The organism is Micrococcus lacusdianchii, from assembly GCF_023155805.1.
Classification (GTDB): domain Bacteria; phylum Actinomycetota; class Actinomycetes; order Actinomycetales; family Micrococcaceae; genus Micrococcus; species Micrococcus lacusdianchii.
Genome location: NZ_JAKNUW010000010.1, coordinates 1 through 109,688, shown reverse-complemented (window position 1 = coordinate 109,688; position 109,688 = coordinate 1). Strand labels below are relative to the sequence as shown.

General features: G+C 72.7%; 105 protein-coding genes, 1 tRNA gene and 1 other annotated feature. Of the genes, 61 read left to right on the top strand and 45 right to left on the bottom strand.

From position 1 onward, the window contains the following. Positions 1-242: 242 nt before the first annotated feature. Positions 243-716 carry an Lrp/AsnC family transcriptional regulator gene (locus tag MA879_RS08045; RefSeq protein ID WP_248124937.1) on the bottom strand — a complete coding sequence of 158 codons (474 nt, stop codon included), beginning with the start codon at positions 714-716 and terminating at the stop codon, positions 243-245. Between the two features lie 115 nt (positions 717-831). On the opposite strand from MA879_RS08045, the gene ald reads away from it, so the two are divergent. Continuing rightward, the gene (ald, locus tag MA879_RS08040) at positions 832-1,965 is read left to right on the top strand and encodes an alanine dehydrogenase (protein ID WP_248124935.1); all 1,134 of its coding nucleotides are present in this window, start codon (positions 832-834) and stop codon (positions 1,963-1,965) included. 55 nt (positions 1,966-2,020) lie between these two features. On the opposite strand, the gene MA879_RS08035 is transcribed toward ald, so the two are convergent. Next, positions 2,021-3,463, bottom strand: coding sequence for a glycosyltransferase family 2 protein (locus MA879_RS08035; RefSeq protein WP_248124933.1), 1,443 nt, complete (start codon positions 3,461-3,463; stop codon positions 2,021-2,023). After that, positions 3,460-4,557, bottom strand: a complete 1,098-nt coding sequence (locus MA879_RS08030; protein ID WP_248124931.1) for a glycosyltransferase family protein — start codon at positions 4,555-4,557, stop codon at positions 3,460-3,462. The genes MA879_RS08035 and MA879_RS08030 overlap by 4 nt, the downstream gene beginning before the upstream one ends. 229 nt (positions 4,558-4,786) lie before the next feature. Here MA879_RS08030 and MA879_RS08025 point away from each other — a divergent pair, with 229 nt between their 5' ends. Then, a complete protein-coding gene (locus tag MA879_RS08025) occupies positions 4,787-6,826 on the top strand; it encodes a galactosyltransferase-related protein (RefSeq protein WP_248124929.1) in 2,040 nt (679 codons plus the stop codon). A gap of 49 nt (positions 6,827-6,875) precedes the next feature. Here MA879_RS08025 and MA879_RS08020 read toward each other — a convergent pair whose 3' ends face one another. The 6 genes from MA879_RS08020 to MA879_RS07995 form a co-directional block, all read right to left on the bottom strand. Continuing rightward, complete coding sequence (locus MA879_RS08020; protein WP_248124927.1) at positions 6,876-8,006, bottom strand: glycosyl transferase; 1,131 nt, start codon at positions 8,004-8,006, stop codon at positions 6,876-6,878. Then, positions 8,003-9,100 (bottom strand): glycosyltransferase, encoded by a 1,098-nt coding sequence (locus MA879_RS08015; protein WP_248124926.1) that lies wholly within the window; start codon positions 9,098-9,100, stop codon positions 8,003-8,005. The genes MA879_RS08020 and MA879_RS08015 overlap by 4 nt, the downstream gene beginning before the upstream one ends. Positions 9,101-9,411: 311 nt before the next feature. Continuing rightward, a tRNA-Ala gene (locus MA879_RS08010) sits at positions 9,412-9,484 on the bottom strand. Positions 9,485-9,934: 450 nt separating this feature from the next. Further along, a complete protein-coding gene (locus tag MA879_RS08005) occupies positions 9,935-10,657 on the bottom strand; it encodes a LutC/YkgG family protein (RefSeq protein ID WP_248124924.1) in 723 nt (240 codons plus the stop codon). Beyond that, positions 10,654-12,267 carry a LutB/LldF family L-lactate oxidation iron-sulfur protein gene (locus MA879_RS08000; RefSeq protein WP_248124922.1) on the bottom strand — a complete coding sequence of 538 codons (1,614 nt, stop codon included), beginning with the start codon at positions 12,265-12,267 and terminating at the stop codon, positions 10,654-10,656. The genes MA879_RS08005 and MA879_RS08000 overlap by 4 nt, the downstream gene beginning before the upstream one ends. Then, positions 12,264-13,121, bottom strand: coding sequence for a (Fe-S)-binding protein (locus MA879_RS07995; protein ID WP_248124920.1), 858 nt, complete (start codon positions 13,119-13,121; stop codon positions 12,264-12,266). Before MA879_RS07995 ends, MA879_RS08000 begins: the two co-directional genes overlap by 4 nt. A gap of 248 nt (positions 13,122-13,369) precedes the next feature. Between MA879_RS07995 and MA879_RS07990 the strand changes: the two genes are divergently transcribed. Both MA879_RS07990 and MA879_RS07985 read left to right on the top strand, forming a co-directional pair. Beyond that, entirely contained in the window at positions 13,370-15,031 is a 1,662-nt protein-coding gene (locus MA879_RS07990) for an L-lactate permease (protein WP_248124918.1), read from the top strand. Positions 15,032-15,102: 71 nt separating this feature from the next. Then, the gene (locus MA879_RS07985; protein WP_248124915.1) at positions 15,103-15,843 is read left to right on the top strand and encodes a FadR/GntR family transcriptional regulator; all 741 of its coding nucleotides are present in this window, start codon (positions 15,103-15,105) and stop codon (positions 15,841-15,843) included. Here the strand turns inward: MA879_RS07985 and MA879_RS07980 are convergent. The 4 genes from MA879_RS07980 to MA879_RS07965 form a co-directional block, all read right to left on the bottom strand. Further along, complete coding sequence (locus MA879_RS07980) at positions 15,810-16,994, bottom strand: hypothetical protein (RefSeq protein WP_248124913.1); 1,185 nt, start codon at positions 16,992-16,994, stop codon at positions 15,810-15,812. The genes MA879_RS07985 and MA879_RS07980 overlap by 34 nt on opposite strands. 128 nt (positions 16,995-17,122) lie before the next feature. After that, positions 17,123-17,623 carry a DUF456 domain-containing protein gene (locus tag MA879_RS07975; protein ID WP_248124911.1) on the bottom strand — a complete coding sequence of 167 codons (501 nt, stop codon included), beginning with the start codon at positions 17,621-17,623 and terminating at the stop codon, positions 17,123-17,125. A gap of 68 nt (positions 17,624-17,691) precedes the next feature. Then, the gene (locus MA879_RS07970) at positions 17,692-18,465 is read right to left on the bottom strand and encodes a type 1 glutamine amidotransferase domain-containing protein (protein WP_335342044.1); all 774 of its coding nucleotides are present in this window, start codon (positions 18,463-18,465) and stop codon (positions 17,692-17,694) included. A gap of 81 nt (positions 18,466-18,546) precedes the next feature. After that, entirely contained in the window at positions 18,547-20,037 is a 1,491-nt protein-coding gene (locus tag MA879_RS07965) for a helix-turn-helix transcriptional regulator (RefSeq protein WP_248124909.1), read from the bottom strand. Positions 20,038-20,311: 274 nt separating this feature from the next. Here MA879_RS07965 and aceA point away from each other — a divergent pair, with 274 nt between their 5' ends. After that, the gene (gene aceA / locus MA879_RS07960) at positions 20,312-21,610 is read left to right on the top strand and encodes an isocitrate lyase (protein ID WP_248124907.1); all 1,299 of its coding nucleotides are present in this window, start codon (positions 20,312-20,314) and stop codon (positions 21,608-21,610) included. 46 nt (positions 21,611-21,656) lie between these two features. Then, positions 21,657-23,327 carry a malate synthase A gene (gene aceB / locus MA879_RS07955; RefSeq protein WP_248124953.1) on the top strand — a complete coding sequence of 557 codons (1,671 nt, stop codon included), beginning with the start codon at positions 21,657-21,659 and terminating at the stop codon, positions 23,325-23,327. Positions 23,328-23,450: 123 nt separating this feature from the next. On the opposite strand, the gene pdxT is transcribed toward aceB, so the two are convergent. From pdxT to MA879_RS07940, 3 genes are all read right to left on the bottom strand, one after another. Beyond that, positions 23,451-24,062, bottom strand: coding sequence for a pyridoxal 5'-phosphate synthase glutaminase subunit PdxT (gene pdxT / locus MA879_RS07950; protein ID WP_248124904.1), 612 nt, complete (start codon positions 24,060-24,062; stop codon positions 23,451-23,453). A gap of 23 nt (positions 24,063-24,085) precedes the next feature. Beyond that, positions 24,086-25,030, bottom strand: coding sequence for a pyridoxal 5'-phosphate synthase lyase subunit PdxS (pdxS, locus tag MA879_RS07945; RefSeq protein WP_282447719.1), 945 nt, complete (start codon positions 25,028-25,030; stop codon positions 24,086-24,088). A gap of 99 nt (positions 25,031-25,129) precedes the next feature. Continuing rightward, a complete protein-coding gene (locus tag MA879_RS07940) occupies positions 25,130-25,975 on the bottom strand; it encodes an HpcH/HpaI aldolase/citrate lyase family protein (RefSeq protein ID WP_248124901.1) in 846 nt (281 codons plus the stop codon). Positions 25,976-26,091: 116 nt separating this feature from the next. Between MA879_RS07940 and MA879_RS07935 the strand changes: the two genes are divergently transcribed. The 5 genes from MA879_RS07935 (at position 26,092) to hpaD (ending at position 32,245) form a co-directional block, all read left to right on the top strand. Next, a complete protein-coding gene (locus MA879_RS07935; RefSeq protein WP_248124899.1) occupies positions 26,092-26,928 on the top strand; it encodes a hypothetical protein in 837 nt (278 codons plus the stop codon). Positions 26,929-26,982: 54 nt separating this feature from the next. After that, positions 26,983-28,620, top strand: coding sequence for a fumarylacetoacetate hydrolase family protein (locus tag MA879_RS07930; protein WP_248124897.1), 1,638 nt, complete (start codon positions 26,983-26,985; stop codon positions 28,618-28,620). Further along, entirely contained in the window at positions 28,617-29,306 is a 690-nt protein-coding gene (locus tag MA879_RS07925; RefSeq protein WP_248124895.1) for a GntR family transcriptional regulator, read from the top strand. Before MA879_RS07930 ends, MA879_RS07925 begins: the two co-directional genes overlap by 4 nt. Positions 29,307-29,318: 12 nt before the next feature. Continuing rightward, complete coding sequence (hpaE, locus tag MA879_RS07920; RefSeq protein ID WP_248124893.1) at positions 29,319-30,863, top strand: 5-carboxymethyl-2-hydroxymuconate semialdehyde dehydrogenase; 1,545 nt, start codon at positions 29,319-29,321, stop codon at positions 30,861-30,863. Positions 30,864-31,078: 215 nt separating this feature from the next. Next, a complete protein-coding gene (gene hpaD, locus MA879_RS07915; protein WP_248124891.1) occupies positions 31,079-32,245 on the top strand; it encodes a 3,4-dihydroxyphenylacetate 2,3-dioxygenase in 1,167 nt (388 codons plus the stop codon). 39 nt (positions 32,246-32,284) lie between these two features. Here hpaD and MA879_RS07910 read toward each other — a convergent pair whose 3' ends face one another. After that, positions 32,285-32,974, bottom strand: coding sequence for an NADPH-dependent F420 reductase (locus tag MA879_RS07910; RefSeq protein WP_248124889.1), 690 nt, complete (start codon positions 32,972-32,974; stop codon positions 32,285-32,287). 73 nt (positions 32,975-33,047) lie between these two features. Here MA879_RS07910 and MA879_RS07905 point away from each other — a divergent pair, with 73 nt between their 5' ends. The 5 genes from MA879_RS07905 (at position 33,048) to MA879_RS07885 (ending at position 39,528) form a co-directional block, all read left to right on the top strand. Then, positions 33,048-34,085, top strand: a complete 1,038-nt coding sequence (locus MA879_RS07905; RefSeq protein WP_248124888.1) for an LLM class flavin-dependent oxidoreductase — start codon at positions 33,048-33,050, stop codon at positions 34,083-34,085. 92 nt (positions 34,086-34,177) lie between these two features. Then, positions 34,178-34,963, top strand: coding sequence for an FAA hydrolase family protein (locus tag MA879_RS07900; protein ID WP_248124887.1), 786 nt, complete (start codon positions 34,178-34,180; stop codon positions 34,961-34,963). A 19-nt stretch (positions 34,964-34,982) separates the two neighbouring features. Continuing rightward, the gene (locus MA879_RS07895; RefSeq protein ID WP_335342043.1) at positions 34,983-35,819 is read left to right on the top strand and encodes an HpcH/HpaI aldolase family protein; all 837 of its coding nucleotides are present in this window, start codon (positions 34,983-34,985) and stop codon (positions 35,817-35,819) included. 27 nt (positions 35,820-35,846) lie between these two features. Then, positions 35,847-37,343, top strand: coding sequence for a protein adenylyltransferase SelO (locus MA879_RS07890; RefSeq protein WP_248124886.1), 1,497 nt, complete (start codon positions 35,847-35,849; stop codon positions 37,341-37,343). 238 nt (positions 37,344-37,581) lie between these two features. Next, entirely contained in the window at positions 37,582-39,528 is a 1,947-nt protein-coding gene (locus tag MA879_RS07885) for a LysM peptidoglycan-binding domain-containing protein (RefSeq protein WP_248124885.1), read from the top strand. A 78-nt stretch (positions 39,529-39,606) separates the two neighbouring features. On the opposite strand, the gene MA879_RS07880 is transcribed toward MA879_RS07885, so the two are convergent. The 5 genes from MA879_RS07880 to MA879_RS07860 all read right to left on the bottom strand — a co-directional run bounded on the left by MA879_RS07880 (position 39,607) and on the right by MA879_RS07860 (position 44,772). Then, positions 39,607-40,872 carry an NAD(P)/FAD-dependent oxidoreductase gene (locus tag MA879_RS07880; protein ID WP_248124884.1) on the bottom strand — a complete coding sequence of 422 codons (1,266 nt, stop codon included), beginning with the start codon at positions 40,870-40,872 and terminating at the stop codon, positions 39,607-39,609. Continuing rightward, complete coding sequence (locus MA879_RS07875) at positions 40,869-41,204, bottom strand: bifunctional 3-phenylpropionate/cinnamic acid dioxygenase ferredoxin subunit (RefSeq protein WP_248124883.1); 336 nt, start codon at positions 41,202-41,204, stop codon at positions 40,869-40,871. The genes MA879_RS07880 and MA879_RS07875 overlap by 4 nt, the downstream gene beginning before the upstream one ends. 214 nt (positions 41,205-41,418) lie before the next feature. Then, positions 41,419-42,771, bottom strand: a complete 1,353-nt coding sequence (locus MA879_RS07870; protein WP_248124881.1) for an NAD(P)-binding domain-containing protein — start codon at positions 42,769-42,771, stop codon at positions 41,419-41,421. 73 nt (positions 42,772-42,844) lie between these two features. Beyond that, positions 42,845-43,975 carry a histidinol-phosphate transaminase gene (locus MA879_RS07865; RefSeq protein WP_248124880.1) on the bottom strand — a complete coding sequence of 377 codons (1,131 nt, stop codon included), beginning with the start codon at positions 43,973-43,975 and terminating at the stop codon, positions 42,845-42,847. Between the two features lie 32 nt (positions 43,976-44,007). Further along, the gene (locus MA879_RS07860; RefSeq protein ID WP_248124879.1) at positions 44,008-44,772 is read right to left on the bottom strand and encodes an IclR family transcriptional regulator; all 765 of its coding nucleotides are present in this window, start codon (positions 44,770-44,772) and stop codon (positions 44,008-44,010) included. 137 nt (positions 44,773-44,909) lie between these two features. Between MA879_RS07860 and MA879_RS07855 the strand changes: the two genes are divergently transcribed. Beyond that, positions 44,910-46,823 (top strand): FAD-binding monooxygenase, encoded by a 1,914-nt coding sequence (locus tag MA879_RS07855; protein WP_248124878.1) that lies wholly within the window; start codon positions 44,910-44,912, stop codon positions 46,821-46,823. Between the two features lie 26 nt (positions 46,824-46,849). Here MA879_RS07855 and MA879_RS07850 read toward each other — a convergent pair whose 3' ends face one another. Both MA879_RS07850 and MA879_RS07845 read right to left on the bottom strand, forming a co-directional pair. Beyond that, positions 46,850-48,469, bottom strand: a complete 1,620-nt coding sequence (locus MA879_RS07850; RefSeq protein ID WP_248124877.1) for a hypothetical protein — start codon at positions 48,467-48,469, stop codon at positions 46,850-46,852. After that, positions 48,466-48,903 (bottom strand): hypothetical protein, encoded by a 438-nt coding sequence (locus MA879_RS07845; protein WP_248124876.1) that lies wholly within the window; start codon positions 48,901-48,903, stop codon positions 48,466-48,468. Before MA879_RS07845 ends, MA879_RS07850 begins: the two co-directional genes overlap by 4 nt. Before the next feature lie 249 nt (positions 48,904-49,152). On the opposite strand from MA879_RS07845, the gene paaA reads away from it, so the two are divergent. The 12 genes from paaA to MA879_RS07790 all read left to right on the top strand — a co-directional run bounded on the left by paaA (position 49,153) and on the right by MA879_RS07790 (position 59,675). After that, positions 49,153-50,160, top strand: coding sequence for a 1,2-phenylacetyl-CoA epoxidase subunit PaaA (gene paaA, locus MA879_RS07840; RefSeq protein WP_248124875.1), 1,008 nt, complete (start codon positions 49,153-49,155; stop codon positions 50,158-50,160). Positions 50,161-50,193: 33 nt separating this feature from the next. Next, complete coding sequence (gene paaB, locus MA879_RS07835) at positions 50,194-50,502, top strand: 1,2-phenylacetyl-CoA epoxidase subunit PaaB (RefSeq protein WP_135029472.1); 309 nt, start codon at positions 50,194-50,196, stop codon at positions 50,500-50,502. Further along, the gene (paaC, locus tag MA879_RS07830; protein ID WP_248124873.1) at positions 50,499-51,332 is read left to right on the top strand and encodes a 1,2-phenylacetyl-CoA epoxidase subunit PaaC; all 834 of its coding nucleotides are present in this window, start codon (positions 50,499-50,501) and stop codon (positions 51,330-51,332) included. Before paaB ends, paaC begins: the two co-directional genes overlap by 4 nt. Beyond that, entirely contained in the window at positions 51,329-51,838 is a 510-nt protein-coding gene (gene paaD, locus MA879_RS07825; RefSeq protein ID WP_335342042.1) for a 1,2-phenylacetyl-CoA epoxidase subunit PaaD, read from the top strand. Before paaC ends, paaD begins: the two co-directional genes overlap by 4 nt. Continuing rightward, the gene (gene paaE, locus MA879_RS07820) at positions 51,838-52,998 is read left to right on the top strand and encodes a 1,2-phenylacetyl-CoA epoxidase subunit PaaE (RefSeq protein WP_248124872.1); all 1,161 of its coding nucleotides are present in this window, start codon (positions 51,838-51,840) and stop codon (positions 52,996-52,998) included. The genes paaD and paaE overlap by 1 nt, the downstream gene beginning before the upstream one ends. Positions 52,999-53,021: 23 nt before the next feature. Further along, on the top strand, positions 53,022-53,807 hold the full coding sequence (locus tag MA879_RS07815; RefSeq protein ID WP_248124939.1) for an enoyl-CoA hydratase/isomerase family protein: 786 nt from the start codon (positions 53,022-53,024) through the stop codon (positions 53,805-53,807). A 231-nt stretch (positions 53,808-54,038) separates the two neighbouring features. Then, on the top strand, positions 54,039-55,409 hold the full coding sequence (locus tag MA879_RS07810) for an MFS transporter (RefSeq protein ID WP_248124870.1): 1,371 nt from the start codon (positions 54,039-54,041) through the stop codon (positions 55,407-55,409). Between the two features lie 186 nt (positions 55,410-55,595). Then, entirely contained in the window at positions 55,596-56,120 is a 525-nt protein-coding gene (locus MA879_RS12665; RefSeq protein WP_418001229.1) for a flavin reductase family protein, read from the top strand. Between the two features lie 47 nt (positions 56,121-56,167). Beyond that, positions 56,168-57,385: a thiolase family protein gene (locus tag MA879_RS07805; protein WP_248124869.1), complete on the top strand. Its 1,218-nt coding sequence runs from the start codon at positions 56,168-56,170 to the stop codon at positions 57,383-57,385. Between the two features lie 4 nt (positions 57,386-57,389). Beyond that, positions 57,390-58,175, top strand: coding sequence for an enoyl-CoA hydratase/isomerase family protein (locus tag MA879_RS07800; RefSeq protein WP_248124867.1), 786 nt, complete (start codon positions 57,390-57,392; stop codon positions 58,173-58,175). 8 nt (positions 58,176-58,183) lie between these two features. Beyond that, positions 58,184-59,080, top strand: a complete 897-nt coding sequence (locus MA879_RS07795) for a 3-hydroxyacyl-CoA dehydrogenase family protein (RefSeq protein WP_248124864.1) — start codon at positions 58,184-58,186, stop codon at positions 59,078-59,080. A gap of 85 nt (positions 59,081-59,165) precedes the next feature. Beyond that, positions 59,166-59,675: an SRPBCC family protein gene (locus MA879_RS07790; RefSeq protein WP_248124862.1), complete on the top strand. Its 510-nt coding sequence runs from the start codon at positions 59,166-59,168 to the stop codon at positions 59,673-59,675. A gap of 99 nt (positions 59,676-59,774) precedes the next feature. On the opposite strand, the gene MA879_RS07785 is transcribed toward MA879_RS07790, so the two are convergent. The 5 genes from MA879_RS07785 to panD form a co-directional block, all read right to left on the bottom strand. Further along, positions 59,775-60,038, bottom strand: a complete 264-nt coding sequence (locus tag MA879_RS07785) for a hypothetical protein (protein ID WP_248124859.1) — start codon at positions 60,036-60,038, stop codon at positions 59,775-59,777. Beyond that, positions 60,028-60,324: an ArsR/SmtB family transcription factor gene (locus MA879_RS07780; RefSeq protein ID WP_248124856.1), complete on the bottom strand. Its 297-nt coding sequence runs from the start codon at positions 60,322-60,324 to the stop codon at positions 60,028-60,030. The genes MA879_RS07785 and MA879_RS07780 overlap by 11 nt, the downstream gene beginning before the upstream one ends. Positions 60,325-60,398: 74 nt before the next feature. Continuing rightward, complete coding sequence (locus MA879_RS07775) at positions 60,399-60,764, bottom strand: hypothetical protein (RefSeq protein WP_248124854.1); 366 nt, start codon at positions 60,762-60,764, stop codon at positions 60,399-60,401. Continuing rightward, positions 60,752-61,045, bottom strand: a complete 294-nt coding sequence (locus tag MA879_RS07770) for a hypothetical protein (protein WP_248124851.1) — start codon at positions 61,043-61,045, stop codon at positions 60,752-60,754. Before MA879_RS07770 ends, MA879_RS07775 begins: the two co-directional genes overlap by 13 nt. Before the next feature lie 4 nt (positions 61,046-61,049). Continuing rightward, positions 61,050-61,487 (bottom strand): aspartate 1-decarboxylase, encoded by a 438-nt coding sequence (gene panD, locus MA879_RS07765; protein ID WP_248124849.1) that lies wholly within the window; start codon positions 61,485-61,487, stop codon positions 61,050-61,052. A gap of 389 nt (positions 61,488-61,876) precedes the next feature. Here panD and MA879_RS07760 point away from each other — a divergent pair, with 389 nt between their 5' ends. The 4 genes from MA879_RS07760 (at position 61,877) to MA879_RS07745 (ending at position 67,410) form a co-directional block, all read left to right on the top strand. Further along, a complete protein-coding gene (locus tag MA879_RS07760) occupies positions 61,877-62,818 on the top strand; it encodes a DUF559 domain-containing protein (protein WP_248124846.1) in 942 nt (313 codons plus the stop codon). A 332-nt stretch (positions 62,819-63,150) separates the two neighbouring features. Next, positions 63,151-65,274: a phenylacetic acid degradation bifunctional protein PaaZ gene (gene paaZ / locus MA879_RS07755; protein WP_248124843.1), complete on the top strand. Its 2,124-nt coding sequence runs from the start codon at positions 63,151-63,153 to the stop codon at positions 65,272-65,274. Between the two features lie 137 nt (positions 65,275-65,411). After that, the gene (locus MA879_RS07750) at positions 65,412-66,344 is read left to right on the top strand and encodes a 3-hydroxyacyl-CoA dehydrogenase (protein WP_248124841.1); all 933 of its coding nucleotides are present in this window, start codon (positions 65,412-65,414) and stop codon (positions 66,342-66,344) included. A gap of 115 nt (positions 66,345-66,459) precedes the next feature. Further along, a complete protein-coding gene (locus MA879_RS07745; protein WP_248124838.1) occupies positions 66,460-67,410 on the top strand; it encodes a hypothetical protein in 951 nt (316 codons plus the stop codon). Positions 67,411-67,423: 13 nt separating this feature from the next. On the opposite strand, the gene MA879_RS07740 is transcribed toward MA879_RS07745, so the two are convergent. The 3 genes from MA879_RS07740 to MA879_RS07730 all read right to left on the bottom strand — a co-directional run bounded on the left by MA879_RS07740 (position 67,424) and on the right by MA879_RS07730 (position 69,965). Beyond that, a complete protein-coding gene (locus MA879_RS07740; RefSeq protein WP_248124835.1) occupies positions 67,424-68,035 on the bottom strand; it encodes a TetR/AcrR family transcriptional regulator in 612 nt (203 codons plus the stop codon). A gap of 95 nt (positions 68,036-68,130) precedes the next feature. Next, positions 68,131-69,480 (bottom strand): phenylacetate--CoA ligase family protein, encoded by a 1,350-nt coding sequence (locus MA879_RS07735; protein ID WP_248124833.1) that lies wholly within the window; start codon positions 69,478-69,480, stop codon positions 68,131-68,133. Between the two features lie 68 nt (positions 69,481-69,548). Next, a complete protein-coding gene (locus MA879_RS07730; RefSeq protein WP_248124830.1) occupies positions 69,549-69,965 on the bottom strand; it encodes a PaaI family thioesterase in 417 nt (138 codons plus the stop codon). A gap of 215 nt (positions 69,966-70,180) precedes the next feature. On the opposite strand from MA879_RS07730, the gene MA879_RS07725 reads away from it, so the two are divergent. Next, the gene (locus MA879_RS07725; protein WP_248124827.1) at positions 70,181-73,867 is read left to right on the top strand and encodes a TM0106 family RecB-like putative nuclease; all 3,687 of its coding nucleotides are present in this window, start codon (positions 70,181-70,183) and stop codon (positions 73,865-73,867) included. Here MA879_RS07725 and MA879_RS07720 read toward each other — a convergent pair. Beyond that, positions 73,774-75,354 carry an AMP-binding protein gene (locus MA879_RS07720; protein WP_248124824.1) on the bottom strand — a complete coding sequence of 527 codons (1,581 nt, stop codon included), beginning with the start codon at positions 75,352-75,354 and terminating at the stop codon, positions 73,774-73,776. The genes MA879_RS07725 and MA879_RS07720 overlap by 94 nt on opposite strands. Before the next feature lie 184 nt (positions 75,355-75,538). On the opposite strand from MA879_RS07720, the gene purB reads away from it, so the two are divergent. The 6 genes from purB to MA879_RS07690 all read left to right on the top strand — a co-directional run bounded on the left by purB (position 75,539) and on the right by MA879_RS07690 (position 82,417). Beyond that, positions 75,539-76,972: an adenylosuccinate lyase gene (gene purB / locus MA879_RS07715; protein WP_248124822.1), complete on the top strand. Its 1,434-nt coding sequence runs from the start codon at positions 75,539-75,541 to the stop codon at positions 76,970-76,972. A 38-nt stretch (positions 76,973-77,010) separates the two neighbouring features. Then, positions 77,011-78,192, top strand: coding sequence for an ATP-binding protein (locus MA879_RS07710; RefSeq protein WP_248124819.1), 1,182 nt, complete (start codon positions 77,011-77,013; stop codon positions 78,190-78,192). 57 nt (positions 78,193-78,249) lie between these two features. Then, a complete protein-coding gene (locus MA879_RS07705) occupies positions 78,250-79,161 on the top strand; it encodes a trimeric intracellular cation channel family protein (protein ID WP_248124818.1) in 912 nt (303 codons plus the stop codon). Positions 79,162-79,186: 25 nt separating this feature from the next. Continuing rightward, positions 79,187-80,179 (top strand): trimeric intracellular cation channel family protein, encoded by a 993-nt coding sequence (locus tag MA879_RS07700; RefSeq protein WP_248124815.1) that lies wholly within the window; start codon positions 79,187-79,189, stop codon positions 80,177-80,179. Next, positions 80,176-81,720 (top strand): DUF1846 domain-containing protein, encoded by a 1,545-nt coding sequence (locus MA879_RS07695; protein ID WP_248124812.1) that lies wholly within the window; start codon positions 80,176-80,178, stop codon positions 81,718-81,720. Before MA879_RS07700 ends, MA879_RS07695 begins: the two co-directional genes overlap by 4 nt. 145 nt (positions 81,721-81,865) lie before the next feature. Then, complete coding sequence (locus MA879_RS07690) at positions 81,866-82,417, top strand: hypothetical protein (RefSeq protein ID WP_248124809.1); 552 nt, start codon at positions 81,866-81,868, stop codon at positions 82,415-82,417. Between the two features lies 1 nt (position 82,418). On the opposite strand, the gene MA879_RS07685 is transcribed toward MA879_RS07690, so the two are convergent. The 4 genes from MA879_RS07685 to MA879_RS07670 all read right to left on the bottom strand — a co-directional run bounded on the left by MA879_RS07685 (position 82,419) and on the right by MA879_RS07670 (position 86,084). After that, complete coding sequence (locus MA879_RS07685; protein ID WP_248124806.1) at positions 82,419-83,351, bottom strand: HNH endonuclease; 933 nt, start codon at positions 83,349-83,351, stop codon at positions 82,419-82,421. Between the two features lie 66 nt (positions 83,352-83,417). After that, positions 83,418-84,515: a S66 family peptidase gene (locus tag MA879_RS07680; protein WP_248124804.1), complete on the bottom strand. Its 1,098-nt coding sequence runs from the start codon at positions 84,513-84,515 to the stop codon at positions 83,418-83,420. A 73-nt stretch (positions 84,516-84,588) separates the two neighbouring features. Beyond that, entirely contained in the window at positions 84,589-85,653 is a 1,065-nt protein-coding gene (locus MA879_RS07675; RefSeq protein WP_248124802.1) for a hypothetical protein, read from the bottom strand. Next, positions 85,650-86,084, bottom strand: a complete 435-nt coding sequence (locus MA879_RS07670; protein ID WP_248124800.1) for a PadR family transcriptional regulator — start codon at positions 86,082-86,084, stop codon at positions 85,650-85,652. The genes MA879_RS07675 and MA879_RS07670 overlap by 4 nt, the downstream gene beginning before the upstream one ends. Positions 86,085-86,390: 306 nt before the next feature. Here MA879_RS07670 and MA879_RS07665 point away from each other — a divergent pair, with 306 nt between their 5' ends. The 3 genes from MA879_RS07665 to MA879_RS07655 all read left to right on the top strand — a co-directional run bounded on the left by MA879_RS07665 (position 86,391) and on the right by MA879_RS07655 (position 88,403). Beyond that, positions 86,391-86,966, top strand: coding sequence for a DinB family protein (locus tag MA879_RS07665; protein ID WP_248124798.1), 576 nt, complete (start codon positions 86,391-86,393; stop codon positions 86,964-86,966). A 65-nt stretch (positions 86,967-87,031) separates the two neighbouring features. Further along, positions 87,032-87,469, top strand: coding sequence for a luciferase domain-containing protein (locus MA879_RS07660; RefSeq protein WP_248124796.1), 438 nt, complete (start codon positions 87,032-87,034; stop codon positions 87,467-87,469). A gap of 40 nt (positions 87,470-87,509) precedes the next feature. Beyond that, positions 87,510-88,403 (top strand): hypothetical protein, encoded by an 894-nt coding sequence (locus MA879_RS07655; protein WP_248124794.1) that lies wholly within the window; start codon positions 87,510-87,512, stop codon positions 88,401-88,403. 5 nt (positions 88,404-88,408) lie between these two features. On the opposite strand, the gene MA879_RS07650 is transcribed toward MA879_RS07655, so the two are convergent. The 6 genes from MA879_RS07650 to MA879_RS07625 all read right to left on the bottom strand — a co-directional run bounded on the left by MA879_RS07650 (position 88,409) and on the right by MA879_RS07625 (position 93,561). Beyond that, positions 88,409-88,963, bottom strand: coding sequence for a hypothetical protein (locus MA879_RS07650; RefSeq protein WP_248124791.1), 555 nt, complete (start codon positions 88,961-88,963; stop codon positions 88,409-88,411). A gap of 147 nt (positions 88,964-89,110) precedes the next feature. After that, complete coding sequence (locus tag MA879_RS07645) at positions 89,111-89,746, bottom strand: energy-coupling factor transporter transmembrane component T family protein (protein WP_248124789.1); 636 nt, start codon at positions 89,744-89,746, stop codon at positions 89,111-89,113. Then, positions 89,746-90,546: an energy-coupling factor ABC transporter ATP-binding protein gene (locus MA879_RS07640; RefSeq protein WP_248124784.1), complete on the bottom strand. Its 801-nt coding sequence runs from the start codon at positions 90,544-90,546 to the stop codon at positions 89,746-89,748. Before MA879_RS07640 ends, MA879_RS07645 begins: the two co-directional genes overlap by 1 nt. Further along, a complete protein-coding gene (locus MA879_RS07635) occupies positions 90,546-91,688 on the bottom strand; it encodes a thiolase family protein (protein WP_248124782.1) in 1,143 nt (380 codons plus the stop codon). Before MA879_RS07635 ends, MA879_RS07640 begins: the two co-directional genes overlap by 1 nt. Next, complete coding sequence (locus tag MA879_RS07630; RefSeq protein ID WP_248124779.1) at positions 91,685-92,923, bottom strand: AMP-binding protein; 1,239 nt, start codon at positions 92,921-92,923, stop codon at positions 91,685-91,687. The genes MA879_RS07635 and MA879_RS07630 overlap by 4 nt, the downstream gene beginning before the upstream one ends. A 2-nt stretch (positions 92,924-92,925) precedes the next feature. Next, a complete protein-coding gene (locus tag MA879_RS07625) occupies positions 92,926-93,561 on the bottom strand; it encodes a biotin transporter BioY (protein ID WP_248124778.1) in 636 nt (211 codons plus the stop codon). Positions 93,562-93,950: 389 nt separating this feature from the next. On the opposite strand from MA879_RS07625, the gene MA879_RS07620 reads away from it, so the two are divergent. Further along, positions 93,951-94,679 (top strand): formylglycine-generating enzyme family protein, encoded by a 729-nt coding sequence (locus MA879_RS07620; RefSeq protein WP_248124775.1) that lies wholly within the window; start codon positions 93,951-93,953, stop codon positions 94,677-94,679. Positions 94,680-94,697: 18 nt separating this feature from the next. On the opposite strand, the gene MA879_RS07615 is transcribed toward MA879_RS07620, so the two are convergent. Continuing rightward, positions 94,698-95,054, bottom strand: coding sequence for a hypothetical protein (locus MA879_RS07615; RefSeq protein ID WP_061873204.1), 357 nt, complete (start codon positions 95,052-95,054; stop codon positions 94,698-94,700). Between the two features lie 625 nt (positions 95,055-95,679). Between MA879_RS07615 and MA879_RS07610 the strand changes: the two genes are divergently transcribed. From MA879_RS07610 to MA879_RS07570, 9 genes are all read left to right on the top strand, one after another. After that, positions 95,680-95,889 carry a heavy-metal-associated domain-containing protein gene (locus tag MA879_RS07610; RefSeq protein WP_006213359.1) on the top strand — a complete coding sequence of 70 codons (210 nt, stop codon included), beginning with the start codon at positions 95,680-95,682 and terminating at the stop codon, positions 95,887-95,889. Beyond that, complete coding sequence (locus tag MA879_RS07605) at positions 95,889-96,830, top strand: hypothetical protein (RefSeq protein WP_248124772.1); 942 nt, start codon at positions 95,889-95,891, stop codon at positions 96,828-96,830. Before MA879_RS07610 ends, MA879_RS07605 begins: the two co-directional genes overlap by 1 nt. 46 nt (positions 96,831-96,876) lie before the next feature. Beyond that, complete coding sequence (locus tag MA879_RS07600; protein ID WP_248124770.1) at positions 96,877-99,147, top strand: heavy metal translocating P-type ATPase; 2,271 nt, start codon at positions 96,877-96,879, stop codon at positions 99,145-99,147. 53 nt (positions 99,148-99,200) lie between these two features. Further along, positions 99,201-99,452: a YHS domain-containing protein gene (locus MA879_RS07595; protein WP_059280884.1), complete on the top strand. Its 252-nt coding sequence runs from the start codon at positions 99,201-99,203 to the stop codon at positions 99,450-99,452. A 66-nt stretch (positions 99,453-99,518) separates the two neighbouring features. Then, positions 99,519-99,872 (top strand): metal-sensitive transcriptional regulator, encoded by a 354-nt coding sequence (locus MA879_RS07590; protein ID WP_006214162.1) that lies wholly within the window; start codon positions 99,519-99,521, stop codon positions 99,870-99,872. A 47-nt stretch (positions 99,873-99,919) separates the two neighbouring features. Beyond that, the gene (locus tag MA879_RS07585; protein ID WP_248124768.1) at positions 99,920-101,065 is read left to right on the top strand and encodes an FAD-dependent oxidoreductase; all 1,146 of its coding nucleotides are present in this window, start codon (positions 99,920-99,922) and stop codon (positions 101,063-101,065) included. A 45-nt stretch (positions 101,066-101,110) separates the two neighbouring features. Further along, positions 101,111-102,346: an MFS transporter gene (locus tag MA879_RS07580; protein WP_248124767.1), complete on the top strand. Its 1,236-nt coding sequence runs from the start codon at positions 101,111-101,113 to the stop codon at positions 102,344-102,346. Beyond that, entirely contained in the window at positions 102,343-102,672 is a 330-nt protein-coding gene (fdxA, locus tag MA879_RS07575) for a ferredoxin (RefSeq protein WP_141842703.1), read from the top strand. Before MA879_RS07580 ends, fdxA begins: the two co-directional genes overlap by 4 nt. Before the next feature lie 97 nt (positions 102,673-102,769). Beyond that, positions 102,770-103,369 (top strand): YdhK family protein, encoded by a 600-nt coding sequence (locus MA879_RS07570; RefSeq protein WP_248124763.1) that lies wholly within the window; start codon positions 102,770-102,772, stop codon positions 103,367-103,369. An 85-nt stretch (positions 103,370-103,454) separates the two neighbouring features. Here the strand turns inward: MA879_RS07570 and MA879_RS12415 are convergent, their stop codons facing one another. Beyond that, on the bottom strand, positions 103,455-103,577 hold the full coding sequence (locus tag MA879_RS12415; RefSeq protein ID WP_282447718.1) for a hypothetical protein: 123 nt from the start codon (positions 103,575-103,577) through the stop codon (positions 103,455-103,457). A 12-nt stretch (positions 103,578-103,589) separates the two neighbouring features. On the opposite strand from MA879_RS12415, the gene MA879_RS07565 reads away from it, so the two are divergent. From MA879_RS07565 to MA879_RS07530, 8 genes are all read left to right on the top strand, one after another. Then, positions 103,590-105,677 carry a heavy metal translocating P-type ATPase gene (locus tag MA879_RS07565; protein WP_418001230.1) on the top strand — a complete coding sequence of 696 codons (2,088 nt, stop codon included), beginning with the start codon at positions 103,590-103,592 and terminating at the stop codon, positions 105,675-105,677. A gap of 10 nt (positions 105,678-105,687) precedes the next feature. Beyond that, positions 105,688-105,993, top strand: coding sequence for a metal-sensitive transcriptional regulator (locus MA879_RS07560; RefSeq protein WP_006214168.1), 306 nt, complete (start codon positions 105,688-105,690; stop codon positions 105,991-105,993). Between the two features lie 64 nt (positions 105,994-106,057). Then, on the top strand, positions 106,058-106,735 hold the full coding sequence (locus MA879_RS07555; protein ID WP_248124759.1) for a DUF8185 domain-containing protein: 678 nt from the start codon (positions 106,058-106,060) through the stop codon (positions 106,733-106,735). A 41-nt stretch (positions 106,736-106,776) separates the two neighbouring features. After that, on the top strand, positions 106,777-107,142 hold the full coding sequence (locus MA879_RS07550) for an ArsR/SmtB family transcription factor (protein ID WP_248124758.1): 366 nt from the start codon (positions 106,777-106,779) through the stop codon (positions 107,140-107,142). A gap of 13 nt (positions 107,143-107,155) precedes the next feature. Further along, the gene (locus MA879_RS07545; protein ID WP_248124757.1) at positions 107,156-107,674 is read left to right on the top strand and encodes a carboxymuconolactone decarboxylase family protein; all 519 of its coding nucleotides are present in this window, start codon (positions 107,156-107,158) and stop codon (positions 107,672-107,674) included. Positions 107,675-107,719: 45 nt separating this feature from the next. Further along, positions 107,720-108,034: a transposase gene (locus tag MA879_RS07540; protein WP_248124754.1), complete on the top strand. Its 315-nt coding sequence runs from the start codon at positions 107,720-107,722 to the stop codon at positions 108,032-108,034. Beyond that, positions 107,992-108,095, top strand: a sequence feature (AL1L pseudoknot). It overlaps the preceding gene by 43 nt. Then, the gene (locus MA879_RS07535) at positions 108,031-108,738 is read left to right on the top strand and encodes an IS3 family transposase (RefSeq protein ID WP_248124738.1); all 708 of its coding nucleotides are present in this window, start codon (positions 108,031-108,033) and stop codon (positions 108,736-108,738) included. Its footprint overlaps the feature before it by 65 nt. Before MA879_RS07540 ends, MA879_RS07535 begins: the two co-directional genes overlap by 4 nt. Further along, on the top strand, positions 108,704-109,688 hold a 985-nt coding region (locus tag MA879_RS07530), incomplete at its 3' end, for an IS30 family transposase (RefSeq protein WP_470365346.1). The genes MA879_RS07535 and MA879_RS07530, both read left to right, overlap by 35 nt.

Sequence of the window (109,688 nt, the reverse complement as noted above, 5' to 3'; positions counted from 1 at the left end):
CCGGCGCGGCCGTCGCCCCGGCCGCCTCGGCGCCGTCGGGCGGTGCGGGGACGCCCTCGCCCTGCGGGCGCGCGTCCTCCTCGCGCGCGGCGGCGGTGCCGGTGGGCGGGGCGGTCTGGTCGGCGTCGTCGGGCGGCAGGGTGGTGCGCTCGGTCATGGCCCCATCCCACCACGCACCGGGGCGCGCGGGCACGGCCGGACGCGCGGACCGCCACCCGCGTCAGCAGAAGCGGGGGGCGGGTTCAGGCGACGCGCCAGGGCTCGGTGCCGTGCTCGTGCCGGAACACCAGGGAAGTGCGGGTCGAGGCCACCGCGGGGTCCGCCGAGAGGTTCTCCAGGACGAACCGGGAGACCTCCGCGGTGTCGGCCACCGCCACGTGCAGGAGGAAGTCCTCCTCGCCGGCGAGGAAGAACACCTGCAGGACCCCGGGCATGGCCTGCATGCGGTCGAACAGCTCCCCCATGCGGTCCCGCGCGCCGGGGCGGATCCGCACGGAGATCAGCGCCACGAGGCCGCGGCCGAGCACCGCCGGGTCCACCTCCACCGTGAAGCGCCGGATCGCCCCGGCCTCCCGCAGCGCGCGCAGCCGGGCCAGGCACGTGGACGGGGCGATGCCCAGTTCCTCGGCCAGGGAGGCGTTCGTGCGCCGGGCGTCGGCGGCGAGCATCCGGACGAGCCGGCGGTCGATGGCGTCCCAGGCGTGAAGATGCTTCATCTCGCGGGCCCTTCTGTGAGGTGAGTCGCGACGATCCTGTCCAGTTTGACCGATACCACCGAAGATCCTGCGGAACATCCCCGGCGTCATCGTCGGAACCCATAGATTCCTGGCCATGCTGATCGGAGTCCCCACAGAGATCAAGAACAACGAGCGCCGCGTCGGCCTGACCGCCGCCGGCGTCGCCGAGCTCACCGGCCGCGGCCACGAGGTGCTGGTCCAGTTCGGCGCCGGCGTCGGATCCGGCGTCCCGGACGAGGCCTACCGCGCCGCGGGCGCCGAGCTGGTCCCCGGAGCGGACGAGCTCTGGGAGCGCGCCGAGACGGTGGTGAAGGTGAAGGAGCCGGTGGGCCCCGAGCTCGCCCGCCTGCGCGGCGACCAGCTGCTGTTCACCTACCTCCACCTCGCCGCCGAGCCGGAGCTCACCTCCGCCCTGCTGACCGCCGGCACCACCGCCATCGCCTACGAGACGGTCACCGCCCCCGGCGGCCGGGGCCTGCCCCTGCTGGCCCCGATGTCCCGCGTGGCCGGGCGCCTCGCGCCCCTGGCCGGCGCCCAGCAGCTGGCCTCCCCGGACGGCTCCGGCGTGCTCCTCGGCGGGGTGCCGGGCACGCGCAAGGCGCGCGTCGTCGTCGTGGGCGGCGGCGTGGCCGGCGAGAACGCGGCCGTGGTGGCCGCGGGCATGGGCGGGCGGGTGACCGTGCTGGACGTGGACCTGGAGCGCCTGGCGCAGATCGACGCCGTGCACCAGGGCCGGATCGACACCCTCGCCTCCAACGCCCTGACCCTGGCCGAGCAGATCGCGGACGCGGACCTCGTGATCGGCTCCGTGCTGATCCCGGGCGCCGCGGCCCCGAAGCTCGTGACCCGAGAGATGGCGCAGGCCATGCGGCCGGGGTCGGTGCTCGTGGACATCGCGATCGACCAGGGCGGCTGCTTCGAGGGCTCGAAGCCCACCACGCACCAGGACCCGACGTACGTCGAGGACGAGAAGGTCTACTACTGCGTGACCAACATGCCCGGCGCCGTCCCGCAGACCTCCACCGCCGCGCTCATCAACGCCACGCTGCCCTACCTGCTGCGCCTCGCGGACAAGGGCTGGCAGGAGGCCCTGCGCGCCGACGCCGGGTTCGCCCGCGGCCTGTCCGCGCACGCCGGCGTGCTGACCCAGCCCGCCGTCGCCGAGGCGCTGCGCGGCGAGCTCGGGGACGTCACCGTGCGCGGGGTGGATGAGGTCCTCGCCGGCTGACGGCAACGCCCCCGGAGTGACCGTTTCCCGAACGACAACAGCGGCGGGGCGGGGGTCAGGCCCAGCCGCCCCACCACGCTTCGAGGTCCACGTCCGCGGGCACCGGGGCCCACCCCAGGCGCGACGCCGGGACGCGCCACACGCGTCCCGGCCCGCCGCCGCGGCGGGCCCGCCAGCGGGCGCGGGAGGAGGTCAGCGTCGCCAGGACGGGGCGCGCGGCCGCGTCGCCTTCCCCGTTCGGCCGGGCCGCGCGCTCCCCCGGCTCGCCGAGCACCTCGACCCGCTCCACCCCGGCCCGCTCGATCCGCAGCAGCCAGCCCGCGGCGCGAGCCGGATCGGGGCGCTCGCCGCGGCCGGCCGGGCGCAGCGGCACGCGCAGGTCCACGGCCCAGTCGGGCACGCCGCGCACGCCGGCGAGGTCCCCGCGCGCGGGCGGGGCGGGCAGGACGCCCCCCGAAGCCCGGGCCCCGGCGGCCTCGCCGTCGCACGCCGCCACCCGCGGGTCGGCGAACGCGGCCCGGGCGGCGTCGGAGGCCACCCCGGTCACGGTCACCCGGGCGCCGGGGAACGCCTGCAGGGCGGCGTCCACGCCGACCACCGCTGCGGCCTCGGAGTCCTCCCCCGGCGCATCCTCCGCCCGCACGCGCACCGCCACCCGCTGCGGGCCGGCCAGGGCCAGGCCGTGGCCGCGGGCCGTCGTCGCGGTGATGCGGGAGGCGAGCACGAGGGCCTCGCGCTGCTTCACCGCGCGGGCGGCAGCCGGGTCCTCGCGGCCGCCGAAGTCCTCCCCGGCCTGCCACGCCACGGCGGCGGGCTCGTGCCGCAACGTCCCGCCCACACGCCAGAGCCGGTATGCCAGCTCCCAGTCCTCCCCGCCGTAGCCCACGAAGGCCGGGTCGAAGCCGCCGGCGTCCTCGTAGACCTCGCGCGCCACGGTCAGCACCGCGGAGATCACGAACCGGTAGGAGGTCGCGTCCGTCACCGCCAGGTCCCCGGAAGCGGCGTAGGCCTGGCGCAGCCAGGCCGGCTCCTCGAGCAGGTCCCCCTCCGGCACGGGCTCACCGGGCCGCCAGCCCGCGGCCACGGCCTCGGGCCGCAGGTGACGACGCCGGCCCACCACCACCGCGTCCGCGCTCACCGCGGGCAGGGCGCACGCCGCGCTCAGGTAGCCGGGCTCGGGGAGCATGTCCCCGTCGAGGAAGGCCAGCACCCGGCCCTCCGCGGCGCGCACGCCGAGCGCGCGGGCGGCGGAGGCGCGGAAGCCGCGGTCCTCCTGCCGCACCACCACGGACGCGAACGGCAGGTCGCCCGGCAGGACCGGAGGCTCGGGCGAGCCGTCGTCGGCGACCACCAGCTGCAGGCGGGAGGCGGGGTGGTCCTGCACCGCGAGCGCGGCCACGAGCCGGTCGAGGTCCACCTGGGCGCGGTAGTAGGGCACCACCACGGACACCTCGGGGGCGTCGGCGGCGGCCCCGGCGTCGTGACGGACGCCGCTCAATGCCAGCCGTGGATCTCGCCGAGGGCGCGGGCCAGGAGCCAGGCGCACGCGGCCGGGCCGGGCTCGAGGCTGGTGCCGGGGGCCTGCCAGGTCCGGGCGGGCAGCTCACGGGCCTCGGCGATCGCCTCGGCGAGGGCGAACCCGACCCCGGAGCGGCCCACGGGGACTATGCGCAGGGTGCCCGGGCGCAGGCGCGCCAGCTCCTCGTTGTAGCGCCCGGCCGGGACGATCGGCCGGCGTCCCACGGACATCCAGGACGCCAGGGAGCCGGAGGCGGAGACGTTGCGGTGCGCGGCCAGGGGGACGGCGGCAGCGCACAGCAGCCGGTCGACGAGCTCATCGGGGACGAACCCCGTGACGCGGAAGTCGAGGTCCGCAGCGCGGGCGCGCTCGGTCAGCTCCGCGACGAGGTCCTCGTGCCGCGCCGCCACGGGGCCGAGCGCGGTCACCCGCCGCGGGTGTCCGGCGCCGGGGCCCCACTGGCGGTCCAGCTCGGCGAGGGCGTCGATGGCCTCGGCGTGGCCCTTGCCGGGGTAGAGGTGGCCGAAGATCACCACGTCGTCCTCGATCCCGGCGCAGGCCTCCGGGAAGGGCTCGGAGGTGTCGGGGCCGTCGGTGCGGCGGTCCTCCACGGGCAGCGGCACCACATGGGCGGGCACGTCCACGATGTCCTGCAGCAGGGCGCGCTCGTGCTCGGAGGAGACGACGACGCCGGCCACGTCCCGCGCGAGCCGCGCGTAGGCCTCGGCGCGGGTCTCGAAGCGGGCCTGGCCCTCGGCCGGCTGGGGGACGTCGTGCAGGGTGACGGTGGCGCAGTCCGGCAGCGTCCGGGTGAGCACGTCCGCGGCGGCGGCGGGAGTGGGGCCGAACAGGGCGTCCGTGACGTCCAGGTGCAGTGCCCGGCCCTCGTCGCACGCCCGCTGCAGGGCGGGGGCGAGGCTGAGGAACGCGCTGGCGTCCTCGGCGTGCAGCGGCTCCACCGCGAGGCCCACGTCCTCGAGCGCCTGCGCCGTCTGCCAGCCGTGCCGGACCACTCCGTGTGACCGCGGCCCGACGTTCAGGTAGAGCACCCGTCCCTGCTCGAGTGGCGGCATGCCGGCCCGTCCTTCCCTCGCCTCCGGTGCGCGGCACGGGCGTGGCCTCGTGCTACGCGTCATTCCCTGTCAGCCTAGACGTCCGCGGCCCATGCGCGCGCGTCAGCGGCCCGCGTCCGGGCGGTCGCGGACCGCACGAGGGGACGGGTCCGTGGGATCCTGTCCGGACGGGTCGTGCCGGCCCGTGTCCTCGCCCTCCCCGTCCCCTCCCGAGAGGCCCGCACCGCCTGTGAGCATCACCGTCCAGCACGTCCCCGCCGGCCACCCGTACCCGCGCTCGGTCCGTCCCCTCGAGGAGCAGGCGGCCGGCGACGTCGTCTTCTGGCCCGACCCGCCCGTGCCCGGCGCGCCCGCGCACCAGTGGTGGCCGCCGCAGGCGCTGACGGCGGACTGGCTGCGGGAGCACCGCCCGGACGTGCTGCACGTGCACTTCGGATTCGAGCACTTCACAGCCGCCGAGCTGGCCGAGGCCCTCGAGACCCAGCACGCGCACGGCGGCGCCGTGGCGGTGACGGTGCACGACCTGGAGAACCCGCACCTGACGGACCAGGGTCCGCACCGGGAGCGGCTGCGGGTGCTCCTGGCGCACGCGGACGCGGTGTTCACCCTGACCCCCGGCGCCGCCGAGGCCGTGGCCCGCGACTACGGCGTCCGCGCCCTCGTGGTGCCGCACCCGCACATCGTGCCCCTGGACCGGATCGCCGCCCTCGACGTCGACCCCGCCGAGGCCCCGGAGAGCGACGTCGCCGTCGAGGCCGCGCCCGCCCGCGCGCCGGAGCCGGTGCCCGGCGTCGACCGTCCGGCGCGGATCCTGGTGCACGCCAAGGACCTGCGCGCGCAGGTGGACCCGGTGGGCCTGCTGCCGGCGCTCGCGGCCGCGGTCGAGGAGCTGGACGCGGCGGGGACGGACGTGGAGATCGTGATCGACGTCCAGCACGACGTCCGGGACGCGGCCGCGCTGGCGGCCCTCGAGGCCGGCGCGGACGAGCACGGCTTCACGCTGTGGCGTCACGCCCGGCTCACGGACGAGCAGCTGCACGAGGCGCTGCGCGCCGCGGACGTGTCCGTGCTGCCGTACCGGATCGGCACCCACTCGGGCTGGGTGGAGATGTGCCGGGACCTCGGCGTGCCGGTGGCCGTGGCGGACGTGGGGCACATCGCAGACCAGGCGCGCGCATGGCGCCGGCCGGAGGTGCTGGCTGTGTTCGACCCGGCCGAGCCCTCATCCCTGGCCGCCGCCCTGTCCGGGCTCGTGGCCGCGCGGTCCGGGCTGCGCTCGGCGCCCGCCGCCCACCGGGCCGCGCAGCGCCGCCGGGTGGCGGCCTCCCACGTGGCCGCCTACCGGACCGCCCTGGCCCGCCGCCGGGGCCACGCCGCCACCGTGTCCGTGCTGGTCATCACCGGGAACCGGGACGCGCACCTGGCGCGGGTGCTGCAGGGGCTCGAGCGCTCCTTCCGCCGCCCGGACCAGGTGGTGGTGGTGTTCATGGGTCAGTCCGACGGCGCGGTCCCCGCCACGGACCTGCCCGTCACGGTGGGCCACGTGCCCGCCGGACACGGCCTGCCCCTGGCCGCGGCCCGCAACACGGCCTCCCGCCTGGCCACGGGGGACGTCCTCGTGTTCCTGGACGTGGACTGCATCCCGTCCGCCGACGCCGTCGGGATCCTCGCCGCGGAGACGGCAGCGCACCCCGGCGCGCTCGTGATGGGCACGCCCCGCTACCTGGCCCCCGACTGGCGGGCCACCCTCGCCGCGGCGGGCGTGGCTGCGGACCCGTGCCTGCCCGGCCGCGGCCCCACGGACGGGGACCTGCGCACCCGCTCCGTGCCGCATGCCGGCCGCGCCCACCTGCGCCCGGGCCCCTCGGACGAGTGGCACCTCGTGTGGACCCTGGTGATGGCCGTGGGCCGGGAGGACCTGGCGCGGATCGGCGGGTTCGACGAGGGCTTCTCCGGCTACGGCGCCGAGGACACGGACCTGGCCTTCCGCGCCCGCGACGCCGGCCTGCACCTGCGCATCAGCCCCGCCGAGGCCTTCCACCAGCACCACGGCGTGCACCGTCCGCCGCTGCACCACGTGGCGGACATCGTGGTGAACGCCCGGCGCTTCCGTGAGCTGCACGGGGCGTGGCCCATGGAGGGCTGGCTCGGCGCGTTCGCCGAGCGCGGCCTGATCCGCTGGACCCCGGCCGGGGACGAGCTCGAGCTGCTGCGCGAGCCCACCGAGGACGAGGTGGCCGCGGCCCGCGTGGCCGACGCTGCCTACTGAGCCCCGGCCAGGGCCGCGGGATGACCGGCCGCAGCGGGCTCCTGGCCTGTCAGGCCCGCTCGGCCCCAGCGGCGGTCTCGAGCACGCGCCGCCACGCGCGGGCGTGCTCCGCCGGAGGGGTGAGCAGTGCCGCGGCCATCCGGTCCGCGGCGGCCGGGTCGCCCAGGGCCCGGCCGAGCGCGCCGGCCCAGTCCGCCTCCGGGTCCTCCCACGCGCACCACGGCACGCCCGCGGCCCGCTCCACGGCCTCGGCGAACCGGTGCTGCTCCGCGAAGGGCCGCGGCTCGGGGGCCAGCACCACGGGCCGCCCGCACCGCGCGGCGTCCACCGCGGCGTTGTGCCCGGCCGAGACCACCACCGCGTCCGCGCCGGCGAGGGCCGCGGCCACGTCGTCGGTCCACCCGCGCAGCGCGAGGTTCGCCGGGAGCGCGGGGGCGCGGTCGGCGCCGGGCTCCGGCGCGCCCTGCACCGGGCCGATCACATGCCAGTCCGCGCCGGGGGTCTGCCGGGCGGCGCGAGTCAGGTCCGCGAGGGCCACCCCTCCGCCGCCCGTGCCGGTGACGGCCACCACCTGCGGGACCGCACCCGAGGACGCCGTCCCGTCCGAGGCCAGGCCCGCGCCCTCCCGGGCGGGCCGCGCAGGACGGCCGAGCCGGCCGGTGAGGTCCGGCACGCCCAAGTGCACAGTGCGGTCGCCGAACTCCGCCTGCCACGCCGGGTCCTCGAGGGGCTCGCGGTAGTGCGCGAACAGCGCGTCCGCCTCGGCGTACACCAGCCGGTGCGCGGCGTCCGTCCGGTCCCCGTGCATGCGCCGGTGCGCCATCGGGAACCCGGCCAGCCGCAGGAACAGTGCCGCCTCCACGGACACGTCCACCACGCACACGTCCGGGCGCACGCGCAGGGCGGCCGCGTGCAGGACGGCGAAGCGCTCACGGATCGCGGGGCCCACCGGCGTCCAGTGCAGGGGCGAACGCGCCGGCTGGGCATGCCCCGCCACGAGGTCCGGGGGCAGGGCCACGGTGTCCGTGCCCGTCGGCAGCAGCGCCGCGGCGTCCGGATGGGCGGTGGCCACGGTGACGTCCGCGACGCCGGCCCGCACCAGGTTCGCGGCGTGGCGGACGTGCCCCGAGCCGTGCTGGTGCGCGTAGTGCAGGACGCGCGGGCGCGCGCCCCCGCTCACGCGGCGGTCCCGGGGGCCGCCGTCCCGTGCGCCGCGGCGCCCTCGGTCGACTCTTCACGGTCCTCGCAGGCCTGCTCCAGCAGGGCGAGGTAGCCCTCCACCATGGTGTCCGCGCTGAAGCGGCGGGCCCAGGCGGCCACGCGGGAGCGGTCCCGGCGGCGGGCGTGGCGGATGGACTCGGCGAGCGCCTCGGCGGAGTGGTGCACGGCGAGGTCGCCGGCCTGCGGGGCCACGATCTCCCCCATGGACCCGGTCAGCAGCGCCGCCACCGGCACGCCCAGGGCCATGGCCTCCACCGTGGCCAGCCCGAACGGCTCGGCCCACAGCGGGGTGGCCAGGAACACCTCGCCCGTGGCGAGCAGGTCCGGCAGAGTGTCGTGCCCGAGGTGGCCGTGGTACACCACGTCGTCGCCCAGACGCGGGCGGATCGTGTCCGCCATGTAGGACGGGTCGGAGACCGGGCCGGCCACGTGCAGCTCCATGCCGGCCTGCCGGGCGGCGTCGATGGCCACGTGCAGGCCCTTCTCCCGGGTGATCCGCCCGGACCACACCGCGCGGCCCCGCACGGGGCGCTCGTCGGAGACCCACTGGTCCAGGTCGATCCCGTTGGGCACCACCTCGACGCGCGGCAGGCGGTGCCGCCACGCGATCGCGTTGGACATGGACACCGAGGCCCAGCGGTGGTGCACGGGCGGGTGCCAGTCCGGAGCATCGGTCACGGCCAGGACGGGGCCCAGGGTGGCGGGCGTGTGCAGGACCGTCAGCATGGGCAGCGGACCGAGCATCTGCAGCGGCGCGGGTGAGAGCGAGTTGTTGAGCACGGCGTCCACGTCCGAGACGAGGATGCGCTCGCACGCGTCCGCGATGGCCCGCTCCCGCAGGGCGAACCCGGCCTCGTCCAGGCCGGCGCCCTCGGGCGGCAGGATCGGCACGACCTCGGCACCCGGCATGTCCGTCCCCTCGCGCCCGTACACCGAGACCTCGTGGCCCTGGCGCACGAGGTGCTCCACGGTCATGGCGGTGTGCATCTCGAGACCGCCCTCGTACGGCGATCGGATCGGATGCAGCGGATGGGTGACGACGGCGAGGCGCACGGTGACTCCTTTCTGGCCCCTGCGGGCGTCGGAGGCCGGACTGGAGCATGAGCCGGCCAGGGCTGCGGTACCCAGGGCGTGACCTGGGGCGACCGCGTTCTGCGGTACCCGCCGACTGTACGCCGGGGGCGGGGGGCCGGGAAGCCGCCGGACGCGGTGGCCGACCCCCCCTCCCCCGCGGCCTTCCGACGTTCCGCGACATTCCCGGCGCGGTCCGCGTCGGAGATGTCGCCGAACGTGGGAGGACCGCGAAGCGGTGCGGTGCAGACACGACGAAGGCCCGGGCGGAGCCGCCCGGACCTTCTGTGCTGTGGAGCTAAGGGGAATTGAACCCCTGACCTTTTCATTGCGAACGAAACGCTCTACCAACTGAGCTATAGCCCCAGACGTCGGATCGCTCCGACGGCACCCCAGGATCATACGCGCTCCCCGCGCCCAGGTTCAAATGCCCCCGGCCCGGCCCGGGGCGGGACGGCGGGCGGGTCCGGCCCCGGCGCGCCAGGACCAGGGCGATCCCCGTCCCGAGCGCCACCCCGACGACGTCGGCCGCCACGTCCGCCGGGTCCCCCGACCGCCCCTGGGCGAGGGCGGCCTGCAGCACCTCGCTGACGGGCGCGTGGACCAGGAGCACGAGCGCCGGCCACAGCCGACGGATCAGCAGGACCGCCAGCAGCGCAGGGACGCCGAAGGCGGCCACGTGGACCAGCTTGTCCAGGCCGGGGACCTCGAACGCCGGCGCCGGGACGTCGTCGCCGGGGAGGTAGAGGACCAGCAGGTGGGCGAGCAGGCACAGGGCGAGCAGGATGGCGGTCAGGGGGCGGGGCAGGGGTCCGATCAGCGGCCGCGATCCAGGAGGATCACGTCCAGGCGGCGCGGTCCGTGCACGCCCTCGACGCGCTCGAGCTCGATGTCACTGGTGGCGGACGGGCCCGAGATCATGGTGATCGCGGCGGTGGGCTCGAGCCGGGCCAGGGCCTCCGGGACCAGCTCCACCACGGTGTCCAACGGCACGATGCACACGTGGTGGTCCGGTACGAGGGAGATCGCCCGGCGGCCCTCGTCCGGCCGTCCGGAGAGGAAGATCGTGCCCGTCTCCGAGCAGGACACCGTGGAGGAGGTGACCACGGCGTCGACGGCGTTCAGCACCCGCACCTCGAGGGCGCCGCGGTCTCCGGTCGTGGGCTCGGTGATCCTCCACCGGCCCTCCCGCTCGGGGAGTGCGGCCTCCCGGGGGGACTCCCCCGCGTCCTCGGACACGAGCTCCGACGCCGCGCTCACGCAGGCGTCCCCGGGCAGCCAGGCCTCGTCCAGCCCCGGCGGCACCACGTACGCGCGGGCCTGCCGGAGGAGGGCGTCCACCCGGTCGGCCACGGTGGCCAGGTCCTCGCGGAACACGGCCGCCTTGTAGTCCTCCAGCCGGTCGACGAGCTGTTCGACGACCGCGTCGCTGTCCCGGAGGGACTCACGTCGGTAGCCCCGGGCGACCGGCTCGGGGACCGGTCGGTCCTGGAGCGCCTCGCGCACCCGGCTCAGGATCGCGTCCTTGGCCTCGCTCACTTGTCCTCCTCCTCGCGCTCGGACACGTCGGCCGGCTCGACGGATCGGGCGGCCGGGGCGGCGGTGGCGTCGGCTCCGCGGTTGCGGGTCCACCAGTTCCGGAAGGACTCCCGGGGCGGAGCGGGGACGTCCCGCTGGTCCGTCCATCCGCCCGCGATGCCGGGCAGCCAACCGAGCACACGGTCCGGCCCCGCGGCCGCGCGGCCGGCGGGCAGGCCGCGCTCGACGGCGGCCATGCGCGCCCCGGAGGACATCACGGTCCGCGCCCCCGCCATCATGAGGTCCATCTGGGACGGGACCGCGGCCCGGACGGCGGCCCGCGCCGTGGCGACGGGACCCTCGGCCTCCCGGATGGCCGTACGCTTCGCGGCGTGCGCGGCCTGGACCTCCTCGTCCCGGAGGTGCACGAGGATCGAGGGGATGTCGATGGCCACCGGGCAGACGTCGTAGCACGCCCCGCACAGGGAGGACGCGTACGGCAGAGTGCCGTTCGCCCCCTCCTCGACACCGGTCAGCTGCGGGGAGAGGATCGCGCCGATCGGCCCCGGGTAGACGGAGCCATAGGCGTGGCCGCCGGTCTGTTCGTAGACCGGGCACACGTTCATGCAGGCCGAGCAGCGGATGCAGTGGAGTGCCGAGCGGCCCTCCGGATCGGACAGCACCGCGGACCGGCCGTTGTCCAGGAGGACGAGGTGGAACTCCTGGGGGCCGTCGCCCTCCGTGACCCCCGTCCACATCGAGGTGTAGGGGTTCATGCGCTCACCCGTGGAGGAGCGCGGCAGCAGCTGCAGGAACACTTCGAGGTCCTGGAAGGTCGGCACCAGCTTCTCGATGCCCATCACGGTGATGAGCGTCTCCGGCAGCGTCAGGCACATGCGGCCGTTGCCCTCGGACTCGACGACGGCGAGGGTGCCGGTCTCCGCGACCCCGAAGTTGGCGCCCGAGATCGCCACGGAGGTGGAGAGGAACTTCTCCCGCAGGTGGCGCCGGGCGGCCTCGGCGAGGTCGCGGGGCTCGGAGGTCAGGGTCTCGTCCGTCTCCGCCATCTCCCGCACGAAGATCTCGCGGATCTGCTCGCGGTTCTTGTGGATGGCGGGGACGAGGATGTGGGACGGCCTGTCATGGCCCAGCTGCACGATGAGCTCGGCGAGGTCGGTCTCGACGGCGGCGACGCCCTCCGCCTTGAGCGCCTCCTCCAGCTCGATCTCCTGGGTGGCCATGGACTTCACCTTGATGACCTCGTCCACCCCCTTGGCCTTCACCAGCTCCGTGATGATCCGGTTGGCCTCGGAGGCGTCCCGCGCCCAGTGGACCACGCCGCCGCGGGCGGTGACGTTGGCCTCGAGCTGCTCGAGCAGGGCGGGCAGGTCGGCCATGACCTGCTGCTTCAGCGCCGACCCCGCCCGGCGCAGCTCCTGCCAGTCGGGCAGCTCCTCGACCACTCTGGCGCGCTTGCCCCGGATGGTGTGGGTGGCGTGGCGGATGTTGGCGCGCATCTGCGCGTTGCCCAGCTGCTCCTGCGCGGACTGCCGGAACGGCTGGTCCAGGGCGATCGCGCCGTGGCCGTGCACGGGGCGGACGGTGGGGATCCCCAGGGCGGTGCGGGTCATCGGGCGGCCTCCTCGGCGGCGCAGGCGGCAGGGCGGCGACGCCCCCCGGGGATGCTGAGCTCCACGGGCCCGTCCACGTCGAGCGGTCGCTCCCGGGTGGAGGCCAGGAGCTCGGCGAAGTGGACGGTCCGCACCGGTCGGCCCTCGTCGGTCACCGTGCCCCGGCGGGAGAGGGCGCCGCCGAGGTGCAGCAGGCATGAGGCGTCGCCCCCGGTGAGCACCTCGGCCCCGGTCCTCCGGACGTTGTCGATCTTCTCGTCCGCCATGGCACCGGAGACGTCGGGGAGCTTCATCGAGAAGGTCCCGCCGAAGCCGCAGCACTCCTCGGCGTCAGGCAGTTCGCGGTAGTCGATCCCCCCGATGGTGCGCACGAGGTCCCGCTGCCGGTCGCCCAGACGGAGCAGGCGCATGCCGTGGCAGGAGGGGTGGTACGTGACGGTGTGCGGGAACCAGGAGCCCAGCTGAGCCGCGGCGTCGGTCACACCGAGGACGTCGGTGAGCAGCTGGGAGAGCTCGTGGGTGCGGCCGGCCACGGTCTCGGCGTCCCGGGCCAGGGCCTCGTCTCCCGCGCGTCGGGCGACCATCGGCTGCTGGTGCCCCAGCGAGGCGACGCAGGAGCCGGAGGGGGCGACGGCGACGTCGTAGTCGGCCGCCATGAAGGTCTCCACGTGATTGCGGACCACGGGGACCGCGTCGTCGAGGTAGCCGGAGTTGATGTGCATCTGCGAGCAGCAGGCCTGCCCCGAGGGGAAGACCACCTCGTGGCCGAGGCGCTCCAGGACCTCCACGGTGGCCAGGGCCACCCGGGGGTACATCGCGTCCACGATGCACGTGGCGAACAGGGCGATCCGCATGAGTCCTCCTCTGGGGACGGCGGGGTGGTGTGTGGTCAGACCATACCATGCGCGTGGCGGCCGTCACAGCCCACGTCATGACGGAGTTCCGCCGGAGTCGCCCTCGCGCCTCCTTGCGCAGTGACCGGCCTCACAGTATCCTGTGTGGTCTGACCACTGTGGACTGACCACATGCCGGCCCGGGCGAGCCCGAGCCGGAACGACACCGCCCCGCACCGGCACCCGCCGCCGACCCTCCCGGAGGATCCGTGCAGACCTACTCCGCCGTCCCCGACGCCGCCGGCAGCCTCGGGCTGTCCGCCGCGCTGGGGGCCCTGCCCCTGCTGACGTTCTTCATCACCCTCATGCTCCTCAAGCTCAAGGCGTGGCAGTCCGGCCTGGCCGCCCTGGCGGTCGCCCTCGGCGTGGCCGTGTTCGGCTTCGGCATGCCCGCCGAGCTCGCGCTGCTGTCCGCCGCCCAGGGTGCCGCCTTCGGGCTGTTCCCGATCGTGTGGATCGTGGTGATGGCGCTGTGGTTCTACCAGGTGACGGTGCTGTCCGGGCGGTTCGAGGACATGCGGGCCATCTTCGACTCGATCGGCGGCGGGGACATCCGCATCCAGGCGGTGCTCATCGCCTTCTGCTTCGGCGGCCTGCTCGAGGCGCTCGCCGGGTTCGGCGCGCCCGTGGCCATCACGGCGACGATGATCCTGGCGCTCGGCATTCCGCCGCTGCGCGCGGCCACGGCCGTGCTGCTGGCCAACACCGCGCCCGTGGCGTTCGGCGCCGTCGGCATCCCGATCACCACCGCGGGCACCCTCACGGGCATCCCCGCCGAGCACATCGGCGCCATCGTCGGCCACCAGGCCCCGTTCGTGGCCGTCCTCGTCCCGTTCCTGCTCGTGCTGATCATCGACGGCGCCCGCGGCGTCCGTCAGACCTGGCCGGCACTGCTGGTCATCGGCGCCGCCTTCGCCCTGTCCATCTGGTTCGCCTCCACCTACTTCTCCTACGAGCTCACCGACGTGGTCGCGGCCCTGGTCTCCATGGGCACGGCCGTCGTCATGCTGCGCTTCTGGCGGCCCAAGGGCGCGGCCGAGGCGCGCGCCCGGCTGGGTGTGACCGACGCCCCGGCCGCCTCCACCCTCACCCCCGTCCGCGTGTGGATGGCCCTGTTGCCCTACATCGTCGTGGTGACCGTCTTCGGCCTGGCCAAGCTGGTCCCGCCGATCACGGCCGCTCTGTCCTCCGCCACCACGAAGACGCCCTGGCCGGGCCTGGACGGCCGTCTGGTCGACACCGCGGGAGCCCCGATCGCCAACACCGTGTTCAAGGCGGAGTGGCTCGCCTCCCCCGGCACCCTGCTGCTGTTCGCCGGCCTGGTGATGACCGTGGTCTACTCCGTGTTCGACGACGGCGGCCGCTACCGGCTGGGCATGGGGGACGCGGTGGCCGAGATCGGCCGCAGCTTCTGGCGCATGCGCTGGTCCGCCCTGACCATCATGACCGTGCTCTCCCTGGCCTACGTGATGAACTTCTCGAGCCAGACCATCGCCATGGGCACGTGGGTGGCCGGCCTGGGCACGGCCTTCGTGTTCCTCTCCCCGGTGCTGGGATGGCTCGGCACGGCCGTCACCGGCTCGGACACCTCCGCGAACGCCCTCTTCGCCAAGCTCCAGCAGACCGCCGCCCACAACATCGGCGCCGATCCGGCCCTGCTCGTGGCCGCGAACACCTCCGGCGGCGTGGTGGGCAAGATGATCTCCCCGCAGTCCCTGGCCATCGCCGCGACCGCGGTGTCCCTGGAGGGCCGGGAGAGTGAGATCCTGCGCCGGGTGGTCGGCTGGTCCGTGGGCCTGCTGCTGCTCGTGTGCGTGATCGTCTACCTGCAGTCCACGGTCCTGTCCTGGATGCTGCCGGCCGCCCCGTGACGCACGGCTCCTCCGAGGCGGAGTCCGAGGATGGGCAGTCCACGCCGCCATCCGCCTCGGAGGAGACACCCGTGCCCGACACAGCCCCGCGCGCCCACACCGTGATCCTCGACTGGCTCGAGGACGAGCTGCGCGGCGGCCGGGTGCGGGTGGGCGCCAAGCTGCCCGGCGAGCGTGCCCTGGCGGAACGCTTCGGCATCTCCCGGGCCTCCGTGCGGGAGGCCACCCGCATCCTGGACGCGATGGGGCTCGTCCGCTCGAGCACCGGCTCCGGCCCCACCGCCGGTGCCGTGGTGGTCTCCGAGCCCTCGGCCGCCCTCGGATGGGCGCTGCGGATGCATGTGGCCACGCAGGCCCTTCCGGTCTCGGACATCGTCGCCACCCGCGTGCTCCTCGAGACCGAGGCGGCCCGCTTCGCCGCGAGCCGGCACGGCGACGCCGCGCTCGGCGACGACCCCCGACGGGCCGCCATGGCCCAGGCGGCCACCTTGCTGAAACGCATGGACGACCCCGCCCTGCCACGAGACGTCTTCCATGAGCTTGACGCTCAGTTCCACATCACCCTCGCCGCCCTGAGCGGCAACGTCGTCACGGAGACCATCATGGCGTCGCTGAGGCAGGCCGTCGTCGGCTACGTCCACGAGGCGGTGGGTGCCCTGGCCGACTGGGACGCCGTGCGCCGACGGCTGCAGGACGAGCACCGCGGCATCCTCGCGGCGGTCGACGCGCGCGACGGCGAGCTGGCCGCCGCCTCTCTGCGCGAGCACATCCTGGGCTTCTACGCACTCGCGACGGGTGACCTCGCGGACTGAGATCCGCGGGAGCCGTGCACGCCGCTGACACCGGCCCGCCAGGCCAGGACCATCCCGAGGAGGGCGAGGACCAGGGCGAAGGCCGACTCCGCGAGCACGACGGTCCCCGCCCGTGAGGCCAGGACGGCGCCGGCGCCCGCGGCCAGGACCGCGGCCGCGGCGGCGGTCCACCCGGGCGCGCTCCGCTCCAGCAGGGCGTGCAGCAGCGCGAGCGCCGCTGCGGCCGCGAGCAGGACGAGACCTGCGCCGAGGGCGACCTCCGGCTGCGGGGTCACCTCAGGCCAGCGCTCGCGTTCCAGCGGGGCCCGTGCGGCGGCCGCTGCGGCGGGGGCGCACCCGGTCGTGGAGGATCCGGGCTCGAGGCAGTCCCGCCAGAGGATCGCCCCCGCCGCGGCCCAGCCGCCGGCGGCCAGCAGCGCGGTGACGCCGGCGAGCGTCGCCAGCAGTGCCCGCCTGTTCCACCGGTGGGAGGCGCGGACCGCGGCGGCCGTCAGGAGGCCGACCAGGACCAGCGTGACGAGCCCCGGAAGGAGGAAGAGGCCGGGCGGGTCGTCGTGGGAGCCCGAGACGCCGATCAGCACCACGATCGGGACGATGCCGTGGGCGAGACCCACGGCGGCCAAGGTCCCCCCGGTCCACCGGGCGGTCAGGCGGCCGGGGGTGTCGTCCCGGCCGAGGGTCACCAATGCCGCGCCGGTGACGCTCAGCACGGGCACCATCAGGACGAGAAGGGAGCTCGCCTGCCCGAGCGCCGACGCCGGCTCCCCAGGCCCTCCCGGCTCCCCCGGTTCCCCCGGCTCGAGCGTCCCCACAGCGAAGGCCACGTGCACCAGGAGCGTGAGGAGGCCGAGCGCGGGCAGCGCCCACCGTCCGCGGGCGCCCCGACCCGGCCGCAGCCCGAACGACGCGGGCAGCGCCGCCGCGCCGACGAGCGCGTAGCCGGCCGCCACCGGGAGGTCGATGCCGGGCAGCTCGCCGAACGCGTCGTCGTGCATGGGGCATGCCACGGCCCAGACGTCGGGGGTGAGGCACCCGAGCCAGCGGACCGCCCCGCCCATCACGAGGGCCAGCCCGCCCAGCAGCAGGAGGGCGGCGCTCAGGAGCAGGGCCGAGGTCGTGCCGCGGCGGTAGGGGGCGGGGGACGGGAGCATGACGCCTCGATTCCGGGACGGCCGCGGGGGGGGGCCGGCTCCAGCCTGACCGGAGTGGGCGTGCGGCTCACCCCCGCCGGGGTGACGGGCCGGTGAACATCGCGGGCCGGCGTCGCCGTCCTCCCGGGTCAGGCCGTGGCGAAGTGCACCAGGATGCCGGTGCCCACCGAGGCCAGGGCCGCCATGGCGCACACGAACTCCACGAGCATGCCCAGGCCCATGGCCTTGACGGCGCCCCACGAGGAGGCCAGCGCGGCACGGGCGTCCCTGCGGCGGCGCCACTCGGCGGCGAACAGGCCCACAGCGAAGCCGAGGAACAGGCCCACGATCGGCACGACGAAGAAGCCGATCACCGCGCCGGCGACGCCGGCCAGGATCGGGCCGCGGGGGACGCGCTCGCGCACGAGGCGCCGACCGGTCAGGGCCGCGGAGGCGCTCACGCCGGCGATCGACAGGCCTGCGGCCACCAGGCCGAACGTCCAGGAGGCGGTGGAGCCGAGGATCCACGCCCACGTCACGGAGACGACCACGTTGAGGAGCGAGCCGGGCAGGATCGGGTAGACGGTGCCGACCAGACCGACGATCAGCAGCAGGACGGCGAGGACGGAGACGAGCACGGCGAGGGTCACGGTCCCAGTATGGGCGACGCCGACGCCCCCTCGGCGCGGAGGGAGCGGCGGCGCCGCAGGTGGGCCGGTCAGCCCAGGTCGGTCAGGAGGCGCTCCGCCAGCGCCGCCGAGGACGCCGGGTTCTGGCCGGTGTAGACCGGGCCGTCCACCACCACGTGGGGGGCCCACGGCTCGGCGGCCTTCTCGTACTCGGCGCCGATCTCCTTGAGGCGGTCCTCCAGCAGCCACGGGGCCTTGTCGGCCAGGCCCGCCTGCTGCTCCTCGACGTTGGAGAAGCCCGTCATGCGGCGGCCGTGGAAGGGGCCGGGGCCGGCGTCGTCGTCGAGCTCGGCCGCGAGCGCCGCCGCCGGGGCGTGGCACAGCAGGGCGACCGGCCTGCCCGCGGCCACGCGCTCACGCAGGAGGGCACCGGAGCCGGCGTCCACGGCGAGGTCCTCCATCGGGCCGTGGCCGCCGGGGTAGAAGACGACGTCGTAGGCCTGGCCGTCCACCTCGTGCAGGTCCTGCGGGGCGGAGAGCACGGGGGCGAGCTCGTCGAGGCGGGCGCGCAGCGCAGCGGTCTCCTCCTCGGAGCCGCCCATCTCGCCGAGGCTGCCCTCGTCCACCACGGGCACGACGGCGCCCGGCGTGGCGACGGCGATCTCCCAGCCCGCCTGCTCGAAGCGGTCGTACGGGGCCACGAGCTCCTCGGCCCAGAAGCCGGTGGGGTGCTCGCTCCCGTCCTGCAGGGTCCAATGGCGGGCTCCGGTGAGCACGAACAGCACGGAAGGCATGGGGATGGTCCTCTCGACGTCGGGGATGTCCTCCGCGAGGCCGGTCCGGCCCCGCGCGGTGCCGTCCACCGTAGGAGCGCAGCGGCGCCGGACGGAACGCCCGAGGGGCGGGGGCGTCGTGCGGCACGGCCCGCGCCCGCCGCCACCCCGTCAGGCCGCCCCCGACCCCTCCGGGGGCCATCGGCTCTCCTGCGTCTGGAGGAACTCGAACACCTGCACCTCCTCCACGCCCGGGAACGCCCCGCTGGGCATGGCCGCCAGCAGGTGCGCGTTGGCGCGGGCCGCCGGCCAGGCCTGCCCGCCCCACGCGGCCTCCAGGTCCGCCGAGGGCAGCCGGCAGCACTCCGGGTCCGGGCAGGTGCTGCGGGTCCGCGCGGAGGTCTCCCGGCCGCGGAACCACTTGGCGTCGTCGAAGGGCACGCCCACCGTGAGAGAGTAGAAGCCGGTGGAGGTCGGCTCGACCACCGCCGCCGACCAGAACGTCCCGGCGGGGGTGTCCGTGTACTGCGGGAACGCACCGAGGTGGTCGGCCACGGAGAACACCTGCCGGCTGGTCCAGTACCTGCAGGCCGTCTGCCCCTCGATCGCTCCGATGTGGTCCCGGGGGAACGGAATGCCGTCGTTCTCGTATGCCTTGTGGAACACCCCGGACTCGTGGACCTTCGCGAAGTGGCAGGTCAGACCCAGGTGCTCGGTGGCCAGGTTGGTGAACCGGTGCGCGGCGGACTCCCACGAGACGCCGAACCGGTCCCGCAGGTCGTCCACCGAGAGGTCGCGGCGCTCCTTCGCCTCGCGCAGCGCGCGCACGGTGCCGCGCTCCGGCATCATCATCGCCGCGGCCAGGTAGTTCGTGTACACGCGCTGGCGGAGGAACTCCGCGTAGTCGGCGGGCTCGCCGTGGCCCAGCACCGAGGAGCACACCGCCTGCAGGAGCACCGCGCGCGGGTCATGGTCCGGGCGGCGGGACCGCGACAGGTAGATGCGGCGGTTCTTCAGATCCGTGACGGAGCGCGTCGAGTGCGGCAGATCGGGCACGAACCGCACCGCGAACCCCAGGTGCTCGGCCAGTGCGGACACGTGATGGTGCGTCAGCGGACCGTCCGCGACGTCCACCGCCTCCCGCAGCTCCTGGGCCCGGCGCTCCAGGTCCGCGTAGTGGTTGCCGCAGGCCCGCATCTCCTCCCGCAGGGCGCTGTTCGCCCGGCGCGCCTCCTCCGGGGTGGACACGCGTTCGGCCATCTGCCGGTCCAGCTCGGCCTGCAGCCCCGCGATCACCTCGAGGACCTCGTCCGGGGTGCGCGGGCCGATCTTCAGGGCGGGCAGGCCGAGCCGCTGGAACAGCGGGCCGCGCTGCGCCCGCTCCACGGCCACCTCGAGGGCCGCGCGCCGGCTTGGCGCCTCCGGCGTCAGCAGGTCCTCCACCTCGACGCCGAACGCCCCGGCCAGGGCGGTGAGCAGGGTCAGCCGCGGCTCCCGGTGTCCGTTCTCCACGAGGGAGAGGTGGGATGCGGTCACGCCCACCTTCCCGGCGACGTCGGACAGCGTCGCGCCGGACGTCCGGCGCAGGTGGCGCAGCCGCCGGCCGAGCACGAGGGGGTCGACGCGCGGGGGCTCGTGGGCGGGATTCGTGGAGGTGGCCATGCCGTCGAGGGTAACGACCGTCACCTGCGAGGCCGTCCATGAAGTCAACATTTACTCCTCTGCGCCATCATTTCTGCAGATCCCCGCTACTGCAGCGCCCCGGATGCGAAGGACGCACTTTCTTGACGTGTTGGCAAGAACATCGCGAACTTTCCTGCGACTGCGGGGCCCAGGCAGGTGCGCGTCGGGCCAGAGTGGTTCCACACCCCCCGGGGAGACGCCGCCGCAGCACCGCGGAGGCCCACCCCGCCCCCCACCCGAGAGGACCAGGACCATGACCGAGCAGACCGTGCAGCAGATCGCCCAGGAGATCCAGCAGGACTGGGACACCAACGACCGCTGGGCCCACATCGAGCGCACCTACACCGCCGAGGACGTGGCCAAGCTCCGCGGCCGCATCCAGGAGGAGCACACCCTCGCCCGCCGCGGCTCCGAGAAGCTCTGGGAGCAGCTGACCTCCGAGCACGCCAAGGGCGAGTTCACCAACGCCCTGGGCGCCCTCACCGGCAACCAGGCCGTGCAGCAGGTCAAGGCCGGCCTCCGCGCCATCTACCTGTCCGGCTGGCAGGTCGCCGCGGACGCCAACCTCTCCGGCCACACCTACCCGGACCAGTCCCTCTACCCGGCCAACTCCGTGCCGGCTGTGGTCCGCCGCATCAACAACGCGCTGCTGCGCGCCGATCAGATCGAGTGGTCCGAGGGCATCAAGACCGTCGAGGACTACCTCGTGCCGATCGTCGCCGATGCCGAGGCCGGCTTCGGCGGCCCGCTCAACGCCTACGAGCTCATGAAGGGCATGATCGCCTCCGGCGCCTCCGGCGTGCACTGGGAGGACCAGCTGGCCTCCGAGAAGAAGTGCGGCCACCTCGGCGGCAAGGTGCTCATCCCCACCGGCCAGCACGTCCGCACCCTGAACGCCGCCCGCCTGGCCGCCGACGTCGCCGGGGTGCCCTCCGTGATCATCGCCCGCACCGACGCCGAGGCCGCCACCCTGATCACCTCCGACGTCGACGAGCGCGACGCCGAGTTCATCACCGGTGAGCGCACCGCCGAGGGCTTCTACAAGGTCCGCAACGGCATCGAGCCCTGCATCGCCCGCGCCAAGGCCTACGCCCCGTACTCCGACCTGATCTGGATGGAGACCGGCACCCCGGACCTCGAGCTGGCCAAGAAGTTCGCCGAGGCCGTCAAGTCCGAGTTCCCGGACCAGATGCTCTCCTACAACTGCTCGCCGTCGTTCAACTGGAAGAAGAACCTCGACGACGCCACGATCGCCAAGTTCCAGCGCGAGCTCGGTGCCATGGGCTACACCTTCCAGTTCATCACCCTCGCCGGCTTCCACGCCCTCAACCACTCCATGTTCGACCTGGCCAAGGGCTACAACGAGCGCCAGATGTCCGCGTACGTGGAGCTGCAGGAGCGCGAGTTCGCCGACGAGGCCCGCGGCTACACCGCCACCAAGCACCAGCGTGAGGTCGGCACCGGCTACTTCGACGCCGTGTCCACCGCCATCAACCCCGAGTCCTCCACCGTGGCCCTCAAGGAGTCCACCGAGGCCGGCCAGTTCCACTGAGCCGCAGGCCCAACAGACCGCAGAGACTGAGAGGGAATCCGTCATGATGACCCTGCAGACCACCCATTCCGACACCACCGTCAACGGCGTGCGCATCCTCGGCGAGCCGGTCCCCGGTCAGGACCGCGTCCTGACCTCGGCCGCCCTGGAGTTCCTCGCCGCGCTGCACCGCGGCGTCGAGGGACGCCGTCAGGAGCTGATGGAGGAGCGCACCGCCCGTCGGCGTCGCATCGCCGAGGGGGAGACCCTCGACTTCCTCCCGGCCACCCGCAAGGTCCGTGAGGACACCTCCTGGCGGGTCGCGGCGCTGGCCCCGGGCCTGCGCGACCGGCGCGTGGAGATCACGGGCCCGGTGGACCGGAAGATGACCATCAACGCCATGAACTCGGGCGCCAAGTGCTGGCTCGCGGACTTCGAGGACTCCTCCACCCCGTCCTGGGAGAACGTGATCGCGGGTCAGGTGAACCTGCAGGACGCCATCCGGAGGACCATCTCCCTGACCACCCCGGAGGGCAAGGAGTACACCCTCGGCGGCGTGCAGCTCGTGGACCGGCCCACCATCATCGTGCGGCCCCGCGGCCTGCACCTGATGGAGGACCGCATCCTCGTGGACGGCCAGCCGGTCTCCGGCGCGCTCACCGACTTCGCGCTGTACTTCTTCCACAACGCGAAGGAGCTGCTGCGCCGCGGCCGCGGCCCGTACTTCTACCTGCCGAAGACCGAGTCGCACCTCGAGGCGCGGTGGTGGAACTGCGTGTTCGTCCGGGCACAGGACCTGCTCGAGATCCCCCAGGGGACCATCCGGGCCACCGTGCTGATCGAGACGATCACCGCGGCATTCGAGATGGAGGAGATCCTCTACCAGCTGCGCAACCACGCCGCCGGCCTCAACGCGGGGCGCTGGGACTACATCTTCAGCGTCATCAAGACCTTCCGCGAGCGGGGCGAGGACTTCGTGCTCCCCGACCGCTCCGAGGTGACGATGACCCAGCCGATGATGCGGGCCTACACCGAGCTGCTCGTGCGCACGTGCCACCGGCGCGGCGCGTCGGCGATCGGCGGCATGGCCGCGCAGATCCCGAACCGCAAGGACCCGGAGGCCAACGCGGCCGCCCTGGAGAAGGTCCGCGCGGACAAGACCCGCGAGGCCGAGGACGGGTTCGACGGCTCGTGGGTGGCCCACCCGGACCTGGTGCCGGTGGCCATGGAGGTGTTCGACTCCGTCCTGAAGGACCTGCCCAACCAGATCCGCGCCCGCCGCCGGGAGGACGTCGTCCCCGACGCCGCCGCCCTGGTGGACGTGAAGTCCACCACCGGCTCCATCACGGAGCAGGGGCTGCGGATGAACATCGAGGTGGGCATCCGGTACGTGGAGTCCTGGCTGCGGGGCAACGGCGCCGCCGCCATCCACAACCTGATGGAGGACGCCGCCACCGCCGAGATCTCCCGCTCCCAGATCTGGCAGTGGATCCGCACCGGCTCCACCGCCCGTCTGACCGACGGCGGGGAGCGCACCGTGACCCGTGAGTGGGTGGAGCAGGTGACCGAGGAGGAGTTCGGCCGGATCGAGCGCACCCAGGGCGACCGGTTCGACGACGCCCGGGAGATCTTCACCTCGGTGGCCCTCGCCGAGGACTTCCCGGACTTCCTCACCCTGCCGGCGTACGAGCGGTTCCTCTCCGCCGAGGCCCGCGCTCGGGCCGGCCACGCCGCCTGAGCCACCGCGCCTGCCGGCTCCCCGGCGCGCGCCTCCGGAATCGACTGCGGTTCTGCCCCTTCTGGGGCCCCGAAAGGGGCTGTGGAGGGTCAGAACCGCAGTCGATTCTCACGTTGGGGGGGGTCAGAGGCCGGCGAGGAACGCGCGGTGGAAGGACCAGTCCCCCGTGACCTCCGGGTGGAAGCTCGTGGCGCTCACGTGCCCCGCGCGCACGGCGACGGGCAGGTCGGCGGCGGCGCCGTCGTCGGCCTCGGAGGTGGACGCGCCGACGGCCCGGGCGGCCGGCACGGAGGCGAGCACCTCGACCCCCTCCCCCACGCGCACCACCGCGGGGGCGCGGATGAACACAGCGTGCACCGGGTCCGCGGCGGCCGCCGGCACCTCCAGGTCCGCCTCGAAGGAGTCCACCTGGGAGCCGAAGGCGTTGCGGCGCACCGTGACGTCGAGGACGCCGAGGCTCCCCTGGTCCGGGGCGGGGTTCTCGATCCCGGCGGCCAGCAGGATCATCCCCGCACACGTGCCGTAGGCGGGCAGGCCGTCCCGGATCGCCTCGGCGAGGGGGTCCCTCAGGCCCATGATCCGGGCCAGCCGGTCCATCACGGAGGACTCCCCGCCGGGCAGCACGATCCCGTCGAGACCCGCGAGGTCGGCGGGCCGGCGGATGGGGCGGGTGCGGGCGCCGAGCGCCTCGAGGACGTGCACGTGCTCGCGCACGTCCCCCTGCAGGGCGAACACGCCGACGGTGGGCGCCGCCGGGCTCACCAGCCGCGCTCGGCCAGGCGGTGCGGGGCGGGGAGGTCGCCCACGTTGATGCCCACCATGGCCTCGCCCAGGCCGCGGGAGGCCTCGGCGATCGCGGCGGGGTCGTCGAACTGGGCGGTCGCCTTCACGATCGCCTTCGCCCGCGCGGCCGGGTCGCCGGACTTGAAGATGCCGGAGCCCACGAACACGCCGTCGGCGCCCATCTGCATCATCAGGGCCGCGTCGGCCGGGGTGGCCACACCGCCGGCCACGAACATCACCACGGGCAGGGAGCCGGTCTCGGCCACCTCGCGGACCAGCTCGTACGGGGCCTGCAGCTCCTTCGCGGCCACGTACAGCTCGTCCTTCGCCAGGCCGCGCAGCTGCGCGATCTCCTTGCGGATGGTGCGGATGTGCTTCATGGCCTCGGAGACGTCGCCGGTGCCGGCCTCGCCCTTGGACCGGATCATGGCCGCGCCCTCGGTGATGCGGCGCAGCGCCTCGCCCAGGTTCGTGGCGCCGCAGACGAACGGCACGTCGAAGCCCCACTTGTCGATGTGGTTCACGTAGTCCGCGGGGGAGAGCACCTCGGACTCGTCGATGAAGTCCACCTTCAGCGCCTGCAGCACCTGGGCCTCCACGAAGTGGCCGATGCGCGCCTTCGCCATCACCGGGATGGACACGGCCTCCACGATCCCGTCGATCAGGTCCGGATCGGACATCCGGGCCACGCCGCCCTGGGCGCGGATGTCGGCCGGCACGCGCTCGAGCGCCATCACGGCGACCGCGCCGGCATCCTCGGCGATCCGGGCCTGCTCCGGGGTCACGACGTCCATGATGACGCCGCCCTTGAGCATGTCGGCCAGGCCGCGCTTGACGCGGGTGGTGCCGGTGCCGCGCGCGCCGTCGTCGGCGGCATCGGCGGTGGAGGCGGAGAAGGACTGCGTGGGGGTCTCGCCCATGGGTGTACCTCGTCTTCTGGGGGGAGGACGACGCCGGCCGGGCGGCGCGCGAGGCGCGCCCGGGGCGTCGACGGGATGGGTTCTATGGTGCCACGCCGGTCAGGCGTTCCAGAGGCCGTACGAGTCGGCGAGATCCGCGATCTTCTGAGCGCGCAGCAGGCGCGGGAGGTAGGAGCCGTCGCCCACCGTGGCCCCGGCGGCGTGCTCGTCCAGCAGGCCGTGCGCCCAGCGCACCTCGTCCTCGGACGGGGCCAGGCCCCGGTTGATCCACTCGACCTGACCGCGGTTGAGGCAGAGCCGGCCCGTCATGCCCATGGAGTTCGTCACGCGGGAGGACTCCTGCACGGCGGCCTCGTCGTCGCCCGCGCCGGGTGGTCCGTCCACCGCGCCGGGCAGCCGGCCCACGCGGGAGGCGATCACCATGCGGGAGCGCGCGTAGGCCATGGCCAGCGGGTCCTCCCCCACGCCGACGTCCTTGCGGAAGTCGTTGACGCCGAACGCCAGGCGGAAGGTGCCGGGTGCCTTGGCCACCGCGGTGGCGTTCTCGATGCCCAGGGCGGACTCGAGCAGTGCGATCACGGGCGTGCCGGCGCGCAGGCGCATCGCGGTGAAGGCCACCTGCTCCGGCTCCTCCGTCTCCGCGAGCACCACGCCGCGCACGCCCTCGAGCCCCTGCAGCGCCTCGAGGTCCCGGGCCCAGTGGTCCGTCGAGGTCGCCCCGATGCGCACCCATGCGGTCATGCCGCCGGAGAGGGCGTCCACGACGTTCTGACGCGCCTCGTCCTTCTTCTCCTCGGGCACGGCGGCCTCGAGGTCGAAGATCACGGAGTCCGCCTCCGATGCGAGCCCGGGCGCGAAGTCCTCGGGGTTCGCCGCGTTGACGAGCAGCCACGAGCGGCTCAGCTTGGCGGGCAGTGCGGCGGCACGGCGGTTTCTCAAGGGCATGGCCTCATGGTATCCGGGGGCCCCTCTGGAGCGGGCGGACCGTAGCATGGGGCCATCACACGGCCCTCGCGCGGCCGCTCTCCCGCCGCGTCCGTCCCGCCCCCTGAGAGGTCCCCATGCGCCGCTCCGCGTCCTCCGCTCTGACGACGGCGGCCGCCCTCGCCGCCACCGGCGTCCTGCTGGGCGGCTGCGGCCTGCTCCCCTCCGGCGGGGAGCCGTCCGCCGGGCGCTCGGAGGGCCCCGTGGACCTGCTGGGCCACGACACCTCGGACATGGCACCGCTGACCGTGCACCTCGTGGTGCCGGAGGACGCGGCGGACCCGTCCTTCGCGGGCCGCGCGTTCGGCTGCGGCGACCTGCTGGTGCCCGTGCAGACCGTGCCCTCCGGCGGGGTGGACCGGGCGGACGCCGCCCTCGACTTCCTCTTCGACGAGGACCAGGGCGCGCACGGCGATCCGACCCTCCTGAACGAGGTCGAGTCCACCGCCGAGACCCTCACCCCCACCGGGCACCGGCGCGACGGCGACACGGAGGTGTTCACGTTCTCCGGCACCCTCACCGCCGACGGCGCGTGCGCGGCCGAGCGCATCCGTGCCCAGCTGGCCGAGACGGCCCGCTCCCAGACCGACGCCCCGGACGTGCGCCTCGAGGTGGACGGGCGGGATCTCGACGACGTCCTCGGCCTGGCGCCGCTGGCACTCGGCGAGCCGACCGCCGGGGGCGGGGCTGAGCCCACCCAGGGCGGTGGGGACGCCGGCGAGGGGCGGGTCACCACCCCACCCGAGCCGCCCACGGACGCCTCCACCGGCTGGAACGGGGCGGACGCCACCGCCACCACCGCGCCCCTCGACGCCGTCCCGGACACGGACGGGATCGACGTCGGCACGTCGGACGCCGCGGACGTCGGGACCGGCATCCCGGGCACGGCCGGCGCGTCCACCGCCGGCCCCTGACCGGACGGCGTCGGCCCCTTCCCGCGCCGGGGCGGATCGTATATGATCCGCGGCATGACGCAGAGCACATCGCCCGCCACGCCCACGGTCACCGAGCAGGATTTCACCGCCCGCGAGAACCGCCCCGGCAAGGTCGTGGCGCTGCACCTGAACTACCCCTCCCGGATCGCCCAGCGCGGCCGCTCCCCGAAGTTCCCCGGCTGGTTCCTCAAAGCCGGCACCTCGATCGCCCGCTCCGGGGACGCCGTCGAGCGTCCCGCCGGCACCGAGCTGTTGGCCTATGAGGGCGAGATCGCGCTGATCATCGGCCGCACGGCACGCCGCGTGCGCCCCGAGGAGGGCTGGTCCTTCGTCTCCGGGATCACCGCCGCCAACGACTGGGGCCTCTACGACCTGCGCCACGCGGACAAGGGCTCGAACGTCAAGAACAAGTCCGGCGACGGCTACACCCCGCTCGGCCCCGCCGTGATCGCGGCCGCGAACCTGGACCCGGCCGCCCTGCGCGTGCGCACGTGGGTCAACGGCGAGCTCGTCCAGGAGGACACCACCGAGGGGCTCGTCTTCCCGTTCGGCCAGCTCGTGGCCGACCTCTCCCAGCTGATGACGCTCGAGGAGGGGGACGTGATCCTCACCGGCACCCCGGCCGGATCCTCCGTGGCCCAGCCGGGCGACGTCGTCGAGGTGGAGGTGGACGCTCCGACCGCCCCCGGCGCCCCGTCCACGGGCCGCCTGGTGACGCACGTGACCGAGTCCGCGCACCCGATGGCCGACTACGGCCACGGCCCGCAGGTGGACGACACCCAGCGCGAGGAGGCCTGGGGGTCGCGTGAGGCCGCGGGCCTGCCCCCGGCCGGCGAGAGGGCCGACGACGGCGCCGCGCCGGCTGCGGACGCCGCCGCCTCCTCGGCGGTGGATGAGGACGGCCACTGGGTGCCCTCCGCCCCGCGGCCGGACCGGACCCTGCTCACCCCGGAGCTGCGCGCGAAGATCGAGGCGACCGCCGTCGCCACCCTCACCGCGCAGCTGCAGAAGCGCGGCATCCACAACGCCACCATCGACGGCCCGCGCCCCTACCACCCGGGCAAGCGTCTCCTGGGCTACGCCAAGACCTTGCGCTACGTCCCCAAGCGCGAGGACCTCTTCCAGGCGTTCGGCGGCGGCTTCAACGCGCAGAAGCGCGCGATGGACTCGGTCCAGCCGGACGACGTGGTGGTCATGGAGGCTCGCGGCGAGCACGGCACCGGCACCCTCGGCGACGTCCTGGCCCTGCGCGCCCAGGTGAACGGCGCGGCCGGGGTGATCACGGACGGCGGCGTGCGCGACTCCGAGGCCGTCCGCGAGGTCGGCATCCAGGTCTACGCCAACGCCGCGCACCCCGCCGTCCTGGGCCGCCGCCACATCCCGTGGGAGGTCGGGGGCACCATCGCGTGCGGCGGCACCACCGTCCAGCACGGGGACGTGATCGTGGGCGACGACGACGGCGTCGTCGTCATCCCGCCCTCGCTGCTCCAGGAAGTCGTGGATGACGCCTACGAGCAGGAGCTGCAGGACGCCTGGGTGTACGAGCAGGTGAAGGCCGGCCACCCCGTGGACGGGCTGTTCCCGCCGGACGCCGAGTGGAAGGCCGCGTTCGCCGAGCACCGGGCCACGCTGCCGCAGGCCCCGCAGCCGGAGGGCGACGGGCGAGCATGATCCGCACGAACACGGGGCAGGCGAGCCCGGGCGACGCCACCGCCTCCAAGGCGGACCGCGCCTACCACGCGATCCTCGCGGGGATCCGGGACCAACGCCACGAGCCGGGTGACCGGCTGGTGCTGTCTCAGATCGCCGCGGAGCTCGACATGTCCGTGGTCCCGGTGCGCGAGGCCATCCGCCGCCTGCAGTCCGAGAACCTCGTGGCCTATGAGCGCAACGTGGGCGCCACGGTGGTGGGGATCGACCCCGTGGAGTACCGCCACACCATGGAGACGCTCGCGCTGGTGGAGGGCTTCTCCACCGCCCAGTGCGCCCCGCACGTGACCGCCCAGGACATCGCCGCCGCCCGCGCGGTGAACGCGGAGATGCGCGCGCGGGCCGCTTCGGAGGAGACGTGGGACCCGGTGGCGTTCACCGAGCTCAACCGCCGCTTCCACTCGATCCTGTTCGAGCACCACCAGAACGAGCACGTGCACGACCTGGTGCACCGCGGCTGGACCCGCCTGGCGGCGTTGCGCTCCTCCACGTTCGCGTACGTGCCCGGCCGGGCCCGTGCCTCCGTGGAGGAGCACGAGCAGCTGCTCCGGCTCATCGAGTCGGGGGCCCCGTTCGCAGAGATCGAGGCCGCGGCCCGCGCCCACCGACTCAACACCCTGCACGCCTACCTCAACCACCAGAACTGAGAAGAGGACTCCGTGACCGAGAAGACCAGCATCGAGGCCCGCACGCCCGAGGGCCTGCCCGACGTCCTCCGCCACTACATCGACGGCGAGCTCGTCGACTCGATCGACGGCGACACCTTCGAGGTGCTCGACCCGGTGACCAACCAGCCGTACATCCGGGCCGCCTCCGGCAAGTCCGCGGACATCGACCGCGCCGTCGCCGCCGCCAAGGCCGCCTTCGAGTCCGGCGAGTGGTCCCAGGCCCTGCCGCGCCAGCGCTCCCGGGTGCTGCACAGGATCGCGGACATCATGGAGACCCGCGGCGACCAGCTCGCCGAGATGGAGTGCTTCGACACCGGCCTGCCGATCACGCAGGCGAGGGGCCAGGCCGCCCGCGCCGCCGAGAACTTCCGCTTCTTCGCGGACCTGATCGTGGCCCAGCACGACGACGCCTTCAAGGTGCCCGGCCGCCAGGCGAACTACGTGAACCGCAAGCCGATCGGCGTCGCGGGCCTGATCACGCCGTGGAACACCCCGTTCATGCTGGAGTCCTGGAAGCTGGCCCCGGCCCTGGCCACCGGCAACTCCGTGGTGCTGAAGCCGGCCGAGTTCACCCCGCTCTCCGCGTCCCTCTGGCCGGAGATCTTCGAGGAGGCGGGCCTGCCGACGGGCGTGTTCAACATGGTGCACGGCTTCGGCGAGGAGGGCTACGCGGGCGACCCGCTCGTGAAGCACCCGGACGTGCCGCTGATCTCCTTCACGGGCGAGTCGCGGACCGGCCAGATCATCTTCGCCAACGCCGCGCCGCACCTGAAGGGCCTGTCCATGGAGCTCGGCGGCAAGTCCCCCGCCGTGGTCTTCGCGGACGCGGACCTGGACACCGCGATCGACGCCACAATCTTCGGCGTGTTCTCCCTCAACGGCGAGCGCTGCACCGCCGGCTCGCGCATCCTCGTGGAGCGCTCGATCTACGACGAGTTCGTGGAGCGCTACGCCGCCCAGGCGGACCGCGTGAAGGTCGGCCTGCCGAACGACGAGACCACCGAGGTCGGCGCCATCGTGCACCCCGAGCACTACGAGAAGGTCATGTCCTACGTGGAGATCGGCAAGTCCGAGGCCCGCCTCGTGGCCGGCGGCGGCCGCCCGGAGGAGTTCCCGGAGGGCAACTTCGTGCGCCCCACCGTGTTCGCGGACGTCAAGTCCGACGCGCGGATCTTCCAGGAGGAGGTCTTCGGTCCGGTCGTGGCGATCACCCCGTTCGACACGGACGAGGAGGCCCTGCAGCTGGCGAACAACACCACGTACGGCCTGGCCGCGTACATCTGGACGAACGACCTCAAGCGCGCCCACACCTTCGCTCAGGACGTCGAGGCCGGCATGGTGTGGCTGAACTCCAACAACGTGCGCGACCTGCGCACGCCGTTCGGCGGCGTGAAGGCCTCCGGCCTGGGCCACGAGGGCGGCTACCGCTCGATCGACTTCTACACCGACCAACAGGCCGTGCACATCAACCTCGGCGAGGTTCACAACCCGGTGTTCGGCAAGCAGGAGCAGGCCGCGGCGAAGATCGACGGCTGACCCGCCCCCCGCGCTTCCGCTGACGCACCACGCGCCCCCGCAGCGCTTTCGCCGACGCGCCGGGCCCGGCGACCCCGACGGCGCACCCGGGGACAGGACGCCCGCTCGGGACGGACTTCCCCCGGGCCGGAGGATCGTATACGATCACTGGCAGTGACCATGTCCCAGGCCACATCGACCGCCCTGGCGCGGCCGCCCATCACCAAGGAGCATCGATGAGCAACCTCGAGAACCGCCAGAAGACCTCCTCCGGCTTCTGCGTGGGGCAGGAGGGCCCCGTGAAGGCGGAGAACCCCCTCCCCACCCCTACGGCGGAGGCCCCGGACGTGCTGCGCTGCGCGTCCATGGAGCTCGTGGTCACCGACCTCGAGGCCTCGCGCCGGTTCTACGTGGACGTCCTGGATCTCGTGGTCACGGAGGAGGACGAGGACACCGTCTACCTCCGCTCCATGGAGGAGTTCATCCACCACAACCTGATCCTCCGGAAGGGCGAGACCGCCGCCGTGGCCGCGTTCTCCTACCGCGTGCGCACCCCCGAGGACCTGGACAAGGCGGTCGCCTTCTACGAGGAGCTGGGCTGCCGCGTCGAGCGCCGAAAGGACGGCTTCGTCAAGGGCGTCGGCGACTCCGTGCGCGTCGAGGACCCGCTGGGCTTCCCCTACGAGTTCTTCCACGAGGTGGCGCACGTGGAGCGCCTGGCCTGGCGCTACGACCTCTACACCCCGGGCGCGCTCGTGCGCCTGGACCACTTCAACCAGGTCACCCCGGACGTCCCCCGCGCCGCCCGGTACATGCAGGACCTGGGCTTCCGCGTCACCGAGGACATCCAGGACGAGAACGGCACCGTGTACGCCGCGTGGATGCGCCGCAAGCCCACCGTCCACGACACCGCCATGACCGGCGGCGACGGCCCCCGCATGCACCATGTCGCCTTCGCCACGCACGAGAAGCACAACATCCTGGCGATCTGCGACAAGCTCGGCGCGCTGCGCATGTCCGACCGCATCGAGCGCGGCCCGGGCCGCCACGGCGTCTCCAACGCGTTCTACCTCTACCTGCGGGACCCGGACGGCCACCGCGTGGAGGTCTACACGCAGGACTACTACACCGGTGACCCGGACAACCCCGTGGTCACGTGGGACGTGCACGACAACCAGCGCCGCGACTGGTGGGGCACCCCGGTCGTGCCGTCCTGGTACACCGACGCCTCGCTCGTGCTGGACCTCGACGGCAACCCGCAGCCCGTCGTCGCCCGCACGGACGACTCGGAGATGGCCGTGACCATCGGCGCCGACGGCTTCTCCTACACGCGCCGGGACGAGGGCGAGGAGTCCCTGCCCGACTACAAGAAGGGCGAGTACAAGCTCGGCAACCAGCTCTGAGACGTACTCCCCCGAGCCGCATCAGACAGGGCCCGTCGCTCAGTCGACGGGCGCCCCCGCGAGCGCCTCGCGCATCCCGGCAGCGTCGAACCGACCGCCGAACACGGGCGCCCCCGGCTCGAGCAGGCTCGCCGCCCCGGCCGGGGCGGGGACGGCGTCGAACCCGAGGGAGTCCACGAACGCGGCCACGCGGTCCACGGCGTCCGCGTCGGACCCCGCCACCGCCACGGCCCTGCGCCCCGGGGCGCCCGCCGGGCGGGCGTCGGTGAGCAGCTCCGCGTAGGCGGCGTGATTGAGCGTCTTCACCACGGGCGTCCCGGGCAGCCGCCGCGCCCACCAGTCGGCGTCCACGCCCTCGTCCTCGGCCGGCACCGCGTCCCACGCGTTGGTCGCGTCCACGACGTCGCCGCGCACGCCCGAGAGGTCCAGGCCTGCGAGCGCGGGCTGGGGCACCGCGAGGACCACGACGTCGGCCCGCGCCAGCAGCTCGGCCAGGGGGACGGTCCGCGCGGACGGAAGGATCGAGCCGACGACCAGCTCGAACATCGGGTTCCCCGGCCGCTCCGCCACGAGCAGCTCGTGGCCGGCCTCCGCGGCCAGCCGGCCGATCACGGCGCCGAGCTTGCCCACCCCCACCAGGCCGACCGCCAGGCGTGCGGGGGCGGGAGCGGGGTGGGCGTCGTCATCGAGGGCGGGGACGTTCGGGGTGCTGGCGAGGTGGTTCTTCATGTTTGAAATAACTCAGGCGCGCCCGGCGTTGTTCCCGGTGACACGATCCACCCCCCACCCCTCGGAGGACTCCATGGACCTGGAATTCGGCATCGACACCTTCGGCGACCGGACCGCGGATGCCGACGGCGAGCTCGAGACCCACGCCGCGGGCGTGCGGCACGTCGTCGACCTCGGCGTGACGGCCGAGCAGGCCGGCCTCGACGCGTTCAACGTCGGCGAGCACCACCGCGACGACTACACCGTCTCCGCGCCCGAGATGGTGCTGGCCGCCATCGCCGCCCGGACCCAGCGGATCCGGCTCGGCACCGCCGTCACCGTGCTCTCCTCGGACGACCCCGTGCGCGTGCACGAGCGTTTCGCCACCCTCGACGCCCTCTCCTCCGGCCGCGCCGAGGCCGTGCTCGGCCGCGGCTCGTTCACCGAGTCCTTCCCGCTGTTCGGCTACTCGCTGCACGACTACGAGGACCTGTTCGAGGAGAAGCTCGAGCTCTTCGCGCAGCTGCGCACGCAGCAGCCGCTGACGTGGTCGGGCCGGCACACCCAGGACCTCGACGACGTCACCCTCTACCCGCCGCTCGAGGGCGGCGAGCCGCTGCGGACGTGGGTGGCGGTCGGCGGCTCGCCGCAGTCCGTGGTGCGCGCCGCGCGGCACGATCTGCCGCTCATGCTGGCCATCATCGGCGGCCCGTCCTCCCGCTTCGCGCCCTTCGCGCAGCTCTACCGCGACGCGCGGGAGAAGTTCGGCCATGAGGGTGAGTCCCGCGTCGGCTTCCACATGATCGGGCATGTGGCCGAGACGGACCACGCGGCGTTCCAGCAGTTCGCCCAGCCGTACCTGTCCCACCACGCGCGGCTCGGCGCCGAGCGCGGCTGGCCGCGCATGACCCCCCAGGCGCTGCGGGGCGAGCTGGACCACGGGCTCATGGCCGTCGGCTCCCCCGAGACCGTGGCCCGGAAGGTGGCCCGGGGCGTGAAGGACCTCGGGGCCTCCCGGGTGAGCTTTAAGGTGCAGCACGGCCCCATCCCGCACGTGCACAACACCCGTTCGGTGGAGCTGTTCGGGGAGAAGGTCGTCCCGCTGGTCAAGGACATGCTCGCCGGATCCTGACGGGGGCGCCGGCGCCGGCCGCCACCGGGCCCCGGCCTGCCGGACCGTATACGATTCGGGGTGACCGGCCTCACGACGTCGAAGGGACCGCCATGCTGGACCAGGCAACGCACCAGAAGATCGCCGACGAGCTGCACGAGGCCGGGCAGACCGGCACCCCCGTGCCGCTGCTCACCGCCCGCTACGAGGGCATGGGGGTCGAGGACTCCTACGCGGTGCAGCGCATCTGGGCGCGGCGCCAGGTGGAGGCGGGCCGCCGCGTCGTCGGGCACAAGATCGGCCTGACCTCGAAGACCATGCAGGCCGCCACGGGCATCACCGAGCCGGACTACGGCGTGATCTTCGACGACCAGGTGGCCGAGTCCGGCCACGAGTTCGAGACCGCGCGGATCACCAACCCGCGCATCGAGATGGAGCTGGCCTTCGTGCTCAAGGACGAGCTCCGCGGCCCCGGCGTCACCCTGGTCGACGTCCTGCGGGCCACCGAGTACGTGGTGCCGGCACTCGAGGTGCTCGACGCGCACGTCGAGCTGGCCGGCCGGACCATCGTGGACACCATCGCGGACAACGCCGCTCTGGGGTACATGGTGCTCGGCGGCCGCCCCGTGGCCCCGGACGCGGTGGACCTGCGGTGGGTGGCCGGCACGCTCTCCCGCAACCAGACCATCGAGGAGACCGGCGTGGCCGCCGGCGTCCTGAACCATCCCGGCAACGGCGTGCACTGGCTCGCCAACCGGCTGGCCGGGCACGGCGACGCCCTGGCGGCCGGCGAGGTGGTCCTGGCCGGCTCCTTCACGCGCCCCATGCACGTGTCCGCGGGGGACACCGTCACCGCCGACTACGGGCCACTGGGCACCGTCACCTGCTTCTTCGCCTGACCGCCCGAGAGGATCCGCCGTGCCCGTCCGCCACAACACCCAGCCGATGTTCCGTGACCTGTTCACCGCCGAGGCCCGCGCGGCCCGCGGCGGCCGCCCCGCCGCCGGCATGTTCCTCAGCTCCGGGGACTGCACCGCCGCGGAGATCTGCGCCGGTTCGGGCTTGGACTACCTCCTGATCGACGGCGAGCACGCTCCGCTCTCCCTCGAGACCGTCCTGGCGCAGCTGCGCACGGTGGCCGGCTACGGCGTGCCCGTCATGACGCGCGTCCCCGCCCTCGACGCCATCCTGATCAAGCAGTACCTGGACCTCGGCGCGCAGACGCTGCTGGTGCCCATGGTCGACGACGCCGACCAGGCACCCCGGGCCGTCGAAGCCGTCCGCTACCCGCCGCACGGCGTCCGCGGAGTCGGCTCGTCGCTGGCCCGCTCGGGCCGGTGGAACCGCGTGCCGGGCTACCTCAACGACGACGCCGACCACGTCAGCCTGTTCGTGCAGATCGAGACGCGGGCCGGGGTGGAGAACGCCCGCGCCATCGCCGAGACGGACGGCGTGGACGGGATCTTCGTGGGCCCCTCCGACCTCTCCGCCTCGATGGGCCTGCTCGGCCAGCAGTCCCACCCGGAGGTGGTGGCCGCCGTGGAGTCGGTCATCCGCGCGGCGAACGAGGCCGGGACCGTGGTGGGCGTCAACGCATTCGTCCAGGCGCAGGCGCAGGCCTACGCCGAGGCCGGCGCGGACTTCGTCAACGTGGGCGCCGACGTCGCACTGTTGGCCCGCGCCGCCGAGGCCCTCGCGGACGAGTGGTGCCCCGCGCCCGAGGGCGGCGACGACGGCGGACGCGCCTCGTACTGAGGGCGGCGTGCCCCGTACCGTGGGCGCATGAGCTCCCCCGTCCCCGCCCTGACCTCGCACTTCGCCGACGCGTTCCCGGAGCTGTCCGCCCCGTCCCGCGCATGGCAGACCCCCGAGCCGCGCCTGCTGCACCTCAACGCGGCGCTCGCCGCGGAGCTCGGCCTCGACGAGGACTGGCTGCGCTCGGCGGACGGCGTCCGGTTCCTCACCGGTGAGGCCCCCGGCCCGGACGCCCGGCCCGTGGCCCAGGGGTACGCCGGCCACCAGTTCGGCGGCTACTCGCCCCGGCTCGGCGACGGGCGTGCCCTCCTGCTCGGCGAGCTCACCGCGCCCGTCGGCGGCGCCGCCCCCGCGCCCGGCCTCCCCGCCCTGCGCGATCTCCACCTGAAGGGCTCCGGATTGACCCCGTTCTCGCGGCAGGGCTCGGACGGGCTCGCGGCGGTCGGCCCGATGCTGCGCGAGCTCGTGGTCTCCGAGGCGCTCCACGCCCTCGGGATCCCCACCACGCGCGCGCTCGCCGTCGTCGCCACGGGGCGGACGGTCCGCCGGCAGCGGCCGCTGCCGGGCGCGGTGCTGGCGCGCGTCGCCGACTCCCACCTGCGCGTGGGCACGTTCCAGTACGCCGCCGCACTGGTCGAGGGCGGGCACGCGCCGGAGGATCTCGTGCCGCGCCTGGTCGCCGAGTCCCTGGCCCGCCACCACGCCGACCGCGTCGACGCCGACGTCCCCGCCCTGGCCCTGCTCGAGGCCGTGGTCGCCGCGCAGGCGGACCTCACAGCCCGCTGGATGCTCGTGGGCTTCGTGCACGGCGTGATGAACACGGACAACGTGACGATCTCCGGCCAGAGCATCGACTTCGGCCCGTGCGCCTTCCTCGACGCCTTCGATCCGCGCGCGGTGTTCTCCTCGATCGACCGCCAGGGCCGCTACGCGTACGGTGCCCAGCCGCAGATCGCCCTGTGGAACCTCAACCGGCTCGCCGAGACCCTCCTGCCGCACCTGGCAACGGAGCCGAACGACGCCGTCGCCGCCGCCACCGCAGCGCTCGAGGGGTTCGCGCCCGCGTTCGACGCCACGTGGCAGTCCGGCCTGGCCGCGAAGCTCGGCGTGCCCCGCACCGAGGCCTCGGACGACGTCGCCGCGCGCCTGCTCGGGCTGCTCGCCGAGGCACGGGCCGACTGGACGGCGTCCTGGACGGACCTGGCGGACGTCGTGCCCGGGCCGAGCCCCACGCCGGGGACGTCGGCCGGGCTTCCGGACTCCGCGGGGGTCAGGGCGTGGCGGGAGGACTGGCTCGCCCTCGCGCCGGACCCGGAGCGGATGCGGGCCGCCAATCCGCGTCACATCCCGCGCAACCGCCCGCTCCAGGAGGCCCTGGACGCCGCCGAGGACGGCGACATCGCCCCCGTGGAGCGCATCCTCGCCGCCGTGCGGGACCCGTTCACGCCGCGTCCCGACGCCACCGACCTCGCTGTCCCCTCCGGCGCTGACGAGGGCGGGTTCGTGACCTTCTGCGGCACCTGAACCGCACAGGCCGGAGGGTGATCCGTCCCAGAAGATGAACATCCGGAGACCATCGGTTGAACCGACCATCGACGCCGGGAAGCACCTCCCGGTGCAGCGCTGATCACGATACGATCACGGACGGCGCCCACGCGGCGCCCACGCGGTGCCCCCCTCGGGCTCCCGTGCCGCACCGGGCACCGGGCGCCGCGTCACCCCCTCGCACTCCACCCCCGGCCCGTCCGTCGGAAGGCTTCCCATGCACCTGTCCTCGCCGCTCCCCGGTGCGCGCCCGCACCGCGCCCTGACCCCCGCCCTCGCGGTGGCCGTCCTCTCCGCCGCCGTCGGCGGCCTGCTGCCGTACGCCCCGACCCCGCAGGACCCCGCCGCCCCCGCGCCCGAGCGGACCGGCCGCACCGCGGCGGACGCGGCGGCGTGGACCGGCGCCGCGGACGCGCCCGTCGAGGCCGCGAAGGTCCGCGGCGAGGGCACCCGGCAGATCGCCCTCTCCGGCGTGGACGCGGACGCCCTCGGCGAGGACGCCCTGGCCGGCTTGGACGCGGACCAGCGCGACCGGCTGGCCGTTCTGAGCGCCCCGGTCACGGACACCCCGTTCACCGTGGTCGCCGCGGCGTGGGAGGCCGGCTCCGGCGAGGGCATCGAGTCCATGCAGGTCCGCCTGCACCAGGACGGCGCCTGGACGGGCTGGCAGGAGCTCGAGCGCACCGTGTGGACCGAGGACGTGCCGAGCGAGCGCACCGGCACGGACCCGCTCGTGGCGTTCGGCGCCACCGGGGCGCAGGTCCGCGTGGTGACCGCCGACGGCGCCGCCCCCGCGGGCTTCGAGCTCTCCCTGATCGACCCGGGCACCTCCGCCACGGACGAGGCCGTCGCCTCCCAGCCCACCCCCACCCTGGACAAGGTCGCCGAGACCGCCGCCCTCCCCCACGGGGTGAAGGCCGCCGCGCGCCCGGGCGCCGCGCAGGATGGGGCGGGGGCGCCGTCGTCGTCCGTGCCGCAGGCCACCATGGCGGCGAGCGCCGCCGACGCCCGCGCGAAGATTCTCCCGGACCTCATCACGCGCGCCCAGTGGGGCGCCGACGAGTCCTGGGCGCGCGACTCGACGCAGTTCTCCAGCGTCACGGCGCTGACCATCCACCACACGGCCGGCACCAACGGGTACACCCGCGCGCAGGCCGTGGAGCAGATGCGCGGCATCTACGCGTACTACACGAAGACCCTGAACTGGGGCGACTTCCCGTACCACCTGATCACGGACCGGTTCGGCAACATCTACGAGGGCCGACGCGGCGCGCTGACCTCGAACCCGTTGGGCACCCATGCCGGCGGCTTCAACACGGGCACCATGGGCATCTCCACGCTCGGCAACTACGACGTCGTGGCCCCCTCGCAGGAGGCCGTGGACGCGATGGCCCGGGCCGCCGCCTACTACGTGTACCGGGACGGCCTCGACGCGCACGGCACCGTCACCCTCACCACCGGCGGCACCGACATGTGGCCGGCTGGGTCCCGGGTCACGCTGGACACGATCTTCCCGCACCGGGCCACCAAGTACACCGCGTGCCCCGGGCAGTACCTGATGCCGCGCCTGGACGAGATCCGCGACGGCGCCGCGCGGATCGCCGCCGCGGCCGAGGGCACGACGACGCCGGCTCCCTCCCCGGTGCCGTACACCGGGGACACCTACACGGTGCAGCCGGGGGACGGCTGGTGGATCATCGCCCAGCGCACGGGGGTGTCCATGGCCGAGCTGCAGCGCCTCAACGGCATGACCGCCGACACGGAGCTGCACCCCGGCATGGTGCTCAGGACCTCGTCGGCGGCGTCCGACCCCGCGCCCGCCCCGGCGCCTGCGCCGGCCGACACGTACACGGTCCAGCCGAACGACGGCTGGTGGATCATCGCCCAGCGCACGGGGGTGTCCATGGCCGAGCTGCAGCGCCTCAACGGGATGACCGCCAGCACCGAGCTGCACCCGGGGATGATCCTGGTGACCGTCGAGAGCGGGCCCGCCCCCGCGCCCGCCCCGGCGCCTGCGCCGGCCGACACCTACACGGTCCAGCCGAACGACGGCTGGTGGATCATCTCCCAGCGCACCGGCGTGTCCATGACCGAGCTGCAGCGCCTCAACGGCATGACGGCCTCCACGCTGCTGCACCCGGGCATGGTCCTGCGCATCCGCTGACCGGTCGGCGCCTCCCCGCCCGTCCGACGACGTCGGCCCCCTCCGCGCGGAGGGGGCCGACGTCGTCGTGGGGCCGGCTCAGCCCCGCAGCAGCGCCCTGACCGGCACGTCCGGGTCGGCGAGGCGCGCCGGGTCCACGACGATGCCGCGGTCGATGATCCGGCGGGCCGCCTTGACGGCCGTCGGGTCGTCCACCGCGGCGGCGCCGGTCATGCGGCCGTCCGCGTCGAGGGCGAAGCCCGCCACCACGGTGCCGCGCACGGCGCGGTCCACGATCCGCCCGCCGGGGACGGGGAGCATCGACCCGGCGCCCTCCACGTGCACGCCGTGCCGGTCGGACCAGAACCAGGGCGTCCCGCGCGCGGGGACCTCCTCGCCGAGGATCGCCGCGGCGACGTCCTGACCGGAGTGCAGCGCCGGCTCCCAGTGGCGGGCGGCGGGGGGCGACGTCCCCTCAGTGCCCCGGCGGCGCACGGCGTCGCCGGCGGCGTACACCGCTCGGTGGGACGTGCGGCCTGCCGCGTCCACCAGGATCCCGCCGTCCACCTCGAGCCCGGCCGCCTCCGCCAGGGCGGTGTCCGGGGCGATCCCGACGGCGGCCACCACGAGGTCCGCCACCACGGAGGCCTCGGAGCCGTCCAGGCGGCGGACGTGCACCCGGTGGGGGGCCTCGGTGTCGTCGTGGTCGATCCGCGTGACCAGGCCCTCGAGCACGTCCACGCCGCGCTCGGCGTGCATGACGTGCAGGCGCGCGGCGAGCGCCGGGCCCACCGCGGTCAGGGCGGGCGCGGCGGTCGCGCTGACCAGCGTCACCTCCGCGAGGGCCTCCCGCGCGGCCGAGGCCACCTCGGCCCCCGTGAACCCGCCGCCGATCACGGTCACGCGCGTTCCGAAGTGCACGCGCGCGGCGATCCGCTCGGCGTCGGCCCGGGTGCGCAGCACGGCCACGTCGGGGTGGTCCCCGCCCGGCACGGCCAGGGGCCGGGGGCGGCCGCCGGGGGCCAGCACCACGGCGTCGGCGGTGAGCACGGCGCCGTCGTCGAGGACCACGCGGGGGCGGGCGGCGCCGTCGTCGTCGAGCTCGAGGCGCTCGGCGCGGCGGGCCACGAGCGCCACGCGGTGCTCGGCGAACCAGGGCGGCGGGGCGAGGAGCAGGCGGTGGGCGTCCGCGTCCCCGGTGAGGAACTCCTTGAACAGCGGCGGGCGATCATAGGGCAGGCCCTGCGGGTCCACGAGGGTCAGCTCGCCCTCGAACCCCCGACGGCGCAGCTCGCGCACCGCGGCGAACCCGGCCACCCCTCCGCCCACCACGAGGACGGAGCCCGGGCGGGCGGCGTCGGTCACGCGTCGTCCTGCACGGTGAGCCAGAGGTCGCCGTCGCGGACCTCCACGACGTGGGTGCCCACGGGCGTGGTGGCGGGCAGGGTCAGGGCCTCGCCGGTGCGCAGGTCGAAGCTCGCACCGTGCAGCGGGCACTCGATGCAGGCGCCCTCCACGAACCCCTCGGACAGCGCGTAGTCCTGGTGGGAGCAGGTGTCGTCGATGGCGTAGAACTCCCCGTCCTCCGCGTGGACGACGGCGATGTGGTCCTTGGTGCCGGTGGTCTCCTTCGGGACCACGAGGGACTCGCCCTCGGGGACGGCCGACGCCGGGCCGACGTTGATCTCGCGTGCCATGGGGGTGACCTCTCTTCCGCGGCGCGCGCCGTCGCCGTTCTCGGGTGCCGTGTCGGGGCCGGGGCGCCCGGCCCCGACCAGTCAATCAGAGATCCGGATGCGGACGGCAATGCCGCCGGCCCACGAATCGACTGCAGTTCTGACCCTTCTGACGGCCGTTCCGGACCTCAGAAGGGTCAGAACTGCAGTGGATTCGGAAGGGAGCGAGGCGAGGTCAGGACGGGAAGCGGCGCAGGTACTCCTCGAGGGAGTCGTCCGGGCGGCCCATCCAGGGCACCGGGTGCGGCGCGGCCAGCGTGCCGGTGACCGTCGAGCGGTGCCGGCGGTCACGGAACGTCCGGACGTCCGCGATCCGGGCGTCCCGCATCTCGAGGAACGTGCGCGCCACGGCCTCCACGTCCACCTCCGGGCAGTCCGTGCGCGAGGACAGGTCCCGGATGTACTCCCCCTGGTACGCCAGCGCCGCAGGCGGCCCGTCGATCCGCGTCATCCGCTCGAACCAGGCGTCCATGTCGGCCTGACGCTCGTCCGCGGCCGGCACCGGGACGCGGCCGAGCAGCACGTCGCGGGCGAAGAAGGCCTGCGCGTCCAGGAGCGTCAGGGTGAACAGCTGCTGGGTGGCGCCCAGGTAGAGCACGCGCGGGTCGGCGTGCCAGACCACGCCCTTCCACAGCCCGAGCGGGGCCAGCAGGTTCGGGCCGGCCAGCGCCAGCTCGCGCGGCAGGAAGGGGTAGTGGTGGCGGTAGCCGGTGCACAGCAGCACGGCGTCGTACTCGGCGGTGGAGCCGTCCGCGAAGGTGACCTCCGCACCGTCGAACCCCTGCACCTCGGGGGCCTCGTCCATGCCGGCCGGCCACGCGATGTCCTGCGGGCGGGCACGGTAGGCGGTGGTCACGTGGGCGGCGCCGGCGCGGTGCAGCTGCAGGGCCAGGTCCTGCCCGGAGTAGGAGGAGCCCACCACGAGCACGCGACGGCCCGTGTACGGCTCCGGGCTTCGGTAGTCGTGGGCGTGCTGGACCTGCCCGGGGAAGGTCTCCACGCCGGGCCAGGACGGCAGGTGCGGGGTGTGGAAGTGCCCGGTGGCCACCACGACGCGGTCGAACCGCTCGGTGACGGCCTCGCGCGTGACCAGGTCCTCCGAGGTCACCCCGAACCCGCCGTCGTCGAGCGGCTGCACCCAGCGGACGGCCGTGGCGAACCGGATCTGCGGGCGGATGCGCCCGGCCACCTCGGCCACCCGGCCCACGATGTAGTCCCGCATGGCCTCCCGCGGGAGGTACGAGGACACGGCGCGGCCGAAATGCGCATCGAACGGGTGGTCCGGGTACTCCATGCACTCCTTGGGCCCGTTGATCCACAGGTCCCGGTACATGGCGGAGTGCACGGGCTCGCCATACGCATCCGCACCGGTGCGCCAGTCCAGGTTCCACTGCCCGCCCCAGTCGTCCTGCCGCTCGAACGCCACGACCTCGGGGACCTCCGCGCCCGCGTCCTCGGCCAGGGCGAGGGCCCGCAGCAGGGACATGCCGGAGGGCCCGGCTCCGATCAGGGCGACGCGCTCACGCATGGGGTGCTCCTTTGGAGAGGGGATGGGGCGGCTCGGCCCGACCGTAGCACCCGAGCCCCACCCCGCCCCCGCGTCAGACCCCGAAGGCCCGCGCCACCTCGAGGAAGCGGTCATTCGCCTCGCGCTCGCCGATGCTCACGCGCACCCCCTCGCCCGCGAAGGCGCGCACGGAGAGCGCCTGCTCGCCGGCCGCGGCGGCGAACTCCGCCGCCCGCTCGCCCAGGGGCAGCCACACGAAGTTCGCATGGGTCTCGGGGACGTCCCAGCCGGCCTCGGCCAGGGTGGCGACCACGCGCTCGCGCTCGTCCACCACCGTCTGCACGCCCGCGAGCACCTCGTCCAGGTGGTCGAGCGAGGCGATCGCGGCCTGCTCCGCCACGGTGGACACCGCGAACGGCACGGCCACGGTGCGCAGGGCGGCGGTGATCTCCGGGCGGGACACCGAGTAGCCGACGCGCAGGTTGGCCAGGCCGTGGGCCTTGGAGAAGGTGCGCAGCACCACCACGTTGGCATGACGGCGGTACATGTCCAGGCCGCTCACGGCCCGCGGGTGGCGCACGAACTCCACGTACGCCTCGTCGATCACCACGAGCACGTGCGGCGGGACCTTGCCGAGGAAGTCCTCCACCTCGTCCGTGGTCAGGACGGGGCCGGTGGGGTTGTTCGGCGTGCACAGCAGCACCACGCGCGTGCGGTCGGTGATCGCGTCCAGCATGGCGGGCAGGTCGTGGCGGTGGTCCTCCGTCAGAGGCACCTGGACGTCCTTCGCCCCCGCGGAGCGGACCACGATCGGGTACGCCTCGAAGCTGCGCCACGCGAAGACGACCTCCTCCGGGGCGCCGGTCTCGCCGCCGTCGCCGGCGAACGCGGTGATCAGCTGGGAGAGCGCGCCCAGGGAGCCGGCGCCCGTGACGACGTCGTCCGCGGGCACCTCGAGGTGCGCGGCCAGGCGCTCGCGCAGGGCGGTGGAGAGCGGGTCCGGGTACCGGCACACCGGGCTCGCCGCGCCGGGGGCGCCCGTGACGACCTCGTGGATGCGCTCGAGGACCGCCGGCACGGGCGCGTGCGGGTTCTCGTTCGAGGACAGCTTGAACGGGGCCAGGCCCGGCACGGCGACCGGGGGCTTGCCCGCAGCGTAGGGCGGCAGCAGGCCCACCTTGGCGTGGGGGCGGACCTCGGCGGGGACGGCGGCGGCATCAGTCATGGGCCCGATGTTACGTGAGTGTGACAGCGCTCTCAGATCTCCCCGAGGGCGGCCGAGAGCCGCTGCGCGGCGGCCCCGAGCCGATCGCCGACGGCGGCCTGCTCCACCGAGGGCGCGGTGAACACGACGGCGAGCGCGGCCGGCATGCGCCCCGGCGCCGAGATGGGAGCGGCCACCGAGCCGACGCCGGTGATCACCTCGTCGCGTGACTGCGCCCAGCCGCGCGTGCGGGCCTCCTCGATCCTCGGGCCGGTGAGCGGGCCGGCCGCCCCACCGGCCTCGCGCCCCAGCCGGTCCCGCTCCTCCGGGGACAGCGCCGCCGCGATCGCGACGCCGGGCGCTCCGACCCCCAGCGGATGGCGCGTGCCGGGGCGCTGGGTCACGAGGTTGCCGCGCGGCGGCTCCACCGTGACGAGGGTCAGGCAGTCCCGGCCGTCCCACACCACCAGGAACGCGGTCATGCCGAGGTCCACGGAGACGGCCGTGAGCTCCGGCAGGGCGGCCGCCCGCAGATCCTGCTCCACGCCCCCGGCCAGGGTCACCAGTCCGGGGGCCCCGTGCACCAGGCCGGCCGCATCGCGCCGCAGCAGCCCGTGGATCTCGAAGGTGCGCAGCATCCGGTAGGCCACCGAGCGATGGACGTCCAGCGCCTCGGCGAGCTCGGCGATGCTCGGCGGCGTCGCGCGCTCGGCCACCGCCTCGAGCATCGTGAGCGCCCGGGAGAGCGTCTGGGAGGGGGCGTCGGGGCGGACGCCGACGGGCCGGGCGGGCGGGGCGTCCTGCGGGTCGGGCTGCACGTTCCTCCTCGGCGGCACTGTTGTGAACGGGATCACGTCCACGTACAGTCTGGCACGCGCGCGTTCCCTCTGCGAACGCCCTGTTCCGTGAGAGAACACTCCCCGCGCCCGCCGCCCCGGGCCGGAAAGGATCCCCGATGCTCTTCCATCACCACGGCTACGTCTCCACCGATCCCCGCATCCATCCGGCCGCGGGCGTCGGGCTCGACCGCCCCGCCGAGCTGCCGGACGAGATGGACGTGCTGATCGTCGGCTCGGGCCCGGCCGGCATGATCGCCGCCGCCCAGCTCGCGATGTTCCCGGACGTGCACACCCGCATCATCGAGCGCCGCCCCCGCCGCCTCGAGATCGGCCAGGCGGACGGCATCCAGGCGCGCTCCGTGGAGACCTTCCAGGCGTTCGGCTTCGCGAGCCAGATCATCGACGAGGCCTTCGACCTCACCTCCATGGCGTTCTGGAACCCGGACCCGGAGAACCCGGAGAACATCGTCCGCACGCAGCTCGCCGAGGACGATCCGGAGGGCGTCTCCGAGTTCCCCCACCTGATCGTGAACCAGGCCCGCATCCTGGACTGGTTCGCCGAGTACATGCAGAACTCCCCCTCCCGCATGGCCCCCGACTACGGCTGGGCCTTCGAGGGTCTCGACGACTCCGGCGAGGGCGAGCACCCGGTGACCGTCACCCTGCGCCGCACCGTGGACGTCGAGGGCAACCCCTTCGAGGACCCGGAGCAGGGCGAGCTACGCCGGGTGCGCGCCCGGTACGTGGTGGGCGCGGACGGCGCGGGCTCCCGGGTGCGCAAGGCGATCGGCCACTCACTCTCCGGCGACGCCGCCAACCACGCCTGGGGCGTGATGGACACCCTGGCTGTGACCGACTTCCCGGACATCCGCACCAAGTGCGCCATCCACTCGAGCCACGGCTCGATCCTGCACATCCCTCGCGAGGGCGGCCACCTGTTCCGCCTCTACGTGGACCTCGGCGTGGTGCCCGAGGACGACGGCGGCCGGGTGCGGCAGACGCCGCTCGAGGAGGTCATCCGCCGGGCGCAGCAGATCCTCCACCCCTACACCCTGGATGTGAAGGACGTGGCCTGGCACTCGGTGTACGAGGTGGGCCATCGGCTCACCTCCGGGTTCGACAACCGCGAGCGCGTCGGCACACCGAACGTGTTCCTGCTCGGCGATGCCTGCCACACCCACTCCGCCAAGGCCGGGCAGGGCATGAACGTGTCCATGCAGGACGGCTGGAACCTGGGGTGGAAGCTGGGCCAGGTGCTCTCCGGCATCGCGCCGGCCGAGCTGGTCCCGACCTACGGCGACGAGCGCAAGGACATCGCCAAGAACCTGATCGACTTCGACAAGGAGTGGTCGACGCTCATGGCGAAGCCCACCTCGGAGCTGGGCGACCCCAACGAGGTGGCGGAGTTCTACACCAAGACCGCCGAGTTCCCCGCGGGCTTAATGACCGAGTACCAGCCGTCCCTCCTCACCACGGACGGCACCGGCCAGGAGCTGGCCACGGGCTTCCCGATCGGCAAGCGGTTCACGTCCGCGCTCGTGGAGCGCTCGTGCGACACCAACGTGAAGCACCTCGGCCACCTGCACCGCGCGGACGGCCGCTGGCGCGTCTACGTGTTCGCCGACGCCGCCGCCCCGCAGGACGCGGAATCGAAGGTCGCCGCGTGGGCGCGGGCGGTCGAGGAGGACCCGCAGTCCTTCCGCAACCGCCACACCCCGTCCGACGGGCCGCAGGACGCGCGGTTCGACGTCAAGGTGGTCTACCAGCAGAAGCAGACCGAGTTCGCCCACCCGGACGTCCCGGCCGTGTTCCGCCCAACCACCGGACCCCTGGGGCTGATCGATGTGAACAACATCTTCGCCACGTGCCGGGCCAAGCACGGCCCGGACATCTTCGAGGTCCGCGGCATCAGCCGGGACGGCGCCGTCGTCGTGGTCCGCCCGGACCACTACGTGTCCGGCGTCTTCGGCCTGGACGAGGTGGAGCGCCTCAACGCGTTCTTCGCCGGCGTGCTGCTCGACGCCCGCTGAGCGCGCGCCCGCGCCTCGGGGCCGGCTCACGGATACAGGCGCTCCGGGGGCACCACGTCCGCGCGGGTGGCCCGCCGCCGGCGCCGCAGGGTGACCTGGGTGGCGGACTCGACCCGCCCGGCGGTCAGCCCGGCGAGCGCGGCCAGGATGCCCTGCTCCTGGACGCGCAGGGCCGGGTCGGCGGCCTCGTACTCGGCCGCGGCGGCGCGGTAGGCCTCGAGGGAGTGCTCGCTCCCGCCGCCGGCGACCGCGTCCACCCAGCGGCCCGGCGCGGCGAGCAGCTCCCGCACCTGCCCCGCGGGGTCCTCGGCCATCGCGTGCCACAGCGACTCCGCGGCCCCCTCCCGCACCGCGTCGGGCCGGGTGTCCGCCATGGTCACCGTGGCCCAGTCCGTCGAGGCCGCGTTGGGCCCGCCGTCCAGTCCCGTCATCACGTCCGTCTCCCGCTGCAGGCTGAGCACGGGCGTGCCGGGACGCGGGGTCAGGGAGCCGCCGGGCGCGCCGACCGTCACCGCTCCCCCGGCCCGCCACCGGGACGTGACGTCCGGGTGGCCCGTCATGTTCACCGCGTGCATGCCGCCGGCCGAGTAGCCGACGAACACCACCGTGGCCCCCTCCGGCACGCCCGCCAGCTCGAGCGCCTGCGCGAGCCCCTCGCCCGCGCGGGCGGAGCCGCCGGCGTACGCGTCCGCGACGCCGTAGACATCCATCCAGTTGGTGGAGCCGTCTTCAGCGGTCTCCCGCTCCTGCGTGCCGGGCAGCCCGACCACCCAGGTCCGTTCCCCGGTGTCCGATGCCACCACGGCCGTGACCGTGACGGCGCCGGCCGGGGCGTCGTCGCCGGGCACCAGGGAGAGCAGGTCCGTCACGCTCCCATCGAGGCGCGCGGGCGCGGGGGCCGGCTCAGCCGCCACGGGCAGCACGGCCGCGTTCTCGGCCGCGTCCACCACGCGCGCCGCGAGGCCGGAGAGCGTGGCATGGTCGACCAGCTCCCCCGCTGACGTGTCCAGCACGACGTCGGCCGTCGCCTCGAGTGTGGTCCCCAACGCATTGTCGAGCACCCTGTCCACCCACGGGATGCGCTGGGCCACCGCGACGAGCGGGCCGATGAAGGGGGCCTTCGACAGGGCCGCCTCGGCCGGGCCTGCCAGCTTCTCGCCCGCGAGCCGCTCCAGGAGGGCGTCCGGCGCCTGACGCAGCACGAACTCCACGTCCGAGGCCGTGACCCCGTTCCGGCCAGCGTTGAACATCCACGCGGTCAGCGCCTCGACGCCGAGGTCCTGGGTGTCCATGACGCCGGCGGCGCCCCGCTCGGCGGCTCGGTACCCCTCAGCGGCGTGGGCCAGGGCGTTCCCCGCCTCCTCGAGCCGGCCTGCCAGCGCGCGGCAGGCCCGGTCGCCCTCGGTCAGGCGCACCGACAGCCGCGCGGCGGACGGGGCCACGGCCACGGCCAGCGCGAGCCCGTCGAGCATCCGGCGGACGTCCGCGGCGATCCGCAGTGCCGTGCCCGCCTGGTCGCGGCGGCGGGCGGCGAGCGCCTCGAGGGCGTCCAGGTCGGCGAAGACCGACGCCGGGCCGCCGACGGTGCGGAAGGGAGGAGCAGGTGCCACGGCGGGCGCCGGGGAGGGGACGGACGCGGCGGTCATGCGGCGACCGCCAGCGCGCGCAGGGTGATCGTGGCCGTCTCCTCCGCCTGCCGGACGCGGTGCTCCGCGTCGAGCCGGGCCTGCCCGGCCTCATGCAGGGCACCCTGGAGCAGGGCGAGCCACTCCAGGGCCTCGTCCACGCGGGCTTCGGCGGCGCCGTGGAGGGCCCGGGCCGTGTCCGCGTGGCGCCGTCCGGCTTCCGAGCGCCACGCCACATCCACGCTGGCGCGCACTCCCGCCGCCAGGGACTGGGCCTCGGCGAAGATCGCCCGCAGCTGAGCCTGCAGGTCGGTCAGCGCACCCTCGGCGTGCCGCGCCGCGGTCAGGTCCGTGTGGGCGGAGGTGAGGCGGACGCCGAGGCGCGCGGCGTCGTCGTGCAGACCGGCGGCCACCAGGCCGCGCAACAGGGCCGCAATCGGAGGAGGAAGGCTCATGGCCGCAACGCTAGGCCGCGCCTGAGACCAGGGTGAGGGACCTCCGAGGGGGTCGTGGACGACATCCGGCAGGAGGGGCCCTGTGCAGGAGCGGACGCCCGTCCCTGCCCGGCGGTGCCCGCCCAGGGGAGTGTTGACGCGCGTCACACCAGTCCCTATCCTGAACGAGCGGTCAGTAATTCGCCGCCCCGGCGGCACGGCCCCTGGCCCCGCAAGCCCTGTATCCGCACTCAGCGTGAGGTGAACCCCATGACGCAGACCACCAGCTCCCCGAGCCCGGCGTCCGTGCCGTCCCCCGAGGATGCGGCCGGCCAGGAGAACTTCGACCGCCTGATCGCGCAGGACTCGCGCATCGAGCCCCGCGACTGGATGCCGCAGGCCTACCGCAAGTCCCTGACCCGCCAGGTCTCCCAGCACGCGCACTCCGAGATCATCGGCATGCAGCCGGAGGCCAACTGGATCACCCGCGCCCCCTCCCTGAAGCGCAAGGCGATCCTCATGGCCAAGGTCCAGGACGAGGCCGGCCACGGCCTGTACCTGTACTCCGCCGCCGAGACCCTCGGCACCCCGCGGGACGAGTTGAACGAGCAGCTGCTCTCCGGCCGCGCGAAGTACTCCTCGATCTTCAACTACCCGGCCCGCACCTGGGCGGACATGGGCGCGATCGGCTGGCTCGTCGACGGCGCCGCCATCTGCAACCAGGTGCCGCTGTGCCGCGCCTCCTACGGCCCGTACGGCCGCGCCATGGTGCGCATCTGCAAGGAGGAGTCGTTCCATCAGCGCCAGGGCTGGGAGATCCTCTTCGAGCTCTCCCACGGCACCCCGGAGCAGAAGCAGATGGCCCAGGACGCGGTGGACCGCACGTACGGCCCGGCCCTGCAGATGTTCGGACCGCCGGACGCCGACTCCCCGAACTCCCAGCAGTCCATGGCCTGGAAGGTCAAGCGCTTCTCCAACGACGAGCTGCGCCAGCGCTTCGTGGACATGATCGTCCCGCAGGCCGAGGCCCTGGGCCTGACCCTGCCGGACCCGGACCTGAAGTGGAACGAGGAGCGCGGCCACTACGACTTCGGCCCGCTGGACTGGGACGAGTTCACGGACGTCATCAAGGGCAACGGCCCGATGAACGCCCAGCGCATGGCCCGCCGCATCCAGGCCCACGAGGAGGGCGCCTGGGTCCGTGAGGCCGCCGCCGCCTACGCCCGCCGCCAGGCCGAGCAGAACGCGCCGGCCGACACCCAGCTGATCGGAGCCTGAGCCATGTCCGAGATCGAGAACCAGGCGGCTCAGATGCCGGCCAAGGACGACACCGCCGCGAACAACGAGTGGCCGCTCTGGGAGGTCTTCGTCCGCGCGAACCGCGGCCTCTCCCACGTGCACGCCGGCTCGCTGCACGCCCCGGACGCCACCATGGCGCTGCGCAACGCGCGCGACCTGTACACGCGCCGCAACGAGGGCACCTCCGTGTGGGTTGTCCCCGCGGACGCCGTGGCCGCGTCCGACCCCGACTCCAAGGGCGGCTTCTTCGAGTCGCCGCAGGGCAAGTCCTACCGCCACGCGACCTACTACCAGAAGTCCGAGGGGGTGCCGCACCTGTGAGCTTCGCGACCAACGACACGGCCACCAAGCACTCCGCCGGCGTCGCCATCACCGCCGAGGAGATCGCCGCGGGCGAGCAGCGGGCCCCGGAGGACGTGGCCCGCTACGCCCTCGCCCTCGGCGACGACGCCCTGATGCTCGGCCAGCGCCTGTCCTGGTGGATCTCGCGCGCCCCGGAGCTCGAGGAGGACATCGCCCTGGGCAACATCGCCCTGGACCTCGTGGGCCACGCCCGCTTCCTCCTCTCCTACGCCGGCACCGCGTGGGGCAGGACCGAGGACGAGCTCGCGTACTTCCGCGACGAGGAGGAGTTCCGCTCCGTCCGCCTCGTGGAGGCCGAGAACGGCGACTTCGGCAGGACGATCGCCCGTCAGCTCTACTACTCGTTCTACGCGTACGAGCTGTACTCCCGGCTGCGCGAGTCCACGGACGCCACGCTCGCCGCGATCGCGGACAAGGCCCTCAAGGAGGTCCTGTACCACCAGGACCACGCCGAGCAGTGGCTCAACCGCCTGGGCCTGGGCACCGAGGAGTCGGCGCGCCGCATGCAGCGCGGCCTGGACGAGCTGTGGCCCTACGTGCCCGAGCTCTTCCACGACGACGACGTCACCCGCCCCCTCGCGGAGCAGGGCGTGGCCGTCCTGCCGTCCTCGCTCGAGGAGCCCACGATGACCCGCATCCGCGCGGCCATCGAGGAGGCCGGCCTGACCGTGCCGACGACGGGCACCGCCCGCGGCGGCGACCGCTCCGGTGAGATGAGCGAGTACCGCGGCTACATCCTCGCGGAGATGCAGTCCCTGGCCCGCCGTCACCCGGGGGCCTCCTGGTGACCACAGCCAGCGAGCTGCGCCCCGCCGATCCCGCGGACGCGCGGGTCTGGGATGCGGCCTCCACCGTGCACGACCCGGAGATCCCCGTCTTGTCCATCGCGGACCTGGGGATCCTCCGGGACGCGCGCGCCGAGGGCGAGACGGCCGTCGTCGTCATCACCCCCACGTACTCCGGGTGCCCCGCCATGGACACCATCACCAGGGACGTCTCCCGCGCCCTCAGGAGCGCCGGGTTCGAGGACGCCGAGGTGCGTCTGGTGCTCCAGCCGGCGTGGACCACGGACTGGATGACGGACGAGGGCAAGGCCAAGCTGGCCGAGTACGGGATCGCCCCGCCCGCGGCCCGCACCGTGGACGGACCCGTGCGGATCGGCCTGGCCGTGAAGTGCCCGCGCTGCCACTCCCTCGACACCCGTGAGATCACCCGCTTCGGCTCCACGTCCTGCAAGGCGCTGTACACCTGCCGGGACTGCCTGGAGCCCTTCGACTACTTCAAGGTGCACTGATGACCGAGACCACCGCCGCCCCCGCCAAGCGCCGCGCGACGTTCAACACCCTCGAGGTGTCCGAGCTGCGCCGGCTCACCGACGACTCCGTGGAGGTGACCTTCGCGGTCCCCGAGGAGCTCGCGGACGACTACGACTACCTGCCGGGCCAGTACGTGGCCCTGCGCAAGGAGATCGACGGCGCCGAGCTGCGCCGCTCGTACTCGATCTGCGCCGTGCCGCAGCGCGGCGAGATCCGTGTGGCGGTGAAGAAGGACATCGGCGGCACGTTCTCCACGTGGGCGAACGAGCGCCTCGAGGTGGGCGAGGAGATCGACGTGATGAACCCGCAGGGCGCGTTCACCTCCCGCACGGGCATCACCTCCATGAACAACCCGGACGCCGTGGCGGCGCAGGCCGTGAAGGACGGCCAGGTCGACCTGGTGGCCCTGGCCGCCGGCTCGGGCATTACCCCGATCATGGCGATCGCCAAGTCGGTGCTGGCCGCGTCCGAGACCGCCCGCTTCAGCCTCATCTACGCGAACCGCTCCGCCATGGACGTGATGTTCGCGGAGGAGATCGGCGACCTCAAGGACAAGCACCCGTCCCGCTTCGCCGTCTACCACGTGCTCTCCCGCGAGCAGCGGGTGGCCCCGCTGCTGTCCGGGCGCATCGACGCCGAGAAGCTCGAGACGCTGCTGGACCGCGTGATCGACGTGGAGAACACGGACGAGTGGTTCCTGTGCGGCCCGTTCGAGCTCGTCCAGATGGCCCGGGACACGCTCTCCGAGCGCGGCGTGGCCGACGACGACGTCCGCTTCGAGCTGTTCACCACCGGCCGTCCGGAGCGCCCGCAGGGCGACGCGGGCCGCCCGATCGAGGCCGACCCCTCGGGCGACAACGTGACCATCGAGTTCACCCTCGACGGCACCACCGGCAGGGTGGAGTCCCCGAAGTCCGCGCACGAGACGATCCTCAACGCTGCCCTCCGCGTGCGCTCCGACGTCCCGTTCGCGTGCGCCGGCGGCGTGTGCGGCACCTGTCGCGCCAAGGTCACCGAGGGCGAGTTCACGATGGAGGAGAACTACGCGCTCGAGAAGGACGAGGTGGACAACGGGTACATCCTGACCTGCCAGACCCGTCCCACCGGCGACGCCATCACCGTCGACTTCGACGCGTGAGCGGCCAGGAGCACCCGATGAGCATGGTCGAGCTGACCGTGGCCGGCGGCGTCGCCGAGGTGACGCTGAACGCCCCGAAGAAGATGAACTCCCTGGACGAGCAGGCCCTGGCCGACCTCGGCGCCGCGTACGCCGAGATCGCGGACAGGGCCGAGACCGGCGAGGTCCGCGCGGTGCTGCTGCGCGGCGAGGGCCGCGGCTTCTGCGCGGGCCGCGACATCTCCGGCGTGACCCCTGCCGACGACGACGCCACCGCCTATCTGCGGGACCGGGTCACCCCCGTGCTGCGCGCCCTGTCCGAGTGCCCCGTGCCGACCTTCGCGGCCGTGCAAGGCGCATGCCTGGGCGTCGGGCTCGGCCTGGCGATCGCCACGGACGTGGTCTACGTGGCAGAGGACGCGAAGATCGGCTCGCCGTTCGCGAACCTCGGCGCCACCTTGGACTCGGGCGGCCACTGGCTCTTCACCGAGCGCCTGGGCGCGCACCGCACCCTGGACCTGATCTACACCGCCGAGCTGATCTCCGGCGCGGAGGCCGTCCAGGCCGGGCTGTTCTCCCGGGCCCTGCCCGCGGACGAGCTGCTCGAGTTCACCCGCGCGAAGGTCGCCCAGGTGGCCTCCGGGGCGACCCTCGCGTTCCGCGCGTCGAAGGAGCTCGTGGCCCAGGTCCGCGACCGGCGCGTGGGCCTGTGGGAGTCCCTCGATGCCGAGAACATCGCCCAGGGCGAGCTCTGCGGCACCGCCGACTACGCCGAGGGGTTCCGGGCCTTCCAGGAGAAGCGGACGCCCGCGTTCACCGGCCGCGGCTGAGCCGCCGCACCCCGCCACCGACGACGGCGCCGCACCCTTCGCGCGAGGGGCGCGGCGCCGTCGTCGTCCCGGCCCGGCCGCGTCACATTCCCGTCATCAGCCCTGATCGTGGCGTGAGTCACAGAGGATCGTATACGGTGACGGGTGTCACTTTTCGACCGATCGGTCGGGAACCACACCGTCCCGCCGCCGTCTCACGGTCGGCCGCCGCCCCGCATCCCAGAAGCACCCATGAGCCACACCGTCGCATCCCCCGTGGCGCCCGCCCCCGCGCGCGATCGCCGCGAGGAGCGAAAGGTCATCGCCGGCACCGTCGTCGGCACCACCATCGAGTGGTACGACTTCTTCATCTTCGCCCAGGCCACCGCCCTGGTCTTCGCCACCCTCTTCTTCCAGCCGATGGGCGAGAGCGGCTCCCAGATCGCCGCGTGGGTCACCCTCGGCATCTCCTTCCTCGTCCGCCCGCTCGGCGCGATCATCGCCGGCCACCTCGGCGACCGCTTCGGCCGCAAGCTCGTCCTGTCCCTCACGCTGATCGGCATGGGCCTGGCCACCACCCTCATCGGCCTGCTGCCCACCTACGCCCAGATCGGCGTGTGGGCCCCGATCCTCCTCGTCCTGCTCCGCCTGCTGCAGGGCTTCTCCGCCGGCGGCGAGTGGGGCGGCGCCGCCCTCCTCTCCGTGGAGCACGCCCCGCACGGCAAGCGCGGCCTCTTCGGCTCCGCCCCGCAGGTGGGCGTGCCGCTCGGCATGCTGATGGCCACGGGCGTCCTGTTCGCCGTCCGCACGTCCATGAGCCCGGAGGCCTTCCTCGAGTGGGGCTGGCGTGTGCCCTTCCTGCTCTCCGTGGTCCTGATCTTCGTGGGCCACATCATCCGCAAGGCCGTCGAGGAGTCCCCGGTCTTCAAGGAGATGCAGCAGCTGAAGAAGGACGAGTCGGCCCCGCTCGGCGAGCTGTTCCGCACCAACACCAAGAACGTGATCCTCGCCGCGCTGATCTTCGCCGCCAACAACGCGGTGGGATACCTCGTGATCGCCTGGTTCGCCAAGTACGGCCAGAAGAACCTGGGCATGGCGCCCACCGACACCCTGACCGCGGCCCTCGTGGGCGGCGCGGGCTGGTTCCTCTTCACCCTCTTCGGCGGGTGGATCTCCGACAAGATCGGCCGCCGCCTGACCTTCCAGCTCGGCTACGCGTTCCTGATCATCTGGTCCATCCCGATGTTCCTGATGATGAACACCGCCTCGCTGCCGCTGTTCGCCGCCGCCCTGTTCGTCCTCACCATCGGCCTCGGCCCGTCCTACGGCCCGCAGTCGGCCATGTACGCCGAGATGTTCCCGGCCAAGGTCCGTTTCTCCGGCGTGTCGATCGGCTACGCGATCGGCGCCATCATCGGCGGCGCGTTCGCCCCGCTGATCGCCGACCTGCTCCTCCCGAACGGCTGGGCCTGGGTAGCCGGCTACATGATCGTCATCTCCCTGATCTCCCTGGTGGCCGTCTCCATGGTCCCCAAGGGCATCCAGGACCGGAACCTGCACGACGCCCGCCTCGACGCCACCGCCTCGGTCGACGTCCTCGACGCCGCGAAGGGCACCCACTGACCCGTGCGGGGTGAGCGGCCGCACGGCCCCTCCCACCCCCGGACGACGGCATCGTCCCCGGCAGACGGGGGCGGCGCCGTCGCGCTGTGCCGCCCCGGGCCGCCCCGGTCCCCTGACTTTCGAACGTCGTTTCGGGCGAATGGAGTCTTTCGAGCGTGGAACAGGACCTATACGGCGTTCGAAAGCATGGGGTTCAGCAGGGAGGCCCCCGGGCAGTTCACGGTGTCGCTCGTGGACCGGGCCCTCGCCGAGGCCCGCAACACCACGTCCGCCCCGGTCGGCCCCGGGGTGGACGAGTTCGTCCTGGCGGGCCTGGAGAAGGAGCCGAGCGCCGTCGTCGCGCCGCCCCGGGTGGCTGCGAGCCCCGCCGTCCTGGAATGCACGCTCGAGCGCGTGGCCCCCGCGGGCGACGGCCACTGCATGTTCGGCCGGGTGGTGCACGTAGCGGTCCGGGGGGACACGCTGGTGACGGACGCGCCGGGTCGGACCCTGCCCGCCCCGGACCGACTGGGCCCGGTGCCCGGCTCGGGCGGGACGAGTGGGCGGGCCTCGGCGAGGTGTTCACGCAGGGGCGGCCGCACGCCTGAGCCCGCACGGACCCTCGGGCACGCCCCGCCCTTGCAGTCCGGCGGCCCTGAACCCGGCGCACCCTCATGTTTGACCCGCGTCACACCCGGGCCGGATACTGAACTCCGAACGCACGGTCGGTAATTCGCCGCGCCCGCCCCGCCCCGTCGTCGGTCACTCAAGGAGTCTCCATGTCCGCACAGTCCCAGGCCCTGCTCGTCGGCGGTCGCCGCACGCCCGTCGGCAAGTACGGCGGCGCCCTCTCCTCCGTCCGCCCCGACGACCTCGCCGCCCTGACCATCAAGGCCGTGATCGAGGACGCCGGCATCGACCCATCGGTCGTGGATGAGGTCATCCTCGGCAACGCCAACGGCGCCGGCGAGGAGAACCGCAACGTCGCCCGCATGGCCTGGCTGCTGGCCGGCTTCCCGGACACCGTCCCGGGCATCACCGTGAACCGCCTCTGCGCGTCCGGCATGTCCGCGATCGGCATCGCCACCGCGATGGTGCGCTCCGGGATGGCCGACGTCGTCGTGGCCGGCGGCGTGGAGTCGATGTCCCGCGCCCCCTGGGTGATGGAGAAGCCGACGACGGCGTTCGCCAAGCCCGGCGCGGCCTTCGACACCGCGATCGGCTGGCGCTTCGTGAACCCGCGCTTCGCGGACGGCGAGTTCGGGGAGAAGTTCACCTTCTCCATGCCGGAGACCGCCGAGGAGGTCGGCGAGGTGGACGGCATCACCCGCGAGGACGCCGACGCCTTCGCCGCCCGCTCGCATGCGCGTGCGCTGGCCGCCATCGAGGCCGGCCGCTTCGCGGACGAGATCGTGCCCGTCGTCGTCACGGGCCGCAAGGGCACGGAGACGATCGTGGACACGGACGAGGGCCCCCGCCCCGGCTCCACCCCCGAGGTGCTCGCCGGCCTGCGCCCGATCATCAAGAAGGACGGCGTGGTCACCGCCGGCAACTCCTCCTCCCTCAACGACGGCGCCTCGGCGATCCTCGTCGTCTCCGAGCGGGCCGCGCAGAAGTACGGCCTGACCCCGCGGGCCCGCGTCGTGGAGTCCACCTCGGCGGGCCTGGCCCCCGAGATCATGGGCCTGGGCCCCGTCCCGGCCACCGAAAAAGCCCTGGAGCGCTCCGGCTGGTCCGTGGCGGATCTGGGCGCCGTCGAGCTCAACGAGGCCTTCGCCACGCAGTCCCTGGCCTCGATGCGGCGCCTCGGCCTGGACCCGGAGACCGTCAACGCCGACGGCGGCGCGATCGCCCTGGGCCATCCGCTGGGCTCCTCGGGCTCGCGCCTCGTGGTCACGCTGCTCGGTCGGATGGAGCGCGAGGGCGCGGACAGGGGCCTGGCCACGATGTGCGTGGGCGTGGGCCAGGGCTCCGCGATGCTCGTCGAGAAGGTCTGAGCGCATGGACGACTTCAGCCACTTCACGGCACTGCGCGTCGAGGAGCGTGTGGACCGCGTCCACGCGCGCATGGACCGCCCGGGCGTGCGCAACGCGATCGACCAGACCATGGTCGACGAGTTCCACGAGCTCTGCGCCCACCTCGAACGCGAGCCGAAGATCCTGATCATCTCGGGCACGCAGGTGGAGTCGACGCGCGAGCCGGGGACGTTCTCCGGCATCTTCGCCTCCGGCGCGGACATCGGACAGCTGCGCGAGCGCCGCCGCGACGACGCCCTGCGCGGTGTGAACTCGCAGGTCTTCGACCGCATCCACCGGCTGCCCATGCCCGTGATCGCCGCGATCGACGGCTTCGCCCTCGGCGGCGGCGCGGAACTGGCCTACGCGGCCGACTTCCGCATCGCCACCCCGGCGCTGAAGATGGGCCAGCCCGAGACGAGTCTGGGGATCACCGCCGCGGCGGGCGCCCAGTGGCGGCTCAAGGAGCTGGTGGGTGAGCCGGTGGCCCTCGAGCTGCTGCTCGCCGGACGGATCCTGGACGCTCAGGAGGCCCTCGAGCTCACGCTCGTCACCGAGCTGCACGAGCCGGACGCCCTGCTCGACGCCGCCGACGCCCTCGCCGACCGCATCGCGCAGCAGGACCCGCTGGCGGTGCGGCTGTCCAAGCGCGTCTTCCACCTCCCTCGCGAGGCCCACCCCCACGTGGACGAGATCGCGCAGGCCATCCTGTTCGAGTCCGAGGCCAAGTTCGAGCGCATGCAGGCGTTCCTGGACCGCAAGAACAAGTGAGGACTGACATGACCGAGGACCAGACCACCCCCGCCGCCGGCACCGGCTCCGTGCCCGCCGTCGTCGGCGTGCTCGGCGGCGGCCGCATGGGCGCGGGCATCGCCCACGCGTTCCTCGTCTCCGGCTCGTCCGAGGTGGTCGTCGTCGAGCGCGACCCGCAGTCGGCCGAGGCCGCCCAGGGGCGCATCGAGGCCGACCTGGCCGCCTCCCTCGAGCGCGGCAAGATCGACGGCGACCTGGACGTGTGGGAGCAGCGCCTGACCGTCTCCGTGGACCGGGCCGACTTCGCCCGCTGCGACCTCGTGGTCGAGGCCGTGTTCGAGGACATGCAGGTGAAGATCGAGGCGCTCACCGACGTCGAGACCCACCTGCGCGAGGACGCCTGGCTGGCCAGCAACACCTCCTCCCTGTCCATCGACGAGATCGCCACGCATCTGCAGCGCCCCGAGCGCTTCTGCGGCCTGCACTACTTCAACCCGGTGCCCGCCTCGAAGCTCGTGGAGGTCGTGATCGGCGAGCAGACCGGTGCGGAGCTCCAGGCCCTGTCCACCGAGTGGGTCCGCGGGCTCGGCAAGACCCCCGTCGTCGTCAAGGACGCCCCGGGGTTCGCCTCGTCGCGCCTGGGCGTGGCCATCGCGCTCGAGGCCATCCGCATGGTCGAGGAGGGTGTGGCCTCCCCCGAGGACATCGACGCCGCCATGGTGCTGGGCTACAAGTTCCCGGTCGGCCCGCTGGCCCTGACCGACATCGTGGGCCTGGACGTGCGCCTGGGCATCGCGGAGTACCTCGAGTCCCAGCTGGGTGAGCGCTTCGCCCCGCCGCAGCTCATGCGGGACATGGTGGCCCGCGGCGAGCTCGGCCGGAAGTCCGGCAAGGGCTTCTTCGACTACGCCGACCGGGCCTGAGCCTCCCGGGGACAGCACGACGGCGGCCGGTCACCTCGGAGCGTCACCGGCCGCCGTCGTGCGCGCGGGGCACCACAATGGGCGCATGCCCCACTCCCGCCGCGCCGACCGACCGTTCGTCTTCCGCCACCGCTGGGCCGTGCCGCGCCCGGCCGAGGAGGTCATGGAGCTGCTGGGGAACCCGCTGCGGTACCCCGAGTGGTGGCCGGCCATCCCCCGGGCCGTGCACCTGCCCCGGGAGGGCGCGGGCGACGGCGGGGCCGACGAGGCGGCCTCCGATGAGCAGGCCGGGATCCGCCTGGTGGGGCTGGTCCCCGTGCGGCTGGTCATGGAGCGGGTCATCGACGACCGTGAGCGCGGCGTCCTGGTGGCCGCCCTCCACGGGGACCTGGAGGGGACGGTGCAGGTGGACGTGCGCGGGTCGGCGCCCGGCCACTGCCTCGTGACGTGGACCCAGGAGGTGGCGCTCGGGACCCGGTGGATGCGTGCCGTCGCCGCGGCCCCCGGCGGGCGCGCGGCCATGGGCCTGAGCCATGCGGTGGCCATGCGCGCCGGACGGCGCGCCCTGCGCGCGTCGGCCCTGCCCTCCCGCTGAGGGGGGCCGGTCCGGACCGGGACACGACGACGGCGGCCGGTCACCTCCGAAGGTGACCGGCCGCCGTCGTGCGCTGCAGCAGGCCGTGCGGGGCGCGGCTCAGGCGGCCTGCGCGTGGTCGCACGTGGCGCAGGTGCAGTCCGCGCAGGTGCAGGTGGCGCAGGAGCACTCGCCGTCGGCGGCGCAGGAGCCGCACGAGCAGGTGTCGCACTCCTCCACGTGGTCGCCGTGGAGGTGGTGCAGATGGCCGTCATGCTTGTAGTCCACGTGGTCGCCGTGCTGGACGGCCTCATGGCCGCAGTCCGAGCCGTGCTGGTGGTCGTGCTCGGCGTGGATCGGGTGGGTGCTGTGGTCAACGGTCATGATGGACCTCCTCCGCGGCGTGCTGCACCGCGTCTCGGACGATGTGGGCGACGTGGTCGTCGATCAGGGAGTAGGCGCGGCTCCGACCCTCGTGCTCGGAGCGCACCAGCCCGCTCATGCGCAGCACCCGCAAGTGCTGGGACATGAGCGTGTGCGTGACCCCCACGTAGTCGGCCAGGTCGCCCACGCCCACGGGGCCGTCCGCCATGCGCAGCAGCGCGGCCACGCGGACGGGCGAGGCGAGGACCTTGAAGAGCTCGGCGGCCTGCTCGACGTCGGGGGTCATGAGATGAGCATACCTGAAGAGGTGTGCAGATGAAACGGCGTGTGGGAGTGGGCCGGAGGCGCGGCGGGAAGGGCTCAGGCCAGCTGGAGGCGGAGGCCCCGCACGGCGTACCCGGCGATGATGTCCTCCCACTCGATCCGCGGCGTCGAGACCAGCCGCACGTCCTTCCCGAGGAGCCGCTCGAGGAACGGCTCGGTCTCCACGAGGGCGAGGGTGTTGCCCGGGCAGCGATGCGCGCCGTCGCCGAAGCTCATCACTTCGGGGCGCACGTCCGCGAGGTGGAACCGCAGCAGGTCGAGGACCCCGGGGATCGAGACCACGAACGCGGTGAGACGTCGCCAGCCGGTGGCCGGATCGCCGAGGACGGCGCCCGGCTGGTCAGAGGACGCCACGAGGCGCCGGGCCAGTCCCTCCTGGTCCGACTCGGTCAGGCCGACCACGCGAGCGGCGACCCGGGTGGAGAAGTGCAGGGCGAGGTTGGAGAGGTCTGGATGCGGCCGTCCTCGAGGCTGCCGACGAGCGCGTCCGCCTCCGCGCCGAAGCCGGCCTGCCGGGTGGCCTCCGCGGGGCGGAGCACCTCCCGGACCAGCCGTTGGGAGCGGATGTGCCAGACGCCGTCCACGTGCTCCACGTCCGGGCGGGCCGGCTCCCCCACCCGGGTGCTGCGGCGGTCGCCGGTGCCGGACGCGGGGCCGTGGGGCACGGGGCAGGAGCCGGTCATGGCGTCACAGCTCCGCCTGCGCGTCCTCCAGGCGACGTGACTGCGGTGGGCGGGCGACGCCGTCGAGAAGGCCCTCCGCCGGGTCCGAGCCCAGCTCCACGATCCGGTTCCGCCCGTCCACGTGGACGACCGTGGGCTGGAAGGCGCGGGCCTCGGCGTCGTCCATCTGGGCGTAGGCGATGAGGATGACCGTGTCCCCCGGCTGGATGAGGCGGGCCGCGGCGCCGTTGATGCCGAGCACGCCCGAGCCGCGCTCGCCGGCGATCGTGTAGGTCTCGAGGCGGGCGCCGTTGGTGACGTCCACGATGCTCACGAGCTCGCCGGGGAGGATGCCGGCGGCGTCGAGGAGGTCCTGGTCCACGGTCACGGACCCCACGTAGTGCAGGTCCGCCTGGGTGACCGTGGCCCGGTGGATCTTGGCGTGGAACATGGTGCGCAGCATGCGGCGTGGCTCTCCGGGTGGGGTTCGGGATCGTCCGAGCGGACGCTCGCGATTCTACGCACCCCGTCGGGGACCCGCCCGGCGCGGGCCGGTCCGCCTCCCCACGGCGCGGCCCGGTCCGCTGCGCCCCGGCCCGCCCCGCTGCGCCCCGGCCCAGCCGTGAGTGTTGGGGTGCGCCGGCTTCGCGTCTGGAGAGCCCGCCCACCCCAACACTCGCCTCCTCGGTCGGCGGCTGAGCGGCCGGCGGGGGCGACGAGCGCCCTCGACCTCTCCTGCACAGCGCGCCTCCCGCACCGCCCCCTCCACACAACGTCGACGTCGCCGCCCCCGGGCTGCCGCGGCACCCCAGGCTGGACCCCATGCCGCGTCGCCCCTCCCCCCTGCCTCCCATGCCCACCGGCCTGGACCGCCGGCTCCGCGACGCGACCGTCTTCTCCACACTCGCCGCGCGTCGGGCAGGGGTCTCGCGCGGACGCCTCGCGGCCTCCGACCTGGAGAGCGCCGGCCGTGGCCTGTGGCGCGTCCGCGATCGCCCTCCGCAGCTCCTCGACCGGTTGCGGGCGCTGCAGGACATCCACCCGGACGCGGCATTCAGCCACGAGACGGCCGCCGCCGCCCTCGGCCTCTGGCTCCCCCGGCGCCGACGGGCGGACGCCCCGGTCCACCTCGCCGTCCCCTCGTCGCGCAGCACGCGCCTCGAACGCTCCGGGCTCGTGCTCCATCGTCTCGTCCCCACGACGCCGACCACCGTGCACGAGGGCATCCGCGTCGTGGACCCGGTGTGGACCTTCGTCGATCTGGCGGCGGGGCTGTCGAGGGTCGAAGACGCAGCGGTGATCGGCGACTCCCTGGTGCGCACGGCACCCACCGCACGCCGTCGCGCAGACCTGCCGCCCGGCGTCGTGGGCTGGGACCGGGTGCGGGCGGGGGTGGCCGCCCGCACCGGAGCGCGAGGGGTGCGGCTGGCGCGGGCCGCGCTGGAGGTCATGCGCTCCGGGTCCGACTCCGCACAGGAGACCCGCACCCGCCTGCGCCTGGTGCAGGCCGGACTCCCCGAGCCCGAGGTGAACCCGGCGGTGCGGCTGGACACGGGGCAGACGCTGCGGGTGGACCTCGTCTGGCGGGCGTGGAAGGTGGCTGTGGAGTACGACGGCCCGCAGCACTTCACCGATCCCCGGCAGATCCGCGAGGACGCCGCCCGAGAGCGGTCCCTGCGCGCGGAGGGCTGGGAGGTGGTCCGGGTGCGGAGCGAGGATCTCGCCGACGGGCGTTGGGACCTGGTCGTGTGGCAGATCCGCGAGATCCTCCGGCGGCGCGGGGCACCCGTGTGAGGGGTGGCCTGGGTGCCGCCGGGCCGGTGCGCGAGTGTTGGGGTTCACATGGATTCCGGCCCGGAGCCCAGCCCGGCCCAACACTCGGCAGGAGGGAGCAGGGGCCAGGGGTCAGGTGGGCCGGGGAAGGGGTCAGGTGGGCCGGGGCAGGAGGACACACGCGGGACGCAGGGAGCACCCATGACCCCGCCCGCCGCGGGCACCCCTCGCCCTCGGCCGTGATCCGGGTTACCCTGGCAATAACCGAACGATCGGTCAGTCGTCTCCGCCTGCGCCTCCGCGCGTGCCGGGCCGACCCGCGCCGACGCCCTCGAGTCCCGAAGGAGCACCGCATGACCGCCACCGCGGACAAGACCCAGACCGAGATCCTCCCGAGCTTCGTCGCCGGCTCCTGGTGGACGCCCTCGTCCCCGCAGAAGGTCACCGACATCCTCGACGCCACCACCGGCGCGCGCCTGACCGGCGTCTCCACCGACGGCCTCGACACGGCCGCCGCCATCGAGCACGCCCGCACCGTCGGCCAGCAGGCCCTGGGCGAGCTGACCATCCACGAGCGCGCCCTCCAGCTCAAGGAGCTCGCGCTCTACCTGAACTCCCGCGTCCAGGAGCTCTACGACGTCTCCTTCGCCACCGGCGCCACACAGCGCGACCACGCCTTCGACGTCGACGGCGGCATCGGCACCCTCTTCACGTTCTCCGGCAAGGGCCGCCGCGAGCTGCCGAACTCCCACGTGATCATCGACGGCGACGTGGAGCCCCTCTCCCGCGACGGCTCCTTCATCGGCGAGCACATCTACCAGCGCATCCCGGGCGTGGCCGTGCAGATCAACGCGTTCAACTTCCCCGTGTGGGGCATGCTGGAGAAGTTCGCCCCGGCCTTCGTGGCCGGCGTGCCCACCGTGGTCAAGCCGGCCACCCCCACCGGCTACGTCACGCAGAAGTGCGTCGAGCTGATGCTCGAGTCCGGCGTGCTGCCCGAGGGCTCGATCCAGCTGATCTCCGGCTCCGCCCGCGACCTGCTGGACCACCTGGACTACCGCGACCACGTCGCGTTCACCGGCTCCGCCGCCACCGCGGCCACGCTGAAGAAGCACCCGAACGTGCAGGAGGGCGGCGTCCGCTTCACCGCGGAGACCGACTCCCTCAACGCCGCCATCCTCGGCCCGGACGCGGACCCGGAGTCCCCCGAGTTCGAGGCGTTCGTGAAGGTCGTCTTCCAGGAGATGACGGTCAAGGCCGGCCAGAAGTGCACCGCCATCCGCCGGGTGATCGTCCCGCAGGACCGGGTTGAGGCCGTGACCGCCGCCCTCACCGAGCGCCTGGCCGCGAAGGTCGTCCTGGGCGACCCGCGCGTCGAGGGCACCACCATGGGAGCCCTGGCCTCGAAGGAGCAGCAGGGCGAGGTCCGCGGCGCGGTGCAGCGCCTGGTCGACGCCGGCGGTCAGGTCCGCCTCGGCGGCCCCGAGGGCTCGACCGGCGACGCCGACGCCGAGTCCGGCGCGTTCTTCGCCCCCACGGTGCTCACCTTCGAGGACGCGCGCACCCCCGAGGTGCACAGCGTCGAGGCGTTCGGCCCGGTCACCTCGGTGATCGGCTACACGGACGTGGCCGACGCCGTGGCCCTGGCCGCCCTGGGCTCGGGGTCGCTCGTGGCCACGGTCGCCACGAACGACGGTGAGACCGCCCGCGCGTTCGCCGCCGGGATCGGCGCCCACCACGGCCGCGTGCACGTCCTGAACCGCCAGACCGCCGCGACCACCACGGGCCATGGCGCCCCCGTGCCGGTGCTGATCCACGGCGGCCCCGGCCGCGCCGGCGGCGGCGAAGAGCTCGGCGGGGTCCGCGCCGTGAAGCACTACATGCAGCGCACGGCGATCCAGGGCTCCCCGGACATGCTCACGGCCATCACCGGCGTGTGGCATCAGGGCGCCGCGGCCCACACGGTGACCCGCGAGGACGTGGAGGCCGGCACGGCCGTGCACCCGTTCTACAAGTCCCTGGCCGAGCTGACGGTGGGCGACCAGTTCGCCTCCGGCCTGCGCACCGTCACCCTGGAGGACATCACCGCCTTCGCGGAGGAGACCGGGGACAGGTTCTACGCCCACACGGACGAGGAGGCCGCCATGGCCAACCCGTTCTTCCCGCGCCGGGTGGCCCACGGCTACCTGCTGGTCTCGTGGGCCGCGGGGCTGTTCGTGGCCCCGGATCCGGGCCCGGTGCTGGCCAACTACGGCCTGGAGAACCTGCGCTTCATCACGCCGGTGACCTACGACGACGCCATCCGCGTGACCCTGACCGCCAAGCGCATCACCCCGCGCGTGAGCGACGAGTACGGCGAGGTGGCCTGGGACTGCCGGATCCACAACCAGAAGGACGAGCTCTGCGCCCAGTACGACGTGCTGACGCTCGTGGCCAAGACCTGGCCGATGGCCCCGCCTGAGACCTCCCAGGGCTGAGCCTCCCCGCCCCGACGGGCCGTCCCGTGCGCTCCCGCGCACCGGGCGGCCCGTCGTCGTCCCCGGGAACAAGGAGCGTGCCCGGGACGTTCACCTGGGCGTCCCATTCGGACCGCGAGAGAAGAAGGTCGACATACATGTCCGAGTTCACCCGTTTCGATCAGGTCACCGTGCTGGGCACCGGTGTGCTGGGTTCGCAGATCATCATGCAGGCGGCGTACCACGGCAAGAAGGTGGTGGCCTACGACGCCGTCCCCGCCGCCCTCGAGGGGATCGAGCGCCGCTGGGCGTGGATCCGCCAGGGTTACGAAGCAGACCTCGGGGAGGGCTACGACCCGCAGCGCTTCGACGAGGCCCTCGCCCGCATCACGCCGACCTCGGACCTCGGCGAGGCCCTGGCAGATGCGGACATCGTGGTCGAGGCCGTCCCGGAGAACCTGGAGCTCAAGCGCAAGGTGTGGGCCCAGGTGGGCGAGCTCGCCCCCGCCACGACCCTGTTCGCCACGAACACCTCCTCCCTGCTGCCCTCGGACTTCGCCGACGCCAGCGGCCATCCGGAGCGCTTCCTGGCCCTGCACTACGCCAACCGCATCTGGGCGCAGAACACCGCCGAGGTCATGGGCACCGCCGCGACCTCGCCGGAGGCCGTCGCGGGAGCCCTGCAGTTCGCCGAGGAGACCGGCATGGTCCCCGTGCACGTGCGCAAGGAGATCCCGGGCTACTTCCTCAACTCCCTGCTCATCCCGTGGCTGCAGGCCGGCTCCAAGCTGTACATGCACGGAGTGGGCAACCCGGCGGACATCGACCGCACCTGGCGCGTGGCCACCGGCAACGAGCGCGGCCCGTTCCAGACCTATGACATCGTGGGCTTCCACGTGGCCGCCAACGTCTCCCGCAACACGGGCGTCGACTGGCAGCTCGGCTTCGCTGAGCTGCTCGAGAAGAGCATCGCCGAGGGCCACAGCGGCGTGGCCGACGGCCAGGGGTTCTACCGCTACGGGCCGGACGGGGAGAACCTCGGCCCGGTGGAGGACTGGAACCTGGGCGACAAGGACACCCCGCTCGGCTGACCTCCTCCGCTGACGGATCAGGGGCCGTCCGGTGCGCACCCCGCACCGGGCGGCCCCGACGCATGTCCCCGCCGCTTCCTTGTGGCATCCGTCACAGCGCCCGTAGAGTCGGGCCATGATGACCCCCCGACTCCCCCTGCTCGGCGCCCTCGCCGTGGGCGCACTCGCCCTCGCCGGGTGCGCGGGCGGCGGCGGGGAGCCCTCCTCCCCCGCCCCCTCGTCGGCGTCATCGGCGTCGTCCACGACGACGGCGGCCTCGTCCGCGTCCACGTCGCCCGCGGCCTCGTCCGCGTCCACGTCGCCCGCGGCCAGCAGCTCCACGGAGAGCACGGCCAGCGCCTCCGCCTCGGGCAGCCTGTCCCTCGAGATGCCCCCCGCGCTGGACGGGCAGCGGACCCTGGCGGTGCAGGCCGCCGTGCAGCGGGCCGCGGGGCCGGGGTCCGAGGTGGGGCTGAGCGCCGCCTCGCCGCTGGAGCGGCAGACGGAGCTGCGCCAGCGGGCCGCCGGCCTGGAGCAGACGGTCGACGCCGGCGCGAGCCCGGCTTCCACCCGCAGCGCGGAACAGCAGGCCTGCCTGGACGCCACACGCTCCGACCTGGAGCGGGACGCCGAGGCCGGGGCGGCGGATCTGGGGCTCACGGCCCAGCCGGAGACGGCCGCCACGACCGGCGGCGGGCCCACCTCGACGCCGGTGCCCTCCTTGACGACGTCCCCCGACGCCGAGGTCACTCCGCTCGGCGTGCGCGTCACCGTGTACCCCACGGAGGAGGCCGCCCGCGCCGCCCTGGAGGACGCCCGGGCGGCGGCGCAGGCCTGCACCGGGGTGGACCTGGCCGGGCTCGTCGTGGAGAGCGTGACGCGGACCGAGCACGAGGGCGGCACCGCGTACACGGCGCTCCCGGCCCCCGGGGGATCCGTCTACTCCCACCTGACGGCCGTGCAGGACGGCGCCCGCACCGTGGCCGTGGCCCAGGCCGACGCGGACGGCGGGGTGCCCGCGGACGCCGAGGACCGTGCGGCCTCGATCGTCGCCGACGTGCTCACCGCGCTCGACGGCCAGGGCTGAGGACAGCGGGCCCTCAGCCCTGCAGACCCCCGAGCACCACGCCCGTGACGGCGTCGATCATCTGGCCCGGTCCCTGCTGGCCGGGGACGCCGCGATCCGGCCGGTACCAGTCGACGATCGAGTTGATCATGCCGAGCGCCAGGCGCGCGAGGTTGCGCGGGGTCACGTCGGAGCGCACCGCACCCGCGGCCTGGGCGGCCTCGAGCAGGTCGCCCAGACGCCGGGTGATCTCGCGTCGGCGCTCGACGGCGGCCACCTCGACCGCCGAGTTCCCGCGCAGGCGCAGCAGCAGGGTCACCTCGGGCTGCTTCTCCGCCAGCACCCCGAGCGTGCCGCGGATGGCCGCCTCGACCTGCGCGCCGGCGTCGGCCCCGCTGGCCACCACATCGTCCAGGCACGCCTCGAGGGCGTCGAGCGCCTCCGTGACCGCGTGGTCGAGGATCGCCTCCTTGGACTCCACGTGGTGGTAGATCGCGGACTTGGAGATGCCCAGGTGGGTGGCGAGCATGCCCATGGACGTCGCCTCGTAGCCGTGCCGGTTGAAGAGCTCGACGCACTCGGCCAGCAGCGTCTGCCGGTCATAGCCGGGCCGGCCGCGGCGCGGGGTGGGGCTGCTCTGGGGCACGGGGCTCCTTCGGGGGCGGGCGGACGCCGACGACGACGGCGCACCGGTCCACTGTACCGGGCACGCCGGCGTCGGGGTCGGCCGCGGGGACGGGATCAGGCCGGGTCGCGCAGGTCGTAGATCCGCTTGAGCTTGCCGGAGGAGCGGGCCAGGGACTCCGGCTCCACCACGTTGATCACGCACGAGGGGCCGATCTTCGTCTTGATCTCCATGCGCAGGTGCGCTGCGCAGGCCTGGGCCTCCTCGAGGGTCGCATGATCGCGGCGCTCGATGATCACGGCCATCTGGTCCATGCGGTCCGGGCGGGTGATCTCGAGGGTGAAGTGCGGCGACAGGGCCGGCTCCTTGAGGGCCAGCTCCTCGATCTGCGACGGGAACAGGTTCACGCCGCGCAGGATGATCATGTCGTCCGAGCGGCCCGTGATGCGGCCCATGCGGCGGTGGCCCGGGTGCGTGGTGCCCGGCAGCAGGCGGGTGAGGTCGTGGGTGCGGTACCGGATGATCGGCAGCGCCTGCTTGGTGAGCGAGGTGAAGACGAGCTCGCCGTGGCGGCCGGTCTCGAGGACCTCGTCCGTGAGCGGGTCGATGATCTCGGGGCGGAAGTGGTCCTCCCAGATATGGGAGCCGTCCTTGATGGCCGCGGACTCGCCGGCCACGCCCGGGCCCATGACCTCCGAGAGGCCGTAGATGTCCAGGGCGTCGAGGTCGAAGGTCTGCTCGATCTCGCGGCGCATCTCCTCGGTCCACGGCTCCGCGCCGAGGATCGCGACCTCGAGGGAGGACTCGCGGGGGTCCAGGCCGAGCTTCTTGAAGCCGTCCGCGATGGTCAGCAGGTAGGTGGGCGTGGAGAGGATGGCGCGCGGCTGGAAGTCGGTGATCAGCTGCACCTGCTTCTCCGTCTGCCCGCCGGACATCGGGATCACGGCCGCCCCGACGCGCTCGGCGCCGTAGTGGGCGCCGAGGCCGCCGGTGAACAGGCCGTAGCCGTACGCGTTGTGCACGCGGTCACCGGGGCGGATGCCGCCGGCGCGGAAGCAGCGGGCGACGAGGGTGGCCCACGTGGCCAGGTCGTCGTCGGTGTAGCCGACCACGGTGGGCTGGCCGGTGGTGCCGGAGGAGGCGTGGATGCGACGCAGCTCGGGGCCCGTGGCGGCGAACGCGCCGAACGGGTAGCTCTTCCGCAGGAACTCCTTGTCCGTGTACGGGAACTTGGCGAGGTCCCCGAGCTCCGTGAAGTCCGAGGGGTGGACGCCGTGCGCGTCGAAGTGCTCCCGATACGCGGGCACGTTCTCGTAGGCGTGGTGCAGGGTCCAGCGGAGGCGTTCGAACTGGAGCGCCTCGATCTGGTCCCGGCTCATCGTCTCCTCGGGGTCCGGGGCCCCGCGGTCGGCGGGGGCGGGCAGGGGTGCCGGCGTGTACGGGTTGGGGATCGAGGCCTCGAGCATGGCGTTCTCCTGGGGATGCGGGGTCGGGCGGCGGTCGACGACGGCGCACCGGCGGGTGCGCCCGCCGGTCAGCGTCCGGGGGCGGGGATGGTGCGGGAGCGGCCGCGGAAGGCGGCCACCGGGGTGCCGTCGTCGGTGGTGACGGTGATGTCATAGACGGCCGAGCGGCCGGCGGCGGCGACCAGGCGGCCCTCCGCGACGAGGGTCTGCCCGGCGCGGGTGGCCGCAAGGAAGTTGACGTCCACGCCGGAGGCCACGGTGAGGGTGGAGCCGTCCGAGGCGGGGTCGTTGCAGGTCAGCGCGAAGCACGTGTCCGCGAACGCGAAGACGGCGCCGCCGTGGGCCAGGCCGAAGCCGTTGTGCTGGTCCTCGGTGAGCGTCATCCGGATGCGCGCGTGCTCCTTCTCGGCGGCCTCGAGGGTGACGCCGAGCCACCGTGCCACGCGGTCCTCCGCGAGCATGGGGTGGTGGGCGGTCTCGGTCATGGGCGGGCCTCCCTGCCGGCACGGGCGCGCCGGCGCGGCGGCGCAGAGAATTACTGAACGATCATTAGGTAACTCTCTGGATGTGACCCACGTCAAGTCCGGTCCGGTGTGTGACGCTCGCCGACCCCGCCCTGCCGCCGCCGGGGCGAGGCGCGCCGGGACCGTGTGCGCGGGCCCTGCCCATCGCGTCCGCGGCTCCTGTCTAGGGTGACGGCATGGTGACCTTCGCGCCGGACCGCGCCTCCTTCATGCTCAGCCCCTCGGACATCACCGCCGCCGCGACGTGCACGTACGGGTGGCTGCGCGGGACGGTGGACCCCGCGCTCGGGCGCGCCCCGCGGATCGGCGTGGCGGATGCGTTCCTCGAGCGGGTCTCCCGCCTCGGGGACGAGCACGAGTCCCGCGTGCTCGCGCGACTCGAGGCGGAGCACGGCGCAGACCAGGTGGTCCGGCTCGCCCGCCCGGAGCGCTACACGCCCGAGGGTGTGCAGGCCGCCCGCGAGCGCACCGCGGCGGCGTTGGCCGCGCGCCCCGCCGTCGTGTTCCAGGGGATGCTGCACGACGGCGCGTTCGGCGGTCTGGCCGACTTCCTCGTGCTCCGCACGGACGAGGAGCACCCCGAGGGCGCGTACGAGGTGGTGGACACGAAGCTGGCCCGGCATGCACGGGTGACGGCGCTGCTGCAGATCGCCGCGTACGCAGACCTGCTGGACGGCATGGACGTGCCGCGGGCGCGGCAGGGCAGCCTGTGGCTCGGGGACGGTTCCCGGCACGTCGCGGACCTGGACGAGGTGATCCCGGTGTACCGGCACCAGCGCGCCCGGCTGGAGGCGCTGCTGCAGGATCACGTGGCCGCCGGGGAGCCCGCCCGCTGGGGCGACGACCGCCTGAGCGTCTGCGGCGCATGCGAGGCGTGCGAGGAGGCCGTCGCCGAGCACCGGGACGTGCTGCTCACGGCGGGGGCCACGCGGTTGCAGCGCACCCGGCTGCGCGAGGCCGGCATCACGACCATCGAGCAACTCGCGGCGTCCGTCGCACCGCCGGAGGGCATGGCCCGCCGCACGTGGGAGGCACTGCGGGAACAGGCGGCGATCCAGCTGGAGCCGGCCGGGGCGGACGGGCTGCCGCCGCATCGGATCGTGGACCCGCGCGCCGTGGCGGGGCTGCCCGTGCCGGACGCCGGAGACGTCTTCTTCGACTTCGAGGGGGACCCGCTGTGGGTCTCCGCGGACGGGAGCATGGAGGGCCTCGAGTACCTGTGGGGCTGGGTCGAGGCGCCGGGTGGGGACACCGCGCGCACCGCCTCGGCCGACTTCCGGTTCACGGGTCTGTGGGCGGACACCCGTGCCGCCGAGCGGGCGGCGCTCGAGCAGTTCGTGGCGTTCGTGGAGGCGCGACGCGCGGCCCACCCGGGGATGCGGATCTACCACTACGCCCCGTACGAGGTCACCGCGCTGAAACGCCTGACCGTGCGCCACGGTGTAGGCGAGCGCGAGCTGGACGACTGGCTGCGCGCGGGGCTGTTCGTGGACCTGTACTCCACGGTCCGCGCCGCCCTGCGGGCCGGTGTGCCGAGCTACTCCATCAAGAAGCTGGAGCCCCTCTACATGGGGGCGGAGCACCGGGCGGAGGACGGCGTCACGACGGCGGCGGACAGCGTCACCGAGTACCACCGGTACGTCGCCGCGATGGAGGCCGGGGACACCGAGGTCGCGAGGGCGATCCGCGCCGACATCGAGGACTACAACCGGTACGACTGCGTCTCCACGGCGCGGCTGCGGGACTGGCTGCTGGCGCAGGTCGAGCCCGAGGAGGCCGCCGTCGCGGACCGTCCCGTCGACGACGCCGCGACCGGGGACGAGCCGCTGGTCGAGGCCGCGCCGTCGCTCCAGGAGCAGGACGCGGCCCTCGCCGCCTCGCTGCAGGCGCTGGCGGGCGCCGAGAGGGACGAGGCGGGAGGGACGGGGGCCCCGGAGGCGGAGCTCGACGGCGGGCGGCGCGGTATCGCCCTGCTGGCCGCGGGGCTGGGCTACTTCGCCCGGGAGAACAAGCCGCTGTGGTGGGCCATGTTCGATCGGGCCGTGTCCGCCCCGGACGAGTGGCAGGAGCCACGCGCGAACCTGGTGTTCGACACCGTCGAGTCGGTGGGTGCGTGGGAACGCCCCACCCCGCGGAGCAACCCCGCCCGGACGCTGACCGTGACTGGGCGCCTCGAGCCGGGCACCGAGGTCCGGCCGCGTCGGAACAGCCAGGAGAGGTTCAAGCTCAACGCCCTGTACGAGCAGCCGCCGCGCGGGGCGGAGCTGGCCCCCAACGCCGTCCGCTGGCAGAGCCGATCGCCCGTGGACGTGACCGAGGTGGAGGAGATCGCACCGGGCCGGTTCCGCGTCAGCCTGCTGCAGCGCCTCAGCACCAAGTACGAGCCGGAACCGCACGCGGAGGTGCCCATGGCGGTGTTCCACCTCAACTACGTCCGGCCCGGCGGCCTCCTCGAACGCATCCGGGAGCAGGCCGCCGAGGCCGCCCGCCGCGGCCGGCTGCCGGACGGAGCGGTGTTCGACATCCTGGCGCGCCGTGCCCCGCGCACCACGGACCGGACCCTCGCCGCGATCGGGGCGGACGTACGAGACGGCCGGCGGGACGGCGTCGGGGGCCTGGTCGAGGCGGTCGAATCCGCACGCGGCTCCTACGTGGCCGTGCAGGGCCCTCCCGGCACCGGCAAGACGTACGTGGGCAGCCGCGCGGTGAAGGAACTCCTGGACCGGGGCTGGACGGTCGGCGTCACCGCCCAGTCCCACGCGGTGGTGGAGAACTTCCTCGACCAGCTGATCGGCGTCGGTGTGGACCCCGACCGCGTGGGCAAGGAGCCCAAGGACCCGGACGGACCGCACCGCTGGACGACCCTGGGCTCATCGGAGGTCCATGCCTTCCTGGCACCGGGCCGGGTCCTGGGCGGCACCGCGTGGACCTTCGCGAACGCCGCGGCCCAGCCGGTCGACCTCCTGGTGGTGGACGAGGCCGGGCAGCTCTCCCTCGCGCACCTCCTGGGCGCGAGCGCCCTGGCCGAGACGGTGCTGCTGCTGGGTGACCCGCAGCAGCTCCCCCAGGTCAGCAAGGGCGAGCACCCCCAGCCCATCGGCGACGCGGCCCTGACCTGGATCGCGGAGGGCGCCCCCGTGCTCCGCGCCGACCGCGGCTTCTTCCTGGACACCTCGTGGCGCATGCATTCGGCGCTCACCCGCGCGGTCTCCGAGCTCTCCTACGCCGGCCGGCTCGGCGCGCGGGAGGAGGTCACGGACGCCCGCCGGCTCGACGGCGTGGAGCCCGGGCTGCACCCGTGGCCGGTCTCCCACACGGGCAACGCGGTGTCCTCGCCGGAGGAGGCCGCGGCCGTCGTCGAGATCGTCCGGTCACTGCTCGGCCGCACCTGGTCCACCGGCCCGGACGATCCCGGCCGGCCGCTCGAGCCGTCCGACGTGATCGTGGTGGCCCCGTACAACGCGCAGGTCGCCACGGTCCGGGGGGGTGCTCGACGCCGCCGGTCTCGAAGGCACCACCGTCGGCACTGTGGACAAGTTCCAGGGCCGGGAGGCCGCCGTCGCGATCCTGACGATGGCGGCGTCCTCACCGCAGGAGGTGCCGCGCGGGCTGGACTTCCTCCTGAACCGGAACCGGCTCAACGTGTCGATCTCGCGCGGGCAGTGGGCCGCCTACCTCGTCCACTCCCCCGCCCTCGCGGACGCGCTGCCCACCCGCCCCGAGGACCTGCCGATGATCGGCGCGTTCCTGCGGCTCGTGCACCGCTGACTCAGTCGGCGGCGCCCTGGCGCAACAGGAACCGCTGCAGCTTGCCGGAGGGGGTCTTGGGCAGCCGGTCCACGAAGTGCACCCGGCGCGGGTAGGCGTGCTTGGAGTACTCGTCGCGGACCTTCGCCTGCAGCTCGGCCGCCAGGGCGTCCGGGTCCGCGACGGCCCCGGCGGGCACCACGAACGCCACGACCTCCTCGCCCCGCACCCCCTCCGGGTCCGGCAGGCCGACGACGGCGACCTCCTGCACCCGCGGGTGGTCGATGAGCACGGACTCCACGTCGAACGGGCCGATCCGGTACCCGGCGGCGAGGATCACGTCGTCGTCCCGGGAGGAGAAGAAGAACCAGCCGTCGTCGTCCTGCCGGGCGGTGTCCCCGGTCAGATACCAGCGCCCGTCCGGGGCGAAGCGCTCCGCGGTCTTCTCCGGCTCCCCGAGGTAGCCGGGGAACCAGAACAGGGGCGAGGCCGCGTCGATCGCGATCTGCCCGTCCCGGATCTCCGCGGCGATCCCCGGCAGGGGCACACCCATCGAACCCGGGCGGGGCGGCGCGGCCAGCTCGGGGTGCGCGGGGGTGCAGATGACCATGCCCAGCTCGGTCTGGCCGTAGTGGTCGCGGATCTCCGTGCCGAGGGCCGACCGGCCCCACTCGAGCACGGACGGCGGCAGCGGCTCCCCCGCCGTGGACACACGCCGCAGCCGCAGCGGGGCGTCCTCGGTGACCTCCCCGGCCTTGGCCAGCGCGCGGAACATCGTGGGGGCGCCGGCGAGGTTCGTGACGTCCTGCGAGCGGATCACCTCGACCATGGTCGCCGGGGAGAAGGCGCCGCGGTACTGCACCGAGGTCGCCCCGAGCACCAGCGTGCCGACGATCCCGTAGTACAGCCCGTACGCCCAGCCGTGGTCGGCCGCGTTCCAGAACAGGTCCTCGGGGCGCAGGTCCACCGCGCACGTGAGGTAGACGGCGAACGCGGCGGCCGCGCGCAGCGGCACGGGCACCCCCTTGGGGCGGCCGGTGGTGCCGGAGGTGAACAGCAGGGCGATCGGCCCGTCCCCGCCGACGGCGACGTCCTCGGCCAGCGGCGCGGAGTCCGCGAGCGCGTCCCACTCGGCTCCGGTGCGGATGATCTCGATGCCGGGGATGTCCGTGAGCTTCTCGGCCTGGCGGGGTTCGGCGACGACGAGCCGCGCCGCCGCGCCCTCGATGCGCATCCGGGCGGCGCCCGCGGCGAACGCGGTGAACAGCGGCACGTGCACGGCACCGAGCCGCCACAGGGCCAGCAGCGTGATGACGAGCTCCTCCCGTTTGGACATCATCACGGGCACGCGGTCGCCGCGCGTGACACCGCGGGCGGCGAGGCCGGTGGCGAGGCGGCGGGAGCGGTCGGCCAGCTCGCCGAAGGTGAGGTCGACGGCGGACATGTCCTCCGCCACGAACCGGAACGCCACGGCGTCGGCCGGCCAGCGGTCGCAGAGCAGGTGGGCGGTGCAGGCGTCCGGGGTCTCGACGTCGGCGACCCACCCGGCCATCAGCCGGTCGATCGTCCCGGCCTCGTGGGCCTGCCCGGTCCGTTCCGTCATCTCGGTCTCCTCATCCCTCGCGGCACGCCGACGCCGGGCGACGGCGACGTCAGCCACGGTAGGTCCACCGCGCCTCGGGCCACCAGGCGCGTCCGCATGTTGCACTCGCCACCCCGTCGCGGTCGAGGACGGACCCTGCCCTCGCCTTCATCGGGCGTCCGCGGCGCCTGCCAGAATGGGGGCCATGACCTCGCAGCCCGCGCTCGCGTCCACCGCCCACCGTCGTTCCCTCGCCGAGGCCGGCATCGCCCTCGGCCCGCTGGACGGCCGCTACCGCGCCGCCGTCGAGCCGCTCGTGGACCACCTGTCCGAGGCCGCGCTGAACCGCAACCGCGTGCACGTGGAGGTCGAGTGGTTCATCCACCTCGCCGAGCACGCCGTGCTGCCCGGCCTCGAGCCGCTCACGGACGAGCAGAAGGCCGGCCTGCGGGCGATCGTCACGGACTTCGACGCCGATTCGGTGGCCGAGCTCGCCGCCACCGAGAAGGTCACGGTGCACGACGTGAAGGCGGTGGAGTACTTCATCGCCGACCGCCTCGAGGGCCTCGGCCTCGGCCGCCTCACGCCGCTCGTGCACTTCGCTTGCACCTCGGAGGACATCAACAACCTGGCCTACGCCGTGGGCGCCCGCGACGCGATCCAGCAGGTCTGGCTGCCGGCCGCGCGCACCGCCGTCGTCGCCCTCTCCGAGCTGGCCGTGGCCGCCGCGGACACGCCCATGCTCTCCCGCACCCACGGCCAGCCGGCCACGCCCACCACCCTGGGCAAGGAGATGGCCGTGTTCGTGCACCGCCTCACCCGCCAGACCGACCGCGTGGCCGCCCAGGAGTACCTGGGCAAGATCAACGGCGCCACCGGCACCTACGCCGCGCACCTGACCGCCGTCCCCGAGGCGGACTGGCCGGGGATCGCCCGGTCCTTCGTGGAGCACCTCGGCCTCACCTGGAACCCGCTGACCACCCAGATCGAGTCCCACGACTGGCAGGCGGAGCTGTACGCCGACGTCGCGCGCTTCAACCGGATCCTCCACGGCTTCTGCGTGGACGTGTGGAGCTACATCTCCATCGGCTACTTCGCGCAGATCCCCGTGGCCGGCGCGACCGGCTCCTCCACCATGCCGCACAAGGTGAACCCGATCCGCTTCGAGAACGCGGAGGCCAACCTCGAGCTCTCCTGCGCCCTGCTCGACTCGCTGGGCGCCACCCTCGTGGAGTCCCGTTGGCAGCGCGACCTCACGGACTCGACGTCGCAGCGCAACATCGGCGTGGCACTCGGCCACTCGGTGCTCGCTCTGTCCAACGTCACCAAGGGCATGGGCCAGCTGCAGGTCGCCGAGCCGGTGCTTGCGCAGGACCTCGACACGAACTGGGAGGTCCTCGGCGAGGCGATCCAGACCGTCATGCGCGCCGAGGCGATCGCCGGTGTGCCGGGCATGGACAATCCCTACGAGCGCCTGAAGGACCTCACCCGCGGCCAGCGCGTGGACGCCGCCCGCATGCGCGAGTTCGTGCAGGGCCTGGGCCTGTCCGACGACGCCGAGGCGCGCCTCCTCGCGCTCACCCCGGCCGCGTACACGGGCATCGCCGCCCGCCTGGCCGCCGAGTTCGGCGGGCGCTGACGGGTCTGCCGAACAAAAAAAACAAATACGATGTGAGCATGCGCGATCCCGTGCCCTGCCCAGACCAGCCGAACAGCCCCTTCACGCCGGGGTACGGGCGGCGTCCCCTCGTGTTCGGCGGCCACGAAGACCTGCTCCGCGACATGGGCAGAGTCTTCCAAGACCATGACTTCGGCGAGAACCAGTCCGTCCTCCTGTCCGGGCTGAGGGGCGCCGGAAAGACCTCCATGCTGCAGCGGATCGAAGACCTCGCCCGGGATGCTGGTTGGCTCGTGATCAGCGAGGATGCCAGCGCGGGCCTCCAACGCCGGCTGGTGGAGAGCACGTTGCCAGACGTCGTGAATTCCCTACCCCGGCAGACCAAACGTGAGCTCAAGGAACTGGGACTCTGGCACTTCTCCGCCGCGTGGGAGGTCACAGAGCGTCCCTCTCGTCCCCTCATGCGCAATGATCTGGTGACCGTTGCCCAACATGCCGGGGTGCGCGGAATCCTCATCACGATCGACGAGGTCTCCTCGGGCAAGACGCGCCTGCGAGAGGTCAGCGCCGTCGCACGGGAGATCTCCCATGCCATCAGCCGCGGAGCAGACATCGTCGTGGCATTCGCCGGCATCAAGGTCGACCTCGACGAACTCGTACGGCAGGAGCACACGACCTTTCTCCGCCGCTCCCGGACCGCCGACTTCCACCGACTTTCCCCGGGGGAGACCCGCCACGTCCTCGCGGAGACGGCACGCCTCGGCGGCCGGGAGTTCACCGCAGAAGCTCTGGAGATGCTGATCACCACGGCCCAGGGCTACCCCTACCTCGTCCAGCTGCTGGGCGACTACGCGTGGCGACACCGGCCGGACCAGCCCCGGATCGACCTGTCCACCGCCGAGGCGGCCCGCGACCGGGGGCTGCAGGCGGTGATGGACCGTGTGCTGTCGAAGGTCTTCAACGACCTCTCCGCCAAGGATCAGGAGTTCCTCCGCGCCATGGCTGTCGACGAGGAGCGATCCCGCATCGGCGACATCACCGCGCGCCTCGGCTCCTACAGCCAGTATGTGAATCAGTATCGGAACCGACTCATCGACAGCGGCTACGTGCAACCGGACGGACACGGGTACCTCCGCTTCGCCCTTCCCTACCTCGGCGCCTATATCCGCTCTCTGACCGACAGGGGCCCGGCGTCGGCTCCGGACGACGACTGGAGCGCCTACCCGCCTCCCCTGACATGACGGGCGCCGCCCCGGGCTGCGCGGACACCACAGGAGCGTCCCCGCTACCGTGACCCCATGCTGACCTCCTCCGTCGCCGTCTGGCTACTGACCACGACCCCCAAGAACCCGGAAGAGCTCCAGCGCGACCTGCCCTCCGCCATCGACGAGACCGGCCAGGTGGCCCAGGCCGTGACCCAGATCGTCACGACGGTGGACCTGGTGGGCGTGTTCTTCTTCGCGATCTCCGGCGCCATCCTGGCCGTCCGGAAGGGGTACGACATCGTCGGCTCGCTGCTGCTGGCGCTCATGGTGGGCACCGGCGGCGGCGTGATCCGCGACCTGATCGTCAACCAGGACGTCCCGGCCGCGTTCCGCAACCCGTGGTACCTGATCCTGCCCGTGCTGGCGTCCCTTGCCGTGTTCTTCAAGGTGTTCGACGGGGAGCGCGGCAAGCACGCCGTGATGCTCGTGGACGCGGTGGGCCTGGCCGTGTACTGCGTGGTCGGCACCCGGATCGCGCTGCTCGGGGGGCTCTCCCCCGTCTCGGCCGCGGTGCTCGGTCTCGTCACGGCGGTGGGCGGCGGCCTGCTGCGGGACGTGGTGGCGGGCGAGCCTCCGGCCGTGTTCGGCGGGCGCGGCTGGTACGCCGTGCCTGCGCTGATCGGCGCCGCCGCCACCTCCGCGCTGGGCCAGGCCGAGTGGCTGAGCATCTACACGATGCTCGCGGTGATGCTCGTGGTCCTGGCGCTGCGCGTGGTCTCCCTGCGCCGGGAGTGGATGGCCCCGGGCGCGGAGATCACCGGGGAGACCCAGCGCCAGCGCATGGACCCGGACGACGCCCCGCCCGTGCCGGACGTCCGGGACCAGGGCAGCCCCGACGACCCGCCGCGCGAGAGCGGCCAGGAGCCCACCACTCCCACCCCGCAGGTCGAGGAGAATGGCATGGACCGCGCCGTCGAGGGCGACGACGCCGCCTCCCGCCGCTGACCCCTCCCCCTGGAAAGGAGCCGCCGTGGCCCTGCCGCAGCTGTTCGCCGAGCTGGCCGACGTCCCCTGGCTGCTGACCGCCCTGGACCTGGTGGGGGTGTTCTTCTTCGCGGTCTCCGGCGCCCTGCTGGCCGCACGCAAGGACTTCGACCTGGTGGGCTCCGTGGCGCTGGCCCTGCTGGCGGGCCTGGGCGGCGGCATCACCCGGGACATCGTCCTGGACCGGGGCCTGCCGGCGTCGCTGCAGGACCCGATCTACCTGGCCCCGCCCGTGCTGGTGTCCCTGCTGGTGTACGTCAAGGCGATCCACCCGAACCGCCTGAACCTGACGATCACGCTGTTCGACGCGGCGGGCCTGGCCCTGTTCACGGTCTCCGGTGTGATGATCGCCCACACGATGGGCGTGCACCCGGTGTCCGTGGTGGTGGTGGCCACCGTGGGCGCCCTCGGCGGCGGCGTGCTGCGGGACATCGTGGCCAACGAGGTGCCGTCCATCTTCGACCCCCGCGGCGTGTACGTGATGCCCGCCGTGGTGGGAGCGGCCGTGGCGGAGCTCGTGGCGCAGCGCGGCGCCCTGAACGCGTTCACGGGCTTCCTGATCGCGCTGCTCATCTTCACGGTGCGCATGCTGGCGTACCGCTACCAGTGGCGCCTGCCCGGCGCGGACGTCAGCCAGGACAGGGACCAGCTGGACCGCCTGCGCCGGCTCGCGGAGCAGGCGCACGCGCGGGCCGTCCGACGCGCGGCCCGCGCGCGGGAGCGCATGCCGCTGCCGGTGTTCGGCCCCGCCGAGGAGGACGAGGGCCGGGTGCGCGTGGCGGACTTCGACCCGGACACACAGGCCATCACGGTGGTGGACCAGGCCTCCCACCAGTCGGTCCGGTACCACCCGGAGACGGGCGTCATGGACGTCACGGACCTGCGCACCGGCCGCACCCGCTCCTACGACGACCCGGAGACGGACTGGGTGGCGGACACCGGCTCGGCCGATGAGACGGGCTATGCTGGAGGTCCATGACCGGCACCGCTGACAGCGTCCCCACCATGGCCACCGCCGCCTCCGGCCCCCTCCACCGCGTCGGATTCGACCGCGCGGAATACATCGAGCTCCAGTCCCAGCACATCCAGGAACGCCGCCGCCAGATCGGCGGGAAGCTGTACCTGGAGATGGGCGGCAAGCTCTTCGACGACCTGCACGCCTCCCGCGTCCTGCCCGGCTTCACCCCGGACAACAAGATCGCGATGCTCGACCGCATCAAGGACGAGACCGAGATCCTGGTGTGCTTCAACGCCAAGGACCTCGAGCGGAACAAGGTCCGCGCGGACCTGGGCATCACGTACGAGGACGACGTCCTGCGCCTCGTGGACGTGTTCCGGGAGCGCGGGTTCCTGGTGGAGCACGTGGTGGTCACGCAGCTGGAGGACGCCAACCACCGCGCGCTGGCGTTCCTCGAGAAGCTCGAGCGCCTCGGCCTGAAGGTGGCCCGCCACCGCGTGATCCCCGGCTACCCGCACGCCATGTCCACGATCGTCTCGGAGCAGGGCTTCGGCGCCAACGAGTGGTCCGAGACCACGCGGGACCTCGTCGTCGTGACGGCCCCCGGCCCGGGCTCCGGCAAGCTCGCCACGTGCCTGAGCCAGGTGTACCACGACCGGCAGCGGGGCATCCCGGCCGGCTACGCGAAGTTCGAGACGTTCCCCATCTGGAACCTGCCGCTCGAGCACCCGGTGAACGCCGCCTACGAGGCCGCCACCGTGGACCTGGACGACATCAACCTGATCGACCCGTTCCACCTGGCCGAGTACGGCGAGCGGGTAACGAGCTACAACCGCGACGTCGAGGTGTTCCCGCTGCTGTCCGCGCTGCTGGAGAAGGTCACGGGCACCACCCCGTACAAGTCCCCCACGGACATGGGCGTGAACATGGCCGGCGCGGCGATCGTGGACGACGAGGTGTGCCGGGAGGCCGCGAAGCAGGAGATCATCCGGCGCTACTACAAGGCCCAGGTCAACGAGGCCCTGGAGGGCGCGGACGACACCGAGTCCGAGCGCGTGGCCCTGGTGATGTCCAAGCTGGGCCTGAGCTCGGAGGACCGCCCGGTGGTGGGTGCCGCGCAGTTGGTGGCCGAGCGCACCGGCGAGCCCGGCGCGGCCGTGCAGCTGGCGGACGGCACCCTGGTGACCGGCAAGACCTCGGAGCTGCTGGGCTGCTCCGCCGCGGTGCTGCTCAACGCCCTCAAGGTGCTGGCCGGCATCGAGGACGACGTGCACCTGCTCTCCCCCGCCTCGATCGAGCCGATTCAGACGCTTAAGACCGTGCACCTGGGCTCCAAGAACCCGCGGCTGCACACGGACGAGGTGCTGATCGCGCTGTCCGTGTCCGCGGCGACCGACGAGAACGCGAAGGCGGCCGTCGAGCAGCTGGCCAGCCTCGAGGGCTGCGACGTGCACACGACGACGATCCTCGGCTCCGTGGACGAGGGCATCTTCCGGTCCCTGGGGATGCTCGTGACGAGCGAGCCGAAGTTCCAGAAGAAGGGGCTGTACCGGAAGCGGTGAGGCGGGGCGGAGGCGCTTTCGCTGACGCAACACGCCGACATATTGTCCCAGCCAGACTTTGAGGAATACACCCACAGTGATGAAGCAAAATCCCCACCCTCTTGAGCATTTGCAAACCAAGTACCCAGCCACGAGTCGCCATTCAATGATGCAGCTCAACCCTTTCGAAGACTTGGGTTACTACGCATTTAATTACAAGGAAGCGGCGGAGATGCTTTTCTCTCAATGGGAGGGTCGCCCTGAGCAGGATGCATTCCTAATGCCGCTTTTAGCCCTATACCGGCAGGCATTTGAACTGGAACTCAAGTCCTTGGCCCTCGCAATCGCTTCACACCAAGTTCGCCTCGGGGGGGATCCAGAGAAATACTCTCGTAGCGCAATGGAAAGTACTATTGGTCAAAAAGGATTCGGCCATAGTATCGAAAGGTCGAAGACATGGATCAATGAGGAGCTAAAATTGCTAGGATTTGCAGGCGAGGCCTGCACGCCCAAGCTTGATGAAATAGCGACCATGATTCATAATCTTGACCCCAGGGGTACTGATTTTAGATACCCCGCAAAAATCACTGATAGCATTTCTATTAACCCAACTGGGCTTTTAGAAGACCTTCGAGACTCCTTTAAGGAGCTCCAAGGACTACATGCGCTTATCGAAGCCCACCTCGAGGCAGTGCCCGGCATTAAGGATCTAGTGTGAGTTAGGCGACGTCAGCGACGGTGGCCGCCTGGAACCGGTCATAGGCCCACACGAGCTTGTCGCGGTCGGGCCGGTTCGCACGCAACTTGGGCATCATCATGAGCGGCTGTCCGTGCAGGTCCTGCAGGCCGTGCCGCAGCATGGGCCCGTCCACCTCGTCCAGAAGGTCCTGCCGGATCTGCACCGTGTAGTCCGGCCGGATCCCCAGGAAGCGCCGATCGAACGCTGCATGGTGGATCTTGCACAGAGCCATGCCGTTACCAATGGTCGGGGTACCGAGTTCATGGCTGTCGTCCACGATGTGTGCGGCATCTAGCAGCTCGGGGTGGGCAAGGTTGCATACCGCGCAGTGGTTTTCGTACGCCATGAGCACCGTCGATCGGAAAACAGGCTGGTGCAGGCGTACTTTTGTCTCCCGCATGAGATAGCGCTTGAGCGCAGGCACTGCGAACCCCTCGTCAAGCTCCTCCACGGCGAAGTCTTCTTCAGCGAGCGGAGCCATGACGAACTGCTGCAGCTCCGGCTCCTCCCGGACGAGGTAGACCGGGGCCACGACTTGATATTCCGGGGGCTTTCCCCCAATGCCGATGAACCAGATAATTGGCTGCCGCAACTGCATAGCCCGGCGTAGCCCGACGTTCTCAGGGTGCTGCGGGTTGTCTCCGCGCCACTTGTATCGGATGAGACCATCTGCGCCGACCTCATCCTCGTAGGGGCGCTTCTGGCCTGGCGAGCGGTACGTGGTCACGATGGAGAGGGTCGCTTCGAACCCTCGTGGTTTCCAGATGCCTTGCTGGGAGGGGATCAGTCGAAACGGCTGGCCGTTCCACTCGAAGTCAGCGATCTCGTCACGACTCAGGGGAATCTGCCGGTCGAAGGTGCGCTGCTCAAGCCAGGCAATCGCAGCATGGCGCAGACCTTCTGGTTCGGCCATGGGAAACCCCCTCATCTGTGGGGCCTCATTACCGGCCACCGTCTGAGCCGCAGGCTACCAACTGGCTCACCCGAACTCCGCCCACGCCCGCCTCTGGTCCCCGTCCACGGTCATCACCCCGCCGTGCGGCAGGATCCACTGCGGCCGGGTGTGGCCGAACGGCACGCCCACGCACACCACCGCGTCCGGGTTGTACGTCGCCACGGTCTCCACGATGACGTCCGCCTGCTCCGCGCGCAGCCGCGCCCGCTCGTCCGCCTCGCGCGGGACCTCGAAGGAGCTCGTCGGCGGGCGGGCCGCCAACACGGCGTCCACGGCACCGAGCACGCCCCGCTCACCCAGGATGCGCAGCAGTCGACGCACCTGGCCGGCCGAGGGCAGCTCCTCGCTCGTCTCGAGCAGCAGCACACCGCCCTCCAGCGCCGCCACATCCGCAGGGCCGCGCCCGGCCGCCATCACCCACGGCAGTACCTCGAGGCACCCACCCCACGTCCGGCCGGTCACCGCACGCTGCGGCCCGGCCCACCGCCACGGCGAGGCGCCCTCGCCGAGGCGGCCCGCGCCGTCGTCGTCCTGCGGGCCCGGCACCGGCTCCCGCTCGCCGAACTCACTCAGCGCCCGCGGGTCCAGCCAGTCGACGCCGTGGTCCTCCGACTCCCCCGGCTCCGTGATCTCCAGCCGCTCCCCCGTGAGCAGGGCCGCCCCCAGGGACGCCGCGTGCACCTCATCCACAGCCGGTCCCGGCCCCAGGTGCACCTGCGTGGACCCGCCGTAGTAGCTCTGCACGCCGTGGGCCCACAGCCACTGGTGCAGGTTGGTGTTGTCGCTGTAGCCCAGGAACGGCTTCGGGTCCCGTCGGACGGCGTCGGCATCCAGGTGGCCGATCACCGTGATCTGGTCCTCCCCGCCCACGCTGGCCAGCACCGCCCGGATCTCCGGGTCCGCGAACGCCGTGTTCAGGTCCCGCGCGCGGTCCTCGGGGCTCGCCCCGAGCTGCCGGGTGGTCGGGTACTCAACCGGCACCAGGCCGGTCACCTCGGCCAGTCGATGCATCGCCTGCTCGTGCACGGCGGGGGCGAAGCCGGGCGCCGCGAACGACGGCGACACCACCGCGACCCGGTCACCGGGCCGGGCCTTGGGCGGGGAGATGAGGGGGTGCGTCATGCGGGGAGCGTAGCCGGGTATGCCGTCGTCATCGTCGGCTCTGAGGCCGCCGGCTGCGACCGCCCTGACCCGCTCACCCTGGGTGAGGCGACACTGCCCGCCGGTGCATCCGCCACATCCGCCATGCGATCAGCGGCATGAGCACCGCGCCGGCCACCGTCCACCAGTCCAGCGGGGCGGCGCGGTCGGCCAGCTGCGCCCACAGCTTCCCGACCCAGTACACGGCCACCGCGGTGAGCAGGATCGCCTCCCACCGCAGCCGCCGGCCGCGGTCCGGGCGGAACCGCGCGGCGTAGTCCTGCGGGTTGCCGAACTCCTCGGCCATCGGACGGCCGGACGCCGCCGCGTGCGCACGGGCCTCGTCCACCACTTCCCGCACGCGCGCGTCCGAGTAGGCGAGCTTCGAGCGCAGGACGCCACCGAGCACGAGGGCCCAGGCGTCGTCGTCAGGGGTCTGTGCGGGAGTGGCGTCCGGGACGTCGTCCCTGGGCAGCAGCCAGAAGCCCAGGGCGCCCAAGCCCAGATAGCCGGCCACGATCGCCGCATGCCACCCCACGGAGCCCGTGAACAGGGGCTGCTCCGAGAGCCAGGGCAGCAGGAACCCCGCCCCGACCACCAGCGGCACCGCGCCTGCCGCCACGGTGCCCACCGTCGCCGAGAAGGAGCGCCGCAGGATGGTCTGGGACCACAGGGTGATGACCACTGTCATCACCACGGCGAGCACCAGCGAGAACAGGACATGCCCCCACGAGTAGTCGACGGTGAGGCCGTCCCGGAACGCGAACACGACGGCGAACGGCACGGAGAACAGTGCGGCGATGATCAGCGCGTTGCACGGTGCCGCCCGCCACGTCAGCGACGGGTCCGTGTCGAGCACGGACTCCCCGGCCGCGCTCGCCTCCGCCGCGCGCTCCCGGGCCCAGTCCGCAGCCGGGCCGAAGAGCTCCTCCGGCCCCTGCCCCGACTCCTCGACGGCGGCCAGCGCCTCCGTCAGCTCCCGCAGGACGATCTCCTCCCGGACGTCGTCGGGCAGGAAGCGGCCCGCGGCCGCGGCGGCCCAGTCCTGGTCCGCCGGCACGCCGCGCGCGGCGGCGAAGCGGTCCAGCAGGGCCGGCAGGGGTGGTTCGTGGCGGGTCATCGGGCGGCCTCCTGCGGAACGGGAGCGGGGACGGATTCGGCGGTACCGCCGTCGGCGCCGGCCTCCCCCTCAGCGCCCAGGGCCGCGAGCGCGGCGCCGAGGGCCTGGAAGGAGGCGACGGCGTCGGCGTACTCGGCGCGGCCGGCGGCGGTGAGGGCGTAGTCCTTGCGGCCGGGGCCGCCCTGGCCCTCCACCCAGCGGGTGCTGACGTGTCCGGCCTCCTCGAGGCGGGCGAGCACGGGGTAGAGCGAACCGCCGCGGAGCCTGCCGAAGCCGCGGGCGGCAAGCGCCTGGGCGATCCCGTAGCCGTGCAGCGGTCCGCCCATGAGTGCGCCGAGGATCGCTGGCTCCAGCGCGGCGCGCACCCAGGCCGAGGGCCAGGGGCGGGCGGCTGCGGAGGCGGGGGCAGCGGGGTCGGACTGTGTAGGCATGTATCTAAGTACAGATCGTATCTATAGATGTCGTCAAGCTGTGGGGCGGATGGGGTTCTCCCGGGTTCCGGCATTGTCGCGTCCGCAGCCCGTGACAGAATCGTGTAGGACGTGACCCCCGACGCGCGGACCCACCTCCGACGCTCGGCAGCGCCGCGGCCCGTGTCCCGGGCCCGTCGTCGCCGTTGCCTCCGGCCTGTGCTTTCGAACGTGGAATGGGGCGAATGGTGGCTTTCGAGCGCGGAAGAGGGGCTGTTCCGCGTTCGAAGACGCCTGGGGTGGGGTTGACACCCGTACGCTCACCCCATGGACACCACCCCGCACGACGACGCCGCTCCGCGCATCGACGAGCACGGCCGCCCCGAGCCGCCATTCCACGGTTCCGAGACCGCCACCCTCCTCGGCTTCCTCGATTTCCAGCGCACAACGCTAGCCTGGCGCACGGACGGCCTCGACGACGCCGCCCTCGCCCGCCGCCTCGACGGTCACCCCTCGGAGATGACCCTGGGCGGGCTGCTCAAGCACCTGGCCTTCGTGGAATTCTTCTGGTTCGAGGTCACCGCCCACGGGACCCCGGCCTCCGAGCCGTGGGTGTCTGTGGACTGGGACGCGGACCCGGACTGGGACTGGCATTCCGCCGCCGAGGACTCCGCCGAGGACCTGCGCGCGCTGTGGCGGGAGTCCGTGGAGCGCTCGCGCGCCGTCGTCGAGCGCCTGCTGGAGGCCGGCCCGGCCGCCCTGGACGCCACACACCCCGCCTGGGGCGGGCGTGAGCAGGTGAGCCTGCGGTGGATCCTGACGCACATGATCGAGGAGTACGCCCGGCACAACGGGCATGCGGACCCGCTGCGGGAGCAGATCGACGGGCAGGTCGGCGAGTGACCGCGCACCCCGGGCCGCGGCCCGGTCCTCGCCCCGTCACGTCCTCGGAAGGCCCCCACCGTCAGTTGGACCAGCAAGCCCCGCCCGCCCTGTGGGGTGAGCTGGTGGCCCGAGCCCGGACCCTCGAGGGCGTGGAGGAGGGGCACAGCCAGGTCTCCCCCGCCGATTCACGGGCCCTGTTCGTCACCGATCTGCCCACGGAGCGCTCCCCGGAGACCAACCTCGCCCCAGGGCGCCGGCTGGAGCCCGTCCACCTGCACGGGGTGGCCGACACCTCCGTCCACCTCGTCCTGCCCGCCGAACGCGGCGCCCGTCTCACCGCCCTGGGATGGGCCGAGCCGCACGGTCACGCCGAGCACGGCACCGAATGGATGGTCTACGGCCCCCGTGACGACGCCGAGCTCGACGTCGTGGTGCAGATCATCGAGGAGGCCCTGGACTTCGCCCGCGGCCCGGCGGCCGCTCACCCCTGGGATGATCCGCACCCCGGCACCTACCGTTGACGGCACAGCCCCCGGCCTCCACCAGAGGGAGCACCCGACCGTGACCGCGCCCCGCCTCCTGCCCGCCGAGCCGCCCGCCCCGGGTCGGCGTCGACGTGCGCGACGCACCGGCGTGCTGCTCGCGGCGGGTGCGCTGGGCCTCACCGGCTGCGGCCTGCTCTCCCCCGACGACGCCGGAGTCGGCACCACGACGCCGCCTGTCGCCTCCGCGACGTCCGCCGCCCCGGACCCGGGGCAGGCCCCACCCGCCGGACCCGCCGCCCCGGGGACCGGTGCCGTAGCTGGGGATGCGTCGACGTCGTCGTCCGCGAACCCGGCCACGCCGCCTGCGACCAGGGCCGGCTACCCGGGCCACGAGCGCGTGGAGCGCGCCCTGCGCACCGAGCTGGGCGAGGACGCGCAGATCAGCAGCCACGACGCCGAGGCCACCGGGCGGATCCTGGCCTCCCGCGACGTGGACACGTTCGGGCCGGTGACGGCGGGGGTGGTCGAGCCGTGCCGCAGCCTCCGGGAGGAGGCCACCCGGGAGATCCTCGACGGGATGGTGGGCGCGACGTTCGGCCAGGCCGCGGACCGCGCCACGGGTGCATTCCACATGATGAACGTGGTGGTCATGCGGGACGAGGCCACGTGGCGGGCCGTGGACGAGGAGCACCACCGCGTGCGCAAGGAGTGCCTGGGCGGGGATGGCCGCGAGCGGACCACCGTGCCGGTCGGAGCCGGGGACGCGACCGTCACCCAGAAGGTCCTGCGGGGCTACCCCACGTCCGCCTCGGACCAGGTGATGCGCACGGCCTACGTGCCCGGTGGCCGGATCAACGTGAACGAGATGACCCGCGAGCCCCTCGACCGGCCGTCGCCCGTCCCCCTCGAGGAGTTCGCCGCCGAACGCGTCCCCCAGCTGGAGGCCTTCATCGCCGAGGTGACCGGCTGACCCGGTCAGGGGGTCCGGTCGGCCTCGTCCGCGGCGGGGGCGGCGGTGCTCCCGTGCACCTCGGCCGTCGGACCGGAGCCCGGCGCCTCGACGACCGGCACGGGGGCCGTGTCGAAGGCGGCGCCGCCGTCGCCGTCGTCGTCGACCTGCTCCTGCTCCTGCTCCTGCTCCTGCGACCCGACCACGGCCTCGACCTCCGCCGCGGACGGGATGTGCAGGAACCGGCCCGCGGCGACCGCCGCGACGATGCCCAGCAGCGGTCCCACGAAAGGCGCACCGCCGGTGATGAGCCCGACCAGCAGCGCCACCAGGCCGCCGCCGGCCACCTGCGTGGTCTTGGGGCCCTCGTACTCGGGCCGCCACGGGGCGCGCGGCGTTCCGCCCATGGTGCCCTCGGCGCGGGCCAGCGGCGCGAACCACGCGCCGGCCACGAGGAGGACGGCGCCGAGCAGCGCCACCAGGAGGGCGCCGGCGAACGAGCCGTCGTCGGCGCGCAGCGGGGTCAGGACGATCGTGAGCACGAGGGCGACGGCGAGGGAGGCGATGCGTGCGGGGGTCATGGGGCCAGGCTAGCGGGCGCCCCTCGCGCCCATCCGGACGTTCCGACCGGTATCGGGGCCTCATAGCGGTCCGAACATCCGGATGGCGGGGACCACCGGGCCGCGGGGACCACCTGGCCACGGCCCTGGCCCGCACATGGCCGGGGCCTACTCGATGCCACGGGCGGCGAGGGCGTCGCCGACGTCGTCGGCGTGCTTGAGCGAGAGGACCAGCAGCGGCAGCACCCACGCCCACGGCGCCAGCCGCACCCCGCGGGCGGCCTGGGCATGGCGGATCTGCTCGGCGAGGGCGCGCAGGTGCCCGATCGAGGCGAGCACCAGGCCCATCGCCAGGCCCACGCGGTCCGGGCGGACGCCCGCGCGCGCCAGGGCCGGCCCGATCCATGGCAGGTGCGGCACCGGGGTGAGCAGCGCCTCGGCGACGCCGGCCATGTCCGCGATCCGGGTGGTGCGTGTCATCACCTGGGCCGTGAGGACCACGCCGAGCACGCGCGCGGTGGTGAGGACCGCCGTCGTGAGGTCGAGGAAGAGCCACTGCGCCGCGAAGAGGACGGCGTAGAAGATCCACAGGCCACGCAGGTCGGCGGCGAGCATCCCCGCTCCCCGCCGCACTCCGAAGCCCACCAGGTACGCCACCACGGCCCCGATGACGGCGGCGCCCGCCGTTCCCACGGACGCCGGCAGCAGCGTCAGGGCCAGCACCCACACGGCGAAGACGCCCATCTTCCACCCGGCCGGGCAGCGGTGCAGGGGCGAGTCGCCGTCCACGTAGAGGGAGAGCATCAGGCGAGCTCCTCGGCCACGGCGCGGTCCAGGAAGGCCTCGTAGGCGGCCACCACGTCCGCGGCGGGACCGGTGCGCTCGATGCGGCCGGCATGGACCCACACGGCCTCGTCGCACGCGCGGGCGAGCTCGAGGTCGTGGGTGACGAGCAGCAGTTGGAAGCCGCCCGGGGCGGACGGGTCCGCGGCGAGGAGTCGGTCCGCGATGATCCGCCGGTGCCGGCCGTCCAGGAGGGAGGTGGGCTCGTCCGCGATCACGAGGGAGGGCGCGGCGGTCATTACGGAGCACACGGCCAGGCGCTGGGCCTGCCCCGAGGACAGGGAAAGGCACGCACGGTCCGCGAGCGCGGTGAGCCGGTGCCCGGCCAGGGCGGCGTCGGTGCGGCGGGCGACCTCCTCCGTGGGCAGGCGGCGCCCGTCGGGCCCGCGCAGGGCCTTGACCGTGAGCTCGACGTCCTCCCGGACGGTGGGCATGACCATCTGCGCGGCGGGGTTGGCGAACACCATGCCCACGGTCCGGCGCAGGCCCTTCACGTCCCGTACGGCGTCCACGCCGTGCACGATCACCTCGCCGGCGGTCACGTCCGCCAGGCCCGCCACGGCCCGGGCCAGCGTGGACTTGCCCGAGCCGTTCTCCCCCACCACGGCGACGCGCGGGGCGGTCAGCTCCAGGTCCACGTCCTCCAGCAGGACGGCGGACGACGTCGGCCCGGCCGCCTCCACGCGCACCCCGCGCAGGCGCACGGTGCGGTCCGCTCCGGAGGCCGCGGGCACGGGCACGGGGCGACGCAGGAATCCCATCAGCCCACCTCCAGCAGGGCCGCGACGCCCATGCCGCCCGCGACGGCGCACGCGACGAGGCCCCGCGCGCCCGGCGGCTGCTCCTGGAGGCGGTGCACGGCCCGGACCAGGGCGATCGCGGCGGAGGCGCCCCATGGGTGGCCCAGGGCCAGCGCACCCCCGGCGGCGTTCACGCGCGGATCGACGCCGGCGTCCCCGTCGGTCAGGCCCAGGTCGTCCAGCGTGGCGAGGGCCTGGGCGGCGTAGGCCTCCACGACCTCCACGACGGCCAGGTCCTCGAGTGCCCAGCCGACCTCGTCGAGGGCCGCGCGGACGGCCGCGACCGGGGCGATCCCCGGTAGGGCGGGGTCGCCGCCCGTGATCGTCCCGCCGGCGAGCCGCACGGGCCGGGCCAGGGCGGCGGTGTCCGGCACTCCCGGCTCCAGCAGCACGGCCGCCGCCCCGTCCGCGATGCGGGCGGCGGTCCCCCCGGTCACGGCGGTGTCCGGGTCGGCGCCGGGGGTCACCCCGGTGAACCGCGCGAGGGCGGCGGGGGTGAGGCGGCGGGGGCCGTCGTCGTCGGGGGCGGGCGCGCCCTCCGGCCCCGGGGCACGCTCGGCGGCGCGCAGGTCCGCAGCAGCCAGGGCGAGGGCGTGGGACCGGGCTGCGAAGGCCTCCTGCCGCGCGCGGGGGATCCCCCGGGCGGCGGCGAGGGCGTCCGCGGCGGCGGTCATCCCAGGGTCCGGCCGGCCGCGCGGCACCATGGGGGCCTGCGTGTACGGCACCCCGTCCCGGAGGCGTTCCGGGGCGGTGGACGCGGACTCGACGCCGCCGCCCACCACGGCCCGTCCCGTGGGGGCGGCGTGCCCGGCCGCCTGGAGCACGGCCAGCAGCCCTGAACCGCACTGGGCGTCCACGGTCCAGCCGGGCACGGCGTCGCCGAGGCCCGCCCCGAGGGCGGCCACGCGCGCCGGGTTGCCCCCCGGACCCCAGCAGTTGCCCAGCACGACGCCGGCCACCTCCGCCCCGTCCCGGCCTCCGGTCACAGCGGCGACGACGTCCGCCCCGAGCTCCCCCGCGTCCCGGTGGGCCTGCGCGCGGGAGCGGCCGGTGACCGCCGTGCGGGCGGCGGCGGTGATCCAGACGTCGGCGGCGGGGGTCATGCGCCCGAGTCCATCACGGATCCCGGCGGCACGCGGCGCACCTTGCCCGAGGGCGTGCGGGGCAGCCGGTCCACCGCGTGCCAGCGTCGCGGGCGGGCCGCCGGGGTCAGGCGGTCGCGGGCCGCCGTCCGGAGCGCGGCGATCACGTCCTCCGGGTCCCGTCCCGGCGCGGGCTCCACCCAGGCGACGACGCGCCGGCCCAGGCGCGCATCCGGCTCCCCCGCGATGAGCACGGCGGAGGTGAGCGGCCGGCCCGCCGTATCCCGGACGCCGGCGAGGACCTCCTCCACCGCGGAGGCGTGGACGGTGGCCCCGGCGGTGAGGATCACGCCGTCCGCCCGGCCGTGGAGGATGAGGCGGCCGCCGTCCAGGGCGGCGGCGTCGCCGGTGCGGAGGAACCCGTCCGGGCGCCAGCGGGGCACGGCGGTCGCGGCGCCGTCCGGGCCGGTCAGGTGCAGGGACGAGCCGTCCGGCTCGGCCAGCTGGTCCGAGCGGACCAGCAGCAGGCCGTCCTCGGTCTCCGCCTCGACGCCGGGCAGCAGGCGCAGCCCGGTCCCGTCCGGGTCCACGGCCACGAAGCTGGCCTCGGCGGCGCCGTAGTAGTGGACGAGACGGAGCCCGTGGGCCTTGGCACGTGCGCGCAGCCCTGCGGTCAGCCGGTCCCCGCCCACCAGGGCGACGCGGAGGGCCGGGGCCGGGGCGGCGTCGTCGAGGAGGTCGAGGACGTCCGCCAGCTGGGCGGGCGTGCCGTGGAGGGCGGCCGGAGCGGGGGCGTGCGGCGCACCCGTGAGGTCCTCGGTCCGCACGCGGGCGCGCGCGGGCACGCGCAGTCGGGCGCCGGTGGCCGCGCAGAACGCGGCGGCGTTGAGGGCCATGGAGGACGTCGGGTGCACGGGCACCAGCAGCCCCTCCCCGGGCTCGAGACCGAGCCACGCGCGGACGTGGGCGTGGCCGACGGACCACGAGCGGTCCGTGCGCAGCACCACGCGGGGCGCGCCCGTGGAGCCGGACGTTGCGGCGGTCCACGCCACCTGCGCCGCCCGCTCCGGGGCGCGGGCGGCGAGGTCGTCGAGGGCGTGGACGGCGGCGTCGACCTGGGCGGCGGCCGCCTCCGGGGCGACGCGTTCGTCCAGGACGAGCGGCACCCGCCCCGCCGCGCGCAGCTCGAGGGCGCGGGTCAGGACGGCCGCGTGGTCCGCGCCCCGCACGGGCGCGATCCGCTCCCCCGCGCGCACGCTCAGGCGAAGGCGCGCGGGTAGGCCTTCCACAGGCCCGCCGCGAGGAGGGAGGCGACGACGGCCTTGACCAGGTCGCCCGGGATGAAGGCGAGCGAGCCGATCGCCGCCCCCTGGAGCGGCACGCCGCCGAGCAGGTGCATGCCGGGAATGCCGAACGCGTAGATCACGGCGATGCCGCCGACCACGCAGGCGAGCAGCGCGGAGCCGATCAGGCCTCCGGTGCCCGTCCCGGGACGGCGACGGCGCAGGTAGGCGCGGAAGATCAGGCCGACGACGAGCGCCCCCGGGATCCAGCCCCACAGGAAGCCGCCGGAGGGGCCCACGAACACCGCGGCGCCGCCGCGACCGCCCGCGAGCAGGGGCAGGCCGAGCGCCACGAGCCCGTGGAACAGGGCCAGGCACGCGGCCCCGCGCCACGGCCCGAGCACCAGACCGGCCAGCATCACGCCGAGGGTCTGCAGGGTGATGGGGGCCGGGATGCCGGGGACCGGGATGCCGGGCATGGCGCCCATGACGGCGATCAGCGCGGCCATCACGGCGATCTTCGCCAGGGACGCGCCGGGCGAGGCGGTGCGGCGGCGGGCGTCGGCGGGGTGGGTGTCGGGGGCGTGGGCGTCGGGGGCGGTGCGGGACATGGTGCTCCTGGGTGCGAGGCGGGGTGACGCGATGAACGCTGTTCAATGAACGGTGTTCAGGAGTGTAGCCCCCTCGTTTCCATTCGGGAAACGGCGGCCGTCGGGGGAACTTTTGTCGAGATGCTGTCGAGATGCAGCGAAGAGTTCCAAAACGCGCCAATTTGATTCATACGCCATGGAGCGCCTGGAACCTTGACATGCACGGAGGTGACGGTTCGGCCCTGTAAGGAATGGGCGCTCCGCCGACGGCGGTTGTCGAGATGCAGCGAATATTTCACAAACGCGCAAATATGTTTCATACGACCACGAGTCACTTAGGTATTGACAGTTGAACCCTGTCCGGGTGCAGCTCGTGGTTCTCCAGTCAGCCCGTGTGCGACGCTGACGCCATGAACCAGCCCTCCATGGCCACCCTGTCTTCGGGAAAAATCACCCTGCGTGACGCCCGTCGCGGGACCACACGGGATGTGGAACTGGAGCCCTTCGAGATGGCCGTGCACCCCCTCCGTGACCGGAGCACCGGACGCCCGCTCACGCCTCTGACATGGTTCGAGACCATCAACCTCTGCAACGAGCTATCCAATGCTGAAGAGCTGCAGCCGGCCTACACGCATGCTGGGGACGGACGCTCCGTCACCTGGAACACGGGCGCTGACGGGTACCGATTGCCCACCGAGGCCGAGTGGGAGTACGCCTGCCGCGCCGGAACGACCTCGCCCACCTACGGGCCGCTTGAAGACATCGCCTGGACCAGCCTCGACCACCTTGAGGGCCCCCAGCCCGTCGGCATGAAGAAAGCCAACCCGCACGGTCTGCACGACATGCTCGGCAACATCTGGGAATGGTGCTGGGACTACGCCGATCCCGCCCGCTACGGCGACTACCGCAGTCTGCGCGGGGGTGGCTGGGCGGATGAACCCTGGAGCGTGCGCGCCTCAGTGCGCCGGGGCAGCGCCCCGGACGCCGTCCTGGAGGACGTGGGACTCCGCCTGGCCCGGGGTCTGGTCGGCAGCCCGGGACAAGCTCAGGGCTGGTCCCATGAGGCAGACAGGCAACGAGCCGCCATCTGCGGGCCGCTTCCCGTGGGGTGGACACCCTTGCGGGAGATCTTCGCCTGAGAAGGGAACCGCCCAGCCTCATTCGGCGGAACGGAGCCGATCCGTAGGCAACGACAACATCACCGTCGCGGTGAGATCCGGCGCCTTGGCCACCGCCCTGTCATCGAGCCGCGGCGCCACTGTGACGGCCTCTCGTGAGAACTCCTGGATGCCCACGGGCACCCATGCGTCACCCTCGGTGCGAAGCAGCCATTGTTCGCCCAACGCCTGCAAACCGACGGTGTCAAGCAGTTCTTCGGCCTCGGTCGACTCCATGGGTTCACCGCATCGCCGACGCAGGAGGTCGTAGGGGATGAAGAGGCCTTCGTCGGTCATCTCGATGTACCCGACGTGCTCGCGGTCATCAGCGCGGAGGTGATCTAAAACAGTGGTCACGGTGACAGCCTAGAGTTGTCGACTCGATACCCCAGCCTGCTCCCCGCCCCAGCACGGCAGGGGCGTCCGGCCAGGCTCCCTCACACACCGGATCCCGCCCCCTCTCCGAACGGTTCACGGCGAGTCGCGTGCAGTCTTTGCTGCATCTCGACAACCCCGAGGGTGACGACGTCCTCCACGGGATCGGCCCGGCCACTGACTGTCCCCGTGCTGCTGCGCCCGCGCGCCTTCACCAGGGTCACCGTCAGAGACCCCTGCCTGGGGTCTCCGGCACCGCGCTTCCCGAGCGTTGACCCCACTCACTGACGGGTCTGGGCGCGAGTCGGTTTCGTACCAGTCTTCGCTGCCTTCGTCGATGCGGCAAGGCAGTCCACGGTTCTGATGAGCCGAGGGGTCACTACTCTCCGACGCGCAGCGCCAGAACCCAGCGGATCGCCCCGCAGCATCGGTGCACCACAAGGCACACCTCGGACGCTCCAACCATTGTTTGCAGCACTTGCGCAATGCAGCTCACACGATCGCCTCCCTCCTTGCGGAATACCTGACATGGGTATACGTTTGACTAGTACACGTACCCGGTAGGGGTACTCCCGACGTACAACCCGACATACAAGGAGGACACCTGATGGCTTCGAACGATTACCAGGTGACGGGCATGACCTGCGGCCACTGCGAGATGTCGATCCGCGAGGAGGTCAGCGAGATCCCCGGCGTCCAGGACATCCAAGTCAGCGCGCAGACCGGCAAGCTCAACGTCACCGCCGAGGGCGAGATCGACGACGCCAAGGTCCTCGCGGCGGTCGAGGAGGCCGGCTACTCGGCGGTGCGCGTCTGATGAAGGCCGGAGGACGGCTCGCGCTCTACGGGGCCGGGTTGGTGGTGGCGTTCGGCGGGGCCTTCGGCCTCGCCGGCGCTGTCATTCCCGATAGCTTCGTAGCAGCATGGGCAGAAGGAAGTGACGTGAACGCACACGGTGAAGGGCACGGCGACGCTGCGCAGGAAACCGCGGAGCCCGCTCTGAACGGGGTCTCCGCAAGCGCGGACGGCTTCGTGCTCTCTCCGGTCCAGGCCCCCACGGCCGCAGGCGAGGATGGAGACCTGAGCTTCCAGATCCTCGACGAGTCCGGCGAACCGGTGACCGAATACACCACCGCGCACGAGAAGGACCTGCATCTGATCGCCGTGCGCACCGATGGCGCCGGTTTCCAGCACGTGCACCCCGAACTCGACACGAGCACAGGCACCTGGTCAGTGCCGTGGACCTGGGACGAGGCGGGCACCTACCGGGTGTACGCCGACTTCACACCCGCGGGCGAGGAAGCCGAAGGCATCACTCTCACCCGCGCGGTCGAGGTGGCTGGCGACTTCACCCCTGTCGAGACCGAGGCGCAGACCACCGACGAGGTCGACGGATACACCGTCTCCCTCAACGGCGATCTCACTGCGGGCACCTCAAGCGAGCTCACCATCTCGGTCGAGCGTGACGGTCAGCCGGTGACCACGCTGGAGCCTTACCTGGGCGCGTTCGGCCACCTGGTGGCGCTGCGCGAGGGTGACCTCGCCTACCTGCACGTCCACGCCGAGGGCGACGAGCCCCAGGCCGGGGACACGGCCGGACCCGAGATCGGATTCGCAGCGGAGGCCCCGACCGCCGACCGTTACCTGCTCTACCTGGACTTCCAGGTCGACGGGCAGGTGCACACCGCCGAGTTCGTGATCGACGCCGAGCATGGTGACGGCTCGAAGACAGACGATTCGCATTCCGACGGCCACTGACCCGCAGGGCCTGGCGTCGCACGAGAGCTGAGAAAGAAGGAAGAGGATGAGCACATCAGCGCCCCCAACGGGTGGGCCGGACATCGAGTTGGAGATCGGCGGGATGACCTGCGCCTCCTGCGCGAACCGGATCGAGAAGAAGCTGAACAAGCTCGATGGCGTCGCGGCCACCGTCAACTACGCCACTGAGAAGGCTAAGGTCACCGTGCCTGCCGGCTACGATCCGTCACTGCTGGTCGCCGAGGTCGAGAAGACCGGGTACACGGCCGCACTGCCCAAGCCCAAGGACACTACGGCGAACACGTCGGAGACCGAGGCCGGGGAGGAGGAAGACAGTGAGCTCACCTCGCTGCGGCATCGGCTGATCGGCGCGATTGTGCTCACTGTTCCCGTGATCGCGATGGCGATGATCCCCGCGCTGCAGTTCACGTATTGGCAGTGGGCCTCACTCGCCCTGGCCGCACCGGTGATCATCTGGGGAGCTTGGCCGTTCCACAAGGCGGCGTGGACGAACCTCAAGCACGGTGCGGCGACGATGGACACGCTCATCTCGATGGGTACCTCCGTCGCACTGCTCTGGTCGCTCTATGCGCTCTTCCTCGGCACTGCCGGCACTCCCGGCATGACGCACCCCTTCGAGTTCACGATCGCTCCGTCGGATGGCGCGGCGAACATCTACCTCGAAGTCGGCGCGGGCGTGACGATGTTCATCCTCGCCGGCCGCTACTTCGAGAAGCGATCCAAGCGCCAGGCCGGGGCCGCGCTGCGCGCCCTCCTGGAGCTGGGCGCGAAGGAAGTCGCCGTACTCCGCGACGGCGTAGAGGTGAAGATCCCCACCTCTGAGCTGGCGGTCGGCGACGAGTTCATCGTCCGTCCAGGCGAGAAGATCGCCACCGACGGTCTCGTGACCTCCGGCTCCTCCGCGGTGGACGCCTCGATGCTCACCGGCGAGTCCGTGCCGGTCGAGGTCCGCGAGGGCGACTCGGTCACCGGTGCCACCGTCAACGCCGGAGGCCGCCTGGTCGTGCGGGCGACTCGTGTGGGTTCGGACACACAGCTCGCACAGATGGCGAAGCTCGTCGAGGACGCGCAGACCGGCAAGGCCGAGGTGCAGCGTCTGGCCGATCGCATCTCCGGCATCTTCGTGCCGATCGTCATCGTCGTCGCGTTCATCACCCTCGGCGCCTGGCTGGGAGGCGGGTTCCCCGTCGCCGCCGCGTTCACCGCAGCGGTCGCCGTGCTCGTCATCGCCTGCCCCTGCGCGCTGGGTCTCGCGACCCCGACTGCGCTGCTCGTCGGCACTGGCCGCGGTGCGCAGATGGGCGTCCTTATCAAGGGCCCGGAGGTGCTGGAGTCCACGCGCAAGGTCGACACTGTGGTGCTCGATAAGACCGGCACCGTCACCAGCGGCAAGATGACTCTGACCGACGTGATCACCGAGCCCGGTGTGGATCGTGCGGAGCTGCTGCGTTTCGCCGGCGCACTGGAAGACTCTTCGGAGCATCCGATTGCGCAGGCGATCGCCAAGGGCGCGACCCAGGAAGTCGGCCAGCTGCCTACTCCAGAGGACTTTGCCAATGTCGAGGGCAAGGGCGTGCAGGGCATCGTCGAGGGGACCCCGGTCGTCGTCGGCCGCGAGTCTCTGCTGGCGGACTGGTCGCAGAAGCTCTCTCCGGAGATCGCACAGGCGAAGGCCCAGGCCGAGGGCGAGGGCAAGACGGTCGTCGCGATCGGCTGGGACGGTGCTGCGCGCGGCATCCTCGTCGTCGCCGACACCGTCAAGCCCACGAGCGCCGAGGCGATCCGCGGGCTCAAGGAGATTGGCCTGACCCCGGTACTGCTCACCGGTGACAACGAGGCCGTGGCCCGCCAGATCGCGGCCGAGGTCGGCATCGACGAGGTCATCGCCGAGGTGCTGCCTAAGGACAAGGTCGACGTCGTCACCCGCCTCCAGGGAGAGGGCAAGATCGTCGCGATGGTCGGCGACGGCGTCAACGACGCCCCCGCGCTCGCGCAGGCTGATCTGGGCCTGGCGATGGGCACCGGCACGGACGTCGCGATCGAGGCCTCCGACATCACGCTCGTGCGCGGTGACCTGCGGGCCGCCGTCGACGCGATCCGCCTGTCCAGGAAGACCCTGTCGACGATCAAGACCAACCTGTTCTGGGCATTCGCCTACAACACCGCCGCGATCCCGGTCGCTGCGCTCGGCATGCTCAACCCCATGCTCGCAGGTGCGGCGATGGCGTTCTCCAGCGTCTTCGTCGTCGGCAACAGCCTCCGCCTGCGCGGGTTCACGAGTGTCGCCGCGAAGTGACGTACGAGAACCCACCCATCCACACGAATCCAATAACGAAGGAACACCAGAGAATGAGCAGCTGCTGCAGCACGAACGAGACCAACCCCGCCGTGGAGAACGGTGGACGCGAGAACCTTCTTGGCGGGGGCGCCGATGACATGACCACCTGCCCGGTCATGGTCGGCACCCCGGTCAGCAAGAAGACCGCCGAGGCCGCCGGCCTCTACCGCGACTTCGAGGGTGAGCGCTACTACTTCTGCTGCGCTGGCTGTGGGCCCGCGTTCGATTCGGACCCGGCCAAGTACGCCGCCAACATGGCGTAATCCACCAGCGTGCGGGGTGCCGCGGCACCGCTGCGGCACCCCGCCACCTGATCGGAGCGAACCGACATGACCACTACGACCCCCACCACCGAAACCCACCTCGACACCTGCCCCGCAGGAGGCGACGGCGACGCGTCCGTCCACGGATACATCAGCGATAAGACGAAGTACCGCAATCGTCTGCGGCGCCTCGAAGGCCAAATCCGCGGCATCGATCGGATGGTCGACGAGGACCGCTACTGCATCGACATCCTCACTCAGATCTCCGCAGTCACCAGGGCACTCGAAAATGTCGCCCTCGGCCTGCTGGACGATCACCTCAAGCATTGTGTCCTCGACGCCGCACTCGCCGGCGGACCAGTGAGCGAGCAGAGGCTCGGCGAGGCGTCCGAGGCCATCGCCCGCCTCGTGCGCTCCTGACGCCGGCGCATCAGTTCGATCACGACCAGCAGTTCAGGAGTTCTTCTATGACCACACAGCACGTTCTCATCCTCGGCTCGGGAGCAGCCGGGGCCGCAGCCGCCCGCACTCTCGCCTCACGCGACGATGTCCGGGTGACGCTGGTGACCCGCACCGGGGAGACGCCCTATACGCGGATGCTCATCAAGGGAATCGCGTTCGGTCCGACACCGCCGGAGATGATCAAGCTCCCGCTGCCTCAGATCGAGGTCATCGCCGACACCGTGCTCAAAGTCGATACCTCGGCGAAGCAGGTCCAGCTGACCTCCGGCGCACAGGTCTCCTACGACGCGCTCATCGTCGCGACCGGGAGTATGCCTCGCTCCCTGCCCGCTGACGTGTTCGGCGGCGAAGACGCCGGACAAGGGCGGGTCACCGCTCTTCACTCCGTGGAGGATGCCCTGGGCATCCGAAAGCTGCTGACCGGACTGGGGCGACCCGCGCGGGTAGCGATCTACGGCGGTGGAATCATCGCAGCCGAGACAGCCTCGTCTCTGCAAGCCGACGGACACATGGTCACGCTGGTCTCCCGCAGTTCCATTCCCGGTGTCGGAGCGTTTGGGGCGCCCGTGGCTGAGCGCCTCGCCGCCGACCATGCCGCCAAGGTGCAGGCCCGATTCGGTCGCACTCTCCAGCATGTCGACGAAACAGAATCCGGTGTCACCATCACCCTCAACGACGGAAATCCCGTCGTGGCTGACTTCCTTCTCCTCGCGCTCGGCACGACGCCCGCAGCCCCGTTACCGTGGACGAACGGTATCGACGTCGACGATCACCTCCGCGCCGCGGCAGACCACGTCTACGCGGCCGGAGGTGTGGCCACGCACCACGACGAGGCACTGGGCGCCTGGCGCATCGACCATTGGGAAGACGCCGCCGCACAGGGTGCGCATGCCGCGCAGGCCGCATTGCACGACCTCGGCATTAGCGACGATCCGGGCGCCTACCTGCCACGCAGCCCTTACATGGCAATGGTCTACGGTCAGATGATCTCCGGAGTCGGGTACACAGCCGGCGCAGACGCCCACCTGGAAGCCGGTGAGGAGTTCATCGTCCGCCACGAGACCGACGGCATCGTCGTCGGCGTCACTGGCATCGACGCAGTCGGCACCGTCTACCAGTGGGGGCAGCAGCTCCACGGCGTGCGGGCATAGGCGATGGCGGGAGACTGTATTAGGCAGATCCCACGGCGGGGCTTCGTGCTCTCGCTGGCAGCGACCATTCTCATGATGGCCGCTGCCAGCGCGCCGTCCTTGTTCTACCCCCAGATCGCCGATCGGCTCGGACTCATCCCCGTCGCCACCACACTCGTGTTCGCGGTCTACACCTTCACCCTCCTGGCCGCGCTGCTCTACCTCGGACCACTCTCCGACCACGTCGGCCGACGTCCGGTCGTGGCCGCCGGTTCTTTGGCGCTGGCGCTGAGCGTGGCCATGTTCTGGTTCGCCGGTAGCCTCGCGGCGCTCCTGGTCGCCCGAGCCTTGCAAGGGCTCGCAGCGGGTCTGCTGATCCCGGCGCTGTCGGCGATGATGATCGATTTCGAGTTCCCGTCGCATCGGAACATCGCAGCCCTGTGGAACACGATCGGCCCGATGATTGGCCTTGGGGCCGGGGCTCTTGGTGCTGCGCTTCTCCTCGATCTCACCTCCGAACCGACAACTGCCGTCTTCGGGTCGCTCGTGCTTGCCTTCCTCATCGTGGCAACGGTCGTGTGGAGCACACCGGAACTGGTCCCGAAGACCCGGATACGACGTGGCGACCTCCGTCCGCGGTTCACCGTGCCACCGCACCTGCGCCGCATGTTCACCGCCGGCGTGCCCGTGATCATCGCCGGGTGGGCGACCAACGGGCTCTTCCTCGCGCTCGGGGCCGACCTCGTCGGCAGTGAGCTTGGGGGCTCCACGCACACCCAAGCTGGGATCGTCATCTTCGCACTGGCGATCTCCGGAGTCACCGCCTCGTCCGTCCTACAGCGGCGTTCCGCCCGCACCATCAGCCTGTATGCGACCAGTGCCCTGGCGTTCGGCACCGCGGTGAGCATCGGCGCCCTCGCACTCGGTTCCTACTCAGCCTATGTCGCCTCGGTCGCGATCGTCGGTTCCGGGTTCGGCACAGCGTTCCTCGGGGTACTGCGCACACTCATGCCCCACACGGCATCGTCGGAACGCGCCGCCGTGATGGCTGTGATCTACACAGTTGCCTACCTGGCATTCGGCCTGCCCACCATCGTCGCCGGATTGCTCGTGCCGGTGCTCACCCTGTCGGGGACGATGACGATCCTCGGTGCGATCATCATCGCCCTCAGCCTCGTCGCCACCGTCCTGCGCCTGCGCATCCCGCACCCGGCCGCAGGCCCGGCAGAGACTGACGACTTCCCCGAGCCTCCCACCGGCTCTCACCGCCGATCCGCACCCGACCGAGAGGAGCAGCCATGACCTACGTGATCGCGCTTCCCTGCGTGGACGTCAAGGACCGCGCCTGCATCGACGAATGTCCTGTCGACTGCATCTACGAGGGCGAACGCTCGCTCTACATCCACCCCGACGAATGCGTCGACTGCGGAGCCTGCGAACCGGTCTGCCCCGTCGAGGCCATCTACTACGAAGACGACCTGCCGGACGAATGGTCTGACTACTACAGGGCCAACGTCGAGTTCTTCGACGAGTTGGGTTCTCCCGGGGGAGCCGCGAAGATCGGACCGACGGGCTTCGACCATCCCCTCATCGCCGCATTGCCCATCCAACACGAGCAGACCCTCTGAGAAGGGGCTTCCGATTGATCCATACCGACACAACACACAAGCCTTGACTAGTACCCCCTAGGGGTATAGGGTAGGCATATTGATGAAAGGAAATGACATGCAGAGGAGACTGCGAACAGGACTGGCAGCGGGAGCGCTCGGAGTGGCGCTCGTGCTCGCCGGTTGCGCCAGCGGAGCAGACGACGACCAGCAGACCGACCCTTCGGCTACTGAGGAGCATCAGGGCCACGGCGGCAACAACGCAGAAAGCGGTGATGAGGAGATGGAGCACCCGATGGACGGCGGACCGGCACCCGAGGGTATCGCCGAAGCCAGTGAGCCCACCTACCCTGTCGGTACCGAGGTGCAGCTCACGGCCGACCACATGGAAGGCATGGAAGGGGCTACAGCAACGATTTCCGGTGCATTCGACACGTACACGTACTCCGTGAACTACACGCCCGCAGGTGGCGGCGACCCCGTCACTGATCACAAGTGGGTCGTGCAGGAAGAAATTGAGGATGCCGGCGACGAGCGTCTGGCCGACGGCACAGAGGTGACTCTGCTCGCCGAGCACATGGAAGGCATGGAAGGCGTAGAGGCCACCATCGCTTCGTCCACCGATGAGACGGTCTACATGGTCGACTACGAGACGGACGGCATGAAGATGACGAACCACAAGTGGGTCGTTGAGAGCGAGATCCAACCAGCGTCCTGAGCCGACGTTCGCTTGCCCGGTCACCGGGTGAGCGGCAATCGGCCTGGCTCGATGACGGAGGAGAGGAATTATGACGGACCCGAACTCACACCAGCACCACGGTCACGGAACCGATACACCCGCCCACGGCGAGCATCACCACGGGTCTGTGTCCGCGCACGCCTCGGCGGATGTGCACGGCACGCTCGAGGGTCAGCACACCGGGCATCAGGGCCACGCCATGGACCGCGGGGAGCACTCAGGCCACAGGGGCCTCGACGAGCATGGCGGCCACGATGAGCATGCCCAGCACGGTGGGCACGGAGATCACAGTGGCCATGGCGGGCACGGGGACCACGTTGGTCAGTTCCGCCGGCTGTTTTGGATCAATCTCGTCATCGCCATCCCCGCGGTTGCCCTCTCGCCGATGTTCGCCATGCTGCTGGGCTACGAGGTCCCCGGCTGGGCGGGCTGGGTCGCCGCGGCGCTGGGCACCGTCATGTACGTCTGGGGCGGCAGGCCCTTCCTCACCGGTGCCGTCAGCGAGTTGAAGTCCCGCAAGCCCGGGATGATGCTGCTCATCGCTCTGGCGATCACGGTGGCCTTCTTCGCCTCCTGGGCCGCCACGCTCGGGCTCGTCCATCACGAGCTCGAATTCTGGTGGGAGCTGGCGCTGCTGATCGTCATCATGCTGCTGGGCCATTGGATCGAGATGCGCTCCCTGGCCCAGACCACCTCGGCGCTCGACTCGTTGGCGGCACTGCTGCCAGACGAGGCCGAGCGCGTCGAGGGCGAGAACGTCGTCAAGGTGGCCCCAGCCGACCTCGACGTGGGCGACGTGGTCATCGTGCGCCCCGGCGGCAGCGTCCCGGCCGACGGAACCATCGTCGACGGCCGCGCCGAGATGGACGAGTCCATGATCACCGGCGAGTCCCGCCCGGTCTCTCGCGGCGAGGGCCAGACCGTCACCGCCGGCACCGTGGCCACCGACTCCGGCCTGCGGGTGGAGATTACCGCCACCGGTGACGACACCGCCCTGGCCGGCATCAATCGGCTCGTCGCCGAGGCGCAGAACTCATCCTCCCGCGCCCAGCGGATCGCCGACAAGGCCGCGGCCTGGCTGTTTTGGTTCGCTCTTGGCGCGGCGCTGGTCACTGCGGTCGTCTGGACGCTCATCGGCATGCCCGACGAGGCCGTCGTGCGCACCATCACCGTGCTCGTCATCGCCTGCCCCCACGCGCTCGGCCTGGCGATCCCGCTGGTCGTCTCCATCGCCACCGAGCGGGCCGCCCGCGGAGGCGTCCTGGTGAAGGACCGCCTGGCGCTGGAGTCGATGCGGCAGGTCGACGCGGTGCTGTTCGACAAGACCGGCACGCTGACCAAGGGGGAGCCCACCGTCACCGGCGTCGAGCCGACCGGGGAACTCGACGCGGACCAGGTCCTCGCCCTCGCTGCCTCGGCCGAGGCCGACAGCGAGCACCCGCTTGCCAAGGCTATCGTCACCGCCGCCAAGGACAAGGGCCTTGCCCTCCAGCAGGCCAGCGGCTTCTCATCCTCGCCCGCTGTCGGCGTCACCGCGACCGTCTCCGGCCAGGAGGTCCGCGTCGGCGGGCCCCGGCTGCTCGAGGAGACCGGTCAGCACGAGGTCGGCACGGCCGAGGCATGGCGCTCCGAGGGCGCGATCATTTTGCACGTTCTCCGCGGCGGCCAGGTGGTCGGCGGGCTGAGGCTCGCCGATGAGGTCCGGCCAGAATCCCGCGACGCCGTCGACGCCCTCCACGCCCTCGGTGTCGAGGTCGTCATGATCACCGGCGATGCCGAGGCGGTGGCGAACGAGGTGGGACGGGAGCTCGGCATCGACCGCGTCTTCGCCGGCGTGCGCCCGGAGGACAAGTCCGCGAAGGTCTCCCAGCTGCAGGAAGAGGGCAAGAGGGTCGCGATGGTCGGCGACGGCGTCAACGACGCCCCGGCTCTGGCGCAGGCCGATGTCGGCATCGCGATCGGCGCGGGCACCGATGTCGCCATCGCCTCGGCCGGGGTGATCCTGGCCAGTTCCGACCCGCGCAGCGTGCTCTCGATCATCCAGCTGTCGCGACGCGCATACGGCAAGATGAAGCAGAACCTGTGGTGGGCCGCTGGCTACAACCTTCTTTCGGTGCCGTTGGCGGCCGGTATTCTGGCACCGGTGGGATTCGTCCTGCCAATGTCGATCGGCGCGATCCTGATGTCGGCCTCCACCGTGGTTGTCGCGCTCAACGCCCAGCTGCTGCGGCGCATTGACCTCACACCCGAAGCCAGCACGCGTTCCGTCCTGGAGCGCCAGAAGTAAGGACATGCCCATGTCTGTCGATACCGATTCCCACCAGCACGGCTACATCAGCGACAAGGAGCGCTATCTCGGCCGCATGAAGCGCATCGAAGGACAGGCGCGTGGGATCGCGAAGATGATCGATGAGGAGAAGTACTGCATCGACATCCTCACCCAGGTCTCCGCTCTGACCCGTGCCCTCCAGGGGGTTGCGACTGGTCTGCTCGACGACCATCTCAAGCACTGCGTGCTTGATGCCGCCAAGCTCAGCGACGAGGCGGCCGTCGAGAAGATCCAGGAAGCCACTGACGCCATCAACCGGCTCGTTCGCTCCTGAACCCGGACCCCGATCACCGCGTTCCAGGACACGGCGGGCACAAACCCTCAGGATGCCAGCGCGCTTGATCCTTGCCGACGCGCCGTCCGCCCGCGACGCGCTCACCTTCGCTAAGCGGGCCGCGCGGGCCGGCGCCCGCGGCGTGCGCTTGCAGGCCGCGGCCGGGCTGCTGCGCATGAGCGCAGCCGCGCTAACGCCCCGTGGTGCGCTCGACCGCACTCCTACGATCCTCGTCCTTCGCACGCTCCGCTCCGACCCCGAGCTGCAGTGCGACGTCACCGTCGAAACCCTGACCGCGACCGCCGACCCTCTGACCCTGGCGTTGCCGGAAACCGCGCTGGCACCCGCCTGGACCAGCGTCGAACCCCCGCAACACGGGTGGAGACTTATTGCGGATGTGTCCAGCCTGACGCTGATGCGCAGCGCCCGTGCCGGCATCGAGGCCGTCGCCCAAGCACTTCCCGACAAACCCGGCGACGATGTCGTCCGCAAGATCCGGGGCACGGTTTGGGGCACCCCGGACACGGCACTCGCATCGCTGCCACAAGGCGTTGCGTTCGCCGCCTACGTCTGCGGGTTCCTCAGCCGAGGAAACGGGGCCACGATCTCAACCGCCGGCCGTTGGACGCGGTTGACCCTCCCGACTGGACACGTGCTCCTGCGCGGACCCGTCGTCTCTGGCCTCACCCCGATCCGCCGCACCCGGCCACGCGTTTCCGAGTCCGTCACATCGATTGAATAACCCTTGATACCCTATAGGGGTATGGGGTAGTATTGATGACTATGAAAGAGGTTGAGCACGTGCACGCCACGTATGACACACCGCATCTGGATGCGGCGGTCGGAGTCTTCGCGTTGCTGGCGAATCCGGTGAGTGTGAAGATGATCCTCGCCATTCGCGACATCGAGGTCTCTGCCAATCATCTGGCGGACATCGTCGACCTTCCCGTCGACCAGACCTCCCACGAGCTTCACCGCCTGGAGTCGGCCGGGTTCGTGAGTCGGCAGCGACGCGAGTCCGGCGACTTCTACCTATTGAACGGTGTGCCTGCCGGGGCGCTGGCTGAGGCTGCGATCTTCCATGCCGAACATCAGCAGCAGGGACGCACTCGTGCGGGTTCTCCCACCTCGAACTCGCGACCGAACTGACAGAGGAGGCATCATGCCCCGTTTTTCCCGATTGACCCCTGAGACTGCAGTGGGGGCCTCACGAGACTTGCTCGGCGATCTCGTCGAGCGGCACGGCCAGGTCGGAGACATGGTCTCGACGATGGCGCACTCCCCGGCGGTGCTCGGCGGCTATCTGCAGCTGAGCAAAGCCATGCGTCGCGCCAAGCTCGACCGTAAGGTCAGCGAGCTCGTTTCGATCGCCGTGCAGTCGAAGCAGGGATGCGGAATGTGCCTGGCCTCGCACATCAGCGCGGCACGATCGCTCGGGGTCAGCGATGACGAGATCGCACTCGCCCAGCAGGGTACGGCGATGACCGGCCCGGTCGCGGCGATGATCGCGCTCGGCGTCCAGGTCTACCGTGAGCCTGCCTCGATCACCGACGAGCAGATTGACGAGCTTCGGGGATACGGGTACAGCGACCGTGAGATCTCTGATGTCGTCGGGGTCGTGTCGCTGAACATTCTCACCGGCGCCTTCAACTTGGTTGCTGGCCTCACGCCGGGCGACTGAAGCGCCCTGGGTTTCGTTCCGATCCAACTGAAGGAGAATCGGAACATGCCCAAGAAGTACAGCCCCGAGCTGCGTGAGCGCGCGATCAGGATGGTCCTCGAACGCCAAGCCACGCAAGGAGGGCCACGTTCGCATTCCATCCGGGCGGTAGCCCCTCAGCTCGATGTCAGCGAAGAGACCTTGCGGATGTGGTGCCAACGCCACGGCCACGAAGTAGCCCAGGCACCCGCCTCAGAGACCCCTGCGGAGGAGATCCGCAGGCTCAAACGCGAGCTGGCCGAGGCACGGCGCGCGAACGAGATCCTCAAGGCGGCCTCGGCTTTTTTCGCAGCGGAGCTCGACCGCCCCACGACGAGATGATCCGGTTCATCGACGAACACCGCGATCAGTTCGGGGTCGAGGCCATCTGCCGCACCCTTCGTGCGACGGAATGTGGGTTCATCACCTCCCGCGGCTACCGCGCCGCCAAGACACGACCAGCCTCCGCGCGGGCCCTGCGAGACGTCCTGCTCCTGGAGGAGGTCAAGCGGATCCACGCTGAGAACTACAGCGTCTACGGCATCAGGAAGATGCACCACGCCATGGTCCGGGCCGGCTGGCAGGTCGGCCGTGACCAGGTCGCCCGGCTCATGAGGGAAGCCGGCCTGCAGGGGGTTCGGCGCGGCCGTAAGCCGATCACGACCCGCCCTGCTGGCGTGCCGGATGCCCGGCCGGATCTCGTGGAACGCCGCTTCGCCGCGGATCGTCCTCATCAGCTGTGGGTCGCTGACATCACCTACGTGCGCACGATCTCGGGGTTCTGCTACGTCGCGTTCATCACCGATGTCTACTCCCGGCGCATCGTGGGATGGGCGGTCTCGGGCAGCCTTCGCACCGCAGGGCTGCCGTTGCTCGCTCTCGAGCACGCACTGGTCTCCACCGGCGCTACCCGCGGCCGGCAGGGCCTTGTGCACCACAGCGACAGGGGTGCTCAGGGTGGATTCAATCGGTCGTCGCAACACCCTCTCAGAATCACTGGAGGTATGGGCGATGGCAAGCAAGGACTGGGCGAGGAAGATCAGTGACGTGCCCGAGGGGACACGTCGGCAGTGGAGAGCGGATCGGGCCTTGCGGGCCCCGATGCGCTCTCCTGGCAGGCCGCAGCCCTCACGGGAGGTCCAACGCCAGTTCTGGCGGGTGATCGCCACCGGCGTCACCACAGTCGAGGCGTCCCTGAGTGTGGGCGTGTCCTGGCCCGTCGGGGCGCGCTGGTTCCGTCACGCTGGCGGGATGACCCCGCTGTCCCTGGCCGAGCCCACCGGCCGGTACCTGTCCTTCGCTGAGCGTGAGGAGATCGCAATCCTCCACGCCCAGGGCCACGGGGTCCGTCAGATCGCACGCACGCTGGGACGTGACCCGGGCACGATCAGCCGTGAACTGCGCCGTAACTGCGCCACCCGTTCCGGGAAGCAGGAGTACCGGGCCACGGTGGCGCAGTGGAAGGCCCAGGAGGCGGCCAGGCGGCCCAAGCCGGCGAAGCTGGCCACGAACCAGCGACTGCACGACTACATCCAGGCACGCCTGAACGGGGTGGTCCTGGGCCCCGATGGCGTGGCCGTGCCAGGACCAGTCGGGCCCGGTTTCAAGGGGCGGAAGATGAAACCGCGCCGGGCGGACCGGCGATGGTCCACGGCGTGGAGCCCTGAGCAGATCAGCCACCGGCTGCGCCTGGAGTTCCCGGATGATGAGTCCATGCGGATCTCTCACGAAGCGATCTATCAGTCCCTGTTCATCCAGGGGCGTGGGGCGCTCACGCGTGAACTCGTCGCGTGCCTGCGTACCGGGCGGGCTCTGCGCGAGCCGCGGGAACGTACCCGGAACAAGCCCCAGGGCCACGTCACCGAGGACGTGGTGTTCAGCAAGCGCCCACCCGAGGCCGCTGATCGTGCTGTGCCCGGGCACTGGGAAGGGGACCTGATCATCGGGACCGAGCGTTCAGCGATCGGGACTCTGGCCGAGCGCAAGAGCCGGGCCA

Coding starts and splice junctions, on each gene's coding strand:
- MA879_RS08045 (WP_248124937.1), bottom strand. CDS start 716: ATGAAGCATCTTCACGCCTGGGACGCCATCGACCGCCGGCTCGTCCGG.
- ald (WP_248124935.1), top strand. CDS start 832: ATGCTGATCGGAGTCCCCACAGAGATCAAGAACAACGAGCGCCGCGTC.
- MA879_RS08030 (WP_248124931.1), bottom strand. CDS start 4,557: ATGCCGCCACTCGAGCAGGGACGGGTGCTCTACCTGAACGTCGGGCCG.
- MA879_RS08000 (WP_248124922.1), bottom strand. CDS start 12,267: ATGACCCGCACCGCCCTGGGGATCCCCACCGTCCGCCCCGTGCACGGC.
- MA879_RS07995 (WP_248124920.1), bottom strand. CDS start 13,121: ATGCGGATCGCCCTGTTCGCCACGTGCATCGTGGACGCGATGTACCCC.
- MA879_RS07980 (WP_248124913.1), bottom strand. CDS start 16,994: ATGCTCCCGTCCCCCGCCCCCTACCGCCGCGGCACGACCTCGGCCCTG.
- MA879_RS07965 (WP_248124909.1), bottom strand. CDS start 20,037: ATGGCCACCTCCACGAATCCCGCCCACGAGCCCCCGCGCGTCGACCCC.
- aceA (WP_248124907.1), top strand. CDS start 20,312: ATGACCGAGCAGACCGTGCAGCAGATCGCCCAGGAGATCCAGCAGGAC.
- aceB (WP_248124953.1), top strand. CDS start 21,657: ATGACCCTGCAGACCACCCATTCCGACACCACCGTCAACGGCGTGCGC.
- pdxS (WP_282447719.1), bottom strand. CDS start 25,030: ATGGGCGAGACCCCCACGCAGTCCTTCTCCGCCTCCACCGCCGATGCC.
- MA879_RS07940 (WP_248124901.1), bottom strand. CDS start 25,975: ATGCCCTTGAGAAACCGCCGTGCCGCCGCACTGCCCGCCAAGCTGAGC.
- MA879_RS07935 (WP_248124899.1), top strand. CDS start 26,092: ATGCGCCGCTCCGCGTCCTCCGCTCTGACGACGGCGGCCGCCCTCGCC.
- MA879_RS07930 (WP_248124897.1), top strand. CDS start 26,983: ATGACGCAGAGCACATCGCCCGCCACGCCCACGGTCACCGAGCAGGAT.
- MA879_RS07925 (WP_248124895.1), top strand. CDS start 28,617: ATGATCCGCACGAACACGGGGCAGGCGAGCCCGGGCGACGCCACCGCC.
- hpaD (WP_248124891.1), top strand. CDS start 31,079: ATGAGCAACCTCGAGAACCGCCAGAAGACCTCCTCCGGCTTCTGCGTG.
- MA879_RS07910 (WP_248124889.1), bottom strand. CDS start 32,974: ATGAAGAACCACCTCGCCAGCACCCCGAACGTCCCCGCCCTCGATGAC.
- MA879_RS07905 (WP_248124888.1), top strand. CDS start 33,048: ATGGACCTGGAATTCGGCATCGACACCTTCGGCGACCGGACCGCGGAT.
- MA879_RS07900 (WP_248124887.1), top strand. CDS start 34,178: ATGCTGGACCAGGCAACGCACCAGAAGATCGCCGACGAGCTGCACGAG.
- MA879_RS07890 (WP_248124886.1), top strand. CDS start 35,847: ATGAGCTCCCCCGTCCCCGCCCTGACCTCGCACTTCGCCGACGCGTTC.
- MA879_RS07885 (WP_248124885.1), top strand. CDS start 37,582: ATGCACCTGTCCTCGCCGCTCCCCGGTGCGCGCCCGCACCGCGCCCTG.
- MA879_RS07875 (WP_248124883.1), bottom strand. CDS start 41,204: ATGGCACGCGAGATCAACGTCGGCCCGGCGTCGGCCGTCCCCGAGGGC.
- MA879_RS07870 (WP_248124881.1), bottom strand. CDS start 42,771: ATGCGTGAGCGCGTCGCCCTGATCGGAGCCGGGCCCTCCGGCATGTCC.
- MA879_RS07865 (WP_248124880.1), bottom strand. CDS start 43,975: ATGACTGATGCCGCCGCCGTCCCCGCCGAGGTCCGCCCCCACGCCAAG.
- MA879_RS07855 (WP_248124878.1), top strand. CDS start 44,910: ATGCTCTTCCATCACCACGGCTACGTCTCCACCGATCCCCGCATCCAT.
- MA879_RS07850 (WP_248124877.1), bottom strand. CDS start 48,469: ATGACCGCCGCGTCCGTCCCCTCCCCGGCGCCCGCCGTGGCACCTGCT.
- MA879_RS07845 (WP_248124876.1), bottom strand. CDS start 48,903: ATGAGCCTTCCTCCTCCGATTGCGGCCCTGTTGCGCGGCCTGGTGGCC.
- paaA (WP_248124875.1), top strand. CDS start 49,153: ATGACGCAGACCACCAGCTCCCCGAGCCCGGCGTCCGTGCCGTCCCCC.
- paaB (WP_135029472.1), top strand. CDS start 50,194: ATGCCGGCCAAGGACGACACCGCCGCGAACAACGAGTGGCCGCTCTGG.
- paaE (WP_248124872.1), top strand. CDS start 51,838: ATGACCGAGACCACCGCCGCCCCCGCCAAGCGCCGCGCGACGTTCAAC.
- MA879_RS07815 (WP_248124939.1), top strand. CDS start 53,022: ATGGTCGAGCTGACCGTGGCCGGCGGCGTCGCCGAGGTGACGCTGAAC.
- MA879_RS07810 (WP_248124870.1), top strand. CDS start 54,039: ATGAGCCACACCGTCGCATCCCCCGTGGCGCCCGCCCCCGCGCGCGAT.
- MA879_RS12665 (WP_418001229.1), top strand. CDS start 55,596: ATGGGGTTCAGCAGGGAGGCCCCCGGGCAGTTCACGGTGTCGCTCGTG.
- MA879_RS07805 (WP_248124869.1), top strand. CDS start 56,168: ATGTCCGCACAGTCCCAGGCCCTGCTCGTCGGCGGTCGCCGCACGCCC.
- MA879_RS07800 (WP_248124867.1), top strand. CDS start 57,390: ATGGACGACTTCAGCCACTTCACGGCACTGCGCGTCGAGGAGCGTGTG.
- MA879_RS07795 (WP_248124864.1), top strand. CDS start 58,184: ATGACCGAGGACCAGACCACCCCCGCCGCCGGCACCGGCTCCGTGCCC.
- MA879_RS07790 (WP_248124862.1), top strand. CDS start 59,166: ATGCCCCACTCCCGCCGCGCCGACCGACCGTTCGTCTTCCGCCACCGC.
- MA879_RS07785 (WP_248124859.1), bottom strand. CDS start 60,038: ATGACCGTTGACCACAGCACCCACCCGATCCACGCCGAGCACGACCAC.
- MA879_RS07780 (WP_248124856.1), bottom strand. CDS start 60,324: ATGACCCCCGACGTCGAGCAGGCCGCCGAGCTCTTCAAGGTCCTCGCC.
- MA879_RS07770 (WP_248124851.1), bottom strand. CDS start 61,045: ATGACCGGCTCCTGCCCCGTGCCCCACGGCCCCGCGTCCGGCACCGGC.
- panD (WP_248124849.1), bottom strand. CDS start 61,487: ATGCTGCGCACCATGTTCCACGCCAAGATCCACCGGGCCACGGTCACC.
- MA879_RS07760 (WP_248124846.1), top strand. CDS start 61,877: ATGCCCACCGGCCTGGACCGCCGGCTCCGCGACGCGACCGTCTTCTCC.
- paaZ (WP_248124843.1), top strand. CDS start 63,151: ATGACCGCCACCGCGGACAAGACCCAGACCGAGATCCTCCCGAGCTTC.
- MA879_RS07750 (WP_248124841.1), top strand. CDS start 65,412: ATGTCCGAGTTCACCCGTTTCGATCAGGTCACCGTGCTGGGCACCGGT.
- MA879_RS07745 (WP_248124838.1), top strand. CDS start 66,460: ATGATGACCCCCCGACTCCCCCTGCTCGGCGCCCTCGCCGTGGGCGCA.
- MA879_RS07735 (WP_248124833.1), bottom strand. CDS start 69,480: ATGCTCGAGGCCTCGATCCCCAACCCGTACACGCCGGCACCCCTGCCC.
- MA879_RS07730 (WP_248124830.1), bottom strand. CDS start 69,965: ATGACCGAGACCGCCCACCACCCCATGCTCGCGGAGGACCGCGTGGCA.
- MA879_RS07725 (WP_248124827.1), top strand. CDS start 70,181: ATGGTGACCTTCGCGCCGGACCGCGCCTCCTTCATGCTCAGCCCCTCG.
- MA879_RS07720 (WP_248124824.1), bottom strand. CDS start 75,354: ATGACGGAACGGACCGGGCAGGCCCACGAGGCCGGGACGATCGACCGG.
- purB (WP_248124822.1), top strand. CDS start 75,539: ATGACCTCGCAGCCCGCGCTCGCGTCCACCGCCCACCGTCGTTCCCTC.
- MA879_RS07710 (WP_248124819.1), top strand. CDS start 77,011: ATGCGCGATCCCGTGCCCTGCCCAGACCAGCCGAACAGCCCCTTCACG.
- MA879_RS07705 (WP_248124818.1), top strand. CDS start 78,250: ATGCTGACCTCCTCCGTCGCCGTCTGGCTACTGACCACGACCCCCAAG.
- MA879_RS07695 (WP_248124812.1), top strand. CDS start 80,176: ATGACCGGCACCGCTGACAGCGTCCCCACCATGGCCACCGCCGCCTCC.
- MA879_RS07690 (WP_248124809.1), top strand. CDS start 81,866: ATGATGCAGCTCAACCCTTTCGAAGACTTGGGTTACTACGCATTTAAT.
- MA879_RS07685 (WP_248124806.1), bottom strand. CDS start 83,351: ATGGCCGAACCAGAAGGTCTGCGCCATGCTGCGATTGCCTGGCTTGAG.
- MA879_RS07680 (WP_248124804.1), bottom strand. CDS start 84,515: ATGACGCACCCCCTCATCTCCCCGCCCAAGGCCCGGCCCGGTGACCGG.
- MA879_RS07675 (WP_248124802.1), bottom strand. CDS start 85,653: ATGACCCGCCACGAACCACCCCTGCCGGCCCTGCTGGACCGCTTCGCC.
- MA879_RS07670 (WP_248124800.1), bottom strand. CDS start 86,084: ATGCCTACACAGTCCGACCCCGCTGCCCCCGCCTCCGCAGCCGCCCGC.
- MA879_RS07665 (WP_248124798.1), top strand. CDS start 86,391: ATGGACACCACCCCGCACGACGACGCCGCTCCGCGCATCGACGAGCAC.
- MA879_RS07650 (WP_248124791.1), bottom strand. CDS start 88,963: ATGACCCCCGCACGCATCGCCTCCCTCGCCGTCGCCCTCGTGCTCACG.
- MA879_RS07645 (WP_248124789.1), bottom strand. CDS start 89,746: ATGCTCTCCCTCTACGTGGACGGCGACTCGCCCCTGCACCGCTGCCCG.
- MA879_RS07640 (WP_248124784.1), bottom strand. CDS start 90,546: ATGGGATTCCTGCGTCGCCCCGTGCCCGTGCCCGCGGCCTCCGGAGCG.
- MA879_RS07635 (WP_248124782.1), bottom strand. CDS start 91,688: ATGACCCCCGCCGCCGACGTCTGGATCACCGCCGCCGCCCGCACGGCG.
- MA879_RS07625 (WP_248124778.1), bottom strand. CDS start 93,561: ATGTCCCGCACCGCCCCCGACGCCCACGCCCCCGACACCCACCCCGCC.
- MA879_RS07620 (WP_248124775.1), top strand. CDS start 93,951: ATGAACCAGCCCTCCATGGCCACCCTGTCTTCGGGAAAAATCACCCTG.
- MA879_RS07610 (WP_006213359.1), top strand. CDS start 95,680: ATGGCTTCGAACGATTACCAGGTGACGGGCATGACCTGCGGCCACTGC.
- MA879_RS07605 (WP_248124772.1), top strand. CDS start 95,889: ATGAAGGCCGGAGGACGGCTCGCGCTCTACGGGGCCGGGTTGGTGGTG.
- MA879_RS07600 (WP_248124770.1), top strand. CDS start 96,877: ATGAGCACATCAGCGCCCCCAACGGGTGGGCCGGACATCGAGTTGGAG.
- MA879_RS07595 (WP_059280884.1), top strand. CDS start 99,201: ATGAGCAGCTGCTGCAGCACGAACGAGACCAACCCCGCCGTGGAGAAC.
- MA879_RS07590 (WP_006214162.1), top strand. CDS start 99,519: ATGACCACTACGACCCCCACCACCGAAACCCACCTCGACACCTGCCCC.
- MA879_RS07585 (WP_248124768.1), top strand. CDS start 99,920: ATGACCACACAGCACGTTCTCATCCTCGGCTCGGGAGCAGCCGGGGCC.
- fdxA (WP_141842703.1), top strand. CDS start 102,343: ATGACCTACGTGATCGCGCTTCCCTGCGTGGACGTCAAGGACCGCGCC.
- MA879_RS07570 (WP_248124763.1), top strand. CDS start 102,770: ATGCAGAGGAGACTGCGAACAGGACTGGCAGCGGGAGCGCTCGGAGTG.
- MA879_RS12415 (WP_282447718.1), bottom strand. CDS start 103,577: ATGCCCGGTGTGCTGACCCTCGAGCGTGCCGTGCACATCCGCCGAGGC.
- MA879_RS07565 (WP_418001230.1), top strand. CDS start 103,590: ATGGACCGCGGGGAGCACTCAGGCCACAGGGGCCTCGACGAGCATGGC.
- MA879_RS07560 (WP_006214168.1), top strand. CDS start 105,688: ATGTCTGTCGATACCGATTCCCACCAGCACGGCTACATCAGCGACAAG.
- MA879_RS07550 (WP_248124758.1), top strand. CDS start 106,777: ATGAAAGAGGTTGAGCACGTGCACGCCACGTATGACACACCGCATCTG.
- MA879_RS07545 (WP_248124757.1), top strand. CDS start 107,156: ATGCCCCGTTTTTCCCGATTGACCCCTGAGACTGCAGTGGGGGCCTCA.
- MA879_RS07540 (WP_248124754.1), top strand. CDS start 107,720: ATGCCCAAGAAGTACAGCCCCGAGCTGCGTGAGCGCGCGATCAGGATG.
- MA879_RS07535 (WP_248124738.1), top strand. CDS start 108,031: ATGATCCGGTTCATCGACGAACACCGCGATCAGTTCGGGGTCGAGGCC.